This window comes from Pseudofrankia coriaricola, from assembly GCF_001854805.1.
GTDB lineage: Bacteria > Actinomycetota > Actinomycetes > Frankiales > Frankiaceae > Pseudofrankia.
Genome location: NZ_MBLO01000272.1, coordinates 1 through 105,567 on the forward strand (window position 1 = coordinate 1; position 105,567 = coordinate 105,567).

The window sequence follows — 105,567 nt, forward strand, 5'->3', positions numbered from 1 at the left end:
TGCGCGATGCCCGCCACGGCCTGCGACCTCGACCACACCCTCGCCAGAACCACCAACGGCCACACCGCACTCGACAACCTCGGCACCCTCTGCCGCCGCCACCACGTCATGAAACACAGCCCAGGATGGCAACTCCACCAACCCGAACCAGGCACCTTCATCTGGATCACCCCCACCGGCCGAACCCACCACGTCAACACCACCACCAACGACGAGGAAGGTTTCCTTCCCGAAGAAGACCCCCACACCTGGACCACCGACCCCGCCAGCCTGACATCCGACACCCAGACCAGGACACGGAATGCATCGGACACTCGGCCTCTGGCCGACAACCGTTGCCCGTTCTAAAACCTGACGCTGGATTGTTGGATCAGGGTCGGAGGTAGAGATAAAGGCGCAGAAGGACGACTGCGCGCGGCCGAATCCACGGCGCACGAGTTTCAGGCGACTACGCGCCCAAGACGACGACAGACCGCTCTAACAAGCACTTAGCACGGGACCACTCAGCACGGGACACCGTCACTCGTCCGCCGGACGTCACCGTGGCCGGGTCCGCTACCCCAGAGCATCCAGCGTCACTGCCCTCACGCCCACGCCTCAACGGGCACAAAAAAAACGCCGTTCGGGATTTACCCGAACGGCGAACTGCTTCAGGGGACCGGGGCAGTCAAGATCATGGTTCGAACTTGACGACTCTGGTGGAGGTGAGGGGACTCGAACCCCTGGCCTCCTCCGTGCGAGGGAGGCGCTCTACCAGGCTGAGCTACACCCCCAGAAGCACTTCGCAGCTTACAGGACGGACATGCGGGTGTGGGCTCTGGGCCCGATCGGGATCTTCCAGGGCAAATCCGACCGCCAGCCGCCTCGGCCAAGGCGGCTGGCACGGAGGCGGCTGGCACGGCCAAGGCAGGTCGGCGGTCAGCGGGATGTCGCGACCGTGGGACGGAGACGACCGCGCCGGTCGAGGTACGGCGTCCAGGAGTGGCCGGGCGCCAGCGGACAAGCTCGGGCTCCGCGTCGGCCAGCAGAGCGGCGAAGATCTCGGCGGCGGCGCCCGGGCGCAGCAGACCGGCCTCGTGTCCCCGCCAGCCGCGCTCGCGCGCACCGTCGAAGACGACCAGGTGGTCGGGCGCCTCGTGGGCGCCGGAGAAGGCGATGCGGGTGCCTTCGGGCACGTCCACCTCGGCGAGGGGCAGCGGCCGGTGTTCCCACAGTTCCAAGGCGTCCTCGGGCAGGACGTCGCGGTCCCACAGCGGTACCTGCCAGGCCGGACGGCCAGGTCGGTAAAGGCCGAGCTGGACACGGACGCCGCGGCAGCGCAGGTGCAGGCCCCAACCGTCGGGGCGCACGGCGCGCAGTTCCACGGGCACGGCCGTGCTGGCCGGGCAGAGCAGGTATCCGTCGTTCCGGAGCCGGGCGAGCCAGGCCTCGAACGTCACGGTGGCTGCCTTTCGATGGTGGTGGTCGGTGTCCGCCCGGCCAGCTGTCCTCAGGCACCCCCGCCCCGGTAGGCGGCACCGCTTCCCAACCCGCGGCCCGAACGACAGGACAACAGGACGGCAGGAAGACAAGGCGGCAAGGCGGCACGAAGACAGCACCGCCAGTCACAGCGATGAGGCGGGCACCCACGCGCGGGTGGACAGCAGGCTGACGAGTAAGACGTGGCCCTGCCTGTGGCCAGGTGATCGCCTTTGGCGGGCGATCAGCCTCCGGCCCTGCCGGTCGAGTCAGACGCGACGTCGGGAGTGTTCCCGGAACGCGGTCGCGGCCATCGGCCAGGCTTCAGGATCAGCCAGCTCGGAACCCCTCGCGTCCCGTGCCACCAGCCTTCCGTGGCTGGCCAGCGGCGCTATGACGTCACCGCGGGATGAACGAGCGCGGGCGTCAGCGGACGCGAGGGCGTCGACAACGACAACACCGCGGGCAGCGCGCACCGGCCACTGCGCCAAGGGGCGCGAGGCTCGGCCGCACACGGTGGGTCACGGGTCCATTATGCACGGCCGCGGTCCGGCGCTCCGCCCTCGCGACGCCCCCGTGCCGGAGGCCATAGCCGAACCGGAACCTTGCCGCGACCAGCGCGAACAGGGCCTTTCCGGCGTCTCGTCCGGTCCCGCTAGCCCGCTGTCAGCTCACCGGACGCCCGGCATGACACCTCGTCCTGACGACCTCCAGGCCGGCGAGGCAGCCAACTGGACACAGGCCGCCTGGACGTGCGCCACCCGCATGCGCGCCACCCGAACACGCGCCCACGCGCCACGGCTCACGCCCTCACGGTGCGCAGCGTCGCGGCTCACACCCTCACGGTGCGCGGCGAGGGTCACGTTCCGTCGTGTCAGCTGCCGACGGCGGGGCGCAGGACCCGGACGGCGCCGCCCTCCTCCTCGTGGCCGCCCGACGACTGGCCGTCGGAGGGCACGCCGGTGGAGCCCGGGCTGACCACGCTCGCGGAGGCGACGCCGGGAGGCGAGGCGACCCCGCCGCCCGCGGCTGGCGGAGCGGTCAGGCCGCCGTGGGTCCCCGGCGGATTCACCTGCACCCGCCCCGGGCGCGACGTCGGCGGACGGGCGTTCGGCCGCCCGGCCGGGCGCGTGCCCGTCACCCGCACGTTGTTGGTGTATCCCTCGTCCTGGCCGCCGGCCGGCGGGCTCCCCTCGGCCCCGCCCGGGGTCACCGCTGACGCGGCCGCCGCGTAGCCGCCGAGGTCAACGGTCTGGGCGTGCGCGGTGGCCAGTTCCTCCTCGGTAAGCGGCCGCCCGTCGTCTCCGGAAAGCCGGACGGGGGCGTACTCGGGCGATGCCAGCCGGCCAGCCTGGTCGCTGGGCACGCGTGGCCGCCCGGCGAGGTCGCTGCCGGCCGGGTCGCTGTCAGAGAACCTGTCAGAGAACTCGGCACCGTGGGCCGCCGCCGGGTGCGACGGCGGCGGCATCTTCCCGGTCGAGGCCGGTGAGGTCATCCGCGCCGAGGATGTCTCACCCGCCGCCCGCCCGCCGGCGAGGCCGGCCGAGCCGCGCGAGGCCGTCGCCCTGCTAGGCGGCACCGGTGACGCCGACCGGCTCGCGCGGCGCGCGGCACGCTCCGCCGCGATCCGGCGGTCGCGGGCGGCGCGGGAGGCCGCGAGGCGGCGCTCGGCCCGCGTCGAGCGCCGCAGATGAGCGACGTAGATCACGAGCCCGACGTCGACGAGCATCTGCACGACGATCCACATGCCGGCCAGACCGGCGGCGAGCCCGACCGTGATCGGCACGGCGGCGAGCAGCACCCCGAGCCGCTGACGACGCAGCCGCAGCAGCGCCCGGCGCCGCGGGTCGGCCGTCCGCGCCGGCGGCACGGGCCGGGTCGGCCCCACGGCCACCGTGTGCACGGTCTCGTCCGGCTCACCGCGGCCAAAGCTGTCCGCCACGGGCGTGTCCGCACGCGGTGGCGCTACCTGCCCGCCCGGGCCGCGGCCCTGGCCGGGCCGCCTGCCCGACGCCGTCCCGCCGTTTGCCGCCGGGCGGCCCGAGCGGGCTGGGCCGGCCAGGCCGGAGTCAAGGCCCGGCCCTGGCAGCCGGGACACCGACGCACCGTCGGCGGCCCCACCGAGCCGAGCGAAGGAGGGCACATCGACGACCTGCCCATCCCTCGATGCCCGGGACTCTCCGCGCACGGCCGGGGCGGCCACATCATCGGACGCCATACCAACCATCTGGTCGTCCGTACCAACCATCTGGTCGTCCGCGTCCGTCGCCTCATCCACGTTCTCGGCCTCGCGGCGGCCGGCGGGGTCCGCATCGCCGGCGTCGACGACTCCGGACGCGGCGGCCGGTGCCGGCTGAGCGCGCCCACCGCGGCGGGACAGCACACGCATCGCGGTGGAGAACCGGTCGGCGGAACGCTGCTCGAGCGCGCCGTCATGATGGCGCAGCCACATCGGGATGAGGACAAATCCCCACACGCCTACGATCGCGAGCCAGATCAACGCGCTCATGTGGCGACCACCCGTCTCGGGTGACCGGCGGCTCCATGCGCCGGAACCGCCCGCCAGCCGTGGCGACGGCGCCAGCTCGACGCCGAACGCGCACGGAGCGCGGGAGTGCCGGCCATGTAACACCTTCCTTGTCGTGGTGTGACTTTGGCGGTGGGTTTCCGATTTCTTGCTTGACGCTAGTGAGGGAAATCCGTCCGGTCACCGACCACAAGCCCGCGTGTCGCGCAACAGCTGGCGCTCGTCAAGCGCGCGGCCTCGACACCCCCGCGGACTTTCCGTACCGCCCGGAGCCCGCACCGGACCGCGCCGGACCGCGCCGGACCGCGCCGGACCGCGCCGGACCGCGCCGGGCGGCGCCGGGCGGCGCCGGACGGCACCGGACGGCACCGGGCTCGGTCACGGCTTGGTGGAGCGCAGCGCCTGCCATCGGCTCAGCAGCCCTTCGGGCACGTCCTCCGTGGTGAGCGCGTAGCCGATGTGATCGCGGTAGAAGCCATCGATGGCCAGGTAGCGCCGATGCATGCCTTCCTCGCGGAATCCCAGCTTCTCCAGTACGCGACGACTCGCCACGTTCTCCGGCCGCACGTTCGCTTCGAGCCGATGCAGGCCGACGGGTCCGAAACAGTGGTCGACGACGAGCGCGAGCGCGGTGGGCGTGATTCCGCGCCCGGCGTGCCCGCGATCCACCCAGTAGCCGACGTGACCGCTGTTGAACGCGCCGCGCACGATCGTCGACACCGTGACCTGCCCGACCAGCGTTCCGCCGTAGAAGGTCGCGAACGGCAGGGCGATGCCCACCCTGGCCTGCTGGCGCAGCCGGCGCAGCATCTGGCTGTAGATGCCGAGCGTCTGGCGCTGCGCCCAGCTGAGCCGAAAGGACGTCACGCCCGGCGGCGTCGCCTCCCAGGGCGCGAGCCAGTCGCCGTTGCGCCGGCGCACGTCGACCCAGGACGGTCCGTCGCGGACCCGCAGCGGGCGTACCTCGACCGGGCCGTCGGCCAGCCGCGCGGGCCAGCCCGGCGCGTTCACGGGCCCGCTGCCGGTTCCACGCCCGTGCCGTGGGCGTCGGAACCACCGCCGCCCTGCCCACCGGCTCGGTGGTCGACGGCTCGGTGGTCGCCGGCGCCGCGAAGCTGGTCGATGGCGTGACCGACGACGGGCCCGAGTACCGCGAGACCGTCGCGCACCCCGCCGGTCGAACCGGGCAGGTTCACCACGAGCGCGCGGCCGGCGACGCCGGCGAGCCCGCGGGAGAGCACCGCGGTAGGCACCTTGGCCCGGCCCGCCGCGCGCAGCGCCTCCGCGAGGCCGGGCACCGCCCGTTCGATGACCTCGGCCGTCGCCTCCGGCGTGACGTCGCGGGGCGCGAGCCCGGTGCCGCCGGTGGTGACGACCAGGTCGGCCCCCGCCGCGATCGCCGCCCGCAGCGCCGCGGCGATCTGCTCGCGCTCATCCGGCACGACCGCCGGGCCGTCGACGGCGAAGCCCAGCGCCGCGAGCCCTTCCGCCAGCACCGGGCCGGACCGGTCCGAGTAGCTTCCGCGGAACGCCCGGTCGGAGACGGTGACGACGCTGGCCCGCGCGTCCTCCGGCAACCCAGCGGCTCCGCTCACGACTGACCTTGCTCCTTGCCGGCCCTCCGCGTCGCGTCGGCCGTCTTCGGGCCGTCGGCCGTCTTCGGGCCGTCGGCCGTCTTCGCGGCGTCGGCCGTCCTCGGGTGGCGCCAGTCACCGTGCCGGCCGCCCGACTTCGCCAGCAGCCGGACGTCGGTGAGCTCCGCCGCCGGGTCCACCGCCTTGACCATGTCGTGCAGTGTGAGGCCGGCTACCGCGACCGCCGTGAGCGCCTCCATCTCGACGCCGGTCCGGTCCGTCGTCTTCACCGTGGCGGTGATCTCCACCGCGTCGTCGCGCACGGCGAGGTCGACGGCTACTCCGGACAGGGAGAGCGGATGACACAGCGGCACCAGCTCGGACGTCCGCTTCGCGCCCATGATTCCGGCGATCCGGGCGGTGCCCAGCGCGTCTCCCTTCGGCACGCCCTCGCCGCGCAGCAGCTCGACCACGGCCGGGCTCACCAGCAGGCGGCCACCGGCGGTGGCGGTGCGGACGGTGACGTCCTTCGCGGACACGTCGACCATCCGGGCGGCGCCGGTCTCGTCGACGTGGGTCAGGCGGGGCGTGGGCGGCGGGGTGGCCATCTAGGCGTCGGTCTCCAGGGTCTCGGTGATGGCCGCGGCGGCGAGCAGGGAGTCCGCAGGGTCGGCCGTGAGCAGGATGGCGGTCAGCGGCTTGCCCTGCTCCACCTCGGTCACGTCCTCCGGGACGACGAGCAGCGCGTTCGCCCCCGCGGCGGCGGACAGGTGGTGCGAGCCCTGGCCGCCGGCCGACCATGCCACCAGCCCACCATCCTCCCCTCGGCCGACGCGCACCCGTAGGTAGGAGCGCTTTCCGGGGGGCGAGGTGAGCCTCTCGGCGGCGGTGACGATCAGCCGCGGACGGCCCGGCCCGATCAGCCCGCGCATCCTGCGCAGCGCGGGCCGGACGAACACCTCGAACGACACCAGCGCGCTGACCGGGTTGCCGGGCAGCGTGAACACCGGGACGCCGTCGATCACGCCGAACCCCTGCGGTTTGCCCGGCTGCATCGCGATCCGTTCGAAGGTGACCTCGCCGGTGGCGGCGAGCACCTCCTTGACGACGTCGTGCGCGCCGACGCTGACCCCGCCGGTGGTGACGACCGCGTCCACCGTGGGCAGCACGGCGCGCAGCGTGGCCTCGAAGCGTGCCGGGTCGTCCGGCACGCCGATCAGCCGGTGCACCTCGGCCCCGGTCTCGCGGGCCGCCGCCGCGATCGCGTGGCTGTTCGAGTCGACGATCTGCCCGGGGCCGATCCGTTCGCCGGCGTCGACGAGCTCGCTGCCGGTCGAGAGCACCGCGACGCGCGGGCGCGGGTGGACGGGGGGGCGGGCGATGTTGATGGCGGCGAGCAGGCCGATCTGCACGGCACCGAGCGGGGTTCCGGCGGCGAGCACGAGGTTGCCAGGGGCGACGTCCTCGCCGGCGCGGCGGATGTGCAGGTTCCGACGCGCCGGTCGATAGACGGACACCGTCTCGGTGCCGCCGTCGGTCCACTCGACCTGCACGACGGTGTCGGCGCCCAGCGGGAACGGCGCGCCAGTCATGATTCTCACCGCGGTGCCCACCGCGACCTCGCCCGGCGTCGCGGCGCCCGCGGCGATCTCCCCGACCACCGGCAGGCGCACCGGGGCATGCTCCGAGGCGGCCGCGACGTCGGCCGAACGCACCGCGTAACCGTCCATCGCGGAGTTGTCGAATCGAGGAAGCGCGAGGGTCGCCCGTACGTCGGCCCCCAGCACACACCCGTGCGCGGCGGCCAAGGGCACACGTTTCGCCGGCAGCACCGCGACCGCGCCTAGAATGTCCGAAATGTACTCATCGACCGTCTTCATCGGCGCTTGACCTCCATAACCCACGGAACGCGTTCCGTGGACGGCTCGGCCAACCCGCGTCCTCCGGTCGCGAACCGTTACGAGCCTTGGCCCGACGTCCGGACACCCGAGCACCTCGGCCGACCGCGGCCAGCGTCTCCGGCGGCCGGCCGCCGACCGGCGGGCCTGGCGTTCACACGTCCCAGACCCCGCAGCGTTCCGGCGGCACACCACCGGCGTCAAGCGATCGCCGCCGGTTTGTGCACAGGCACCGTCGGGCCACGCCAGATCGAGGCACCGGGCGCGGCCCGGCCGCGACGCGCACCACCAAGTCAGTCGCCCACAGTTACCATCCACCGCCGTCGCCAGCCGCCGCCCACTCCTGAAGGAACTCCGACTGAGGCGGCTCCGGCACGCAGGGCTACACGGCTGTCGCGCGCCCTTCCGCGATAGTGAGTGGCGGGCGATCAGTGGGAAAGGAGCACCGTGTGCTGATGGCCACAGCGCGAGCACCTTCCCTTCCCACCCTTTTGGGGGATGCCGGTCACCTGGCCTGGCCGTCGACGCGCGCGGCGCCGAGGACGAGGTCAGATGTCGGCCTTCGGGCCGCCACCCGCGACGTACTCCTCGAGCCAGGGGTAGAGCTCGGGACCGATGTCGGGCCGCTCGCAGGCCAGGCGGATGACCGCCTTGAGATAGTCGATCCGGTCGCCGGTGTCGTAGCGGCGGCCGGTGAAGACCACACCATGCACCGGCTCGCCGGCCTCGTCCGCCGCCATCGCCAGCTCCCGCAGCGCGTCGGTCAGCTGGATCTCACCGCCGCGGCCGGGCCCGGTACGCCGCAGCACGTCGAAGACGGCCGGCGAGAGAACATAGCGGCCGATGATGGCGAGATTGCTCGGCGCCTCGGCGACCGGCGGCTTCTCGACCAGGTCGCGGATGCGCACCGTCTGGTAACGGCCATCGGCCCGCACCGGCTCCGGGTCCACGGTGGCCACGCCGTACAGCGAGACCATCTCCTCCGGGACCTCCATCAGCGCGACGACGCTGCCGCCGAACCGGGCCTGCACCGCGATCATTTCCGGCAGGAGCGGGTCGCGTTCGTCGATCAGGTCGTCACCGAGCAACACGGCGAACGGCTCGTCACCCACATGGGCGGCACCGCACAGCACGGCATGTCCAAGGCCGCGCGGCGCCCCCTGCCGGACAGAATGCACCTCGCCCAGCTCGCTCGAGGCGCGCACCCGTCCGAGCCGGGTGGCGTCGCCCTTGCGCTCGAGCAGCAGCTCCAGCTCGGCATCCCGGTCAAAGTGGTCCTCGATGGCCTTCTTCGACCCGCTCGTAATGAGCAGGACATCCCGCAGGCCAGCCCGCGACGCCTCCTCGACCACGTATTCGATGGCCGGACGGTCGACGACGGGCAGCATCTCCTTGGGCACGGCCTTCGTCGCCGGAAGGAACCGGGTCCCGAGGCCCGCGGCCGGAATAACCGCCTTCGTCACTGCCATGGCCGGAACCTTAGTAGCCCCAACTGTCGGAGGCACAGCCATGGCCGCACGGCTCGGTAAACACCACACCGAGGGATCGGAGGGAGCGGTGCGGGAGAGACGTTCGGGTGACCGGCCCGACTCGCCGACCACCGGGCCGGCCAGCGCCGGCCCGAAGGCCGGCTCTGAGGCGGACGCGAAGGCGGAGCTCCGCCGGCTGATGGCGGCGCGCCGGGGCGGCAGCGGGCCGCGGGCCGCCCAGACCGGCGGCGCCGAGATCGCGCGCCGGGTGCTCGCCCTGCCCGAGGTGGCCACCGCGGTGTGGGTGGCGGCGTTCGTCGGCCTGCCGAACGAGCCCGACACGAGGCAGCTGCTGGCGGCCCTGCGCGCCCACGGCACCCGGGTGCTGCTGCCGGCGGTCCGGGAGGACCTGGACCTGGACTTTCGCGAGTTCACCGGCGCCCTCGTCCCAGGAGCGCTGGGCACCCGGGAGCCACCACCGGCGGCGCCGGCCGTCGACCTCGCGGCGGCGGACGTCGTGCTCGTTCCCGCCGTCGCCGTCGACCGGCGCGGCCACCGCCTGGGCCGTGGAGGCGGTTCCTACGATCGCGCGCTGCGCCGGGTACACCCCCAGGCGCCCCTGGTCGCCGTCGTCGACGACCTCGCGATCGTGGACGGGGTGCCCGTCGACGCGCACGACCTGTCCGTCTCCGTCATCGTGACACCCACCCAGGTCGTGCGCCGCGGGCCGGTGTGACAGGTCGGATACCCGTGCGCGGGCTCCGGCGGGAACGTGACGGCGGCCGACCGGTTAGAGTTGGCAGTCGCTACTGTCGAGTGCCAACTCCTGGGGAGGAGACCGTGCCGACGTACCAGTACCGCTGCACCGCCTGCGGCAATGACCTCGAGGCCGTGCAGAGCTTCAGCGACCCCGCGCTGACCGAGTGCCCGGTCTGCGCAGGCCGGCTGCGCAAGGTGTTCAGCTCGGTTGGCCTGGTCTTCAAGGGCAGCGGGTTCTACAAGACCGACAGCCGCTCGGGCTCGTCCGCGACCGCGCCGGCGCAGCGGTCCAAGGAGGCCGCGGCTGACGGCGGCGGCAACGAGGCCGCGACCGGGGGCGGTGGCAAGGACACGAGCTCGGACGCGGCGAAGTCCACCGCGACGCCGACGGCCGCGAGTGCCTCCTCCTCGTCCACCGGCAGCGGGGGCAACGCGGCCAACGCCGCCTGACCCGAGCCCGGCCACGGGAGGGCCCGCGATGATCGCGGGCCAGGGCCCCACGATCCGCTTCCACGGATCGTGGGGAGAGCCTTCGGTCCGCCAACTGGCCGGCCCACGCGCGAGCTGGCCCTTCCGTATCGGTCCGTTCACTGGGTTCCCTGGTTCTGCTTCCCTGGGTTCCGCCGATCGATCCGCGAAGCGGTCGGAGTAGCCAAGTTTGGCAACGGACGTTCCGTTTAACCGGCGACAATAAGGCACCCAGTGCCATCAAAGCGCGGGCGGACGACAACCTGGACGCCACCAACGGGCGAAGCGCCCTGGTGTTTGACCGCTCGAGCCGCTACGCCTTGCGCCTTCGGTAGTGATCGATGATCCACGCATCTACCTCACACTTGCGCCAGACCCGAGTTCCTTTGGCCCCGCTGCCCGTGGGTGCGTTGATGACCTGCAAGGGTTCAGGGAACTTAGGGTCCTTACGAGTCCAGTAGTCCACCGCCTGACGCGTGATCTTGAGCTGGAACGCGATGTCCCCGATGCCGACCAACTGCTCACCGTCGTCCACGGCGGACATCGTAGCCACTTTGCTCTCGTGCAAGATAGACACTAGGGCCGATTTGCTTTCTAGCGATAAGTTGCGGATGAATCCGGCGCCTCATCGCCCGAGCGAACCGGAGACGATCGGCACGACGCACCGAGCCCGCGCACAGCTGTAGGGAGCACGATCGAACCATGACAAGCGAAAGCCGGCCCAAGGATGGTCGAACGGAGGACAGGATTCCGGCGGACGCTCGCGACGCTCCCGCGCCACGGGTGCCGCGACGTCACCTCGACCTTGACTGGGAACGCGAGCCCGCGCAGGACGTCGACCCTGAGGATTCGCTGCGCGGCGGAAACGGCGGAGGCGACGACCTCGCTCGCCTGCTCGCGGACGTGCCTCCGCACCACGTCGACCGGGCCTCCGCTGTCGGTTGGCCAGACGAGGACTGAGGGCTAGCGACGACCAGCGAGGACCGGGCGCCCAAGAAACCGTCCGTCAGTCCAGGCTCCTAGCGGCATCGAGCAGCCGGGCGGCGAACTCGGCCGGCGCCTCCAGGTGGGCCGCGTGCCCGCAGCCGGCGAGCACCCGGACCGTCACACCCAGTTCGCGATGCAGCAGCTCGGCGGCACGGTGGCGGACGTCGGGGGAACGCTCGCCGACCGTGACGATCACCGGGCCGGGCGTCGGCCCCGGCGCGGCCGGCTCGAAGCGCAGGAACATCGCCAGGTCGCGCGCGACCGCGCCCGGGTCGGCGGGCGCGTTGGACGGTCGCCAGCGCTCGCCATAGAGCGTCCGCCCGAAGGCCGCCACCCCGCCCGTCTCGAAGGCGGCCGCCATGGGGGCGAGCAGGCCGGGCAGCAGGGACCCGACGGCCGGCTCGTGCAGCACGGCCGCCGCCAGCGGCACCCCGGCGGCCAGCGCCGCCAGGCCCAGGGTCGCCCCGCCGCTCACCCCACCGAACACCACCGGGGTGGGCACCGGGACGCCGAGCCGTCCGGCCTCGTCGACGGCGGCGCGCAACGCGGCCAGCTCCCGCGCGAGATCGCCGGTGGACGGCCGGTCAGGGGCCAGCACCGGGCGCTCCCCCAGCTCCCGACGCACGCCCGCCCAGATGGCGCCGGTCGTCGCCGCCCCATGCAGCAGCAGGAACGACGGCGCGGACGCCGGCTCAGCCGTACTCATCCTCGCGGTCACACCTCCATTCGTGAGAGCGGCCGCCGCCCGCCAGGCGCCGTGGGCAGGCGCGGCGGCCCCGGCCGACATCATCGGTCCACCACGCCCGGGGGCCTCCGGAGACGCCTGCCGCGACGCGGGAACGTAACAAGCAGCGCGTTGATCCGAAACACGCGAATCTCTACCGTCACCTGCATGTACACGGGCCTGTATACAGACCCGTATTCAGAAACGGAAGGGGGTCACGACATGCCTCGCGCAGCCCGCCCGCCGCCGCGGCGTGCCGCCCCTCCTTCCCCGCCACGGCCCAGACCGCTCCCAGCAGCCGCCCGCTTCAGGAGGTACGACCGTGCCTGTCGCCGCGCCCGTCGGGAGCCAGGTCCGGCCCGGTCGTCGCCAGCGGCTGGTGGGGGCCTGCGACGCGGCGGTGGTCCATGACGGATGCTCGGCTGCATGACACCGACGCAACCGCCGACAGCGCAGCCGCCAGCAGCACGGCCGCCGGGCGCGCAGGTTTCGGGCGCGCAGCCGCGCGCCGTGCAGCGACGGCCGTCGGCGAAGCCCGCGGCGGTCGGGAACCTGCGCGAGCACGCCTATGTCGCCCTGCGGCAGCGGCTCATGGAGGGCGAGTTCTCCTTCCGCGACCGGCTGACCGAGGAGCGGCTCGCCGCGCTGCTCGGGGTCTCGCGAACACCGGTGCGCGAGGCGCTCACCCGGCTGGCGGGAGACGGCCTGGTCGAGAAACGGCCGGACGGGGGCTACTACCCGGCGGAGCCGGATCTCACCGGCCTGCGCGACCTCTACGAGATCCGGGTCGTGCTGGAGCTGCGAGGCATGGAACGGGCGCTGGAATCCGGCGTCCCGCACGAGGCCGCGCTGCTGGAGCCGCTGCGCGACTACTGGCGGGCGCTACGCACCGCGCCTCCCGACCCTGACCCCTCCTTCGTCGCCCTCGACGAGGAATTCCATCTAACGCTGTCCCGGGCGTCCGGCAACCTCGAGCTGGCCAACCTGCTCGACGCCATAAACGCCAGGATCCGGCCCGTCCGCATGCACGACTTCCTCACCGAGGACCGCATCCACCTCACGATCGAGCAGCATCTCGGCATCGTCGAGACGGTGCTCGCCGGCGACCTGACCGACGCGGTGCGCAAGCTGCGCAGCCACGTCGGCGAGTCGATGGAGGTCGTGGAGAAGCGGGCCGCCCGCGCAATCACCCAGATGGTGCTCCGCCGAGGCCGCTCACCGCGCCAAGGCCCGTGACATCGCCACGCCGCTCGCCGCCGTCGTCGGCCCGCGGGAGACAGATCTCCCGCTGACCACGTTCGCCGGTGCCGCGCGCGGCGGGCCCACGCGGCCGGACGGCCGGGCGCTGCCGAAGGAAGTGCGACCCGCGGGCTACGCGCAAGGCAATGCCACGTAGTTAGGATCCTCCGCGATCTTCATGCAAACCGTTGACCTGCGGTGATGACGGTCGATCTTGGCTAACTAAGCAGCATTGCCGCGCGCCTCGCCCAAGGCGCACGCCCTTCCTTCGCGTCTTCGAGAACACCTTTCGAAGACACGGATCCAGCACCGCCCGACAGGCCCAGCGAGGACACCTCTCCGGGCCGAGGAACCGGAAGGCCGCGATGTCAGGATTGTCTGGGTGTTTGCCCGGAGCCACTGAGGACACGCCATGTCCACGGTGACCGTCGAAGCGACCGGCGGGGCGACCACCACCGCCGAGCCGCTGCTCGCCGTCACCGGATTCACCAAGCGGTTCGGCGAGGTACTCGCCAATTCGGACGTGAGCCTCGACGTCCGGCCAGGTGAGGTACACGCCCTCATCGGCGAGAACGGCGCCGGAAAGTCCACGCTGCTCAAGCTCGTCTACGGCATGTACCGGCCGGACTCCGGCGAGATGCGGGTGGCCGGTGAGCGGGTCGCCGTCGGATCGCCGACGCAGGCCCGTGCCCTCGGTATCGGCATGGTCTTCCAGGACCTGCGGCTGGTGCCCGCATTCACCGTGACCGAGAACTACGCGCTGGCGCTGGCCAGGGCCGGCCTCACGCTGCGGCAGAGCGAGCTGCGCAAGCGGATCGCCGAGGCCAGCGAGTCCTACGGGCTGGCCGTCGACCCGACGGCGCTGGTGCGCCACCTGTCGATCGGTGAGCGCCAGCGCACCGAGATCCTCAAGGTGCTGATGACGGGCGCCCGGATCGTCATCCTCGACGAGCCGACCAGTGTGCTCGCGCCGTCCGAGGTCGACGCGCTGTTCGCGATGGTGAACGGTCTGAAGGCGCAGGGCTTCGGCGTCGTGATCGTCACCCACAAACTGGCCGAGGTGCGGGCCATCGCCGACCGGGTGACGGTGCTGCGCGGCGGGCGGGTCGTGCTGGGGGGCGTGGACCCGAAGCCGATGACCGACGCCGAGCTGGTCGAGGCGATGGTCGGGCAGACGGTGGCACCCCTGCCGGCCCAGCGGCCGACGGTCGTCTCGGAGGCGCCGCCGGCGCTGGAGCTGGTCGGGGTGAGCGCGGTCGGCGACCGCGGCGTCACCGCGCTGCACGATGTCACCCTCACCGTCCAGCCAGGCGAGATCGTCGGCGTGGCCGGCGTGGCTGGCAGCGGGCAGCGGGAGCTGTGCGAGGTCGCCGTCGGCGCCCGCCCGGCGTCGGCCGGCACCGTCCGGGTGAGCGGCCAGGAGCTCGGCCGCGGCGGCCCGACCGCGGGGATCACCGCCGGTGCCGTCGACGTGCCGGAGGACCCGGTGAACGACGCCGTCGTCCCGACGCTGACCGTGCTCGAGCACATGGCCCTGGGCAACCTGCGGGCCTTCCTGCGCCGGATCGGCGTGGACTGGCGCCGGATCGGCAGGCACACAACGGAGATCAACGACCGGGTCAGGCTGCGGATGGCGCCGGCGCACCGCCGGGTCGCCGACCTGTCCGGCGGCAACATCCAGCGCGTCATGCTCTCGCGGGCGCTCGGCCGGGAGGCGAGCCTCGTCGTCGCCGCCTACCCGAGCCGGGGCCTGGACATCGCCACCACCCGGCGCACCCAGGAGCTGCTACTGGGCCGCCGTGCCGACGGCGCCGGGCTGCTGGTGGTCTCCGAGGACCTCGACGAGCTGATGTCGGTCGCGGACCGGATCGCGGTGTTCTGCGCCGGCCGGCTCACCGGCGTCGTGTCGGCGGCGGCCACGAACCGCCAGGAGCTCGGCGCCCTGATGACGGGCGCACCGGCCCCGGCCGAGCCGCCGGCGGCGGCCCCGGTGCCAGCCGAGCAGGTCGCCGTGGCTGGACAGCTGGCGGACGGCCCGATGCCTGAGGGGGGCGAGGGGGCATGAGCGACACGACCATTCCGGCTCAGGCCGAAGGAGGCGCGACAATGGCGGAGCCTCGCGCCGCCGGAGGCCCGCAGATAGTCGCGCAGTTCAAGCCGGAGGACGCGACCGGCGGTGGGGGCGCGGTCGCGACGGCGACCCTTGCTCCCGAGGTACCGGTCGCCCCGGGGACTCCTGGCGCCTCCGCCGTGCCGGCCGCGCCGGCCGTCGAGAGCCGGCTGACCGGGATCGGACGCGGGGTCGCCCGGTGGGCCGCCGCGCTCGCCGGCGCGATCGCCATCTTCACCGTGCTCCTGCTGCTCAAGGGCGCGAACCCGGCGAGCGTCTACTCCAACGTGTGGACCTCGACGTTCACCAACCAGCCGTCGATCGAACAGATCTTCGTCAAGGCGGCGCCGCTGCTGCTCGGCGCGCTCGCCGTCGTGGTGCCGGCCAGGGCCGGGCTCGTCAACGTCGGCGGCGAGGGCCAGATCGTGATCGGCGCGGTCGCCGCCGGCGGGATCGGGATCTCGCTCGGCGACAGGCTCGGCGGCGGGCTGGTCATGATCCTCATGGTCGTCGCGTCGATGGCCGCGGGCGCGGCCTGGGCGGGGCTCGCGGCGGTGCTGCGCCTGACGGTCGGCATCAACGAGGCGGTCAGCACGCTGCTGATGAACTACATCGCCCTCGACCTGCTGCTCTACCTGATCTACTCGCCGTGGAAGGACCCGCACGGCACCGGGCAGCCGACGACCGCACCGCTCGCGGACACGGCGAAGCTGCCCTACCTCGGCACCACCGCGGTCCACGTCGGGATCGTGTTCGCACTGATCGCGACCGCGGTCGTCTGGCTGCTGCTGCGCTACACGACCTGGGGCTTCCGGCTCCGGGTGATCGGCGGCAACCCGGAGGCGGCCCGGCGCGCCGGGCTCCCGGTCGCGCTGCTGCTGCTCTCGGCGATGCTCGTCGGCGGGGCGCTCGCCGGGCTCGGCGGCATGGTCCACTACGCCGGCGTCGAGTACAAGCTGCGCACCGGCATCACCACCAACTTCGGCTACATCGCGTTCCTCGCGAGCTGGCTCGCGCGGCACAACCCGGTGAGCGTCGTGCTCGCGGCGCTCGCGCTCGCGGCCATCACGGTGGCCGGCGACAGCCTGCAGCTCGACTCGGCGCTGCCGGCGGCCACGGTGAACATCCTGATGGGCCTGGTGCTCATCGCCGTCCTCGGTTGGACGACACGCAAGAAGAGCGGGGGGAAGGCGCGATGAGCAGCCTGGTGGTCGACGTCCTGGCCGGCGCCGTCGGCGGTGGCACGGCGATCATGTATGCCGGGCTCGGCGAGACCATCTCCGAGCGGGCGGGCGTGATCAACCTGGGCACCGAGGGGAGCATGCTGGGCGGCGCCCTGGCCGCCTACGCGGCCACCGCGACCTCGGGCAGCCCGTGGGTGGGTGTGCTCGCCGGTATGGGCGCGGGCGCGGCGCTCGCCGGCGTGCACGCGGTGCTGGTGGTGGCCCGCAAGGCCAACCAGTTCGCGTCGGGCCTGACGGTGATGTTCTTCGCGCTGGGCCTCACGTCCCTGTTCGGCGCGGCCTACGTCGGGCGGCAGATCCACGCGCTCAACCCGTGGAAGGTGCCGGGCCTGTCGGCCATCCCCTGGGTCGGCCCGATCCTGTTCGACCACGACCCGCTGACCTACATCTCGTTCGCGGTCGCCCCAATGGTGTGGTGGCTGCTCTACAAGAGCCGGGTCGGCCTGCTGATCCGCACGGCGGGCGAACACTCCGAGGTGCTGCTCGTCCATGGCTACTCGACGAACACCGTGCGCTATGTGTCGGTCATCGCCGGGGGCGGGCTGTGCGGGCTCGGCGGGGCGCAGCTGTCGATCGCCTACTCGAACGCCTGGTTTGAGAACATGACGGTCGGCCGCGGCTTCATCGCGGTGGCGCTGGTGATCTTCGCGACCTGGAACCCGCTGCGGGTCATGGCCGGCTCGTACCTGTTCGGCGCGGCGCTCGCCCTCTCCCCCGCGCTGCAGGCCCGTGGCTACGGGATCAACCAGTTCGCCCTGGACGCGATCCCGTTCGTCGTGACGATCCTGGTGCTCGCCGTACTGGGCAAGCGCACTCTGCTCGCCGCGCCCGACGAGCTGCGCCGCGTCTTCGAGACCCGCGCCGCCTAGCGCGAGACCCGCGCCGCGCGGCGCCACAAAGCCCCCGCATCGGTTTCTGACCGATCGGCCGGACCGGCCGGGATCCTCCCCTGCCCCCTTTGGCCGTCCGGCCATCTCCTCCTGCCCGCGCGCCGCACTGACCCCACGGCGCCATCCCTCCCTGCCCAGAACGACCCGTTCGCGGGAACCTCGGCTCACTTCCACCGGGAAGGACCTCTTTCACAATGCGATTCCGTTCACGGCGGGTCGTGGTGGCGTTCACCGCCGTCGCCTCCGCGCTCGCGATCGCGGCCGCCGGCTGCAGCAGCGCGGCGTCCCACGACTCCGCCGCTACCGCCTCCGGCTCCTCGGCGCCGGGCAAGGACAGCAAGGCCGTCGGTTTCATCTTCGTCGGCCCGAAGGACGACTACGGCTACAACCAGGCCGCCTACCAGGGCAGCCAGGAAATCAAGAAGGCCTTCCCGGACCTGCAGGTCATCACCGCGGAGAACGTCCCCGAGGACGACAACGCGGCCCGGGTCATGGAAGGCATGATCCAGAAGGGGGCGAAGATCATCTTCGCCACCAGCTACGGCCACCTGGACGCCGCGCTCAAGGTCGCCGCCGCCCACCCGGACGTAGTCGTCGTCCAGCAGGGCAACGTGATCGCCGACGGAAAGGTCACGGCGAACACCGGCACCTACTTCGGCACGGTCTACGAGCCGGTCTACCTGGCCGGCATCGCCGCCGGGAAGGCGACGAAGTCCAACAAGCTGGGCTACGTCTACGCGTTCCCGATCCCGCAGACCATCGCGAACATCGACGCGTTCGAGCTCGGCGCGAAGTCGGTCAACCCGGACGCGAAGACCTACACCGTCAACACCTCCAACTGGTGCGACCCGGCCAAGCAGGCCCAGGCCACGCAGAGCCTGCTCTCCCAGGGCGTCGACGTCATCAGCCAGCACCAGGACTGCACCGGCACCGTCATCAAGGCGACCGAGGCCGGCGGGGCATTCACCGTGGGCTACCACGCGGACGCCTCGTCGCTCGCGCCTAAGGGCTGGCTCACCGGCTCCGAATGGGCCTGGGGCCCGCTCTACACCGACATCGTGAAGACCGCGCTGGGCGGGACCTTCACCGGTAGCAAGTACAACGCGAACTACCGCGTCGGATACAAGAACGGTGAGAACCCCTTCGTCCAGTCGAAGTTCGGGCCATCCGTGACCCAGGAGACGAAGGACGCCATCACGAAGGCCAAGACGGACATCTCGGCGGCGGACGGCTCGCCGTTCAAGGGCCCGATCACCGACCAGGAGGGCAAGGTGCGCATCCCGGCCGGCACGGTCCCGGACTACGCCACCCTCGACACCATCGACTACTTCGTCGACGGCGTCGTCGGGGAGCTTCCCAAGTCCTGAGGACGGCCCGGATCATGACCTGACCGCGGCCAGGGGCGTCGCCGTCCCGCCGCGGTCAGGTCTACCGCTCCACCCCCGCGACGCCCCGGGGCGCGGCTTCCGTGCCGCCGGGGCGTCCGGGCCGCCGACGGCCGCCGTCGCCGGCCGTCGACCACGCCAGCAGCTCGGGGAAACCGAAAGGACCACGATGACCGCCAACGACGTCACCTTCGCCACCGTTGAGGCGGACCCGTACAACTGGCCGTACAACGGATCGTTCTCCCCGGCCACCACCGCCGTGATCAACATCGACTGGCAGGTCGACTTCTGCGGCAAGGGCGGCTACGTCGACGCCATGGGCTACGACCTGGAGCTCACCAGGGCGGGGCTCGCACCGACGGCGCGACTGCTCGAGGTACTGCGGCCGCTCGGGTTCTTCATCGTGCACACCCGCGAGGGCCACCGCCCGGACCTGTCCGACTGCCCGCCGAACAAGCTGTGGCGCTCGAAGCGGATCGGCGCCGGCATCGGCGACGAGGGCCCGTGCGGGCGGATCCTGACCCGCGGCGAACCAGGCTGGGAGATCGTCCCCGAGGTCGCCCCACTGCCCGGCGAGGTCGTCATCGACAAGCCGGGCAAGGGCTCGTTCTACGCGACCGACCTGAACCTGGTCCTGCAGCGCGCCGGCATCACCCACATCATCCTGACCGGCATCACCACCGATGTGTGCGTCCACACCACGATGCGCGACGCCAACGACCGTGGCTACGAGTGCCTGCTGCTGTCCGACTGCACGGGCGCGACCGACCACGGCAACTACGAGGCCGCCCTCAACATGGTCAAGATGCAGGGCGGCGTCTTCGGTTCGGTCGCCACCTCGGACGCGCTGCTCACCGCCGTGGCCGCCCCGGTCGCCGGCTGACCGGCGATGGTCAGCGCCTTCCCCGAGCCCGAAGCCCTGGCACATCCTAAAACCCAAACCCAAACCCAAACCCAAACCCAAGCCCTGACCGGAGCCCCAGCCCCAGCCCCGGCTTCCCCGACCGCGCCGGCGCTCGTGCCGGCGCCGCTCGACCTGCAGGCCGCCGTGCTGCGCGCCGCCTACCTCTCGGGGCGGCTGCGCGTGGCCGACGTCGTCGACGCGGTGCTGGCGGCGATCGCCGCCCGCGGCGACGATGGCGTCTGGATCCACGTCGCCGACCGCACCGACCTCCTCGTCAGGGCGGCCGAGCTCGACGCGCGTGCCGCGGCGGTGGCGCCCGGTGACGACCTCCCGCCGCTGTTCGGCCTGCCGTTCGGGGTGAAGGACAACATCGACGTCGCCGGGATGCCGACGACGGCCGCCTGCCCGGGCTTCGGCTACCAGGCCACCGTCGGCGCGCCGCTGGTCGACGCGCTGCTCGCCGCCGGCGCCGTCTGTGTCGGCAAGACCAACCTCGACCAGTTCGCCACCGGCCTGTCCGGGGTCCGCAGCCCCTATGGCATCCCCACCTCGCCGTTCGACCCGGCGATGATCGCCGGCGGGTCCAGCTCCGGGTCGGCGGTCGCGGTCGCCGCGGGCCTGGTCACGTTCGCCATCGGCACCGACACCGCCGGCTCCGGCCGGGTGCCGGCCGCGCTGACGAACACCGTCGGCATCAAGCCGTCCCGGGGGCTGGTCAGCTCCAGGGGCGTTGTGCCGGCCTGCCGGTCGCTGGACTGCCCTTCCGTGGCGGCGCTGTCGATCGCCGACGGCGCGCTCGTGTTGGACGTCATCAGCGGCTTCGACGAGCACGACCCCTGGTCGCGCCAGTTTCCCTCGCCGACACCCGGCCGGGTCCCCTGGACGGGCGAGGGAGGCGCGCCCAGTCTCGGGGGGCTGGGCGCGCCGTCCGTCCGGCTGGGGATCCCGGCCGCGGCCATGGTGGCCGCCGACTGCGACGACGCGGTCCAGGCGGTGTTCGGGCGCGCGCTCGACCTGCTCACCGCCATGGGCGCGGAGCTGGTCGAGATCGACCTCGCCCCGTTCTTCGAGGCCGGGACCATGCTCTACGGGGGCCCGTGGCTTGCCGAGCGCTACGCCGCGGTCGGCGACTTCCTGGAGGAGCATCCGGACGCCGTGCACCCGGTCGTCGCCGAGCTGCTCGCGCCCGGCGCCCGGATCAGCGGCGTGGACGTCTTCACCGGTGTCGACCGACTGCGGACGCTGCGCCGCCAGACCGAGGCGACGTGGCGGGCGGTCGACGCGCTGGTGCTGCCGACCGTGCCCCGGACGTTCTCCGTCGCGGACATGCTGGCCGACCCGATCCGGCGCAACGCCCGCCTCGGTCGGTACACGACGTTCGCGAACCTGCTGGACCTCGCCGCCGTCGCGGTCCCGGTCGGCTTCGGCGGCGGTCTGCCCTACGGCGTGAGCGTCATCGGCCCGGCCGGCTCCGACGCCCAGCTCGCCGCCGTCGGCGCCGCGCTGCACACGAGTTCCGGCCTCGCGCCAGGACGCGGCACCTTCCCGCTGGCCGCGGCACCCGGGACGGCGGCCACCAGCCTGCCTGCCTGATCGCGCCCGACGAGCCCGGGCCACGGCCGTGTGGCGGCCGCGGCCCGCCCCACGGCGGCGAGCCGGCTGGGTACCCTTGGGGAGTACCTGGTGGGCTAGGGACGGGGCGTGGCAGCCATGTCGACGAAGCCGCGGGCAGGCGACGGGCCCGACGTGAGCGGCGACGAGGACGGGACCCAGGACCCGGTCGCCGAGGCGGTGCCGTCACACGGCCAGCACGGCTACAGTGCGCACCGCGATGACTACCTCGCTCGGCTGCGCCGGATCGAGGGCCAGGTCCGTGGTCTGCAGCGCATGGTCGACGAGGACAAGTACTGCATCGACATCCTGACGCAGGTCTCCGCCGCCACCCGCGCCCTGCAGTCCGTCGCGATCGGCCTGTTGGAGGACCACCTCGGCCACTGCGTCGCGGACGCCGTCGCCACCGGCGGCCCGGTCGCCGACGAGAAACTGCGCGAGGCGAGCGCCGCCATCGCCCGCCTCGTCCGCTCCTGACCTTGCCCGCTCCCGCCCCTCGCCTGTCCTCCCCCGCGGGCTACGGGCAGGGGGCCTCGTAGGTGCGGCCAGGGGCGGCGCGCAGCCATTCGGCCTGGGTGAGGCGAGTGCCGACGCGGGCGCAGACCTGCTCCGCGGCGACCGCCGGGTCGAGCTCCCACACCCGCGCCGAGCCGGCGCCGGCGGCGGCCAGCACCCAGCCGCGGCCGGACGAGCTGAGGGCCAGCGCGCCCGGCGTCCCGTCCACGCGCAGGGTCCCGCCGACCTTCGGGCGCGTCGGCGACGTCATGTCCCAGACCGAGATCTCACCGTCGGCACCGCCGGTCAGAAGCGTCCGCCCGTCCAGGCTGAAGACCAGTCCGGCGACGCCGGCGGGGCGGGCGCCGAACGTGGCTACCGGCCGTGGCCGCCGGCCGCCCGAAAGCTGGTAGAGCTGGACCTTGCCGCCGTCCGACGCCGTGGACGCGGCGACGCCGGCGGAGCGCCGGTCGAGCGGGGTGGTGGCGACGGCGAGCAGGGAGTCATCCGGGCTGAACCGGACCTGACTCGCCTTGGCCCAGACGTAGAACTCGGCGTACGGGCGAGGCTGGGCCCGCTCCGGGAGATCCCAGATCCGCAGGAAGCCGACGGCCCCGACCGCGAGGGTCCGGCCGTCCGGCGCGAGCGCGACCGACAGCGCCGGGCCCGCGACCCTGACGGCGGCGAGCTGGCGGGGGTGGGCGTGGTCGGCGACGTCCCAGAGCCGCACGGCGCCATCCGCCTCGGCGGTGGCCAGCGTGCGGCCGTCGGCGGAGAAGGCGATGTCGTTGACCGTCGCCGCGGCGCCGCGCAGCGCCGCGAGCTGGACGGGGCGGGCCGGGTCGGTGAGGTCCCACAGCCTGACCAGCCGGTCGGCCCCGCCGGTGGCCATCACCCGCCGGTTGCCGGCGTCCGCCGGCGCGGCGGTGACCGCCATGACCGCGCCCGTCTTCGCGAGGAGCGTGGCACCGCGGTGAACCGTGCTCGGGTCGCGCAGGTCCCAGACGCCAACGCCGGTGTCACCCGCCTGCAGGAGGGTGGCGCCGTCCGCGCTGAGCGCGACGTCATGGACAGCGCCGCCCGCCTGCCCGGTCTCGCGCACCGCGGCGTCGACCAGCACCTTCGCGGCCTGCGGCGTCTCGGAGATCCGGTATGCGGCCACGGCGAGCTGGCCGGCGAAATCCGGGCGCGCGGGGAGGAGCTGACCCGCCTCGGCCGCCAGCCGCCGCGACGTCGCGGCGTCCCGGGCCGCGTGCGCCCGGTCAAGGATGGCGATCACGCCGACGACCACCACGGCGACCATGATGGCGCCGGTTAGCACGCTTGCCGGCGTCACCAGCGCCCGCGGCCGGCGGGCGGCCGCCCGGAGCCAGCGGCTACCGCCCCCGCCCCGCGCTGGCTCGGTGTCCGGCGCCGGCGGCGAGGCCGACTCGTCGTCGGCGCCCTGGGCGGCGGAGGGCAACGGGACGATGGCGGACTCGCCGGGAGCGTCATCCGATCGCGTCGGCTCGGCGGACGGCTCGCTGTCCCCCGTCAGCTTCGTCCCGCCCTTTGGGGCGGACGCCGCTGGCGCGGATGCACCGGCGTCCTCGTCGGGCGCCGGTGGGCCGTCCTCGTCAGGCACCTCGTCGTCGGGCACCTCGTCGTCGGGCACCTCGTCGTCGGGCACCTCGTCGTCGGGCACCTCGTCGTCGGGCACCACCACCGGGGCGTCCGGAACCGTTGCGGCGCCTTCCGGAAGGTCGACCGCGCTCAATGCCTCGGCCGTCGCCAAAATCGCCGTGACGTCGCTCTCAGCCGTCGCGACGGGCTCGGCTGTCTCCTCGGGCGAGGCTGTCTCCTCGGGCGAGGCTGCCGTAGCCGTCGCGGACCCGGGCGGCGCGGACGTGGCTGGTGCTGACGTGGCATCGTCCGCCGCCGGCTCGTCCACCGCGGTCGGCTCGTCCACCGCCACCGGCTCGTCCGCTGGACGGGTGTCGTCGTTCTCCAGCCGCGGCGCGACGTCCTCGAAGAGGTCCTCGAGCCCGGCTGCCGCCGCGAACTGGCCGGCCGTGGCACGGGCGAGGGGGGCCGGGGGCGCGGGGACAGGCGCGGTGGCCGGTGTGGGCAGGTTGGCCAGCTCGAGCAGGCGGTCGGCGAGGTCGCGCGCGCTGATCCGGCGGTCCGGGTTCTTGCGCATCACGTCGGCCAGCAGCGCCGCGAGCGGCGCCGGCACGCCCGCGAGGTCGGGCTCGGTGTAGACGACCCGTTGCAACAGCGCGCGCGGCGCGCCCTCGCCGAACGGCGGCCGGCCGGTGGCCGCGTAGATGATCAGCGCACCACAGGCGAACACGTCGGCGGCGGCTGTCAGCGAATGGCCCAGGGCCAGCTCCGGTGCCATGAACGCGGGCGCGCCGAAGGTCGCCATCGCCGGGCCGCGGCGCGTCCCCTTGCCGAGGCGGCCGGCGGCCCGGGCGACGCCGAAGTCGATGAACCGGGGCCCGCCGGCGGCGAGCACGACCCGCGCCGGCTTGAGGTCGCCTAGCACCAGGTCCTGGTGATGCAGCTCGGCGAGCCCGGTGGCCATCGCCGCTCCCAGCCGCCCGACCGCGGCCGCGGACAACGGGCCGCCGGAGGCGACCATCGCGCCGAGGGTCGGAGCGTCGAGGAACTCCGTCACGACGTACGGCGTCGGCCCGTCCACGTCGACGCCCAGGACCTCGGCCAGGCAGGCCGGCGCGGTGTCTCGCGCACGCAGCGCCTCGACGCGCAGCTGCCCCAGGAACGCCCGGTCACAGGCCAGGTCGGGAGCGATGATCTTCACGGCCGAGCGGCTTCCGTCGCCCGCGCGGCACAGGTGCACCACCCCGGTGCCGCTGGTCACGAGGACCCGCTCCACGAAGTACGGACCAATCCGCGTCGGGTGTTCCGCGCGGCCGCCGCGGCTCCGGCGCGCGGGTGTCGGGCGCTCACCGGCCACGCACAGACCTCCAGGAAACGCCGACCAGCCAGGGGACGACGCGGTCTCGCCGAACGACATCCAGCCGCCTGGTTACCCCAGCGGATACCGCTGGCCCGCCGGCAACCGCGACGACCCGGCCGTCCTTGAAAGCCGGACTCGGAGGTGTCATCGAGTTTGCCGTTCGGTACGTCTGTCCAGGTCGGATGCTATCCGCGTGCCCGGGCGGCCCGATGACGAGCCGGAATGCCCGGACAGCGCAGATGCGGACGCGCGGGCGTTTCGCCCGCGTTCCCCGACCGCCGCACGCCGCCACCCCGACCATCGACAACAAAGGGCCGGCCACCGACGACCGCCGATCACCCAGGCGACATCAGCCGGCGGGCGTTGACCGGGCGAACGGCCGCAGTCGTGCCACCAACCCGCGCACCTCCGCGCCCGCCGCCGCGATGATCTCTTCGGGAGAGGCGTCGCGCGCACCCTCCAGCAGCACATCGAGCGCGGTCAACCGCTCCGCGACCTCGGTCATCAGGTCGAAGTCGCGGACCCGCTGGTGGGCCAGCTCGCTGAGCCGCTCGTTCTTCTCGAACAACTCGACAAAGACACTGACCTTGGCCCGCAGCAGCCACGGGTCGAACGGCTTGGCGATGTAGTCGACGGCGCCGACGGCGTATCCCCGGAAGGCGTGATGCGGCTCACGGTCGATGGCGGTGAGAAAGATGATCGGCGTGTCCCTGGTCCGCCCACGCTGCTTGATCCGGTGGGCGGTCTCGAACCCGTCCATACCGGGCATCTGCACGTCCAGCAGGATCACCGCGAAGTCATCGACGAGCAGCCGTTTGAGCGCCTCCTCGCCGGAGGAGGCGGTTACGAGCTCCTGGTCCAGAGAGGCCAGGATCGCCTCCAGCGCCATGAGGTTGTCGGGCCGGTCGTCGACCAACAGGATCTTGCTCCGTGGCCGTTCCGCACTCGGCCCGTCTCCTGGGTCGACAGGACCGCCGGTCCGCTCGGTCACCCGCCTTCCTCCTCCTGTCGTGATGCGCCTCGGTCGCGCCGGTTCCGCGGGTCATGGGGCCCCAGACTCGTCCTCCATGCGCGCGCCGGCATACCAACCATCGCTGATAGCCCCCGAGCGGTCACCACCGCCCCCCGAAGAATCGCCTGTGAGCCGCGCCTACCGGCTTCCCAGGCAGGCGCCGGTCCCCGCCCAGCGAGGCACGCCGCCGCCCGGTGACGGCGCATCGGCGCGGCGCCAACTCAGCCACCTCCTCGACCCGGAATCAGCTCAGCCACCGCCATATACCTCGGTCCGGAACCACGTAGGGACGGCGCTGGCGCCCGACAGTTCTCATCTGTGACGGGCGCCCCGGCGCCCGCTAAAGATGAGAGCGCATGACGGAGAGGAGGCGGTCGAGGTCGACCGGCTTCGTGATGTAGTCGCTCGCGCCGGCCGAGATGCTCTTCTCACGGTCGCCTGGCATCGCCTTCGCGGTCAGCACCAGGATAGGCAGATCGACGAACGCCGGCATCGCCCGGATCACCGTGGTCGCCTCGTTGCCGTCCATGCCGGGCAGCATCACGTCCATCAGCACCAGCCTGACGGCCTCGTCGCTCTCCTGCTGCAACAGCTTGATTGCGTCACGCCCGTTGTCCGCGTACCGCACCCGCATGCCGAACATCTCCAGCGCGCTCGTCAGCGCGAAGACGTTACGAACGTCATCGTCGACGACCAGCACCGTGGTGCCCTGCAGCGGGTCGGCCTCGTCCGGGTCGACCTCGCGGCGCGGCCGCGAGGTCTCGGTGAGGAACGGCGTCCCGCCCGGCTCCGGTGTACCCAGCTCCCCACGCCCGGTGGCGACGCCCGTGCCGGCGCCGCCCACCGGCTCGCCGGCCGGGAGCGTCCGCATGGCCGGGAGGTCGGTCGCGTCCGGCTCGCCGCTCGGCAGCGCCGGCTGGGAGGGCGCGAGACGCGTCACCGAGGTGTCGGGGGCCCAGGCGTCGCCAGGGCCGACGGCCGGGTAGCCGGTGCCGGGCTGGCCGGGCGGGGTGAACGCGCCGTGGCCGTCGAGCCCGGGCTGGCCCCCGCTCGACGCGCCCTCGTCCCCGATGATGATCAGGACATCGTCCGGCTCGCCGGGCGTGAGCCCGTAGGGCACGTGATCCGTGGGCATCACCGACGGGACGTAGAGAGTGAAGGTGCTGCCCTGCCCGAACGCGCTGGACACCGCGATCGAGCCGCCGAGCAGCCGCGCGATCTCCTTGCTGATCGACAAGCCGAGCCCCGTGCCGCCGTAGCGCCGCGACGTCGTCCCGTCCGCCTGCTGGAACGCCTCGAAGATCATGCGGAGCTTGTCGGCGGCGATCCCGATGCCGGTGTCGGACACAGCGAACGACAGCACGGTCGGTGCCGAGCGCAGGCTCGGCACGATGAACGGCCCGTCGGACGAGGCCACCGTGACCTCCAGGCGGACCGTGCCGGCATCGGTGAACTTGACCGCGTTCGACAGCAGGTTGCGCAGCACCTGCTGGATGCGCTGCTCGTCGGTGACGAACTCCGCCGGCACGTCCGAGGCGACCGTCACCGCGAAGGTGAGCCCCTTCTGCGCGGCCAGCGGCCTGACCGCCTGCCCGATGCCGTCGCACAGCGCGTCCGTGCGCACCGTCGCCGCCTCGACGTCCATCTTCCCGGCCTCGACCTTCGACAGGTCGAGGATGTCGTTGATCAGCATGAGCAGCTCGGAGCCGGACGAGTGAATCGTCTTGGCGAACTCGATCTGCTGGAACGTGAGGTTGTCGTCCTGGTTGTCGGCCAGCAGCTTCGCCAGGATGAGCAGGCTGTTCAGCGGGGTGCGCAGCTCGTGGCTCATGTTGGCGAGGAACTCGGTCTTGTACTGCGACGACAGCGCGAGCTGCTCGGCCTTCTCCTCCAGGCCGATCCTGGCGAGCTCGATCTCGCGGTTCTTCACCTCGAGAAGCTGCGCCTTCTCCTCCAGCTCGGCGTTCGTGCGCTGCAGCTCGACCGACTGGGAACGCAGCTCCTGGGTGAGCCGCTGGGATTGTGCCAGCAGCTCCTCGGTCCTGGCGTTCGCCATGATCGTGTTGAGCACCACGCCGATCGTGTCGACGAGCTGCTCGACCAGGTTCAGGTGCAGGTCCGAGAACGGCGTGAAGCTCGCCAGCTCGATCACGCCGAGCACCTGGTTCTCGAACAGCACCGGCACCACGACCAGGTCGCACGGCGGCGCGCTGCCCAGGCCGCTGCGGATGGTGAGGTAGCCGGCCGGCACCTTCTCCACCCTGATCCGGTTCTTCTCGACGGCGGCCTGGCCGATCAGGCCCTCGCCGAACAGGAACGTGCCGTCCGAGCGGCGCCGCGGCACCGAGCCGTAGCCGGCGACGTAGCGCAGCTTGTCGCCCTCGATGAAGTCGAGCAGGTAGACGGTGCCCTGCTGGGCGTTCACCGCCGGGGTCATCTCGGAAATGATCATCTGGCAGACGGCGTACAGGTCGCGCTGGCCCTGCATCTTGCTGCCGATCCGAGCCAGGTTCGACTTCAGCCAGTCCTGCTGCGCGTTCACCTCGGTGGTCTCGCGCAGCCGGGTGATCATCTGGTTGATGTTGTCCTTGAGCTCGGCGACCTCACCCTCGGCCTCGACCGAGATCGTCCTGGTCAGGTCGCCGCGGGTCACGGCCGTCGACACGTCACCGATCGCGCGCAGCTGGATGGTGAGCGTCGAGGCGAGCTGGTTGACGCTGTCGGTCAGGTCGCGCCACACGCCGGCGACCCCGGCGACCGTCGCCTGGCCACCGAGCTCGCCCTCGACGCCGACCTCGCGGGCCACCCTGGTGACCTCGGCCGCGAACGAGGACAGCTGGTCAACCATGATGTTGACGGTGTCCTTGAGCTCGGCGATCTCGCCCTGCGCGTTGACGGTGATCTTCTGGGACAGGTCGCCCTTGGCGACCGCCGTCGTGACCAGGGCGATGCCGCGGACCTGGGTGGTCAGGTTGGCGGCCATGACGTTGACCGAGTCGGTCAGGTCCCGCCACACGCCGGAGACCCCGCGCACGTGCGCCTGCTCGCCCAGGTTGCCTTCGGTGCCCACCTCCTTGGCGACCCGGGTGACCTCGTCGGCGAAGGCCGAGAGCTGGTCGACCATCGTGTTCAGGGTTTCCTTGAGGTCGAGGATCTCACCCTGAGCGGTAACGGTGATCTTCTGTGAGAGGTCGCCGTTGGCGACGGCCTTCGCCACCAGGGCGATGTTGCGGACCTGGGCGGTCAGGTTGCCCGCCATCGAGTTCACCGACTCGGTCAGGTCCCGCCAGACCCCGGAGACCCCGCGCACGTGCGCCTGGCCGGCCAGGTTGCCCTCGGTGCCCACCTCCCAGGCGACCCTGGTCACCTCGTCGGCGAACGACGAGAGCTGGTCGACCATCGTGTTCAGCGTGTGCGCGAGCGCGGCCACCTCGCCGCGGGCGTCGACCTGGATCTGGCGGGTCAGGTCGCCGCGCTGGACCGCCGCCGCCATCTCGGCGATGCCGCGGACCTGGGTGGTCAGGTTGGCGGCCATGACGTTGACCGAGTCGGTCAGGTCTCGCCAGACGCCGGAGACGCCCTTGACCGTCGCCTGGCCGCCGAGCTTGCCCTCGGTGCCCACCTCCTTGGCGACCCGGGTGACCTCGTCGGCGAAGGCCGAGAGCTGGTCGACCATCGTGTTGACGGTGTGCTTGAGCTCGGCGATCTCGCCCTGAGCGTCGACGGTGATCTTCTGCGACAGGTCGCCGTTCGCCACCGCGGTGGTGACGTGGGCGATGCCGCGGACCTGGGCGGTCAGGTTGCCCGCCATCGAGTTCACCGACTCGGTCAGGTCCCGCCACACGCCGGAGACGCCCTTGACCTGCGCCTGGCCGGCCAGCTTGCCCTCGGTGCCCACCTCGCGGGCCACCCTCGTCACCTCATCGGCGAACGAGGACAGCTGGTCGACCATAGTGTTCACAGTCGTGCCGATGTGCAGGAACTCACCCCGCACCGGCTGGCCCGCGATCTCCAGCGGCATGTGCTGGGAGAGATCGCCCTCGGCCACCGCCGCGATGACCCGACCGACCTCGTGCGTCGGGCGGGCGAGGTCGTCGATCAGCGAGTTCACCGACCGGGTGAGGCTGCGCCAGCCGTCCCGGCCGCCGAGGTCGTCCATCCGCTGCGTCAGCCGGCCCTCGCGGCGGATGACATTGCTCACCCGCTCCAGCTCGCGGGCATGCCGCTCCTGGGTGGCGGCCAGCTCGTCGAACCGGCGGGCGACCTCGCCGGACAGCCCGTCCCGGAGGCCGAGGCGGACGCTGAAGTCGCCGTCACAGAGTCCGGACAGGCCGGCAAGCAGATCTGCCAGCAGGTCGTCCACGGCGGCCGAGGCGAGGTCGTGGCCCCCTCCTGGCCCATCCGGCGGCGCGCCGTCCAGAACGGCGGTCGCTGTCCCATGACCGCCGCCGTTCTGGCTCGACGATCCAGCACCCTCCGTGGTCCCCCCGTGGTCGGCCAATGCTGAGCGGGCCTTCGTGCTCGCCGACGAACCGGACAGGGCACCATCATCTTGGCGCGCGTCCGGCGCTTCGTGGTCACGATCGAGGCTCATCTGTCTCCTCGGGGTCTACGGCAGCACACCGGTGGTAGCTATTCGTCCCTCGGCAGGTCACACCCGGCGTCAGTATCCGCCTAGCCGGGGACATCACAGGAGAGACTGACCGACATGAGCGCCGTAGGGCTGGATGGACGGCTACCTCACCACACCATCACACTGCCGCCCGCAGCGGAGTCACCGCGCTCCGCCCGCAGGTTCCTGCTGTCCGCTCTTCGCGGAAGGATCGACGAGGACACCCTCGACTCGGCGTTGTTGCTGGTCACGGAACTTGTCACCAACGTGGTGGTCCATGCGGGCACGCCGGCGACGGTCGATGTCACGGCCATCTCGCCTGGGGAGCTGGCGGTCCGGGTGCACGATCTGCATCCGGTGCGCATCGGCTCCTCCCGGCGCGGCGCGGGCGACGGGCAGGCTGGTGGCCAGGAGGGTGGCCTCGGCGAGTCGGGCCTGGGCGGCCTGCGCGAGGACGGCCGAGGTCTCGCCCTCGTCGACGCGCTGGCCAGCAGCTGGGGCACTGAGCACGGCGCTGGAGGCAAAACCGTCTGGTTCCGTCTCATCGGCACCACCCGGACGGAATCATCGCCCGGCGAGCCAGCCACCGCCCCCTCCGAGCCGGCAGACAATGTGATTTCTCTCACATCTGCGCCCGCGGCGCGGTCGTCCCCCGCCGCGAGCACCACGCCGGCGCGGGTGGAGCGGTCCCCGGCCAGCCCGCTGGCCGGGCCGACACAGCCGACCGCGGTACCCACCGACCCGCCCGCCGACGGTTTTCTCCCTCGTCACAGCGAGCGAACCTGCCAGACCACGACCTCCCAGATCGGCTCCGCCGATCCGGCAGGGACCCCGTTCGTCGATCCGGCAGGGACCCCGGGCGCCTCGCCGTCGGCCGCCCCCGAACCGGCGCTGGAGCCCTACCCGCGGTCCCCTCGGATCATCTCCCGGTCGACCGCGCGTGCCCTCACGGCCGAGGGCGAGGTCGCCGAGCTGCTCGCCCAGCTCGTCGACGCCCAGCCGGTGACCGGCGGACTGGTTCACCGGCCGTCGCCAGACGACCCGGAGCCGGAGATCGTCGCCGCCCTCGGCAACACCGGCGAGCCCACCGACGCGTTGTCGTTCCCGCTCGACCCGACCCAGGACAGCCTCGGCGAGGTGCTGCTCTGGCCGGACCCCGCCCATCCGGGCCACGGCGGCCAGCCGGCGGCCGTCGACGCGGAGCGGGTCCGGCTCGTCGCGCGCTGGATGGCGCTCGCGCTGGGCGGCGGCGACATGCGCCAGGCCGAGGAGCGCCGGATCGGGATGCTGTCGTTCCTCGCCGAGGCCTCCGACCTGCTCGCCGGCAGCCTCGAGCTGGAGCACACGCTGTCCATGCTGGCCCACCTGCCGGTGCCGCGGATCGGCCGGTGGTGTGCCGTCTACCTGCGCCGCGACGACGGAAACCCGGTCCTCTCGGCGGTCGCGCACGCGGAGGAGGCCGCGGAGCCCGAGCTCACCGCGGCGGCCACCGACCCCGCCGGCCCCCTGCTGGCGGCCGTGCGCGGCGCCGGCACGACACCGGTGCGGCAGGTGACCACCCCGGACGGCCCGGTCCTCGTGGCCGTGCTGCGTGCCCGGCGCCGGGTGCTCGGCGTGGTCGCGATCGGGCGTGACCCTGGTGGCATGTTCGCGGCCGACGAGGCCGACCTGCTGGCCGACCTCGCCCGCCGGGCCGCGTTCGCGGTGGACAACGCCAAGCTCTACAGCCGGCAGGTGGAGCTCGCCGACGGCCTGCAGGCGGGGCTACGCCCGCCCGTGCTGCCCGAGATCCCCGGCCTCGACCTCGGCGCCGCCTACGGCGCCGCCCGCTCCGCCGGGCTGGACGTCGGCGGCGACTTCTTCGACCTGATGCCCGGGCCCGACGGCTGGACGGTCGCGATCGGCGACGTCTGCGGCAAGGGCGCCGAGGCGGCCACCGTCACCGGCGTCGCGCGGGCCGTCCTGCGGCTGCTCACCGGCCAGGCCACCCCGGTGGGAAAGATCCTCGTCGACCTGAACAGGACGCTGCGCGACACCGCGACGGCCTACCCCCACGGCCAGCCGAGGTTCTGCACCATGGCGACGGCGAGCCTCGCCGAGCCGTCGGAGAAGGGTGTTCGGCTCACGCTGCACCTGGCTGGCCATCCGCAACCGGTGCTGCTGGCCGGGGACGGCGGCGCGGCCTACGTGGGCGTGCCCGGGACGCTGCTGGGCGTGCTCGACGACGACGAGGTCGCGTTCCCGTCCACGGACGTGGAGCTGCACCCCGGCGACGCCCTGGTGCTCTATACGGACGGGGTGGTGGAGGCCCGGTCGGGCCGGGAGCTGCTCGGCGAGCAGCGGCTCCTGGAAGCGGTCGGCGGCTGCGCGGGGCTGTCCGCGCAGGGCGTCGCCGATCGGGTGCGTGCCGCGGCCGACCGGTTCGCGGGCGGCAACCTGCGCGACGACATCGCCATCGTCGTCCTCCGCGTGCCCAGCCAGCCTTGAGGCGGTCCCGCCGGGGTTCCTGCCGGATTGGCGGAGCTTGCGTAGCCAATCTGGGAGGTCCGGGACGCTTCGCGCCCCAGACCTCCCAGATCGCTTCGCGATCCGGCAGGGACCCCGGGTGCTGCGCTGAGGCGCTGTCACCGGCGGTCGCTGAGTGGCGCTGCGCCGATGATGTTGGCAGGCATGTCGTTCGCCGGGATGGCGGCGCCATCTGCGACCTGGAGTGGCATCACCCAGAGTGATGCGACTGTCCCGCCACGCGTCAGCGCGAGTTCGGGAGATGGACGACGTATCCGGCCCCATTCGGTGCGGCGTGTGTCCCGTCTGCCCCGGTTTGCCGTTCATCCTCGGGAACGAACAGCGACTCTCCGTGGTCAACAACGACGGGTGGTTGCGACAACGGGTAGTGGGGTAGGAGGCTGGCGGCAGCCCCCGGCAATGACCGACCGTCATTTCGGGGTGAGCCGACCCGGAGCGTGACCAAGGCTCGCCGACACCAGACCGGCGCTCCCGCGTTCCCGGGCCACCGGACGCGCGGGTGGACCGGCCGCGCGGGCTCCGGACGGCGAGGTGGCCGGAAAAATCGGTGTCTAACGAGGCTTCCGGACCGCTCCGGCTGGGTAGACCGTGTTGGATGTTCTCGTTCCGATTTGGTGGTCGATGAGCGCGATGCAGGGGTCCCCTTCGATGCCGCTCGCGGAACCGAAGGGGGAGGCGGTGCCGGTGAATGTGGTGCCGGTGAATGTGGTGCGCCGGGCGTCGTCGGGCACCCCACCCGCTACCCACATCCTCGCTGAGTTGCCCTACCTGCCTTCGGCCGTGCCGCACGCCCGCCAGGTGCTGCGTGAGTCACTGCGTGGCGCCGGCCTGGACGAGGACGCCACATCGGTCGCCGAGCTCCTCGTCAGCGAGCTGGTGACCAATGCCGTGAAGTACGGCCAGCCGCCCGTATGGCTGCTGGTAGAGCTGCGCCCAGGGCTGATCCACGCCTCGGTCTCCGACACCTCCACAGCGCTTCCCGAACGCCGCGCCGTCGACGACGACTCCGAGGGCGGCCGTGGCCTGCTCGTCCTCGACGCGCTCGCCGGCAGCTGGGGGGCCGTGACCGTCGGCTCCGGCAAGTACCTCTGGTTCGACCTGGCCGTCACCCCGGCCCACACCCCCGACGGCCACGCCTCGGCTCCCGTCCCGGCCGCCACCCCGCGGCCGACCCCGGCGGCCTGAGCCGGCCGCCGAGGCGCGAAGGACACCCGCGCCGGCGACCGATGGGCTGACAGCCGGCGCGGAGTCGGATGGCGAGGTCAGGGCGTGGTGGCGGAGGCGGCCGAGGAGGTCCGGCCTTCTGGCTCGCCGCCCGGGCGCGGGATGTTGGCCGGGACCGGGGCCGCCGCCGCGGCCGGAGCGAGGGCCGGGGTGGCCTCACCGGCCTCGCTGAGGCCGATACGGGCGTGGAGCCAGCGAAGCGGCGCGGGAGCCCACCAGTTGAGGTCGCCCGCGACCCGCATGAAGGCCGGGACGAGGACGCCGCGGACCAGGCTCGCGTCCAGCAGGATCGCCAGCGCCGTCCCCAGGCCGAACATCTGCATGAACCGCACCGAGCCGGTCGCGAACGCGGCGAAGGTGACGGCGAGCAGCACCGCGGCGGTCGTGACGATCCGGCCGGTGCGGGCGAGGCCGGTGGCGACGGCCTCGGCGTTGGGCCGGCCCGCGTCGTGCTGTTCCTTGATGCGGGACAGCAGGAAGACCTCGTAGTCCATCGACAGGCCGAACGCGATGCAGAACAGCAGCACTGGCATCGACGTGTCCAATGGGCCCGGCGTGAAGCCGAACAGGCCGGCGAGGTGCCCGTCCTGGAAGATCCAGACCGAGACGCCCAGGACGGCGCCGAGCACCAGCCCGTTGAGCACGATGGCCTTGAGCGGGAGAACCAGGCTTCCGGTGAACAGGAACAGGAGCACGAACGTCGCGAGCGCGATCAGACCGATGGCGAGCGGGAGCTTCGCGCTGATCGCGTGCTTGCCGTCGGTGAGATAGGCCGACTGGCCACCGACGAGGACCTCGGTGTCCGCCGGCACCGGCAGCGCGCGGGCCTCGCGGACCAGGTCCTGGCCGGCGGCGGACATCGGGTCGATCGACGGGACGACCCGCAGGTAGGCTCCGGCGTCTGCGGTGAAGCGGGCGGAGGCGGGGCCAGGTGGCTCGGTCCGCGCGCCGCCGCGGAACTCGCCCACGGCGCTGTCGACCCGGCCGACGCCCGGCAGCCTGGACAGCTCGGTGGCGTAGCCGGCGAGCGCGTCGGTCGTGGTGGGGCCGTTGACGACGACGTCGAGCGCGCCGCTGATGTTGGAGTCGAAGTCGTCCCGAAGGACGTCGCCGACGACCCGGCTCGGCGTGCCGCCGCTCAGCACCCGGTCGTCCGGCGTGCCGAAGCTGACGTGCAGGAGCGGAGCGGCGAGCAGCAGGAGCAGCGCGACCACCGGCAGGCCGGTGAGCAGCGGCCGGCGCATCACCTGGGTCGCGACGACGCGCCAGAACGGCGACTCGGTGGCCTCTCGCGGCGTGGCGCCGGCCGCCGCGGACGCCGCACTCTCCCGGGCGACGCGGCGACGCCGGATCAGGCCGACCAGGCCACCCACGCGCAGCGCGTTGACCCGTTCGCCGAGCAGCAGCAGGACGGCCGGCAGCGCCACCACGGCGGTGAGCATCGTGACCAGGGTGACGGCGATGCCCGCGTACGCCATCGACTTCAGGAAGAACGGTGGGAAGACGAGCATCACGGCGAGCGCGACGATGACGGTGGCGCCGCTGAACAGGATGGTGCGCCCGGCGGTACGCACGGTCGCGACCGTCGCGGCGCGCTTGTCCTTGCCGGTGGCGAGCTCCTCCCTGAAGCGACTCACCGTGAGCAGCGCGTAGTCGATGCCGAGGCCGAGCCCCAGCGACGTCGCCAGGTTGACCGCGAAGATCGAGACGTCGGTCGCCTCGGCGATCACGGACAGCGCGGCGAACCCGCCGAGGATCCCGATCAGGCCGACGCCCAGCGGGAGCAGCGCGGCGACGACACCGGCGAACGCGATGACCAGCAGGACGAGCGTGATCGGGATGGCGAACGACTCGGCGGTGGCGAGGTCGGTGCTCACGCTGCTGCCGATGTCCCTGTTCACGCCCGCCGGCCCGCCCGGTCGCACCGTGACCGGGCCGGCCGCGTCGGCCGCGTCCTCGTACTTCTTGACAAGGTCATCCGCGTGGTCGTCGTCGACCGTCGCGACGACCAGCGCCTCGCGGGAGTCGTCCGAGCGCAGCGACGGACCGGCACCCGTCCAGTAGGAGGCGGCGCCTCGCACGCCCGGCTCCTTGCCGAGCTCGGCGGTCAGCGACCGGCCGGCCGCGGCGACGGCTGGGTCGTCGACGGTCCCGGATCGCGCGGTGACCAGCAGGACCAGGTTGGGCGCGCCGCCGAACTGGGTGTCGACGATGTCGGCGGCACGGGACGAGTCGGACTTCGGGTCGTCGAAGCCGCCGGTCATCAGCTTGCCGAAGGCGCCGACGCCGAGCACGCCCGCCCCGACGACGAAGATCAACGTGATGGTCAGGACCAGGCGGGGCCGGCCGGTGACTGCCCCGGCGAGACGTGTGAACACCGTTGCCTCCTGAGAGCTATAGTCTCAAGAGAGAACAGTGTTCTCTGAAGAGAATGCTGTCAAGAGCAACCACCGCGCCCCGCCCCTCGGACCCCGAGGGCCGCTGGCACTGACCGGAATGCGACTCGCCGGCCAGGCACGACCGGTCGCGGCATCGGATCTCGGCTGGAAAGATGACCCGGATGACTCCACTGGCACCGCGTCGCGAGCGACAGCGCGCGGCGACGATCGCGGAGATCAAGCAGGCTGCCCGCGACCAGGTCGCGCTGGGCGGGGTCGCGGCGATCTCGCTGCGCGGCGTGGCCAGGGCGATGGGAATGACCCCGTCGGCGCTGTATCGGTACTTCGACAGCCACGACGTCCTGATCACCGAGCTGTGCGCGGACGCGTTCGGCTCGCTCGCGGACACGCTCGAGGCGGCCTTCGACGCCGCCGTCGACGAGCCGGACCAGGCCAGGCGCTGGCTGCTGCTGGCCAGGGCATACCGCCACTGGGCGCATGAGAACGAGCCCGCGTACGCGCTGCTGTTCGGGCCGCGCACGCTGGAGCTGGACAAGTCCGGGCGGTGCGGCGCCGAGATGCACCGCGCCACCGGCGTGCTGTTCCGCTGCATGATCGAGCAGATGGGCGGCGGTGCGGTCGACCCGTCCCACCTCGACGAGCAGCTCAAGCCGGAACTGCGGGCGCGGCTGGTCGACTGGGGGGTGGACGAGGGCGCCCCGATCTCCGCGGCGGGCCTGGCCGGCTGCCTGATCGTCTGGACCCAGCTGCACGGCTTCCTGTCGCTGGAGCTGTTCGGCCACCTGCCGCCGACACTCGGCCAGTTCGACGACCTGTTCGACCAGCAGATGCTGGACGTCATCGTCCGCATCGGCTACCGGCACCCGATCGACATCGCGACCACCGCCGCTCCCTCGCCCGCCGACTGGCTCGCCGGGAGCGCGGCGCCCACCGGCGCGCCCAGCGCCCATCCCGCTCGGTAACCGATCGCGGGAGGGGCGAGGGCAGAAGGCACGGTCACGTGCCCGGCGGGCCGGGCCGTCAGGCGGAAGTACGCATCTTGTGGCTGAGCGCGTCCAGCGCCGCGTGCCGCGCGGCCATGATCTCGGGCATCCGCGCCTGGTAGGCGGGCGAGCTCGCCAGCGGCGGGTAGAAACCGAGGCGCGGGACGAAGTCGACCTGGTCGTAGCCCGGTGGCCGGTGCAGCGCGTACTGCCGGCCCGGGAACAGCAGGTCGTACTCGTCCGCGATCTCGCAGACCGTCACGCGCGGATCGACCCGGCGGCGTTGGAAGTATGCCTCCAGCACGTCGACGGTGAAACTGATCTCATGGAACTGCTTGACCAGGTCGTGATAGTGCTGGCCGACCTGGTATTTGATCGGCAGTTCCACCTGGGCGCATTCCTCGGGGGCCAGCAGGTCCATGGCCAGGACCTTCACCGACGTCTCGACGCCGTAGCCCCGCGAGAACGCCAGCGCGGCAAAGACATCCGCGTCGAGGACGAACTCACCGATCAGGGGCTGGTACGTCCCGGTGATCGCCGGGACGTAGCCTGAGAGCTGCTTCGAGTAGAGCGACCGCAGCATCTCCGTGGTACGCCCACCCGGCTGGCCGCCGCCGGTGAGCCGGGGCGAGCTGCCGTTGACGAACATCAGGCCCTCGTCGGCGGTGGCCGCGGCCGCGAGCCGGCCGACCGTGGCCGTGTCGTAGTTCTCCAGGTCGGAGTCGTGGAAGATCAGCCGGCTGCCGAAGGCGAGGTAGGCCAGGCTGCGCATGGCCCCGGCCTTGCCGCCCAGCGACGGGGCCTCCGCGCCCGCGTGCGCCGCCAGCACGCTCTCGCCGCGCACCGCCCAGCTGGCACCAGCCTCCTCGGCGATCTCCATCAGGCCGTGCTCGTCGCCGTCCGAGGTCGGATCGACGATCACGCCTATCTCGTCGAGGACATGCCGGTCCCGCATCCATCGATCCCGAAGCTGCGCGATCATGTTTCCCAAAGTTTTCGCGGACTCCGGCCCTCTGGCCGGAATCAGCAGGCTCAGCGTGATTCCCCTCGCGAGCCTGTCTTCCTCGATCGCGTCGAGGTCGAGGGTGGTGGGATCGAGCGTTTGCACGGACGCCCCTCTCTGGTGACCTTGTCTGGTGTGGACATCCCCTCCACCCGGCCATGGGTGTTGTCGCGCCCGCCGCCTGGAGCGTCGTCGGCGCGGGGTGTCGGCCACCACGTGCGAGTCGCGCCGAACCCGCACCACCCCGCTCCAGCGCGCGCGTCGCGACAGCGAAGGAGCTCGCCCGGGCACCGCGCCCGGCCCGGCTCCGCCCGTCGGCCGGAACACTTCCTCTCTATCCGTACGGTCTCTCTATCCGTACGGTCGCTCTCCCGGGCCGCCCAGCGGCGGCACGGGCACCGAACAGCGACCCGCCAATCTGCCTGACAACGTGGTCCGTCGCGTCCGTCCTCGCCGCGGCGAGGGCAGACCGGCGGCGGCCCGCACGGGGCGGGCGATATCGGAAAGGTCCTCCTGGCCAAAGTATCCGCTTCCGGCCATTCCTCCCACCCGGGCGCGGGGCGGGGCGTTAGCTCCCTCACACCGGAGCCCCGGGTGACGGTCATGGTCGGTGGCGACATCGTCACCCTGACGCATCTTGGCCTCATGACAATGGGCGGGGCCGCACCCGAGTTTTCAGCGTCCGGTAGGGACTACCCGCAGTCGGCCGGTTCGATGCGCGTGACGCCGACTCGACGCTTACTCGCCACCTGACGTCTTTCCGACACCCCGGCGTCACCCGGACCGCCCACCATGCCCGATGGCCGCGCCGTAGATTCGGGGCCCGGCCACGCACCATAGGCCTTCGAACCGCCGTGCCCGGCGCATGAGCCACAAAATGCCCTATGGCATCAATACGAGCCAAACGCTCGCAGCCGGGTATGGGCGCGAATGCGCTCGCACTCGACGCAGTCGGCGACGGCGACGCGGTCGCGGCCGGCGGACTTCGCGGCGTAGAGGGCCCGGTCCGCGCGGTCGACCAGCTCCGCCGGGCTCGCGGGCGCCGCGGCGACCGCGGCCGCGCCGACCGAGACGGTCACCGTCAGCTGGACTCCGTCCGCGATGACGACCGGCGTCGCCGCGACCGTCGCGCGCAGCAGCTCCCCAAGTGCACGCAGGTCGTCCTGGCCGACTCCGGTGGCGAGCAGCGCGAACTCCTCGCCGCCGTAGCGAGCCACAACGTCCCGGGACTGGGCCACGGCGCGCAGCCGGAGCGCCACCTCGGCCAGCGCGCGGTCCCCGGCGGGGTGGCCGTACCGGTCGTTGATCGACTTGAAGTGGTCGATGTCGACCAGGAACAGCGCGAGCGCCCAGCCGCGCGGTGCGGCCCTCGCCGTAGCCAGCGCCAGCCGGGTTTCCAGGAAGCGCCGTGTGCACAGGCCGGTCAGCACATCGGTGTTGGCCAGCCGGCGCTGCTGGACCTCCGCGTACCGCATCCGGATCATGATCAGTCCGGTCGCCACGGCCATGGCCAGTGCGCTGACCAGCTCGGTGCACGAGTCTGCCCGCCCGCGCCGCAGGACCAGGGTGAGGGGCCCGGCCAGGCCGGCGAGATAGAGCGCCCAGAGCCGCAGGCGGCCGAGCCCGGCGGGACGGTGCGCGGGCTCGGCGATACTGGCCATCGTGGGGTGCAGCGCGGCGGCGCCGAGGGCGAGGCTCCCGGCAAGCCAGACCGCGTCCAGCCCACCGCCCACCGAATAGCCGTCGCCGAGCTGTCGCAGCGCGTAACCGGCGTCCGCGGCGAGGCTCAGGAACAGACTCGCGGCGAGCAGGCTGAACGCCGGCGGGCGGCTGCCGGTGCCCAGCACCAGCCGGACACCGATCGCGAACAGGATGAGGTCGGCGATCGGGCACGCGACCCACATGACGGCGATCGCCGTGGACAGTTCGCCATCGAGTCGCGGCTTGATCAGGTTCAGGTAGGACAGCGTCGCCGCGCCGGTGGCGGCCAGCAGCCCGTCGAGCAGGCCCGGCAGGTCCCCGCCGGGCGCGCGCAGGCGGACGATCGGCAGCAGGCCGGCGACCAGCACCGGGTAGTGGGCCAGGTAGAGCACGTCCCTGACGGCCAGGAACGTCGGCGAGGCGTACAGGTAATGATCGACGCAGAAGGCGACGCCCGCGCCGGCGTAGACCAGCTGCGAGATCCCGATGAGCAGCCAGGGCGACCAGTGCGCCGGGCGGAACCGCAGGAGCCCGAAGAACACCGCGCCGGCGGCCGACGCGGTGGTGGCGCTGTAGACGGCAAGCCGCGCGACCAGCCAGCCGTGGGACGCGGAGCCCGCCCAGTGCCCGGCGACGTAACAACTGGCGACCACCACCGCGCCGACAGCCACGTAGCCCAGCCAGAGCCGGCCCGCCCACGGGTACGAGAGCGCGGTCGCCCGCTCGGCGGCCGGGACGGGCGAGCGGGCGAGGCTCACCGCGACGCGGCCCGCGGACGCAAGCCGGGCGGGCCCCACCGGGCTCGGCGGCGAGCCGCCGGGCGCGCCGAACTCCGGCGCGGACAGGCGGGCCGGCGACGGCGAGCCGGCCTGGCAAAGATCGTTAGCCGATGCCATGCGCAGCCTTTCGCCAGAGGGCCCAGGGACGCGCCGCGCGTCGGGGCGGCCGCCTCACGTCGGGACACGGGCCGCGGGCACCGCCGAGACGACGTCCACGGCGAAGGAGACGTATCGCGCCCGCGATCTTGGCCGTGCCGGCACCCGCGACGGCGCCAGCACACGGTTCGCATACATACCGGTATGAACTGTTTGCCGCTGGGAGCCGGCCTACCGTGACTTCCAACGCAACAGTATCGAGTCGTCGCTCTTCGTATAGATCATGCCATGGAACATGTGCCTTACTTGTCCAGAATTTGTTCCTCTCGGTTGCGGGGCGCAGTCGCCCTACCAACAGCCCAGGAACCCCGCACAGGGCACACGCTTATGCGACAGATCTACCCAATGGTGCTGAACGCAACCTTTGGTCACATACGGCCGCCGGTTCGTCAGATGTCCGCCGGTCTGCCAGTCGCGCGCGCGACTGCCCGCGGATGACCACGGATGTCACAGTCCCCGGGCCCGGCTCGTCATGTCGGGGACCGCGACCCCGAGGGGAACGAGGAAAACGATGTCCGGGTTCTTGCACCGGTTGGGCGGGGCCTGCGCCGCCCATCCCTGGCGGGTGATCGGCGCCTGGGTCGCCGCGCTGGTACTGACGTTTGGGCTGGCGAGCGTGTTCGGCGGTACGCCGCAGGACAACTACGACACCCCGGGCCTTCCGTCCCAGGTGGCGACCGACCTACTGCGCAGCGGATTCCCCGAAGTCGCGGGCGCCGACGCGCGCATCGTGCTGCACGACCGCGACAGCCGGCTCGACGACGCCGTCATCGCCGCCGTCTCCAGAAACCTCGCCGGCGTCGAGCACGTCGACCTGGTCACCCCGCCCCGGCTGTCCGCCGACGGCGACACGGCGCTCATCACCGCCTACTACGACCGGCCGGTCACCGACGTCGGCGGCAAGAAGGCACTCCACGACCTGGTCGCGGCCGTGGCCGGTCCCACCCGGACCGCGGGCGTGACCACCGAGATCGGCGGCCAGGTCGCGGAGAACATCCAGAAGGTCAACGGCGCGGCCGAGGCGATCGGCATCGCCGCCGCCCTGGTCATCCTGCTGCTCGCGTTCGGCTCGGTCGTCGCCGCGGGCGTACCACTGGCCGTCGCCCTGATCGGGCTCGGCGTCGGCTCCTCCGGCGTCACGCTGATCGCGGCGGCGACCCAGGTCAGCACCATCGCCCCGACCCTCGGCACGATGGTGGGCCTCGGCGTCGGCATCGACTACGCCCTGCTGCTCGTCACCCGGCACGTCGAGGGCCTGCGCGCCGGCCTGCCGGTGCGGGAGGCGGCGGCCAGGGCCACGGCGACGTCCGGGACCTCGGTGCTGTTCGCCGGCGCCACGGTGGTGTTGGCACTGATGGGCCTGCGACTCGTCGAGCTCAAGACCTATTCCACGACCGGCTTCACCACGGCCGTGGTCGTCGTCGCCGTCGTCGCGACGTCACTCACGCTGGTGCCGGCCCTGTGCGGCCTGACCGGTTACCGGCTGCTCGGCCGGAAGACCCGCCGGGCCCTGACGGCTACCGCGGCGGCGGCCGCCGCCGGGACCGGCCCGGGCGGCGAGACCGGCATGACCGGCCCCGCCCCAATGGCCGGCCAGCCAGCCAGGCAACCGCTCACCGCGCGCTGGGCCGCCCGGGTCGGCCGCCGGCCGTTGCCCTGGGCGCTGGGCGCGCTCGGACTGCTGCTCGCCCTGGCGGCCCCGGTGCTCGACATGCGGACCTGGCCGCAGGACGCCGGCAGCCAGTCGACGTCGCTCACGCAGCGGCGCGCCTACGACCTGATCGCGGCTGAGTTCGGCCCGGGGGCCAACGGTCCGCTGCTGATCGCCGCGGACCTGCGCACGCTGCCGAGGGCCGAGCTCGACCCGCTGGCCGAGAGGATCCGCTCGACTCCCGACGTCGCCGACGTGGCCGCGCCGATCTTCTCCGCGGACGGGTCGACGGCGCTTCTCGTCGCCGAGCCGGCTGTCGGCCCGAGCGACCCGAAGGCCGCCGCGCTGGTCCGCCACCTGCGGGCCGACGTGCTGCCCGGCGGCGCCGAGATCACCGGTTGGACGGCCTCGTTCACAGATATCTCCGCCCTGCTCGCCGACCAGCTGTGGGAGGTCGTCGGCTTCGTCGTCGGCGTCTCGGTGCTGCTCCTGCTGGTGGTGTTCCGCTCGCCGCTGGTTGCGGTGAAGGCCGCGGTGATGAACATGCTGTCGATTGCCGCGGCCTACGGCGTCATCGTCGCCGTCTTCCAGTGGGGCTGGGGCGCTGAGGCCCTTGGCCTGCCGCACGCGGTGCCGATGTCGAGCTGGCTGCCGCTACTGATGTTCGCGGTGCTCTTCGGGCTGAGCATGGACTACGAGGTGTTTCTGCTCTCCCGGATCCGGGAGGACTGGCTGGCCACCGGCGACGCGCGCGGCAGCGTCACGCGGGGCCTCGCCAGGACCGGCCGGGTCATCACCAGCGCCGGCCTCATCATGATCGCCGTCTTCGCCGGCTTCGCGCTGGACCCGGACGTGACCGTCAAGATGCTCGGCCTTGGCATGGCGGTCGCCGTCCTGGTCGACATGACCGTCATCCGGATGGTGCTGGTGCCGGCGACCATGGCCCTGCTCGGCCGCGCCAACTGGTGGCTGCCCCGCTGGCTCGACCGGATCCTGCCGCACCTCGACCTGCACGGCGGTGGGGCGGCGGCGGCGTCGACTGTGGCGCTGCCCTCGCCGCGCGCCGAACCGTCCGACGAAGAGCGGGCAGCCATCAGCTGACCACGGTCCCACCCGACAAACGGCTGGCCCGTTGCGAGGCGTCGAGCGCCTCGCAACGGGCCAGTCTCACGCGAAGTAGCGGGAGATGAACTCCGCGACGCAGACCGGCTTGGTCTGGCCCTCGAGCTCGATGGTGATCTGGTTGACGACCTGGACGCCGCCGGTGACGTCCTCGACCGACAGGTTCTTGATGTGTGCGCGCAGCTTGGAGCCGACCGGCACCGGCGCGGGGAACCGCACCTTGTTCAGGCCGTAGTTCACCGCCATGGAGATGCCGTCGACGTGGATCGCGTCGTGGAACAGCACCGGGATCAGCGACAGCGTGAGGAAGCCGTGCGCGATCGGCCCGCCGAACGGCCCGGTCTTCGCCCTCTCGACGTCGACGTGGATCCACTGGTGGTCCCCGGTGGCGTCGGCGAAGGTGTTGACCTGCTCCTGGGTGACCTCGACCCAGCCGCTGCTGCCCCAGTCCTGGCCGGCCAGCGCCTTGGCGCCCTCGATCCCCTGGACCGTCGTGACCATCGGACTCCTCCAAGCTCCGCCGAGCGCCCGGCCCGGCCGGCATCACCCACGCACCCGGCGCCGCGCGCGCCGCGGCGAGCAGTATCCCAACCCCCGCATCCAGATGCGCGGTTCCCGCCCGGACGCTGTTCGGGACTCACGGCGCGGTCCTGCCCGGTGGCAGCTCGCTCATGGCCGACGCGGCACCCGCCTCGCCGGTGGGCTGACCCTGGTGTCGCCCTGGGGACTCGCGAGGCGCCGCTCCAGCAGGGTGAACGCCTCGATCGCCTCGCCGGCCTCGAAGGCCCGATTGCGCCGGCCGACCGTGACCTGCCGAATCACTCCGGCGTCCACCAGCCGGCCCACCGCATCATTGCTGGTCTGCACGGAACGTCCGGTCAGCTTCGACGCCGACTGCACGGTGAGCACGGGCGCCGCGGGCAGCATTCTCAGCAGGCGGTCCAGCGTCGAGTCGGGCCGCACCGGACCGACTCGCTGGTACCAGTCCTCCTGGATGGCGCCGATCCGCCGTTCAAAGTCGGTCGCGTCGGCGCATGCTCGCACGCAGGCTCCCGCGAACATCGCGATCCAGGAATCGCTCGCGGCCCGCGCCTGCCCTGAGTCTGGTGGCCCGACGTATCGGGTCGCGGTCAAAGCCGCCACGTAGTCCCGCGCCAATGTCGCGAGAACCAGCGAGACCGGCGGGAGTACGTCGGCCGCGAGGCCGCGCCGACGAAGGACCATGTGGATCAGCGCACGACCAGCCCGGCCGTTGCCATCGACAAAGGGATGAATGGTCTCGAACTGGGCGTGCGCTACGGCCGCCTGCGCCACCGCCGGCAGACCGTCGTCGGCGCAGAACGCGCAGAGATCCTCAAGAAGCTGGGGCACGACGTCAGGCGGCGGTGGCACGAAGGCCGCGGAGCAGGGGTTGTAGCTGCTGCCGCCGATCCAGTTCTGCTCGCTCCGGATCATGCCGCCATACGGCTCAAGCCGGCCCCCGGCAAGCAGCCGCCGGTGGATCTCCAACAGGGACGGCACCGTGATCGGGTCACCGACACCGACCAGTTCCGATGCCCGGACCATCGCGTCGACGTTCGCGAGCACCTCGGACGCCGTGACATCCGTCGTGGGCTCCCCGAACTCACGGTCCGCCTCCGCGCGCAGGAGGCGGCGGCCGCCGACCTCAAGCCCCTCGATCCAGGACGAGCCAACCGACTCGGCCCGCAGCAGGATGCGAGCCAGCACCTCGGTCCCACGCAACACCACCGCGTCCCGATTGAGGGTGGCGATCGCGTGCTCCGCATCGACGACGTCGGCCACGGTCTCCCCGTCCAGGGAAAAGGCGCGCCCGACGAGGGGATCCGGCAGATAGGCGTCGTATTCACACGACCGCCGGTCCCGCCTCGACAGGCCGGCGCCGAGGTCGCTATCCCAGCGGCGCCGCAGGAGCTGTGCCACGACGACCTCCATATTCAGGCATCCTAAGCATAGCCTGAATATGGGGCAGAGATCTTCATCCTTTCCGACCAGTCCGGACCTGTCCCGCGCACCGGGCCTCCCCAGCATGGCTACCGTGGCCGGCAGCTCCTCTCAGGTCATGGGCCGCCGACCACGGGTCGGCGCCCTCAGGAGGAGCCGTCGCCCCTAGCGCGACGGCGAGCCGGCGCAATTGCCGCTCCAGCGACCGTTCCCCATCTCTGGCACCATCGGGATCAAGATCAGTCAGACGTTGTGCGTCGGTGATGGTGGCACGCAACGCCTGACCGATCTTGAAAAGGTCGTTCCGAAATGGGCGAACGCTGCCGCCAGAAGCGGTGCTAGCCGGCGGCGCCGACCGGGGTGAGGGGAACGGCCGAGCGGGCGTCCGGGACGGTGGTGGCGGTGTCCTGCGCCGTCAGGTCGTCGGCGAAGGCCTCCGGCGGCGGGCAGGTGCAGACCAGGTTGCGGTCGCCGTACGCGCCGTCGATCCGCCGGACCGGGGGCCAGTACTTCGCCGTCCGCAGCGACGCCACCGGGTAGGCGGCCACCGACCGCGGGTACGGGTGGTCCCAGTCGTCGCCGGTGACCATCTCGGCGGTGTGCGGGGCGTTGCGCAGCGGGTTGTCGTCCTGCGGCCAGGTGCCGTCACCCACCTTGCCCGCCTCGGCACGGATCGCGATCATCGCGTCGCAGAACCGGTCGATCTCGGCGAGGTCCTCGCTCTCGGTCGGCTCGACCATCAGCGTGCCGGCGACCGGGAACGACATCGTCGGCGCGTGGAAGCCGTAGTCGACGAGCCGCTTGGCGACGTCGTCGACGGTCACGCCCATCTCCTTGGTGAGCTGGCGCAGGTCGAGGATGCACTCGTGCGCGACCAGCCCGCCCCGGCCGGCGTAGAGCACCGGGTAGTGGTGGCGCAGCCGGCTGGCGATGTAGTTCGCGTTCAGCACCGCGACCGACGTCGCCGCGCGCACGCCCTCGGCACCCATCAGCCGCAGGTACACCCACGGGATCATGAGGATTCCGGCCGAGCCCCACGGCGCCTCGGAGATCGGGCCCACACCGGTGGCCGGGCCCGCCTCGGGGCACAGCGGGTGGTTCGGCAGATACGGCAACAGCTTCTCGCCCACCGCGACCGGGCCGACGCCGGGGCCACCGCCGCCGTGCGGGATGCAGAACGTCTTGTGCAGGTTGAGGTGGCTGACGTCCGCGCCGAACCGGCCGGGGCGGGCGAGGCCGACAAGCGCGTTCAGGTTCGCCCCGTCGACGTAGACCAGGCCGCCGGCGTCGTGCACGATCGCGCACGCCTGGCCGATGCCCTCCTCGTAGACGCCATGCGTCGACGGGTAGGTGACCATCAGCGCGGCCAGCCGCGCGGCGTGCTGGGCCGCCTTCGCGGCGAGGTCGGCGAGGTCGACGTTGCCGTCGGCGTCGCAGGCGACGACGACGACCTTCATCCCGGCCATCGCCGCGCTCGCGGCGTTCGTGCCGTGCGCCGACGACGGGATCAGGCAGATGTCGCGGAGCGCTTCCCCCGCCTGGGCGCGGTCGCGGTGGTACGCCCGGATGGCCAGCAGCCCGGCGAGCTCGCCCTGGCTGCCGGCGTTCGGCTGCACCGACACCCCGGCGTAGCCGGTGATCTCGATGAGCCAGCGCTCCAGGTCCGTGATCATCTCCAGGTAGCCGGCGGCCTGGTCCAACGGCGCGAACGGGTGGATCTCGGCGAACTCCGGCCAGGTGACGGCGGCCATCTCGGCGGTGGCGTTCAGCTTCATCGTGCAGGAGCCGAGCGGGATCATCCCGCGGTCGAGCGCGAAGTCGACGTCGGCGAGGCGGCGCAGGTACCGCAGCATCGCCGTCTCCGACCGGTGGGCGTGGAACACGGGGTGCTCCAGGTAGCCGGAGGTACGGACGAGCGCCGCCGGCAGCGCGACGGCCGCCACCCCGGCCTCCGGGACGGCCGGCGGCGCGTCACCTGGGCCCGGGACGCCGAAGGCGGCCCAGGCGGCGTGCAGGTCGGCGTCCAGAGTCGCCTCGTTGCAGGAGATCCCGACATGGTCGTCGTCGACAAGGCGCAGGTTCACCCCGTGCTCCAGCGCCACCGCGACGACCTCGGCCGCCCGCGCGGGCACCCGGGCGAGCACCGTGTCGAAGAAGTGGTCGTGGACGACCTCGACCCCGCCGGCGCGCAGCGCCTCGGCGAGGCGGGCGGCGTGGGCGTGGACCGTCGTCGCGATCCCGGCAAGCCCGCCGGGCCCGTGGTAGACGGCGTACATCGAGGCGATCACGGCCGGCAGCACCTGGGCGGTGCAGATGTTGCTGGTGGCCTTCTCCCGGCGGATGTGCTGCTCGCGGGTCTGAAGCGTGAGCCGGTAGGCCGGCTTGCCCGCGGCGTCGACCGAGACGCCGACGAGCCGGCCGGGCAGCATCCGCTCCAGGCCCCCCCGCACCGCCATGTAGCCGGCGTGCGGGCCGCCGAACATCACCGGCAGCCCGAACCGCTGGGTGGTACCGACAGCGATGTCAGCGCCAAGCTCACCGGGCGAGGCGAGCAATGTGAGCGCGAGCAGGTCGGCGGCGACGGCCACCGTCACGCCGTGGTCGCGCGCCTGGGCGATGACGCCGCGCAGGTCACGGACCTCGCCGTTCGCGCCAGGGTAGGACAGCAGCACGCCGAACGTGTCGGCCAGCACGTCGGCCGGGAGCTCGCCCGACGCCTCGGCGGGCTGCTCGCCCGGCTCGGCGGGCAGCGGCTCGGCCGCTCCCTCGCCCGGGGCTGGCGCTGGGCGGGCAACGATGCCCTCGCGCAGGTCGGCGACGTGGACCACCAGGCCCAGTGCCTCGGCCCGGGTCCGCACGACGGCGATCGTCTGCGGCAGCGTGTCGGCGTCGATGAGGAAGGTCGAGCGCTTCTTCTTGTCGACGCGGTGGGCGAGCTGCATCGCCTCGGCCGCCGCCGTCGACTCGTCGAGCAGCGATGCGCCGGCGGTCGCGAGGCCGGTGAGGTCGGTGACCATGGTCTGGAAGTTCAGCAGCGCCTCGAGGCGGCCCTGCGAGATCTCCGGCTGGTACGGCGTGTAGGCGGTGTACCAGGCCGGGTTCTCGAGCACGTTGCGCTGGATCACGCCAGGCAGCACGGTCGGGTGGAAACCGAGGCCGATCATCGAGGTCACCCGCCGGTTGCGGCGGGCCAGCGCGCGCAGCTCGTCGAGCGCGGCGCTCTCGGGGATCGGCGCCGGCAGCTCGAGCTCGGTCGAACGGATGCCCGCCGGCACGGCCGCGTCGGTCAGCGCGTCGAGGGACGGGTAGCCGAGCGCGGCGAGCATGGTCGCCTGGGCCTCGGCGTCCGGCCCGATGTGCCGGTCGGCGAACGCCCGGTACGCGGCGGTCGGGAGCGTGGCGGTCGGGAGCGTGGCGGTGGCCGTAGTCGGGGTGGTGGCAGGCACGTGTCGCTCCGAAGGTCAGGCGGCGCCGGCCTGGCACCGGCCCCGCTTCGGGGTCCGGGAGATGATCCCCCGGCAGGCACGGCGAGCGTTCGACCACGGGGCAGCGACCAGGGCGGCCGCCTCGGGAAGGTCGTCCTTCCAGTGGCAGGCCCGTGAAGCTGACCGAAGGTGCTCATCCGCCGGTCCGCCGTCGACGGACCGGCGGGACCCCGCGCGGGGTCGCTCGCCTCGGCCTCCCCCTCTGTCATGGGCCTGAGAGCTTCACCGGGCGACGTCATGCCCGGCTTGCACCGTCGGCGGGATGCCCAGCGGCGTCCGCTTTCCAGAGTTGCCTGACCCGGCGGTTGGGGGCCTGAGAGTTTGTAGGGAGATCTTGCTCCTTCGGCGCCACGGGCCGGCTTGCCCGGGACTCTCCCGCACGGGTGTGAGCGGCACAGTATGTGGTTGTGACCCCGGTTCACGGACCCGCGAACCGACGGCCGACCCGACCACCGGACGGCTTTCCGCCAAGTGAACAGGTCCGTACCGAGACTATCGGTGGCGCGCAGACGGCGCGACCGCGACCACGGCCACGAAACCACCCCGCAACGTCGTCCGCCGGAGCCGCGCCCGGCAGCTCTCGCCCGGTCACCGGGCCGGGCCGCGCCGCCCCGACGTCGGGTCGCGTCGCGTCGCGTCGCCAGCATCACATCGCGGGCCGAATGGCGTCCCCAACGATCCGCCGACGCGGGCCGTTGGGGACGCCTGCCCGCGGCAAGGGGCGAATCCTCGCGCCGCCGGCGGCCTCCTGGCTGCCCGGGCTACCCGGTGCGCCGCCTCCACGTCATCGCGCGGCGCCGGGTCGCCTGCGGGCGGCGGCGGCGGCACGCCGGTTGGCCTTCTTGATCGCGGAGACCAGCTCGTCCTTCGTCATCCGGGTACGGCCGGAGATCTCCAGCTCGCGGGCCATCTCGCGCAGCCGGGTCAGCGGCGCGTTCGCGTTCACGCCCTCGGCGGTCGGCCGCGGCCGGCGCACGCTCGCCGGCGTGCTCTGCTTTGCCTGCGCGTCGGACGGGCCCGGGGACGGCTTCGGCTGCCAGCGGTCGCCGATCCTCTCGTGGGTGTGCTTCAGCGCGGCGTACGCGGCGCGGTGCGCGCGCTGGCCCTCGCCATGGGTGCCCACCGCCGAGTCATGCGCCTTCATCCACGTGCGGACGGCCTTGCTGTCCGACCGCGCGACCGTCGACGGCACGCCGGCGCACATCTGGTCGGCCTGCCCCGCCTTACTGGCACGGGTCGTCGTCTTGGCGGAACTGGAACGGGTCGTCGTCTTGGCGGGACTGGAACGGATCGTCGTCTTGGCAGGCATCTGCATCACCTCCGCTGGAAACCCTCGTCGCCCGCGACGAGGGGCGAGCAGCCTCGACCGAGGCGCCGGTCACGCTCTGGGAATCCCTTCCGACGGCGTCTGCCATGCGTCCTCTGTTCGAGTCGCGCGCCGCCGCGGTCGGGGGCGCGCGTTCGGCTCGGTGTCTGTCGGTGAGTTCCCGGCGGGCGCAGCGCAAACCCCGCCCCCACCCACCTTCGACGACGAATGCTCGGTCCGCAGGGGCGCGCGACGAATCAACGCTGGATGTGCCCGTTTGACCAGCGGCGGTTTACGCCTACTTCAGCGGGTCCGCTATTTCACCTGGTCGGCGCGCGCCTTGGCTGCCTCGACGTCGGTGGCCGCTCCGCCCCGCTCACGCTCGAAGAAGGGTTCGACCGCCCGGTCGGACGCGGTCTGGCTGGCGACCTGCCGGGCCATCTCCTCATCGCTGGCGCCCGCGCCGGCCTCCGCGGTCCTGCCCCGCGCCGGGCCGGTCGCGCGCCCCGAACGTGTGTCCGTTCCCTTGGCGGCTCGCCCGCCGGATGGAGTCGTCATCGTCCCTCCCCGCTCGTCTCGCCGTACTCGTCCCGTCGCGCAGGTACCCGGACGGCCGGGGCGGAACCGCCGCCAAGGGACCGGCCTGGCGTCGGCCGCGAGGCAACGGTGGAGAGGCAACGGTGGACACGGTGGACAGGTCACGGAGGTCACGGAGGAGAGGTCCAGGTGGCAGCGCCGCATTGACCGGGGCCGCGGCCTCTCGGGAGGCTGACCCTCAAGCCGTGCGCCCGGTCGCCGCGGCCGGGACATGCCGGATGGGCCCGCGTACCACCCCGCGGGTGGGGGCCTCAGGTACGACGATGGCCAGACCGATGACCGAGGGAGCCGAGCGATGCCGCACCTGGAGCACGACGGGGACGTGTACGTGCTGGATCTCGGCGACGGCGAGAACCGGTTCACGACCGACTGGTTGATGGCGGTGAACGCGCTGCTGTCCGAGGTCGAGGATGCCGATGGGCAGAAGGCCCTGGTCACCACCGCGCGGGGGAAGATCTGGTCGAACGGGCTCGACCTGGACAGGGTCCTGGCCTACCCGAGCGAACTGGGCGCCTACCTGCACGCTGTGCAGGCCCTGCTCGCCCGGGTGCTGACGCTGCCGTTCGTCACCGTCGCCGCGGTGCAGGGACACGCCTTCGGGGCGGGCGCCATGCTCGCGCTCGCGCACGACCAGCAGGTGATGCGCGCCGACCGCGGCTACTGGTGCCTGCCCGAGGTCGACCTGCGCATGCCGTTCACCGCGGGGATGACGAGGCTGCTCGCCGCGCGGCTCCCCGCCAGGACGGCCGCCGAGGCGATGGTCACCGGCCGCCGCTACGGAGGCGTCGACGCGCTCGAGGCCGGGATCGTCGACGCCGTCGCCGCCGAGAGCCTCGCGGACGCCGCGGACCTGGCCGCCGCGCAGCGCGCCGTGCTCGTCGCCGCCCTCGGCCGCGCCCGCCCGCGCGCGACCAAGGCCTCTCCAGCGCTCGGCACGATCAAGTCCGGCCTGTACGCCGACACCGTCAACGCCCTGCTGGCCGACGGGAACGTCGGCCTCGCCCCATTCCCACCCGTCGGCTGACCGGGGTTAGGCGGCGAAGTCGAAGATCAGGCGGTCGGGGCCGGTCAGCTCGGTGACCCGATAGCCGACGACGTCGTCGAGGCCGACGCCCAGATGGACGTAGCCCTCGAAGTCACCGGCCATGGCGACCTGGCGCACCGCCGGCAGCCCGCCGCCGCTGACTGGCGAGCGCAGCGTCGACCGGCCCGAGTCATCGTGGGCATCGGCCGGGTGCAGCACGATCTCGAAGTGCGCCTGACCGGTCAGCGCGAGCGGCGAGCCCTCGCCCGGCCTGACCACGTCGTCGACGTAGCGGGCGGAGTAGCCGGGCAGGCCGCCGGTGAACTCCAGGACGATCCGGTCGAAGCTCAGCCCGCCCTCGACGTTGTGCGCCGCGCGCACCTCGACCAGCCGCGGCGAGGGGCTCGTCGAGSGGGTGAGGGACGTCGGGCCGCTCGACCACGTCGGCGCGGCCCCGCCGGCGCCCGACGTCGGCGAGGCACCGGCGCCGGGACTGGCGGCCGGGGTCGCGCTCTCGCCGGCCGGGGCGGAGGTGGCCGCGGCGGACGTCGTCGACGCCGGTTCCGGCGACGGCGAGCCACCGTCGTCCGAGCAGGCGGAGAGGGCGCCGACCAGCAGTACCAGCGCGGGCACGACAGTACGTGCGCCGCGCCCCCGCCAAGACCAAAACGGCGATCTGAACCGCGACATGACGGCCTCCGACCTGGTTCCCTGGCTCGTCCGACGACGACCGGGAGCGACGACGGTACGCCGGGAGCGCGGCGTCCGAGTGAGGAATGTCCTCCTACCGACGAATCGGGCGCCAGAAACCTGGGGATCGGTGATCCGGCCGATCTGGGCGTCGAGCATCCAGGCCGAGGCTGCCGGCTGTCCATTCTCGTCGGCCATGAGACGAGCCGGCCTCGTCACGGCACCGCCGCCACGGCGAGCACCCGCGTGCCCGCCGGGACCGACGCGGACAGGGCGACGGCGTCGCCGAACGCGTAGACCCCGCCGCCAGCGTCCACCAGCCAGTACCCGCGGCCGCTGGGGGTCGCCGCGACACCGGCCACGGCGGCCGGCGGGGAGGTGGGCGAGCCGTAGTGGCCGGTCGCGCCGTGGGCCGCCACCGTGCCGGCCGCCGTGACGGTCCAGTAGCCCGAGCCGGTCGGGCTCGCGGCGATGCCGACGGTGCGCGCGGGCCCGGTCGCGGCGGTGGCGGGCGCGGCGCCGGCGGCGATGCCCTCGGCATCGCCGAACGGGTAGACCCCGCCGGCCGCGTCCACCAGCCAGTACCCGCCGCCTGTCGGGGTGGCGGCGATGCCGACGACCGGCGCGGCCGGCGCGGACAGGAGCGACCCGTACGCGGCGAGTGTGCCGTGCGCCGCGACGACACCGGCGGCGGTGACGGTCCAATACCCGCCCCCGGTCGGCCCCGCGGCCGCGGCGACCACCGCGCCGCCGCTCGCGCTCCCCGCCAGCGGTGCCGCGTCACCCGCCGGGTGGCCGGCACCCGACGCCTCGACTAGCCAGTAGCCATGGCCGGTCGCGGTCGGCGCGATGGCGACGGCCGCCGGGTCGGCGCCATCCGCGCTCACCGCCCCGGCCGTGCCACGGGCGATCACCGATCCGGCGTCGGTCAACAGCCAGAAGCCCGGCGGCAGCGGGGAGCCAGCCCCCGGCGGCGTCGGGGCGTGCCCAGGGGCCGTGGTCGGCTGCGCGGGTGAGGTGGTCCGCCCGGGCGAGCCGGCCGGCGTGGCCGCGGCCGTGGTCCGCGTGGGCGCCGGCGCGGCGGAGGGACGGGCCGTCGGCGGGCCGGCCGCCGGGGCGCCGGTCCCGCCGTCACCGGCGGCATCCGGCCGGGACGGCTGCGCGCCGGTGGCGGTCCGGGGACCTCCCTGGCCCGAGTCGCTCTGCTCGGTTCGGTGGTCGTCCGCCTGGGCGGTGTCGCCGGGGCCCGGCTGGCCGGGCCCCGTGGTCTGCTCGGGCAGCTGGGTCGCGGTGGGCTCCGGCTGGGGCGGCGCGACGGTGTGGCTCGCCGTCGGCCGCGGGTCCGTCGGCCGCTGCGACGGCGGCGGCTGCTGGCCGGGTTCCGGGCCGCTCGTGGTGCCCGGCCGGCCGCCGCCGGGGCCGCCGGGCTGGCCACCGCCCCCGCCGTTCCCGCCGTTGCCGCCGTTGCCGTTCCCGCCGCGGCCGTCGCCGCCGGGGTTGCCTCCCTGGCCGTCGCCCCCGGGGCGGCCCTGGCCTGGCCAGACCTGCCCCCGGCCGTCGCCGGTCCCCGCGCCGCTGGCCGGTTGGGACGGTAGACCGCCAGGTGTCTGGCCGGGCGGCAGGGGCTTCGGGGTGCTGGTGTGCCCGCCGCCGGGCAGCGCCGCGCCGAACTTCAGGATGGTTCGCGGCGTGGCGCCGTCGACGAGGACGACGTTCGGGCCGGCCTCGTCGTTGATCCAGAGCTGGCCGTTCTGGACGTCCGCGGTGATCCGGGCCTGGCCGCCCGCCGGCGCGACCTGCACCGGCGTGGCGAAGCGCCCGGTCGCGGGGTCGTAGGCCCAGACCACGCCCGCGTCCGAGTCCGGCACGTAGACATGGCCGTCGTACCAGACCGGCGGACCCAGCCGGCGCGGTCCGCCGGCCGTCCCGCTGGCCGCCCCGCCAAAGCCGATGGTCGGCAGGTTCGTCGCGCTTACCCGCCCGGAGTCCAGGTCGGCGAGCAGCAGCCGTCCGGTGGACGGCTCGGCCAGCGCGAGCACGTGGCCTTCGGTCCGCGCGGGGATCAGCATCTGGCGGCCGCCGTCGGTGCCGGTCTCACCGGCCGCGTCGACGCCGGCCGGGAGCCGAAGGGCCGCCTCGGCGCCGTCCGCCGTCAGCCGGGAGACCGTGCCCGCCGTGCGGTCGACGATGACCGGCGACCCGCCGACCACCGCCGCGTCGACCCGGTCGCCGACCGCCGCGACGGGGACCGGCGTTCCCGGCGTTCCCGATCGGACCGGCACGACCGTGCCGGTGCTGGGCACCGGCACCCAGAGGGTCCCGTCCACGGTCTGGGCGACCGTGCCGAGGCCCGGCGGGAAAGTGATCGGCGAGCCCAGCTCGGCCAGCGTGCGGGAGTCGAGCCGGGTCACGAGGCCGCCCGCCGCGTCGACGGCATAGGCGTCACCGCCCGCGGCGCTGACCACCGTGCCCTGTGGGTACGCCACGGTGGCGACGATCTCCAGCAGCGCCGGGTCGATCCGCAGCACGGTCCCCGCCACCGCGTCGACAACGATCACCGCCTCGTCCGATGGCGCGGTCGCCAGGCCTCCGGCCGCGTCATCCGAGCCGGCCGCGCCATCCGAGCCAGCGGAACCGCCGAACGCGCCGGCCGGGCCGGTCAGGCCTGGCCCGGCGGCGCCGGGTGCCGCCGGGCTCGCCGCCCCTTCCGGGCCCGGCGCGGGCGCGGTCGCGGCGGCACGGGACGCCCGGGCGGGACGAGTGGGCGCCGGAGTGGCGAAGTCGGTGAGCACGGCCAGCTGGTGCCCGGCCGCGCCGGGAAGGGCGACGGCCGCGTCCGCCACCCCGGACGGGCCGTTGACATGAAACAGCAGGCCGAACTGCTCGCTCACCAGCCAGCCACCGCCGTCGCTCAGGTCCAGCGTCACCGGGTGGGAGCCGCGCCCGAGCATGGTGGTCGCGGCGACGCCGACCAGCGCGAGCGCCGCGGCGACCGAGGTGACCCGGCGGCCGCGCCCCGGCCTCGACGGGGAGCGCCGTGGCTCATCCGGACCGGCCGGCACGGCTACCTCGACCGGCTCGGTCGAGTTCGGCCGCGGGGTTCCCGCCGGATCCGGGTTCCCTGCCCGATTCGGGGTTCCTGCCGGATTGGCGGAGCCTGCGGAGCCAATCTGGGAGGTCCGGAAGCCAATCCGGGAGGTCGGCGGTCCGTGAGGGCCTGTGCGCGTCACGGCACGTCTGACGTATGGACGCCCCGACGGGTTGCGCCCCGATCTTCTCCGGATGCGAGGGGTTACTTCTATTTCGTCCTTAAATCACCCAGAACCACGAGATCCACAATTTCTGGGCGAGCTGGCGCAACGAACCCGAAGGGCTCGCCGTCGTATGTGAGCGAACCGGTTCGGACCGTGGGGACACGGCGCGCACACCGGACTGGTTCCGGGCGGCTCCCCCCGCCGCCCGCGGGCGGGCCGCGCCGAATCGTCCCCCTCGGACGGCGCGGCCCGCCCCCACTGCGGCTCACAGCGCTGTCTCGCGCCGCGCCGGGGTCCCCGTAGGTCCGCCAAGCTGCTTCAGCCCACGGAACACCCGGTCAGCTCGCGAGGTCCGGTCGGCCAGGCAGGCCGCGAAGGCCGTCTCCCGCGCGCCGACTGACCCGCGTGCACCCGGCAGGTCCACGACCGCCAGGAACTTCATGCCCGTCAAGGAACTTCGGTGCCCGTCAGGAAGGAGTGGCTGTGACTGTCGCCGGCCCCAAGGGGTCCTCTGGCCAGCCCGGGGGTGAGGGGCGGTGAGCGAGGAGCTGGACACGTTCGCGGCCGCGTTCGCCGACGTGGTCACGAACGTCGAGCGGGTGATCCGTGGCAAGCGGGAGGCGATCGAGCTCGCGGTGATCAGCCTGTTCGCGGAAGGCCACCTGCTGATCGAGGACGTCCCCGGACTGGGCAAGACGACGCTGGCCCGCAGCCTCGCCGCGTCGGTGAACGCCAGCTCCCACCGGATCCAGTTCACCCCCGACCTGCTGCCATCCGACATCACCGGCACCACGGTCTACAACCAGCGCCTCGGCGAGTTCGGCTTCCGACCTGGCCCGGTGTTCGCGAACCTCGTCATCGGCGACGAGATCAACAGAGCGTCGCCGAAGACCCAGTCCGCGTTGCTCGAGGTGATGGAGGAGGGGTTCGTCACCGTCGACGGCACCCGCTACCAGGTGCCGCTGCCGTTCATGGTCGTCGCGACGCAGAACCCGGTCGACATGGACGGCACCTACGCGCTGCCCGAGGCCCAGGTCGACCGGTTCCTGATGCGGCTGCGGCTCGGCTACCCCGGGACCGACGCGGAGCTGGAGATCCTCGAGGGCCGCCAGGTGGGCCGGCGCGTCGAGGACCTGGCGCCGGTCATGCGCGCCGAGGACGTCGTCGCCCACACCGAGCGCACCCTGTCGGTGCATGTCGCGCCTGCCCTGCGCCGCTACATCGTGGACCTCGTCGCCGCGACCAGGCGGATCCCGGACGTCCTGCGCCTGGGCGCGAGCCCGCGCGGCAGCATCGCGCTGCTGCGCGCGGTGCAGGTGCGCGCCGCCGCCGGCGGCCGCGAGTTCGCCACCCCCGACGACGTGAAGGCGCTGGCGAAGCCGGTGCTCGCCCACCGCCTGGTGCTCAGCCCGGAGACCGAGCTGAAGCGGGTGACCGCCGAGGACGTGGTCGACGAGGTCGTACGGGCGGTCCCGTCGCCGCGCCGCCTCGTGGGCGTGTAGCCGATGGGCACCTACTCGCCGGGCGCGGGATCGGCGGGCCTGGGCCTGGTCGATCTCAGCGACACGGAGAGGGACACGGACACGGAGACGGCTATCCGCTCCGCGGACGCGGACGCGGACGCAGGCACGGGCGCGGACGCGGGCACCTCGACCGCCCGCGACGCTCGGGCCATCCCCTCCGCGGCCGACGCCGTCCCCTCGGCGCCCGCCGCCGTCACGCCGGCACCGGCCAGCGAACCGGACGTCGCGACCCGCGTCACTCCGCCCGGCCTCGGCCTGCTCGGGGCCGCGGTTGTACTGGTCGCGGGGGCCGCCGTGCTGCACTACGCGGAGCTCGTGGCGCTTGCCGCGGCGGCGATCTGCGCGCTGCTGGTCGCGACGCTGTCGGTGGCGCGCCGGCCACGGCTGCGGGCGACGCTGCGGGTGAACCCGAACGGTGTCGCCAGGGGCGAGCCGGCGGCACTGGTCATCGAGATCCACAACCCGTCCCGCCGTCCCTCCCCGCCGGTACGGCTGCATATTCCCTGGAGCCACGGCCCGCGGGCCGTGGCGGCGTCATCCGGCCGCCGCGGCGCCCTGGGGCGGGCGGGGACCGCGGACCACAACGCGGGCGCCCGTACTGGCGCCGGCATGGACTCGGGCGACGGCCTCGCCGGCCGCCTGGAGGGTCGGGTGGGCGGCGGCACGGCCGCCCACCCGACCGGAAAGATCGTCGTCGACGTCCGTCGGGTGCCCGGCGCGGGAACACGGTCGCTGGACATCGCGCTCGACACGAGGCGGCGCGGAGTGATCTCGTTCGGGCCGGTCCTCGTACGCCGCGCGGACCCGTTCGGGCTGGTGAGCTCGACGGTGCGGCTGTCCGCCACCGACGTGCTGCGAGTACGGCCGCGGACCCGCCCGCTAGGCGCGCCACCGGCCGCGCCCGCGCGGGACCCGGACGGCCGGACCGCCGACGGCGCCGCCGGCGGTGTGATCTTCCACGGCATCCGGGAGTACGTCAGCGGCGAGGATCTGCGGTTCGTCCACTGGCCGTCGAGCGCCCGCACGGGCGTGCTGATGGTCCGCGAGCACGTCGAACCGAGCGAGCCGGCCTCGACCGTCGTCCTCGACACCCGCCCGGAGGCCTACCCACCCGGTGAGGTCGGCGCCGACACCTTCGAGGAGGCCGTCGACGTCGCGGCCTCGGTGGTGCTCGGCTGCGCCAGGGAGTCGCTCGGCGTCGTCCTGCTCACCACCGACGGGGTACGCCGCGCCGGCCGGGGCCGGGCGCCGGAGACCGAGGCGCTGCTCGACGAGCTCGCCGAGATCGCGCTCGGCCCGACGGGCACGCTCGAGGTGCTCAGCACTGTGCGCCGGGGCGGCGTCGGCACGCTGATCGTTGTGACCGGCGGCTTCGACGGCGGTCAGCTGCGCGCCGTCGCCCCGGTCGTCCATCGGTTCGGACAGGTGGTGGTGGTCCGGGTCGGCGCGCGCAGCATGGCGGCCGCCAGGGCCCGCTCCCGGCACACGCCGGCCGAGCGGCCTCGGCTGCGCCGGGCCGCGGATCCGGACGCCGCGGCCCTGCTCGGCCGGTTCGATCTCATCGGCCGGCCGAGCGACGTCGGCACCAGCGTCGCGGGCAGGCTGCGCGTCCTCGACATCCCGGACGCCTCCCGGCTGCCCGAGGCCTGGCCGGTCGGCGGCCGGGGACGGGGGGCGGGGGTGCGGTCGAACACGCGCGCGGGCTACTTCGGCGGGGGCATGTGAACGGGCGGAACAGTCCGGACCTGTTGGAGAACCTGCGCCGCCGCGAGCGTCGCGAGTCCCCGTCCCGGTCGGGAGGATCCGCGAGGCGTGGGGGCGGGACCGACTCGCCGACCGCGCCCACAGTGCCCATGGCCAGGCTGTCCGAAGCGGCGACGGCGGCGACGCCCGTTCCCGTGCCCCAGACGGACGCCGACCGGGGGGGCGCCGATGGCACCAGTGGCGGCGACGGTGCCGGCGCCCCCGATGCCGCCGGCGCCGCCGGGAGCCGCGAGAGGGGGAGGCGAATCACGCCCGGCGAGCGCGGCCGGCAAGCCTTCGGCGGAGCGGGACCTCGCCGTTCGCGCGTCACGTTTGGCCTGGAGCGGCGCGGGGTGGCGCGGCCGGCGGAGCGTTGGCCGCGTCGCGTCCTCGCGCTGGCGCTCGTCGCCGCGCTCGCGGCGGTCGACGGCTGGGGCTTCCTGCGGCTGTTCTCCCCCGCCGACCTGCGGCTGGCCATCCCAGCGGCCGCGGCCGGGCCGGTGGTGCTGGTCGGAGCGGTGTCCTGGCGGCGAGGCCGGCCGGCGCCGTTCGCGCTCTCGGCGCTGCTGTGGACGGCCGGATTCGTCACCACCGCCGGGGCGACGATCGCCGCGGGAACCCCGTTCGACCGCCTGGCGGCGGTCCGCGCCGGCGTGACGAACGGGCCGTCGCGGCTGCTCGACGTCGTGGTGCCGTCCCCGGCTGAGCCTGACCTGCTCGTCGTTCCGGTCCTGGTCACCTGGCTCGCCGCCGCCGTGGGCGCCGAGCTGGTCATGCGCACCAAGACCCGGTTGCTGCCCGCTCTGCCGGCGCTGTTCGGGCTGCTCGCGGGGACGGCCGCCTCGCTCCCCGCGGCCGGGTCGAACCTCGCGCCCGCCGCGGCCCTGACCGCGCTCGTGGGCCTGCTCGCGCTGGCCCGCCGGCCGACGGCGGCGGACGACGCGGCCGGGTCGGCCGGCGCGCCCATAGCCTCCGGGGCACTGACGACAACGACGGCACCGACCGCACCGACGGCGGAGCCGGCCGTCACAGCCGTCGGGCCGGGCTCATCCGCATCGGCCGGCTCCGCGCGGGCCGACGAACCACCGCCGCGGATCACGCTCGGCCCCGACCGGCCCTCGCGGCTGCCGGGGGCGGCGCGGGCGACGGTGGCGCTCGCGGTGGTCGTGGCCGCGGGGCTCGCGGCGGGAGGGCGGCTGCCGGCCGCGCTCCACGCGGGCGCGCCGGTGGACCCGCGGGCGTACAGATCCACGCCGGCCGCCCCGGTCGACGGCCTGAACCCGCTGTCCGCGCTCGCCGGCTGGAGCACCCACCCGGACGAGGACCTGTTCACCGTCCGGCTGACGGGCCAGAGCGCCGGCCCGGTCCCTCTGCGGCTCGCCGTGCTCTCCGGTTTCGACGGCGCCACCTGGACGTCGTCCGCCAGCTACACCCGGGCGGGCCGGGAGGTGCCCGCCACCGGCGGGACCGGCGCCGACCGCGGCGGCGCCCGGGTCACCCAGCAGGTGACGGTCACCGGTCTGACCGGCCAGCTCCTGCCGGCACTCGACCGCCCGGTGGAGCTCGACGCGCCCGCCAGTCCACCTGCCGCCGCCCCCACCACGGCGCAGCCGCGGGACGCGGGGTCCGGCCAGGGCGTGAACCGCGGCCCGGCACCAGGCGCGACCGGCTCGACCGGCGCAGCCGGCTCGGCCGCCGGGACGGAGACGAGGACGGCGGACGCGGGCAGCGGCGGCGGCTTCGCCGTCGACCTGACTGACGGCCTGTTGTTGCGGACGGTACCGCTCGCCGCGGGTGAGCGGTTCACCATCGTGTCCGCGCCGCGGCCGACCCGCTCCCTGAACGAGCTCGCGGCGCTCACCACCGCCACCGCGGCGACCGCCAGCACGGACGCCGAGTACCTTGCCCTGCCGGCCGACATCCCGCCGGTACTGCGCGCGCTGGCAAAGGTCGCGGCTGGCCAGGGCAACGGCCCGTTCCAGCAGGCAGCGCTGCTACAGCACTACCTTGCCACCAACTTCCGGTTCGACCCCCAGGTGCCGCCGGGGCACTCGCTCGCCCATGTCGAGCACTTCGTCGCCGACACCCGGCGCGGCACGTCCGAGCAGTTCGCGACCACGTTCGTGCTGGCCGCCCGCATCCTCGGACTGCCGAGCCGGGTCGTGGTCGGCTTCGCTCCCGACGCGCAGGCGAGGCCCGCGACGGTCGCCGTGACCGGGCGGCAGGCGCTCGCCTGGGCCGAGGTCCGCTTCGACGGCGCGGGCTGGCTGCCGTTCTTCCCCACCCCGGCGGCGACCGACGCCCGGGGCGCCCCGCTCGCGGGCTCCGCCCAGGGCGAGTCGGCGGTGCAGGCCGCGGCGGTGGACGCGGCGGTCCGCGGGCCGCTGACCGCCCCGGCGGCCGCGACCCAACCGGCCATCACCGTCGCCCCACCGGCCGGCCGGGCCACGGACATCCACGGGTTCCTGTCGAAGGCCGGGCTCACCGCCGCCGCGCTCATCGCCGGCTACCTGCTGGTCGCGTTCGCGCGTCCGGCTGCGCGCCGGCACCGGCGGCTGTCCGGCCGCCGCCGGCCGCGCGAGCGGGTGGTCCTCGCCTGGGCGCACGCCCTCGACGCGCTGGCCTCGGCGGGTGTGCGCATACCCGAGTCGGCGAGCCCCGCGGAGGTCGTCCAGCTCGGCGCGGTCGCGGGCGGCGGGGCGGGTGACCACAGCGCGGGACGCGGGTCCAGTCTGAGCGCCCTGCGCGGCCTCGCGAACCTGGCGACGCTCGCGCTGTTCGGCCCCGGCCCCGGCCCCGACGCCGGCACCGGCACCGGCAAGGCGAACGGCGAGAGCGTCCAGACGCGGCGGCCGCCAGCCGGGCCGGGCGCCGCCGGAAGCCCGTCGGTCGGCTGGGAGGGCCCCTGGGGCGCCCGCGCGGCCGACGAGGCACGACGCCTGGCGAGCACCGTCGAGCGTGCCGCCCGGCGGTCGGCCTCCCCGCGTCGCCGCCTCGCCACCCGGCTGGCTCCTCGCCGAGTCCTCGGCCGGTAGGGCTGGCGCTTCGCGCCAGCCGTCGGGCGCTGAGCGCCCTCTGACGTGGTTCCGGGCCGATGCACTTGACCGTGGCCGCGCTGGGTTCGGTCCGGTCAGATGGCTGAGTTGACGCCGCGCTGAGGCGCCGTCGCCATCGGTGGCTGGGCCGGCGCTGGTCTCGGCCGATAGGTTCGTGGTGTGCGGCTGGGACTAGTGGCATTGATCGTCGAGGACTACGACCCCGCGATCGCGTTCTTCACCGATGTGCTGGGCTTCGAGCTGGTCGAGGACTCGCCGGCGGCGACGAACAGCGGGCGCCCGAAGCGCTGGGTCGTGGTGCGGCCGCCCGGCGCCGAGACGGGAATCCTGCTCGCCCGCGCCGACGGTGAGCGCCAGGCGGCGGCCGTCGGCGACCAGGCCGCCGGCCGCGTCGGTTTCTTCCTGAATGTCGACGACTTCGAGGCCGCCTACCAGCGGCTGCTCGCCGCGGGCGTCACCTTCATGGCCGAGCCGCGCGCCGAGCCCTACGGCAAGGTGGTCGTCTTCCTCGACATCGCCGGCAACCGCTGGGACCTCATCGGCCCTGCCTAGGCCCGCGTCGCCAGCCGGATCCCAGCTCGCCGCTGAAACGCCAGACGGCCAACGCTCACCTCCCCCCGCCGCCGGTTGAATTAGACGCGCGACAATGACGACATATCCCTCGGGACCTCGCTTGCCAACGCCTTCGCCCGGCCGCCACGCCGTCCGCTCATAGGGCCTTCTCATCCGTCGGAGCTATGACGGACGAGGGCCGCGCCGCGGCCGGCCGGCGCCTGACGGCCGCGCCTGGCGGGCGAACACCCAGCATGGCGGCCGACCGCTTTCCGGCGAGTCGGTCGCCAGCGCTGTCGGACCTGTCGGGTATACGACAGAAGACAACCAGACTGTCGCGCGGTGCGTCCTGAAGGAAGGACGCGCTGCCGTCCGACCACATCCAAGGTTGACCCCGGGGGCGACGTGGACTCACGCGGAGGCGGGGCCGGCTCGCCCGCGCTCAGGCCAGGCCTGTCCGCGGGCAACGAGTCCGCCCTCCCCCACGATGGCGGCTCGGATCCGAGCCTCGAGCCGCCCGACAGGCCGCTCGCGGCCATGCGGACGCTTCCGCTGCCCGGCAATCCGCTGCGGCCGTCGGACCCGCGCGAGCTGGGCGGCTACGAGCTGCTGGCCCGGCTCGGCGAGGGCGGCATGGGCACCGTCTACCTGGGCCGCTCGCCGGCCGGCCGGCGGGTGGCGGTCAAGGTCGTGCGCGCCGAGCTCGCCGACGATCCCGAGTACCGCGCCCGGTTCCGGCGCGAGGCCGAGGTCGCCCAGCGGGTGGCCCGTTACTGCACCGCCGAGGTGCTCGACGCCGTCGACCCCTCGGACGGGCCTCCTTACCTGGTCACCGAGTTCGTCGACGGCCCGTCGCTGGCCGAGACGGTGGCGGCGCACGGCCCGCTCGGCTCGGCCGACGTCGAACGGCTCGCGGTCAGCGTGGCGAGCGCCATGGCCGTCATCCACGCCGCCGGCCTGGTACACCGCGACCTCAAACCGTCCAACGTGCTGCTCTCCCAGTTCGGCCCGCGCGTGATCGACTTCGGGGTAGCCTGGGCGCCGGACAGCGTGACGGTGACCAGGGACCTGGTGGTCGGCACCCCCGCGTTCATGGCTCCGGAGCAGGCCCGCGGCGAGCGGGTGACGGCCGCGGCGGACGTCTTCGCCTGGGGCGGCCTGATGATTTTCGCCGCGACCGGGCGGCGGCCCTTCGGGGGCGGCGCCGTGCCGACGGTGCTGTTCCGCATCGTCAACAGCGACCCCGACCTCGACGGCGTCGACGAGTCGCTCACCGATGTCGTGCGCGACGCGATGCGCCGCGACCCGGCGGAGCGCCCGACCGCGGGCGAGATCGTCAGCCGGCTGCAAACGCTCAGCCCGACGCGCGGGATCGTGCCGGTCACCGGGGCCGCATATGTGGCCGCCTCGGGGACCAGCCAGGCGGACCCGGTCGCGCCGCTGGTCTCGACGCGCGCGGAACTCGGCATTCCGGCGGCGCGGGCGGTCTCGGAACTGTCGGCCGCGGGAGCTCCGGACTCCGCCGGCTCCGTGGCCGCGGCGGCCGGCCCGGCCGCCGCGAACGGCGTCGTGCCCACCGCCGGCGCTGACAGCGCTGACAGCACTGACAGCACTGACAGCACTGACAGTGATCCGCGGGCCATGGTCGCCACCGGCGACGACAATCCCACGATCGGGTCCGGTCCGGTCCTGGCCGGCCTCGCCGTCGACGGCGAGGCCGGCCAGGAGGCCCGCGCTGAGACGCCGGCCCACCTCGGCGCCGGCGGCGCCAGCGCGACCGGCGACGGGCCTGGCCCCAGCGGGCGCGCGCAGACAGACACGGTCGTGCTGCGGGGAGGCCAGGCCAGGGAGCGGACGGCCGAGACACTCGCGCTGGCGGGTCACGGTGACGCGGAGCCGCGCGAGCGGTACGCCGAGGCGCCCACGACCACCGCCGAGCGCCAGTACCGCGACGAAGTCTCCTCACGCCGCCGGCGCGCGCGGCATACCCTGCCCGGCCGCCTGCCCTGGACGACGCTGATCAGCGCGTTCAGCGTGCTGGTCGCGCTGGTGGCCGTCGGCGTCGCGGCCAGGGCCGCGCTGGAGCGGCCAGCCGGCAGGGCGCAGTCGGGTGTCCTCGCCGCCTCCGAGCTGACCGTCCCGGGCGACCTGGTGGGGCTCACCGCGGCCGATGCGGAGAAGCGGCTGCGGGCGGCCGGGTTCAATCACGTCCGCCGGGAGATGACGCCGAACATCAAGGTGAAGGGCACCGTGCTGCAGGTCCGGCCCGGTGGGGACAGCCAGCTGGAGGCGACGGAGACGATCACGCTCGTCGTGTCGGCCGGCCTGGAGTCCATCAGGGTGCCCGAGGTCGTCGGGCTGACCGAGTCCGCGGCGAGGGGGACCCTGCAGGACGCCGGCCTCACCGTCGTGGTGCGGACGAGCACTGGCCCGGCCGTGGTCGGTCCCGGGCGGGTCGCCGCCGTGAACCCGGTCGCCCGCAGCGAGGTGGCGGCCGGCTCGACGGTGACGATCACGGTCATCGTCCCGAGCGGCACCCGGTCGTTGGCGAAGATGCCGGACGTCGTCGGGCAGCCCGCCGACCAGGCGCAGACGACCGTGCGGGCCGCCGGCTTCACCGACATCGCGCTCGACTATGCGGCGAGTTCCGCCGCGGCCGGCATGGTGACCGCCACGGACCCGCCCGCCGGCGGCTCGACAGCCAAGAACGCGACCGTGACGCTGACCGTGTCGACCGGCCCGGGGCACACCACCGTGAACGACGTCGCGGGCCGGCCGGAGGCGGAGGCACGCGCGGCGCTGGAAGCCGCCGGACTCGTCGTCACGGTCAGGTATGACACCGGGCCGTCGGGCGTCGGGCCCGGCCTGGTGGAGACGGTCGACCCGGTGTCGGGCAGTCAGGTCGCGCTGCACAGCAAGGTGACGATCACGGTCGTCAGCACGCAGGTGACGGTCCCGTACACGGTCAATTCCCAACGGGCGCAGGCAGAGAAGACGCTCAACTCATATGGCCTCGACGTGGTCGTGGTCCGGCAGACCAGCGACCAGCCGGTCGGCACGGTGCTCGCGCAGACGCCGGAGTCCGGCACTGTGCGGCGCGGCTCGAGCGTCACGTTGACCGTCGCGAAGGCACCGGACGCGCCCAGCTCCCCCGGTTCCACGACCGGGCCCCCGGCCACCGTTCCGCCTACCGATACCTCGCCGACCGGCGCGCCCTGAGCGGGCCGTCATCGCCGCGGCCGCGTCGGCCAGGGCCGGGGCCAGGGTGTTCCGGGGGCGTGTCGGCCGCGCGCGTCCGGCGCGCGCGTCCGGCGGTCCTCCGCTCGGAGCTGGGCAGGGCGGCACCGAGTGCGGGAAAAATCTGTCAGACCACGCCGGTACCATCACACTGCATTCAGTGGATCCAGCACGGGCAGCACAAACCTTGCGATACGTATACGGAGGTCCTAATCTAGGGCGCGGTCAAGAGGATGGCGTCAAGACCTGGCTCGTCGTCCGGCAACCTTCGCGCAAGGTGCCCCAGGGAACGACCTGATCGTCGTCGGCGACGGCTGGCGGCGATAACGCGGATCTCCCGAGCCGACATGGGCACGGGGGTCCACCGAGGCCCCCGGAGGTATACGTGTCGATGCGTCCGAATCCTGGCCGTGCCGAGTTGTTGGCGCTCCTGGGCGCCCAGCCCGGGGCCACAGCCGCGGCCGCCTCCCGTTCGTACCTCGACCGTCGGCGGGACCTGCTGTCCCACGACCCGGACTGGCGCCGACCGGAGGTCGCGCGACTGGACGATGCCTTCGGCCGGCTGCGCGCCGCGACGGACGTGGAGAGGCGGCTCGCCGGCTACCGGCCGACCCGGGTCCGCGTCGGCGTCGGCGCCGCGACTGTGGTGGTCGCCCCCGCGGCCCGCGGCACCACCGAGGGTGACTTCCCGTTCTCCGACGTCGAGCGTGTCCACGTCCTCACGGCGTTCAACCCGCGTTCCCGGCCGCTGCGCCCGCATGAGAACGCCAGCCGGCAGCGGGCGCTGGCTGGCAGGGTCGCCGCGACCGGCCTGCCCTCCTGGCCGGCCGTCGGCGGCGACGAGAAGAACACCGAGCTCAGCATCGCCGTCGCCGGCCTGACCAGGGCACGGGCGCGGGCGCTGGGCGCCGAGTTCGAACAGGACGCGATCTTCGAGTGGACACCGGCGGCGTGGTCGCTCGTACCCTGCGACGAGCTGGTCACGCCGCGGGAGCTCGGCTGGCGTGTCTCCCGCACCGCGGCGCCGCTGCCCGACCCGCTGGCGGCCCGGCCGCGGGCCGACGCGTCGACGACCGAGGCGGGCGCGGCGCTGGAGACTGCCCTCGCCGCCGAGGCCGAAGCCGCGGAGGCCGCGGCGATCGCCAGGGCCAGGGACCAGGCGGGCGACGCGCCGTCGGCGGGGACCGACCCGGCGGAACCCGGCCAGCCGGCCGTCTCCCCCGCCGGTCCTGCGACGCCGTCGGGCGGGGCGTCCCCCACTGGCCCGACGACGCCGTCGGGCGCCACGCCCACCTCGGACGCCGCGCCCGTCTCTCCAGCGGACGAGCCCGCGTCCCCCCGGCCCGCGAGCGCGGCCAAGGGGGACGCCTCGACCACCCCGCGGGACCACGGGGGCGGCAATGAGTGACGCGGTGGGGTTCAACACCGGGCTCCCGCTCGCCGCGCGGCTGCGCGAGCACGTCCTGCGCCAGCTGGGCGCCGAGGACGAGTGGATCGGCCAGGGCCCGGGCGGAACCGGGCTGGTCTGGCGACACAGCGAGCTCGGCACCCTGCTCGAGCTTCTCCCGGTGCCCGGCGGCGCGTCGTCGGTCGCGGTGCTGCGGGTCACGACGCCGGTCGCGACCGTCGACGACCTCGCGCGGGCGGCCGCGCTGTGCCGGCGGCGCAACGGCGAGAGCACCCTCAACCGCTGGCTGGCCGGCCCCTGGCCCGCCATTCCCTACCGGGACGAAACGGACGACGACGAGGACGAGGACGAAAACGAGGACGACGGCCCGGGCGGCGGCATCTCGCTCCGGGCCGTGTTCCACGGCGACGAACCGACCGGGCAGGCGCCGCCGCTCGACGCGAGCCCGGCGTACCTGGTGGCCCTCCCGGGCCAGGACGAAGTCGATCAGGCCTCCGTTCCGGGAGAGCCCGAAGCGCCCAGTGGCGGGCCGCCGGCGGACGAGGGCGACGAGCCCGAGCCCGGCGGTGAAGACGACCAGAGCAACGTGCTCTACCTGTCCTGCTCGTTCGTCGTCGGGCGGCGCGAGCAGCCCCGCGACGAGGAGGACGAGGAGGAGGACGAGGACACCGACGTCGACGAGATCCTCGGCGAGGAGGGCGGGGCCGTGCTGGCCGAGCTCGCCGTCGCCACGGTCGGCGACCAGATCGCGGTGGCGGTCGGCGCGCTGGACGCCGGGCTCCACGACGAGGTCGCCGGGGTCCCGTTCGTGTACCGCGACGAGGAGGGGCACTCCCGTCCGGGCCGGCACCGGGTCACGCAGTATCACGACACGCTGCATGCCGACGCCGAGACCGACAACACCTTGCTGTGGCGGGGGCTGCTGACCGCGTTCGACGAGCTGCGCTACGACCAGGAGATCGACGGCGGCCCGGTCTGGGGCTCGGGCGACGGGCGCGGCTTCCGGTGCGAGGTGCCGTTCGGCTGGGGGCCGTTCCAGGTCCCGGACGACCGTCCCGTGGAGGTCGTGGCGGCGCGGGAGACGGCGGGCTCGCTGACGAGCGTCGTACGTGCCAGTCGGCAGGACCCGCATCCGCTGGCCGGCGAGGGCCTGGTCATCAGTATGCGGACACCGGTTCACCTGCGGCCAGGCGACGACGTCGCGGGGCTGCTGGCCGCGCTCAACCGCCAGGACGTGGCCGACCCGGGCGGCGCGCACGGCATCGGGGCCTGGGTCATGCACGGCGACCAACCGACCTGGCAGCTCTTCCTGCCGAACGCGCTCGCCTCCACCAGCCAGCTGAGGGCTCAGGGGCTGCTGCGCGAGATTCTGCTGGCCACCGCCGGCGCGTCGCTGCTCGCCCGCCGGCTGCTGCTCACGGACGAGGATCTCACCCGGTTCGACCGTCGCCCGGTCGGCCCGGCCTCCCGGCAACCAGCGGGACTCGCCTTCGCGGCGAGCATCGCCGGCGGCGACGAGCCGGCGCTGGTGCTGGACACGCTCTACTCCGGACTGGTCGGCCCGGACGTCGAATGGTCCGTGATGGACGGCGCCGGTTTCGACTGGTGGCCGCATCGCGGGCGGCAGCGTGTCCGGATGACGCCGCGGCCCGTGCCCGACGGCCGGCGCGCCGGCTCGCTGCGCATCGCGACCGAGGTGGCGACCGGCGCGCGGGCGACCCCCGACCTGTTGCGGCTGCTCGCCCGCCGCAACGCCGAGGACGGCCGCTCGGCCCTGGTCCTCGACCCGGCGGCCGGCACCGTCGAGGCCGTCGCCAGGATTCATGTCGGACCGATGGCCTGGACGCCTGACCGGATCTGGGCACGGCTGATCGCGATCGACCAGCTGGTACGCGCCGCGGAGGCGGCCGTCGAGCTCACCCGGCTCGGCGGCCCCGGGCAGGGCGCCGTCGCGGCCGCGTCGGCGCACCCGACCAGCGGTCCCCGCCCCAGCCGCGACGTGCTGTTCGACGTGCTGCCCGACATCCGTGAGCGGGCGCGCGAAACCATGCCGGACGCTCAGGTACGCCCCCTCGTGCTTCCGGTCGCGCTGACGGCGCTGATGGCACCCCCACACCGCGTCACCAGCCACCAGCCCGGCCGCGCGCTCACCGCCGAGTGGTGGACCCGCACCTTCGACCCGTCGGGCCCGGCCGCGCGCGGCCGCGGCGAGCTGATCGTGACCGAGCACCCGGAGCTCGGGCCGGGGATACGAGCACGTACCTACCTGGACTACCTGCCCGGCGATGTCGACGACCGGGCCGCCTGGTGCAACGACCGCAACCGGGCGCTGCTCGCCGAGGCGACGGTCGACGATCTCACCGTGGTCGGCGGCTGGGGCCTGGACGCGACCGACACCCCGTGCCTGACCACCTGGTTCTTCCCGGAGACGCTGCTCGGCGAGCATCCCGACGAGCTGTCCGCGGCGCTCGGGAAGCTGCTGCGTCTCCAGCAGTGGATCGTCTTCGTCAGCCTCGCCGACTCACCCGTGGCGCCGCTCACCGACACCCGCGGCGCGCAGGAGCTGGCCGCCGGGCTGCCGTCGTTGTTCGGCACGTTCCGCGCCGTGCTCGACTACCCGTCGGGGCTGACGCTCACGGCCCGCGCCGCCGGCCGTACCAGCACTCCGGCCTTCCCCGACGCTCCCGCGTCCAACGGCATTTCCCCGTCCAACGGCACCCCCCCGTCCAACGGCACTTCCCCGTCCAACGGCACTTCCCCGTCCAACGGCACTTCGGCGTCCAACGGCACTTCGGCGTCCAACGGCACTTCGGCATCCGAGGGCCTGGCCACGTCGATCGGCTTTCCCACCCCCGCTGACGACACGGGGGAGGTGGTCGTCATCGAGCTGGTACGCCCCTACACGCCGCCGGCGCACGAGGAGCTGATGAGCTCGCCGCGGCTCGCGCAACCGACCAGCGACCCGGGCCGTCCTCACATGCTCACCCGGATCGACGCCCGGCTCGACGGCCTGCGCGGGCCGCTGTCGCTGCTGCTCACCGCGCTGACGTCCGGCAGCCGCACCTGGCTGCCCGACCTGAGCGTCGTCGTCGAGCAGGGCCAGCCGGGGCCCCCGCCTCTCACTGTGCCTGGCCACCTGGGGAACGCGTTCCGGGACAGTCACGTCCGCGACGCCCTCGACCGGCTGCTGTTCGACGGCCTGATCGCCGACGACGGCGACGGCGCGGGTTTTCTCGTGCTCGCCGAACCGAGCGTGTCCACCGAGCCCGGCGGCCCCGCGGCGCGCCAGCTTCCCGGACCGGGGGACGATGCCAGCCCTTCGGGCTGGTCGGCCCAGGAAGACGGGTCGGGTACGGGCCCGGACGCGGGTCTCGGGTTCGGCTCCGAGGCCGAGACCGACATCGGGCTGGCACTCGCGGGGGAGCTGGGGCTTGGACGGCGAGCACGCGGCGCCGTCGCCATCCTCGCCCCGCCTTATCCCATCGACCATCCGTTCTACGGCTCCGGCGTGATGGTTCTCGACGTCCACCTCGACCCCGGCGTCACGTCGGCCGCCGGACTCACCCGGCTGGCGCAGGCGGGCCGTCCCGGTGGGCTCGGGGACTCGGATCTCACCGACCGGCAGGCGGGCGACGCCGAGCTTGCCGCGGCGCTCACCGCCGTCGGCGGCCTCCCTCCGATGGCGACCTGCGGTGCGTGGATCGCGCATGACAAGACGGGGACGCTCACCTACCGGATCTGCGTCCCGCCCGCGTGCCTCCTGTGGCCCTCGCCGGAATCGGTCGGTTCCGTTGTCGGCACGGCCTGGCGTATCGCCATCGACCAGGCCCACGCCGCCGCCCGCCTCTTCACCGCCCCGCTGGCCCAGCCGGCCCCGTAGTTCCGGCTCGGTGGCCTGGGCCCGCGCCGAGCGACCCGGGTGCCGCGGGATCACGCGGCCGTCTAGGCCCGGATCCCGGATTCCTGGCCAGGTGCCTACCCGGCGGTGAGGAGGAGGGCTCCGGCTATGGGGCCGCCGCCGGCGCCGACAGCGGCGACCCGATGGCGGGCGACCTGGCGGTCGCCGGCCTGGCCGCGAAGCTGCACGCAGGCCTCGTGGAGAAGCCAGTAGCCGTGCATCCGGCCGGCCGAGAGCTGCCCGCCGTAGGTGTTGAGCGGAAGGCTCCCCTCCAGGGCGATCTTTTCGGGGTCCCCGACGAATGGCCCGGATTCGCCCTCGCCGCAGAATCCGAAGGCCTCGAGCCAGGCGAGGGTCAGGAATGTGAACCCGTCGTACAGCTCGGCGAAGTCGACGTCGACCGGCCGGAGATCGGTATGCGACCACATCTGGGCCGCCGCGTCGACCGACGCCATGTTCGGGTAGTCAGGCCGCATGTACCAGCCACCGGGGCCTGTGGACCCACCCATCGCCTCGATCCGGACCGGGTGCTCGCACGCCGAGGCGTGGTCGGCCACGGACACAACGACCGCGACCGACCCGTCGATCGGCACGTCACAGTCCAGCAGCCCGAACGGTTCGGACACCTTCCGCGCGGAGACATAGTCGTGAAGCGTGATCGGGTCTCGGTAAACGGCCAACGGGTTCAGCCCGGCGTTGCGCCGGCTGTTAATGGCCAAAATGCCGAGCTGTTCCTTGGTCGTGCCGTATAGATGCATATGCCGGCGGCAGTGCATTGCCAACCAGTTCGCCGCCGAGTAGGCGTGGTATGTCATCAGCTCGTCCAGCCCGGCTGCCAGCCCATTCCGCGGCGGGTAAGCCCGGGCGGGTGCGGACGCCGCGGATTCCACGACCTCGAATCTGTCCGCTTCCGGTCTGCCCGCGTCCGGTCTGCCCGCGTCGCCGGTCCCACCGGCGCCGTCGAGGTGGGGCGCCTCGCCGCCGGGGAGCACGGCACCGCCCATCATCTGGACGGTGCGGTAGACCAGCACATGACGAGCGCGTCCGGCGGCGACCGCGATCACGGCCGACATCACTGGCGAGAGCAGCCCACCGGTGTCGACGTCGCCCCCGAGGTAGGTCGGCGCCAGCCCCAGGGCCGCGCACGCCTCCTCCAGCGGAGTGTCGCCCAGGGTGGCGACGCCGTCGATGTCGGTGGGCAGTAGCCCGGCGTCGGCGATCGCCTGTCGGGACGCCTCCGCCGTGAGGTCCGTCCCCGGGATTCCGGTACGTCGGCCGATCCGCGAGATCCCGACTCCCGAGATGATGGCGCGCCGCTCCGGCAGTCCGGTCATGGCGTGACGCTATGCCCGCCGCCACGACGCAGTCACCCGATGTGCGACGTGCGACGTGCGACGTGCGAAACAGGCACGAATCCGACCGGTGTCCTACGGTCTGAAGAACAAGGGCGTTGCCCACGACCGATCGGCGCTGATCCCGAATCCGGAGGCCTCATGACGACGCCGGCAGTCGACGCGGACAGCCAGCTTCTGATCTATCGGTGTGTGGACTGCCGGCGCTGGATCCATCCCGAGACCAAACGCTGCCCGGAGTGCGCTGGAGAGCTGGTAGCCGAGCCGGTGAGCGGCGACGCCACGGTCTTCACCTTCACCGTCAACCATCACGCGTTCCACCCGGCCGTGCCGGTGCCCTACGTGATCGCCATCGTCGAGCTCGCCGAGCAGCCCGGCCTCCGCCTCGTCAGCAACATCGTCGGCTGCGCGCCGGAGGAGGTCACCATCGGCATGCCGGTGCGTGTCCTCATGGAGCAGCGTGGCGGCACGCTGGTCCCCGTGTTCGAAACGGCCTGAGACCTCGGCCTGGCCGCCGCCTCAGGCCTTCACGAGGTGGCGGGCGATGTCGTCGACCCGCCGTTCGATGCGGCGCAGGGCATGCAGGATCTGCTCGGGCAGGTCGGGCCGGGCGGTGACAGCCGCCTGTCGCGTCACCCGGGCCCCGGGGGCCGGTCCCTCGCCGGTGGCCAGTTCCGGATACTGATCACCGAGCAGCACACGAACGAGGTGATCGTCGGGCCAGTCGAGCGCCCGCGAGACCGCGGACAACGTCGAGTTCTGCACGCGCCGGTCGCCATTGCCGCGCTGGAGTACCCGCAGCGTCGCGACCGAGACTCCGGCCGCGAGCGCCAGTTCCTGCTGGCTGACCCGCTGGGTCGACATCCGCGCGCCCAGCGCGGTGGCGACGGAGCGCCAGTCCTCATGGACCGCTCGAAGGTGACGTTCCCCGTTGTTTGTCATGCAGCAAACGATACCGCCCAAACCACCCGGACGATCACCGGGAACACGCGGGACCATGGCGTTCCCGCCGAAACCTCCCGGCCAGACGACTTCACTACGGCCGCCGGCCCGGCGGTGACCGCGGGGGAAGCGGATCGGGAAAGGAGGACGCGCCGGCCAGCTCACGCCACCTGGCTGGGGGCCACCCGCTCGGGAACCGCGCCGGAAGCCGCGGTGCCGGCGTAGAGGCGGCCTGCGCGGCGCTGGTAGGAAGGCGCCCAGATGAGCTTGAACAACAGGCGCGGAACGAAGGGGACCGTCGCCAGCACGGCGGCGCGCATCGGGGCGTCGGCCACACTCGCGAGCCAGCCGTAGAGGACCGGGATGTCGCGGCGGTTGAAGCCCTGCCGCACGTCCTTGTCGATCTCCTCGAACTCGGCCGGCGTGATCTGCTCCAGGATGAGCGGGAACGCCACCGCCTCCTCCTCGTGGAGGTGCACGTTGATCAACTTCTGGAGCTCGGCGAGCACCCCCGCGCGCTGCGAGAGCGGGATGGTGGTGTCGCCCGCGATGGTGACCAGCGGGTCGATCTCGGCGTGCTGGGCCTCCAGCCGGTCGAGCCCGGCGACGGCGTACGGCACCCGGGCACGCAGCACCGGCCAGAAGCGCTTGTCCTCGGCGGTGTGGTGGTGGTGCAGCGTCCGCAGCGTCAGGGCGATCTGGTCCTCGATGAGCGCGGCGTGCGCGGCGTCACGCGGCGCGCGGGCCACGGCGGCGAGCCTGCCGTACTCGACCCGCATCGCGTTGTGCAGGAGGCGGATGGTCTGCAGGTGGTCGGACGTGGACATGGCGGCGTTCCTCCCGTGATTCGCGCCCGTCACCCGAGGTGAGGGCCCGCGGGGTGCGGGCCGGTTCGGGGCGGACGGAGCATCACCCGGGCGGAGCACCGCCGTGGCCGGCCTGTCGCTCGCCGGACGGCCCCCGGATGCCCATTGGCCTGCCAGCACCACCGGCCCCGGTGGCTGGCTCGCCGAACGCGTGGCCAGCAGGTACCACGCGGCGACGACCGCGGGCGACACCCTCCGTCACGAGGGGCCGCCCGTGTTCCTCCGGTGGAGGAGACGGCGCCGGGGAGCGGCCTCTCCGTCCGTGGATTCGACGACCAGCTCCAGGCCTTCATCGGCGCCGGGGCGACCCACCGCGATCGGGGACGAGGCGCTGATCGGGCCGGCCGGCCGAGGCTGCTGAGGCGGCGTGCCGGTGGCGGCGGGCATGAGCGGTTGCAGGGCGATCTGGCCGTCCTCGAGCAGGAGCCTGAGATCCGACATGACGGCGAACAGGCCACGGCCGAGCAGGAACGCGATGTCCCGGCACGTCCGCCGGCCGTTGACGCGGGTGAGGACCTCCGCCCGGTCCTCATTGATCGGCGGGGCCGAGGCCGTGGGATGCGGCCGTACCCACGGGTCCAGACCGCGCTCCCGCCATTCGGCCGCGATGTCCACCCGGCGGCGCGTCTCACGCACCACTCGACCGACGTCCATCCCGGGCACGAGGGGCACGAGGGGTGGCAGGCCGGGCCCGGCCGGATCCGGCGAGCAGGTGTGGACCTCCGCGACCGCGAGGGCGAACACGGCGTCCATGGCGGCGGTCTGTGTCAGCACCTGTACGGAGGCGCTCCCCAGCAGCCCGCGTTCCACCAGCGCGGCGCGCAGGCGTCCCTCCGGCGCGGCCTGCGCGAAGGTTTCCGTCCAGTCCTCACCGGAGATCCGGCCCGACCGGAGCAGCAGCGGCTCCAGCCCGGGCGCGGCGGCGGTCTCGGCCGCGATGACCAGACCCGAATGGAACACGATCATGCCGCCGACCCGGGCGCCCTCGACCCGAAGCGTTCCCGTGAACTGTTCGTCACCGAGGCGGGACAAAGTGGTGAGGAACAGCAGACTATCCGTCACAAATTAGTCCCGTCATGCTACCTACCCAAACGTGTCGGTCGACAACAAGGTCGACGAAGCAAAGGATATGGTCACGAGTATCCAAGTGCTATCGACTGACCCAACGAGCACACAAGCGCCGGAAAATTGCCCCAGAGCAAACCCTCTCTAATCACAACCGCGGGTTTGCTCCGGGACGGAAAGTGGCGAAATGGACATCGAGACCGCCCTCAAGGAAGCGATGGCGATCGACGGGGCACTCGGGGCGGCACTGGTCGACTACGAGAGCGGGATGATGCTGGGCGCGGCGGGCGGCGGGCGCACGCTGAACCTCGAGATCGCCGCGGCGGGCAACACCGACGTGGTCCGTGCCAAGGCCAGGACCCTGGAGGCCCTGGGTGTGCGCGACGTCATCGAGGACATCCTGATCACCCTGGAACGGCAGTACCATCTCATCCGGCTCCTCAGCCGCGGGGAGAACCGGTTGTTCCTCTACCTCGCGCTGGACCGCTCCCGCTCCAACCTCGCGCTCGCCCGTCATGGCCTCCGGTCGATCGAACGTGAGCTGAGCGTCTGACGGCCGATAGGCAGGGCCCGCCGGCCGGAGAGGCCGCGGTACTACCTCCCGTCGCTTGACGGGAGGTTTCGACCTGCCGTCGGCGCTTCGGCTCACACGTCTGCCCGAATGTGGTGGCCACCGCGCCACGGGAAGGCACGGCGAGCCGCGCCGAAGCGCCCGCGGCGTCGGCACGGCTCTTGGCGAGCAATTATCTGGTGCTCCACCGGGCGGCCCTACCAAGAATGCGATGAGTACGTCGAATGAATACCGAGACCATTCTGGCGGAGCTCACGGCGCTGCGTGAGCACGTTACCGGGGTGACGAACAGCGCGGTCGCGTCGGTGGACGGTCTGCTGATCGCCCACGACGCGAGCGACGTCCGGCCGGAGGTGCTGGCCGCCATGGCCGCCGTCGCCCTCGGCCTGGGAAAGAGCACCGGGGCGGAGGTGGGCATGGGCGAGCTGCGAGAGGTGATCACCCGCTGCGAGGGTGGCCACATCGTGGTCTACGCCGTCCGCGAGACGAGCCTGCTCGTGGTCCTGGGCGACGAGGGACTGGACATGAACCGGCTGCACCTGCACTCCCGGCCCGCCGTCACCCGGATTGGCGAACTACTGGCCGCGTGAGCCATCACCTCCTCGCGCCGCGGACCGCGGCTGGTCGCCGCCGACAGCCGCGGCCGGCCCGACAGCCTGTTTCCAGTGCCGCTCACAGCCCGCGGCTCACAGCCCGCGGCGGGCGGCCGTCAGAAGTGGCGCAACAGCTCGCCGAACGTCCGGAGCTGGAGCACGCCCGGGTCGGCGGCGTCGAGCTCCGCGTGTTCCAGCGCCCACGTGTTCGTGTTCGGGATGAAGACAGCCCCCCACCCGGCGGCGCGGGCGGGCAGGATGTCGGACTTCGGCGAGTTCCCGATCATCCACGTCGCCGCGGGGTCCAGGGCCAGCTCGCGCGCCAGCAGCTCGTAGGCCTCGTTGTTCTTCTCGGCCACGATGTAGGTGCCCACCCCGAAACACGGCGCGAGGCCCGAGGCGTCGATCTTGGCCTGCTGCTCCTCCGGAACTCCCTTGGTGAGCAGCGCGAGCTCGTGTCGACCACCAAGCTCACGTAGCGTCTCCGCGACCCCGGGCATCAGCTCGACGCGGTGGTCCAGGAGGGCGGCCGCGAGCTCGTCGATCTCGCGTCGTTCCCCGGCGTCCGCGGGACGTTCCCAGAGGCGCTCGAACAGGTCGTGCAGGCTGCGCAGGAACACCTTGGTCCCGTAGCCGTGAGCCGCCGCGTTCGCCGCCTCGACGTCGTTGAGCATCGTGCGCAGCGCGGTCCGCTCCAGCGTTGGATGGGCCAGCCAGTCCAGGTAGTCGGCGATCACCCGCTCGAAGCGGATGTTGTTCTCCCACAGCGTGTCGTCCGCGTCGAACACCAGTGTGAACCGCGTGCCGGGCGCCATCTTCCCTGATTCCACGTCCCGATCTGAACAGATCCGGAGCGCCCGCGTCGACCGGATTTCACCCACTCCGCTCGCGCGGCCCCACTCCGGCACGAGCGCACTATCGCCGGCCAAGCCGGGTAAGGGCTCGAAGTCTGGACGAAGTGAGGAGGCCGTAGTGACTGCCCTCGTGACCGCGGACATGAACATCGGACGGCTTATCGCCACGACCGGCCCGATCGCGACTCTTTACCTGGGCATGGCGGACAACCTCGACGACATCGAGCATGAGCGGGCGCTGCGGTGGCGTGGCCTGCGCGACCGGCTGGCCGCGGAGGGCACCGACGACGCGACACTCGCCGCGCTGGACGAGACCGTGCACTCGGTCGGACCCACGGATGTCGCTCTCGCGGCGTTCGCGGCCGATGGCCGGGTCGTGTCGCGACAGCAGGTGTCCGAACAGCTCGGGGACCGGGGGATGTGGGCGCAGCTGCCCTGCGCTCTGCCACTGCTCGCCTACGAGCAGCGGACAGTGCCATGCGTGGTCGCGCTCGCGGACCGGACCGGAGCCGACCTACGAGTGGAGATGGACGGGTCGCGCATCTTCGCCGAGGTCGAGGGCACCGACGATGAGATCGAGCGCAACGCGCCCGGCGGCTGGTCACAGCGCCGCTACCAGGACCGCGCGGAGGACTCGTGGGCGCACAACGCGGCCCAGGTGGCGGAGGCGGTGACGCGGCTGACCGAGCAGGTCAACGCCGCGGCGGTCGCGCTGGGAGGCGACTCGCGGGCCGTCCAGCTGGTTCGGGAGCACCTCCCGCCCCGGGTCAGCCCGCTCGTCCACCAGCTGGAGCACGGCAGCCGCCATCCCAGCCGCGGCGGCCGGAAGCACGAGCAGGAGGTCCGTGACCTGGTCGGCGCGTTGGCCCAGTCGCGGACCGTCGAACTGCTGGGGCGCCTCGCCGAGGACCGCGCGCATGGCCGCGCCGTCGAGGGCACTCCGGCGACCCTCGCCGCCCTCTCCAGATCCCAGGTGGGCACCCTCCTCGTCGTCGACGACCCGGGCGACGACCGGGTGGCCTGGTTCGGCCCGGACCCGACCGACGTCGCCGCCGAGCCCGCGACGCTCGCGAGCCTGGTCGGCTCGCCGTCGCGCGGCCGGCTCGCCGACGTGGCCGTGCGCGCCGCGCTCGGTACGGGCGCCACCGTGCACGTCCTGTCGCCGGACCTCTCGGACGGGCCCACCGACGGGCTCGCCGGCCTGCTCCGCTACCCGCGGGTAGACGGATAGCGCCCCGCCCGGGCTGGCCTCCGGGCGGGCGATCGACGCCTTCGGGCTGGCGCCTTCGGGCTGGCCGAGGCCCGAGGCGGCAGCTCGGCCCACCCGACGACACACATCCCTCGACACCGAGGAGGTGGCCCGCAATGACCTTTTCCGACCGAGCGAAGGCCGGCCAGCGGCTGGCGCGCCAGCCGGGGGTGGAGGTCGAGATTCCCGCCGGCACGGCGCGTCTGGGCGGCCAGCTCACTGTTCCCGAAGGAGCCGAAGCCGTGGTCGTGTTCGCGCACGGCAGCGGCAGCAGCCGGCACAGCCCGCGCAACCGGTACGTCTCCGACATGCTCACCGACGCGGGGCTCGCCACGCTGCTGTTCGACCTGCTCACCTCCGCCGAGGAGGACGAACGAGCGAACGTGTTCGACATCGACCTGCTCGGCCGCCGGCTCGTCGAGGTGACCGGCTGGCTTCGGGGCGAGCTGGGCACCTTCTGCCCCGCCGTCGGCTACTTCGGGGCGAGCACCGGCGCCGCCGCCGCGCTGTGGGCGGCGGCCGAGCTTGGTTCCGTCATCGGTGCCGTCGTCTCCCGGGGTGGGCGGCCCGATCTCGCCGCGTCGCGGCTACCCAGGGTGGCTGCCCCTGCCCTGCTCATCGTCGGGGGCGACGACGAGGCGGTCCTCGAGCTCAACAACCGCGCGGCGCAGCTGCTGCGGCACGAGGCAGAGGTCGTGGTCGTCCCGGGAGCGACCCATCTGTTCGAGGAGCCGGGTGCCCTGGAGTCCGTCGCCGCGCTCGCGCGCGACTGGTTCACCCGCCACCTCACCCCGGTCGGCGCCCGCCGCCACTGAGCGGCGCGAGCGCGCCTCGCGCCTCGCGCGCCACCGCGCAGAGCCGCGACCTCAGTAGGCCTCGACGCGGCGGTTCGGGACCGCGAGCGCGGCGATCGCGGCCAGGACGCCGGCGGCGGCGCAGATGCCGAACAGCGGGTGATAGCCGAGATGCTGGGCGATCAGGCCGGCGAGCGGCAGGCCGACCGCGGCGCCGACGCCCATCATCGCGCTGATCGTGGCGATCCCCGCTCCCACCCGCTCCCACGGCAGCAGCACGGCCAGCAGGCTGATCCCCAGCGGGATGTTGTCCGTGACGGCGTCGATCAGTGCGCCGACGACCAGCGTGCCCAGCGCGACCAGCAGCAGGCGGAAGATCCACCTCCGGTTATGGTCCAGAGCGACACGAAGATGCGACGTCGCGTCGATTCGACGGAGGGAACGAACAAGCCGGAGGCAAGGAAAAAGTCAGGAACAAGGTAGTAGGCATGGGGAGCTGGCGGTGCGCGTGGCCGCATGTCCCCTCGGGCGCCGCATCCGGGGGCCAGATGATGCCCGAGCCGACGCGGGAGGAGTGGTCAGCGAGTGAGCCGCTCAGCCTGGTCTCCGGCGGGCTGCTCGCCGTGATCCTCCTCGCCCTCGTCTACCGGGCCGCCCGCCGGTCGGAGCGGCTGCGTGGCTGGGCGGCCCGCCACCTGAGCTGGGTGCTCCGGCCCGGTCGCGCGCTGGTCGTCTCCCTGCTGGTTCTCGCCGCCAGCGGATGGATCTTCGGCGGTCTCGTCGAGGACGTGGAGGAGGGCCGCGGCGTGATCAGTGCCGATGCCCGCCTGCAGCGGGACGTCATCGGCCAGCGCGCCGGCTGGCTCACGCCGCTCGCCCGCACCGTCACCAACCTGGGCGCCGCGCCGGTCGTCTACGGGGTGGTGGCCGCCCTCGGCGCGGCGCTGTGGTGGCGGACCCGGCAGTGGGTGCTGCCCGTCGGCGCGATCGCGCTGCTCTGGGCGGGCCAGACGGTGCGGGTGGCGATCAACCAGGTGATCGCCCGCCCACGGCCACCACAGGCGCTGTGGCTCGTCCACCCTGGTGGTTACGCCTTCCCGTCCGGCCACACCACGATGGCGACGATCGGCTATGGCCTGGCGGCCGTCCTCCTGCTGCGACTGCTGTCCGGCGGCCGGATCGCCGTCGCGGTCGTCAGCGCCGGGGCGGCGGTCCTCGCCGTCGCGGTCGGGCTGTCCCGTGTCTACCTGGGCGTCCACTGGCCCAGCGACGTCGCCGGCGGCTGGTCCCTCGGCGTCGCCTGGCTGGCGCTGGCCGCGAGCATCGTGTGCCTCTATCGGCGACGACCCACCAAACCACCGCCCCCACCTGCACCCGCACCCGCAGCGCCACCGGCACCGGCACCGGCACCGGCCGACCCTGGTCCGCCCAGCACGACAGCGCAGACCGAGTGACGTCGACCACCGGCGCGCGGCGCGGTTCGCCGGTGGGTCGATATGCTCGGCCGGCCATGCCGGAAGGTCACACCACCCACAGGCTCGCCGCGGTCCACCGGGACATGTTCCGTGGCCGGCCGGTCGCGGCGACGAGCCCGCAGGGACGGTTCGCCGACGGAGCGCGCCGGGTAGACGGGCGGGTCCTCGACGAGGCCGAGGCACACGGGAAGCACCTGCTGCTGCGGTTCGACGACGACCAGGTCCTGCACGTGCACCTCGGCATCTACGGCAAGTACGCCCTCGGCCCACCGCCGGCTCCGGCGCCGACGGGAGCCGTCCGGCTGCGGCTCGCCAGCAGCGCCGGCTACGCCGACCTGCGCGGCCCGAACGCGTGCGAGCTGCTGGGGCCGGGCGAGGTGAAGGCTCTGCGCGACCGGCTCGGGCCCGACCCGCTGCGCGCCGACGCCGACCCGGAGGCCGCCTGGCGCAAGATCAGTCGCAGCCGCACGTCGATGGCCGTTCTCCTCATGGACCAGACCGTGGTCGCGGGGCCGGGCAACATCTACCGGGCCGAGGTGCTCTTCCGTGCCGGCATCGACCCGTCGCTGCCGGGCAGGGAAACGGCCCGCGGCCAGTGGGACGCCGTCTGGGCCGACCTGGTCGCACTCATGGCCGACGGCGTCCGGACCGGCCGGATCGACACGGTCCGGCCCGAGCACACCCCGGAGGCGATGGGCCGCCCGCCCCGCGTCGACGACCACGGCGGCGAGGTCTACGTCTACCGCCGCGCCGGCCAGCCCTGCCTCGTCTGCTCGACCGAGGTCATGACCAGGCAGCTGGCCGCCCGCAACCTCTTCTGGTGCCCCACCTGCCAAGGGCCGCGGGCGCTGGACGCGCCGCTTGCCGTCGGACGCTAGGCGTCCTCCCCGCGTGGTGCCCGATACAGGTGTATGGCCGTGGCGGGTGTGGTGCTGGGTCGGGATGTGGCTGGGTTGGCGCTGCGCTTATGGCGCCGTCACCCGGGGTTCCTGCCGGATTGGCGGAGCTTGCGGACGGGGTCCCTGCCGGATCGGCGAAGCCGATCTGGGAGGTCGTGATCTGGTAGGTCCGTGTGGTTGCGTATCACCTGGGGCTGATGGCGCTCCAGGCCACCGGCCGTGGCGGGTGTGGTGCTGGGCCAAGGACGTGGCTGAGTTGGCACCGCGCTAGAGGCGCCGTCGCTTTCTGTGGCTGGTTTGCGCGTGTTGGTCGCCAGGTCGTTGATCGCCAGGCCGGCGTGATCACACCTCGCGGGCGGCCTCTGCGCGGGATGACCAGGATGTCATGGTTGGGTTGTCCGGATACCTCGCGACAGCGTCGTCGCCTCCGGTTGGCGGGCGCCGCCCCGCCCCGGCCTCGGATATCGCGGTGGGAGCCACGGTGACGCTCACGGTGTTGTTCATGCCCGAGTCGGCCTACGGTCCGACCAACCAGTGCGTCGGGCTGGGGAAGGTGCTCCTGGACCGCGGGCACACGGTCGTGTTCGCCGCGGAGCGGTCCTGGGAGGGCAAGCTCGCGCCGTTCGGGTTCGTCGAGGCACTCGTCGACCTCGCGCCGCCGGACCCGGACGCGGCGGATGCCGCCGCCGGTCAGTTCTGGATCGACTTCATCAACGAGACCGCGCCGGAGTTCCGCAAGCCGACGATCGAGCAGCTCGCGACCTTCATCCAGCCCACCTACCAGGCGCTCATCGACGGGGCGAAGTACTGCGAGGCACAGCTGGCGGCGATCATCGCCGAGCACCGACCGGACGTGCTGGTCGAGGACAACGTCGTCGCCTTCCCGGCGCTGACCACCGCGGCCGGCGCCTTCGTCCGCATCGTCTCCTGCAACCCGCTCGAGGTCCGCGGCCCCGACGTCGCGCCGCTCTTCTCCGGATATCCCGAGAGCGACCGGTTGGGGTGGGCGGAGTACCTCGTCGAGCTCGACCGGACACACCGGGAGACGCGAGCGGACTTCGACGCGTGGGTGCGGGCCCAGGGTGCCGCCCCGCTGCCGCCCGGCGACTTCATCCACACCTCGGCGCACGCGAATCTCTACGTGTACCCGGAGGAGCTCGATTACACGGATGCCCGGCCACTCGACGCGACCTGGCACCGACTGGACTCCAGCGTCCGGGAGACCGACGACCAGTACGACCTGCCGGCGGAGTTCGCCTCCCGCGACGCCGACGCGGCGCTCATCTACCTCTCGCTGGGCTCGCTGGGCAGCGCCGACATCGGGCTGATGCGGCGGCTCATCGACGTGCTGGGCACGACCCAGCACAAGGTGATCGTCAGCCTGGGGCCACGCGCCGAGGAGCTGGCGCTCGCGCCGAACATGGTGGGCGCGTCGATGCTGCCCCAGACAAAGGTCATCCCCCAGGTCGACCTGGTGATCACGCATGGCGGCAACAACACGACGACCGAGTGCATGCACTTCGGCAAGCCGATGATCCTGCTGCCGCTGTTCTGGGACCAGTACGACAACGCCCAGCGCGTCCACGAGCGGGGCTACGGCATCCGCCTGCCGACCTACGGGTTCGCCGACGGCGAGCTGCTGGCCGCGGTCGAGCAGCTGTTCGCCGACGGCGACCTGCGCGCGCGGGCGGCCGCGGCCGGCAAGGCGATCCGGGGCCGGGACGGCCTGCGCAAGGGTGCCGACGTCATCGAGCGGGTCGGACTGGCCCATGTCTCGGGCGGAACCGCCTCCCTCGGGGACCGGTTGACGTCGACTCCCGGGGACCCCCGCGGCGACGATGCCTGACGCCCCGCGCGGCCCGAGACCCGTGGCGGCGGGGTAGCCCGTGGACGGCTTCCCGGTCGTCGTCGAGGAAGTGGACGGTGTCTGGCGGTCGAGGCCGACCGGCCCCGGCGCGGGAGTCGCGCTGCTGGAGCTGCTGGCCGGGCCCGACGACCCGCCGGACGGGTTCCGGCTGACCCGGGGCGTTCGCCGGCCTGTCGGGCCGAGCGAGCGGCGGATCGCGGCCGACCAGACGAACGAGTCCTGGGTGGTCGGCGAGGCCGCGGTGGTCAAGTGGACGACCGAGCCGCTGGTCGGCCCGCACCCCGACCGGCTGCGCCGGCTCGCCGCCGCCCGCTTCGACCGGATGCCGGCGTTGTGGGGCCTCGTCGAGTGGCGCACGCCAGACGGCCACTGGGTGCCGGTCGCGACCGCCGTCGACGTCGTGCGCGGCGCGGAGGACGGCTGGACCTGGTGCGTCGAGGAGGCCCGTGCCGCGCTCGGCGTCGCCGAGCACCCGACACGCCCGTTCGCGGCTGAGCTCGGCGGCCTGACGGCGGCGATGCATCTGGCGCTGGCCGGCTCCCCCGCGCAGCGCGCGTCGGCGACGTATGCCGCCGACGCCCTCGCCGACGCCCGGCGGCTGCTGGCCCGGGTGAGCTCACCGTCGCTGGACGCCCACCGCGCGGCGATGGCCGAGGCACTGGACCCGCTCGGCGACGCGGCCGGGACGCCGCTCGTCGCCGTCCACGGCGACTTCCACGTCGGCCAGCTGCTGCGCGCGCCGGAGGGCGGACCGCTGTTCGTCATCGACTTCGACGGCAACCCCACTCTGGGCCCACGGCAACGGGCCGCCCGGCACCCGGCCGCGCTCGATGTCGCGGGCATGCTGATGTCGCTGGAGAACGTCGGGCATGTGGTCCGCCGCTACGCTCCCGACGTGCGTGACGACGCCGCGGCGGCCTGGACCGCCACCGTCCAGGGCGAGTTCCTCGACGCGTACCGCGCCGGGCTCGCCGCCGCCGGCCGCGGCGAGCTGCTCGACGAGTCGCTGCTGACGGCCTACGGCGCCCAGCAGCTGTGCCGCGAGCTCGCGTACGCCGAGTCCCACCTGCCCCACTGGCGGTACGTGCCGGAGGGCGCGCTGCGGCGCCGTTTCGGGCCGGGCCAGGCGGCGTGAACACCGAGCTTGTTCCGCGCCAACGCGAGTTTCCGTCGTGCGACTCTTTGGACTAGTGGCGCACGCGGGGGCGCCGTCTGGGCCTCGTCGCTCGGTGCCGGTTGAGCACTCAGGTCAGCCGCAGTGGGACCAGTCGCTGCCCCAGGAGACGCTGCCGAGGCTGCCGCCCCACTTCACGCAGATCGCCTTCGCGGACACCTTGGTCGGACCGGCGTAGTACTGGTAGGAGCCCGAGTCGGTCACCTTCGACGAGCCGTTCTGCGCCTGTACCCATGCCGACATCGACTGGGCCGTGCCCACGCCGGCGCCGGCCTTTAGCGTCACCACACAGTTGTTGCTGCCGTTGTACATCAACACGATCTTCGCCGTCGTGGAGCCGCTGGTCAGGGTGTGGCTGTCGATCTCGGAGTAGCCGGAACCGCACACCTGGGCGGCGGTGTAAGGGTTCTTCGTCGCGGTGCTGGATCCGGAGGGAGCCGGCGCGGTGGTGCGGGCCGCGGTGGTGCCGGGACTGGAGCCGGTCGAGCCGGAACCGGATCCGGTGCCCGTGCCCGACGTGGCGCCGGACGAGCCAGCACCCGAGCCCGACCCTGAACCCGACCCGGGTTCCGTGCCGACATCCGCGCTCGTACCACCGGCGACGGGGTCCGCCGCCCCGATGCCCTGCCCGGCGGGCCCCGGTTCGCCCGCCCCCTGGGCGGCCCCGCCGGCGGCCGAGCGCGCGCGGTCGTCCGACTTCCCGGATTTCGGTACCGAGGACCCGTCGGGGCCGGTTGCCGCCCCGTCCTTGCCACGGCCGTGCGGGCCGCCTCCGGCCGGGCCGGCTTGTGCCTCGCGGCCCGAGCCCCAGGGCGCCCACGCCAGCACCGAGATCCCAACGATCAGCACCACCACGCAGGCGGCGCCGGCGAGCACGTTGCGGCGCCGGTTCCGGCTAGGCGCGCGGCGCCTCGACCTCGCGGGCCCCGTCGGCCCTGCCGCCTCCGTCGACCGTATCGGTTCGGGTGGCCTCACCGGTTCTGGCTGTCCGACGGGTTCGGGCAGGACCATCGACGCCGGCAGCGGCCCGGTTGGCGCGTCGTGAATCGGGTCCAGAACGCCGGCCGCCCCAGTGCCCGGATCCGTCACCGCCATTGCCACAGAAGCGGCTGGTTCCGTCACACCCGGATCTGCTGGGGCTGGCGCGGCGCCACCTGGGGTGTCCGTCTCATCGCCTCCGCTCCGCGAGTGGGGTGGAGGTGCGGGCTACCCGCGCCAGGGCTCAGCGCGCAGCCAGTCGACCACCACTTTTCTCACCTTATCTTCCAGTAACAGTCGACATGCGACCGCCCGGAGCTGGCGCTCTCACCCTTGGGGATCGGCCTACTACCGAAAGTCATGGACTCCGGGTGGGGATGTCTAGGCGGCCAGCTGTGGGTAGAGGGCGGCGAGGTCGCCCGCGAGGGCGGCCTTGACCTGGCGGGTGGTGTCGTCCGCGAGAACCTCGAACCTGCCGGCCTCGACGCCGTCGAGGGCCAGGTCGGCGACCTCGCGCGGGTCTGCCTTCGGAGCGGTGACGGCGGCCGCCATATCAGTGTCGATGTATCCGACGTGCAGGCTGGTCACGCCGACGCCGCGCGGCCGCAGTTCGAGGCGCAGCGAGTTGGTCAGCGACCACAGCGCCGCTTTGGACGCCGCGTACGAGCCGCCGAGCGCGAACCAGGACAGGACCGAGGCGACGTTGAGGATGTGTCCGCCGCCGTTTGCCTCGATGACGGGCGCGAACGCCTGGGTCATCCGCAGCGGCCCGTAGAAGTTGGTCTCGAACTCCCGTCGGACGGCGTCTACGTCGCCGTCGAGAAAGGGAGCGGCGATGTATCCGCCGGCATTGTTGATCAGGATGGTCACGTCGTCCGCCAGCGCGGCGGCGGACGCCACCGCGGCCGGGTCGGTGACCTCGAGTGCCAACGGGATGGCACCGGGGTGGGTGACATCGCGGGGGTTGCGCGCGGTGGCGTAGATCTTCTTCGCGCCGCGGGCATACGCGGCGTCGACGAACGCCCGCCCGAGCCCGCGGCTGCCTCCGGTGACCAGCACGACGGCACCCTTGATCGCGGTCATGACCCACTCCTCACCTAGATGGAAACCGATCGGTTTCCGATTCATCGAACAACGTAAACCGATCGGTTTCCCCAGGCAAGCCTGACGTTCTACCCTTGGGTGGTGAGCAGCACCACGTCCCCTGGGACTCATCCGCCCGCCGCGGTGGCCGCGGCGCCCTCGGCACCTCCGGCGCGGCCGGCGCCAGCCACCCGGGAGCGGCTGCTGGACGCGGCGGCGGAGCTGTTCTACCGAGAGGGCGTGGGGATCGGCGTCGAGGCGCTGTGCCAGGCGGCCGGCGTGTCCAAGCGGTCCATGTACCAGCTCTTCGACAGCAAGGACGCGGTGATCGCCGCGAGCCTGGACCGGTGGGCACGGACGCTGCGAGCGCAGATGTTCCCGGCCGCCGATGACGCCCGGCCACCGCGGGAACGGATCCTTGAGGTCTTCGAGTGGCTAGAGGCCGCCAGCGCCGATCCCGACTTCCGCGGCTGCCCGTTCGTCGGCACGGCGGTCGAGGTCAAGGACCCCGCGCACCCCGCCGCCGTTGTCGCCCGCCAGCACAAGCAGGCGCTCACGGACTTCTTCGCGGTCGAGGCGCGCCGGGCGGGTGCTCCGGACCCGGTGTTCCTCGCCGAGCAGCTCACCATGATCTACGACGGCGCCAGCGCCCGCGCCGTAGTCAGGGCGCAGCCCCTTGCCGGTATCGCGGTCACCACCGCGACGCTCCTGCTCGAGACCGCCGGCGTTCGCGACTAGATCGTTTCCCGCCTCACCGCAACAGCGGCAGGACCTCCTCGGCCAGGAAGTGGATCCCGCCCTCCTGGTCGGGCCCGATCTGCGAGATGTAGACCTCGTCGAATCCGGCCTCGATGTACGGGGCGATCGTCTCCGCCGCGCGCTTGGGGTCCGGCCCGCAGGCGACCGCCCGCGCGGTCTCCTCGGGGCTCGTCCGCGAGCCGAGTGCCTCGTATCCCTTCCACGTCGGCACATCCTGCGAGAGCTGGCCGTCGCTGCCCTCATGACCCCACAGCCGATGGGCGGTGCCGGCGGCCTCCTTCTCCGTCGGGGCCCAGCAGATCTTCAGGCCGGCCTGAGTACCGCCCATCCCGCCGTCGCGACGGTAGGTCTTCAGCCCTTCGGTGTCCGGCCGGGTGGTGATCCAGCCGTCACCCACCTGGGCGGCCAACCGGGTGGCCTTCGGGCCGAACCCGCTGATGTAGATCGGCGGCGACTCCTCCGGCCGGCTCCAGATCTTCGCGTTGTGCGCCGTGAAGTGCCGGCCCTCATGGGTCACGGTCTCCCCGGTCCACAGCTGGCGGATGAGCACCAGCGCCTCCTGGAGACGCTCGTGGCGGACGCTGACCGGCGGCCAGGCGTCGCCCAGGATGTGCTCGTTGAGCGCCTCGCCCGACCCGACGCCGAAGGTGAACCGACCCGGGGCGAGCGAGGCGACGGTGGCCGCCGCCTGGGCCAGGATCGCCGGGTGGATCCGGAACGTCGGGCAGGTCACGGCGGTCGTCAGGCGCAGGTTCGTCGTGGCGGCGAGCGCGCCGAGCACCGTCCAGACGAACGGGCTCTCCCCCTGGCTCGACTGCCACGGGTGGTAGTGGTCCGAGACCCACACCCGGTCGAAGCCGGCCCGCTCGGCGGCCTGCCCCACCTGGACGGTCCGGGGCGCGCTCAGCTCCTCGCTCGACAGGAGGTAGCCAAACTCACTCATGGGCGCCGCGTACCCGCCGCCGAGGGCGCAACACCCGCCAGGCGGCCCGGCTGTGGCGTTGCGCTCGCCGCCGTGGCCCGTGGCGCACGCTGGCCTAATGTCGAGCCGTGCCCGTGATGTATGCGAACGAGCTTGATGCGCCCGCGCCGTTGGTCACGCGGCCGCTGACCTGGCGGCGGACCGCGCGGCCCGAGCCGGCCGCGGGCCAGCTGCTCATCGAGGTCGCCGGCTGCGGCGTGTGCCGGTCGAACCTGCACATGATCGAGGGTGACTGGGTCGACGGGGGCATTCCGGCTACCAGTCCGATCATTCCCGGGCACGAGGTCACCGGGCGCGTCGCCGAGCTCGGCGCAGGTGTCACCGAGTTCGCGGTCGGCGACCCGGTCGGCGTGCAGCCACTGTGGTGGACGTGCGAGGAATGCGAGTTCTGCCGCGGCGGACGCGAACAGCTCTGCCACCAGCGCAGGATCACCGGCGAGCACGTCAACGGCGGCTATGCCGAGTTCCTGCTCTCCCACGCCGCGCACACCTACCGCGTCCCGGACAACCTCGACCTCGTCGAGGCCGCGCCCCTCTTCTGCCCGGGTATCACGGCCTACGGCGCGGTGGACAAGCTCACGGTCGGCCCCAGCGACACCGTCGCCGTCTTCGGGCTCGGCGGCGTCGGCCACATGGCCATCCAGTTCGCCGCGCTCACCGGGGCGCGGGTCGTGGCCGTCGGCCGCGGCGAGGACCATCTCCAGGTCGCGCGAGAGCTGGGCGCGCACACCATCCACGCCGCCGACTCCGCGGCGCTCGCGCAGTTCGAGGACGCCGTCGACGCGGTCGTCACCTTCGCCCCCGCGGACGCGGTGAGCGAGCAGGCCCTGCGCGTCCTGAGATGGGGCGGCACGCTGGTCAGCGGTGTGCCGCTCAGCCTCGCCGGCTTCCCGTTCAACAAGGAACAGACGATCAGGGCCTCGCTGCTCGGCAGCCGTGCCCAGATGCGTGCTGTCCTGCGACTGGCGGCCGAGGGCCAGGTCCGCACCGTCGTGGACCGTTTCCCCATGCGGTCCGCGACCGACGTACTCAACCTCCTGGCCGAGGGCAAGCTCCGCTCCCGCGCGGTCCTCGAGAACCCCGCCCCCGGGCGCTAGCGCGGGCACGGGCCCTGGTCTGTCGAGACCGGCTCAAGCAGACTCGAGAGGCCAGCCGGAGGACAAGCGGGCGAGGAGGCGGGATGGCCGACAGCGCCGGCGTCGCGGACTCCGCCGAGGCCTCCGGGCCCGAGTCGCCGGAGGGGCCGGAGGGGCCGGAGGGGCCGGAGGGGCCGGACCCGGTCCGGTTGTTCGAGCGGCACCGGGCCCGCCTGCTGGCCGTCGCCTACCGGGTGCTCGGCCGGGCCGGCGACGCCGAGGACGTGGTGCAGGACGCCTGGTTGCGGTGGAGCACGACCGACGTGGCGCGGGTCGCGGACCCCGAGGCATACCTGGTGCGGATCGCGACCCGGCTGGCGATCGACCGGCTGCGCAGCGCCCAGGCACGCCGCGAGTCATATGTCGGTCCGTGGCTGCCTGAACCAATGCTCACCAGCCCGGACGTGGCCGAGGACGTCGCGCTGGCCGACTCGGTGTCGACCGCGCTGCTGTTGGTCCTGGAGGCGCTGTCACCGATCGAGCGGGCGGTCTTCGTGCTGCGGGAGGCGTTCGGCTACCCGTACGGCGAGATCGCGGAGATCGTCGGTCACACCGAGGCGACCGCCCGGCAGACCGCGCGGCACGCCCGCGAACACGTCGAGGCTCGGCACACCCGCTACAACACCGACCGAGCCACCCGAACGGTCGTGACCGAACGGTTCCTGGACGCGGCCGCCGGCGGTGATCTACAGGCGCTCATGTCCGTGCTGGCGCCGGACGTCGAGCTGGTCAGCGACGGCGGCGGGCTCGCGCCGGCGCCCCGCAAGGCGATCCACGGCCTGGAGCTGGTGGCCCGGGCGCTGGCCACCTTCGCCGGCCGGATGCCGCCTGAACCGAGCGTCGAGCTCGTGGCGCTCAACGGCGGCCCCGGCATCGTGATCCGGTCCGGGAGGGAGCCGGTGGTGGCCATCACCCTGCATCTCGTGGATGGCCTGGTGAAAACCATCCACCTGGTCAGCAACCCGGAGAAGCTGACCGGGCTACGGCAGGGATGACGACCGCCACCGGCTCCCCGCTCACCGACCGCGTCGGAGCCACCGCGGCCCGCGGCCCGGTACCAGCATCAGTATCGGCACGTTGAACCACCGCGAAAGCCGGAAGAACGCGGGCGGGCTGCCGCTGACCAGCTCCTTGTACCGGACGGCCGCCCGGCCCTTGAGGTACCAGCGGCGCGGGCTGTCGTCGGCATGGGTGAACTGGATGACCGCGTCCCGGCGGCCCAGACTCACCGGCTGGTGGATGTAGCCGAACCGGAACGGCTTCGGCCGGCGGCCTCGCAGCCGGCGGCCGATGCTGTCCGCGGCGTGCGCGGCGGTCGGGATCCCGCTCTGACAGGTGCCGTGGATCATTCCCCAGGGCTGGCGTACCGCGGCCGCGTCGCCGACGGCGTAGACCGCCGGATCCGACTCGGACCGCAGCGCCTCGTCGACGAGGATCCTGCCCTGGGCGTCGACCGCGAGGCCGGCCTGCTCGGCCAGCGGAAGCGCCCGGACACCAATGGTCCAGACGACGGCGTCCGCCGCCACCGGCTCCGGGTCGCCAGCCACCTCGACCCCCGCGGGCAGCACCTTCGTGACGTCCGCTCCGGAGCGAACCTCGACGCCGAGCCGGTCGAGCCCCCGGTTCAGGTACGCCCGGGCGGCGTCGCCCATCATCGGGCCCGGCTCGTCCCGGCTGAGCAGGGTGACGCCCAGGCCAGGGAACGTCTCCGCGATCTCAGCGGCCGACTCGACGCCGGTGAGGCCGGCGCCGACCACGGCGACCCGGCCGGCCGCCGCGGCGAGCTCGGTCAGCCGGCCCGCCAGCCGGGCCGCCGCCGGGCCGGCGAGGGTGTACGCGTGGTCGGCCGCACCTGGCACGGCGTCGGTGTCCGTGACGCTTCCGAGCGCGTACACGAGGATGTCGTAGCCGAGCTGCCGGCGGCCGTCCTGGGTGTCGACGTCCACGGTGCGCGCGGTCCGGTCCAGCCCGACGGCCAGACCCCGCATGAACGCGACGCCCGTGCCGGCGAGCAGATCCGGGAGGCGGTGGTCGGCAAGCTGTTGGCCGGTGGACAGCTGGTGCAGCCGTAGCCGCTCGACAAATCGGTCGGACGGGTTCACCAGGGTTACCCGGCCGCCGCGGCGCCGAGTCCGTCGGGCCACCCGCACAGCGGCCAGTACGCCGGCGTAGCCGCCGCCCAGCACCAGGATGCGGGTTCCGCTCTGCTCGCCGCCCAGGGTGTGGTTCTCGTGTGACATGGAGAGTCCTTCGCGGTGGATGGCGCCCCTGTCGAGCGCCGCTCACCCCGAGGACGAGACGAACCCGCCGAACCGTGAAACGGCTAGGAAGTGACCCCCGTCACAGCGACTGTCGGGCCGCGCACTTCACTCCTCCACCCACTCGAGCAGGTCGCCGGGCTGGCATTCGAGTACCCGGCACATGGCCTCCAGGGTGCTGAAGCCGCACCCAGAAGACCGACGCGGCCGTCAGCGGCCACCTCAGGTACGCACAGTCCGGCGGGATCCGCCCGCGGGCTACGCCCCGCCGGACGTTGCCCCCGCCCCGGGCTCCGCGCCGCCAAGGGTGATGACGATTCCGACGTCCCCATAGGGGAACGGCCCTTTACCAAGGTGGCCGAGCGTGTTGAAGAATTTCGAGATCCCCACCATGACTCCGTATTTCGCCCGCACCTTGCTCTGGATCTCGTCGAATTCGACGCCGGACGTCACCATCTCCGCCGTCCCATCGGAGAGGGGCGAACCGGCCTTGACGCGGCCGCGGGCGTCCGACGGCTGCACGGTCACCTTTGGGTTGTTGCGTAGCCGCTTGTACTTGCCGGACGCGGACGATGTCCAGAAGCCGACCTGACCGCCTTCCAGCGGCACGATCCAGGTCGTGGTGGGCACGCCGGAGCCGTTCCTGCGAAAGGTCGTGACTGCCACGTACTTTTCGTCACTGAGCGCCATGTCCGAAGAGTGTAGGTCCCTACCTGGGCATCTCACGGTCTCCGCCCCACCCGGCGACTGCCTCGTCGGCATTCGAGCATTACCGCGCGGCGGGCGCCGAGCGCTGTCAGCCGAGCATGGCGAGCCGAGCAAGGGAAGCAGTCACCCGCGGCCTCGGCCGGCAGCTCCGGCCGGCCCCCTCGGCCGGTCGTCTGCCGTCAGCAAATCTGCCGCGGGCAGACCGCGGGGCCGACCGGCCAGACGATCTCGCAGAGTTGAGGCATGAGTGGTGAACCGAGGCCCCCGCTGTTCAACGACCGGATGCGACAGGACCTCTATGCGCAACGTGTCCTCGTGCTCGATGGCCCGTTGGACGATGACAACGGCACATTGCTGGCCACGCAGATGATCGCGCTGGCGGCCGAGGACGCCTCGGCCGACATCGCGCTGTGGATCCACTCCCCCGGCGGGTCGGTGCCGTCCATGCTGGCCATCCGCGACGTCATCCAGCTCATCCCCTGCGACGTGTCCACCCTGGCGCTCGGCATCGCCTACAGCGCCGGCCAGTTCCTGCTGTCGTCGGGCGCCAGGGGAAAGCGGCGCGCCATGCCGCATGCCCGCGTCCTGATGCACCAGGGCTCAGCCGGGATCGCCGGCACGGCGGTCGACATCGAGCTGCAGGCGAACGACCTGCGCCATACCCGGGACACGGTGCTCCGGCTCATCGCCGAGGACACCGGCCAGGCCGTCGACCGGATCTTCGAGGACTCGCTGCACGACCGCTGGTTCACAGCGCAGGAGGCCCTCGACTACGGCTTCATCGACGCGATCGTGGGGGCCTTCGACGAGGTCGCCCCGCGCGGCCGCCGGCCCATCGGGATCGGGCTCTCCGCCGACCGGGCCGCCCGATGAGCACCTACACGATCCCGAACGTCATCGCGCAGCATCCGCGCGGTGACCGCGTCATGGATGTCTACTCGCACCTGCTCACCGAGCGAATCATCTATCTCGGGACCGCGATCGACTCCGGTGTCGCGAACGCGCTGGTCGCGCAGCTGCTCTATCTGGAGGCGGACGCCCCCGACCGGGACATCCAGCTTTACATCAACTGCGAGGGCGGCGACCCGAGCGCGATGCTCGGTATCTACGACACCCTGCGCTACATCCGGCCCAAGGTGGCGACGACCTGCGTGGGACAGGCCGTCGCGGTCGGCGCCGTCCTCCTGGCCGCGGGCGCGGAGGGCAAACGCGCCGTGCTTCCCCACGCGCGCGTCATCCTGCACCAGCCCGCGGCGCAGGGCCGCGGCGCGATCCCCGACCTCATCCTCCAGGCCGACGAGGTCGTCCGCGTCCGGGCGGACATCGAGCACATCCTCGCCCGGCACACCGGGCAGAGCACCGCGACGCTGCGCGCCGACACGGACCACGACCGGGTCTTCACCGCGGCCGCGGCGAAGGAATACGGCCTCATCGACCAGGTGATCGAGCAGCGCTAGGCCTCCGGCCTCCGAGGCCCAAGAAGGCCTAGGAGGCCGCCGGTCAGGCCCGTGAGCAGGTGACGACGGCGCCGCGGAGTTCGTAGCTCATGAGGCCGTCGCACCAGGTCATGTCCGGGGTGCGTTCGAGACGGACGTCGGGCAGGCGCAGGAGGGCGTCCAGGAACACCCGGGTCTCGGCGATCGCCACCTGGGCGCCGGGGCACCGGTGGCTGCCGTCGCCGAAGCTCATGTAGGAGCCGACGCCCTTCTGCCGGCTGGCCCGGTCGGGGTCGAGCGCGTGCGGGCAGGCGCCCACCGTTTCCGAGTCGACGTTGGCGGCTCGGATGTTGACCGCGAGCAGTTCTCCGGCCTTGACGGAGTCCGGCCCCAGGTCGGCGTCCTCGGTGGCACGCCGGTGCAGCATCGCGGCCACGGGCTCGAGGCGGAGGATCTCCTCGAGGATCGCGATCTGGTCGGCCTCGTCGCCGGCCGCGAAGCGGGCACGCAGGGCGTCGTCGTCGAAGAGGTGCCAGGCGGCCATCACGATGAACTCACGGGTGGTGACCATGCCGGCGACGGCGTAGGTCATGCATTCGATGAGGATCGCCTTGTCCGGGTAGCCCTCTTCGATCAGGTGCGAGATGACATCCTCGCGCCGCTGCTCGCGGCGGGACCTGATCGCGGGACGCACGTCGCGGCCGAAGAACCGCATCGCGTGCACGGCGGTCACGGCCTGGGCGCCAAAGCGGATGACGGGATGCATGCCGCGCAGCCGGGTGCCGAGCAAGGTGGCCTGGATGCGTTTGGCCATCCCGGACTGGTCGCTGTCCGTCAGGCCGACGATCTCCGCGGCCACCGCGACGGCCAGCTTGTAGCTGAGCTCGTCGAGCCGCCCTCTTCCATCGGCGCGCACCTGGGCGAGCAGTTCGTCAGTGGTGCGCTCCATAACCAGGCGGTGGCGGGAGCTGATGGCCTTCGGGGTGAAGAAGCGGGCGATCGCCGTGCGCCGGCCGCGATGGGTGTCGCCGTCGAGGAAGAAGACCGGGCAGAACTCGTCATCCGGGTTCATCCCGTCGGAGCCCGCGCCCGCCTGGCGCATCTGCGCGCTGCGCAGGATCGCACGGCCTAACTGAAAGTTGCCGACGACCCGCGCCCCGGCATCGGCGTGCACGCGCTGGGCCGCCAGTGCCGCCGACTTGCGGTCGTCGCGAGTCGAGTCCATCGGACGCGCGGGGAGCTCCGTAGCCGTCACAGCCGCCTCCAGACAGGGCCGAACCGGTGGATGTCAGACAACGACGGGCACAGCGTAAGCCATCTCGTGCAAGAAGTCTTGCGCGAGATGGCGTCGGACCGGGATCGCCGAGGCACGGACCAGCCCGGCGCGCGCACCCCTTGGACGGCGACGCCGACGTGGTGAGGCCTGGCTGGCGTGGCTGGCGTAGTGAGGTGGCTGGCGTAGTGAGGCCTGGCTGGCGTAGTGAGATGTGGTCGACGTGGTGAGGCGCGGGCGACTAGGTTCGACGCCGGACCGCGCTCCCGCCGTGGCGGTTGGGCCCTTTCGGGAGCGGCGGCCGCCGGTCAGCCGGCGGCGCCCGTCAGCCGGCGGCATCCGGCGACAAGCCAGGTGACACGCACAGACGGGAGAACCGGTGGTTGTCGGCGGCGCCGGGGGCGCTCAGGCCGCTGGTGGGCCTGGAGACTCAGGCGGCCACCCGCCGAGGCCCCACTCCTTCAAGAACTCGCAGCGATCCAAGCAGGCCGCGGCGACCCGGGAGCGGATCGTCACCGCGGCCACCGACATCGTCCACGACCTGCCGAACTGGGACTGGCGAAGCCTCACGATCCGAGCCGTGGCCCAGCGGGCCGGCGTGAACGAAAGCACGGTCTACCGGCATTTCGCGACCGAGCGAAACCTTCGCGACACCGTCCTACGCCGGCTTGAGACCGAGGCCGGGGTCGAGCTGGAGACCCTCCGCCTCGACAACTTCGGCCAGACCATCGCGCAGACCTTCGCCTACCTGGCGACCTTTCCGATAGACCGGCCGCCCCTCGACGACCCGACGTTCGCCGCGCTCGACCAGCGCCGCCGCGGCGCACTCCGGGCCGCCCTGGCCCAGTCGGCGTCCGGCTGGACCGACAGCGACCGCGAGATGGCCGCCGCGGCGCTGGACGCCTACTGGAGCGTTTCGACGTTCGAACGTATGATCACAACCTGGAATCTCGATCCCGACGAGGCGACGCGCGCCGCCACCTGGGTCATCGGCCTCATAGCCGCCGCGGTACGAGAAGGACACAGCCCACGGCGGCCCGACACCGAGGGCTGATCCACGCACGGGCGACGGGCGACGGGCGACGGGCGACGGGCGACGCGTGGATCGGTCGATCGGGTGGCGCGCAGCGGACGACCGGTTCAGAGCGGGTAGGTCACCGCGGTCAGCTGTTCCGAGTGCTCCCATAGACGCGCGGCGGCCTCGGGATCGCGCGACGCCGCGTTGGAGGAGACCAGGACCGGGCGTCCGGTCATTCTCAGCAGCCCGGACGGGCCGTAGTACTGGCCGCCTTCCGATGCCGGATCCGCCGCCGCGCGCATGATGGGCAGGGAGCCCTTGTGCGCGGAGTGCACGATCGGGTTGGGGACGCGGTCAATCACCTGCTTGACCTTCCGCCTCATCGGGCCGTCGCCACCGAAGCCCCCGGCATCGGTGTTCGCGCCGCCAGGATGCGCGGCGAGGGACCGGGCCGGCGCGCCCGCCTTCTCCAGCCGGCGCTGCAGCTCGTAGGAGAAGAGCAGGTTCGCGAGCTTCGACCGGCCATAGCCCCGTAGCGGCTTGTAGCCCCGCGCGAAGGCGAGGTCGTCGAAGTCGATCTTCCCCATCCGGTGCCCGTTGCTGCCGACCGTCACGATCCTGCCCGCGTCGGCGGCCAGGACGGCGTTCAGCACGAGCCCGGTGAAGGCGAAGTGGCCGAGGTGGTTGATCCCGAAATGCTGCTCGAAGCCGTCCTCCGTCTGCCCGTAGGGCAGCATGATCACGCCGGCGTTGTTGATGAGCAGATCGATGACGGGACGTTCGGCCACCAGCGCGTCGGCGGCCTTGCGCACCGAGGCGAGCGAGTTGAGGTCCATCTCCAGCGTGGAGACGTCTCCCTCGGGGGCGACAGCCCGGATGCGGTCGACGGCGTCCCGCGCCCTGGCTGGGTTGCGGCACGCCAGCACGACCGTCGCGCCCCGCCCGGCGAGCACCTTGGCGGCCTCGAAACCGATCCCGGAGTTCGCGCCCGTGATGACGGCCGTTCTCCCGGTCAGGTCAGGAACGTCGTCCGCGTTCCAGCGTCGCCGCCGCCCCGATGCTCCCACCATGACGGCCTCCACGCTCGATGAGGACAAGGTCCGCGGGCTGTGCGCCGCGCTCGCCTACCGACGCCCGCGGGCCTCACCCAAGCGCCACACCGATCATCCGGCGCCGGCCGCGGACAAGCCGACGCGAGACCGGGCCAGTGGAACAGTGGGCCGCTTCCGTGACGAGGCGGACATTCGACACAACTATAGGGTGCCGCCGTCGCGCCGCAAACAGGACAGCGACTGGCCGGAGCCGAGGCCTTTCCGCCGCGAGAAGTCCAGGCAGGCCAGAGCGTCGAGGCGCACTGGTGGGCCGGCGCGGGCGAGCCGGGCGGAGGCGGTCGAGACCCCGGCCGAGCCTGGCCACGGGCTTGTGACCCGCAACCCTCTCCGTTAAGTTAGGCGAACCTAATATCAAGGCAGCCTTACTGGAGGTCGCGGTGGAGCGGATGGCGGGTCTTCCCGATGGCGGTGCCGTCCCGCACCACGCCGAACTCGTGGCGGCCGGGCGCGCTCTGACCGCGTCCGCGGACTACGGCAGCCTCGCGCTCTGGGGCGGCCGGGTCGCCCACGGTCTGCGCTTCACCAGTCGCCGCCTCGATGGCATGCTGATCCCGAGCGCACCCACAAAACAGACAGTCACGGACACGGACGCGGGATCCATGGATCGGCAGGAGGACCCCTCGGCGGCCGGCCACGCCGCCGACGGGCAGCCCGCCGTCGACTCGTCGCACCGCGACACGTCCGCCCGCGACCTTCCCCCGGACGACCTTCCCCCGGACGAGCAGCCGACGGCCGGCCCGGCCGCGGGTGAATACGCCACCGGCGTCGAGCAGATCGCCGATCTGCACGCCGACTGGCCGACGGGCGCCGTCCACCGCTTGCTCATGCTCGCGCCTGGCGCGATCGGCCAGTTGCTCGGAGCGGACGACCATGCCTGCCGCTTCCAGTTCTGCGGCCTCGGCGGCCCGGTGACCGAGCAGGCCCGCTGGGTCTCGGTCGCCTTCGGCGGCTGGGTCGCCGCGGTGCCAGTGGCGGACGCGGCCACGCTCACCAGCCACTTCGCCGAGCGGCACCCCACCGGCGACCTGTTCGACCTCGGCGGGCAATGGGCGATGCTCGAGATCGACGTGGTCGAGGCCTTCATCCGGACCGCGCACGGTGGCGTGCGCCTCGATACCGACGACGCGCGTTCGATGCTCGCCCCCTGAGCGGAACACCGAGAGAGCCGAAGAGGCGACCCCTCGCGACGGCGAGTGCGACTAGGATCGTAGAGAGTAAACGCTCGCGAACAACTGCGCCGAAGGCGACCGGCGAGAACCAGGAGCACACGATGCCGAGGCCGAACTGGCAGCTGCTTCCAGACCCCGAGCCGCAGGACCGCAGCTACTCGATCGTCTCGGTGGACGATCATCTCACCGAACCCGCCGACGTCTTCGTCAAGCGCTTCCCGGAGCGGCTCCGCGACAGGGCACCCCAGGTGATCACGACGCCGGACGGGTCGGAGGCCTGGCTCTACCGCGACCGGCTCTACCGCGACAACGGGATGAGCGTCGTCGCTGGGCGCCCGAAATCCGAGTGGACCCTCGACCCGCTGAACTTCAGCGAGATGCGCCGGGCCGCGTGGGACGTCCACGCGCGGGTGAAGGACATGGACCTCGACGGCATCTGGGCGTCGCTGTGCTTCCCCTCCGGGGCGTGGGGCTTCACCGGCCGCGTGCTGTCGATGAACAACGACGAGGAGGTCGGGCTCGCCGCGGTCCGGGCGTGGAACAGCTGGATGCTCGAGGAGTGGCACGGCGCGTACCCGGAGCGTTTCATCCCGATGCAGCTGCCCTGGTTCAAGGACCCGAAGGTCGCCGCCGACGAGATCCGGCGCAATGCCGAGCTCGGCTTCACGTCGGTGTCGTTCCTTGAGTCGCCGCACCTGCTCAAGCTCCCGCCGATCACCAACCACAAGCACTGGGAGCCGTTCTTCAAGGCCTGCGAGGAGACCGACACGGTCATCTCGCTGCACTGCGGCGCGAGCGGCTTCGTCCTGCAGGGCTCGCCCGGTGGCGGCCTGAACGTGCAGACGTCGCTCTTCCCGGCGGGCGCGTTCTGCGCCGCTGTCGACTGGGTGTGGGCGGGCATCCCGGCGCTCTACCCGAACCTCAAGATCGCGCTGAGCGAGGGCGGCATCGGCTGGGTGCCGATGGCCATCAACCGCCTCGACTATGTCCTTGAGCACTCCGGCAGCGGCGGCACGCCGTGGACATACGACGTGACGCCGAGCGAGGCGCTGCGCCGGAACTTCTACTTCTGCATGCTCGACGACCCCGGCACGCTCGACCAGCGCCACATGATCGGCGTCGACCACATCCTGTTCGAGACGGACTTCCCGCACGCCGACTCGACCTGGCCGGGCTCGCAGGATCTGCTGCGCAAGCGCTTCGCCGACATCCCACGGCACGAGGCCGTGATGATCGCCGGTGGCAACGCCGCCAGGCTGTTCCGCCAGCCGCTCCCCCAGGCCAGCGACTGGCCGACGCTCGTCCCGTAGGCCAGCACCCGCCGCCGTCTCCTTGTATCTGTGGAGACGGCGGCGGAGGCGACCTCAGCGCCTGACGAGCAGGTGCGGAGGCGGAGGGCCGAAGCGTCCGCGGAGGAAGTCGACGAGCCCTCGCACGCGTCCTTCAAGGTTCCAGTAGGGGCCGCGCCGGGCCGGGACGACCACGCCCGAGGCGAGATGCCACAGCGCGACGCAGAAGCGGATGAACACGTGGTAGCGGCCGAAGTGTTCCCGCACGAGCAGCAGGGTGTTGCGAAGCTGCAGGTAGTCGATGGCCGCGGAGGCCGAGCCGACGTACGGGTTCTTGACCATCGCCCCTCGCACGAGCCCGGATTCCCAGCCGGCGTCCCTCGCCCGTAGCGCGAGGTCCGCCTCCTCGCAGTACGCGAAGTAGCGCTCGTCGAAGATGCCGACCTCGTCGAGGCACGCGCGCCGGGCCAACATCAGCGTGCCGTGTGGGTGGCCGACCGGCTCCCAGCCCTCGTCGACGCTCGCGGGCACGAGGATCCCGCCGAAGTACGGGTCGATGACCGGCGTCATTCCGTCGCCGACGTCGGCGCACGCCAGCCCCGCTCGTGGCCGCTCCGCCAGCAGGCTCAGCATGTGGCCCAGGCAGGTGGGCTCGGGCAGCGCATCGTGCGGCGCGAGCACCACCCATTCCCCCGCGTTCTCGTCGGCGAGAAACGCGCGGTATCCGACGTTGGCCGCGGGCCCGAACCCCAGGTTGCCGCCGGCCAGCACGACCGCGACGTCGGCGGCCTCGACCGGCGGCATTGCCACGGATCCGTTGTCGACGACCGTGATCGTGACAGGGACATCTTGCGCACGGAACGCGTCGATCGTGTCGACGAGTCGCTCCGGCTGGTCGCGGTGGACGAGGATGACCGATAGAGGCTGCACGGACCAGTGCTACATCAGTGGGCGGATGCCAGGCGAAACCGGGCCCGCAATGCCGTCGTTCCCGTCGTTCCCGTCGGGCCATCGCGTCGGCCATCGCCGGCGCGAGCCGTTCCGCTCCGCGCCATCCGGCCGGTCCACCTCGGCTCATGCGGCGGATCCCGAGGCGCCGACCAGATTCAGGCCGATCACGCCGGCGATGATCAGCGCGAGCGAGACGGCCTTGGCCCAGGTCATCGCCTCGCCGAGGAAGAACACCCCGACCACGGCCACCGCCGCGGTGCCGACGCCCGCCCAGATCGCGTAGGTCACCGACACCGACAGGGTGCGGACCACCAGGGCAAGCAGCCAGATGGAAAGGCCGTAACCGAGCAGCACAACCGCGGACCACAGCGGGTCCTTGAAGCCGTCGGCGCGGGGGAGCAGCGCGGAGGCCGCGACCTCGCTGCCGATCGCGGCGACGAGCAGGGCAAGGGCTGCGTTCATGACATCCCTCCGGACGTAGCGAACGCTACAAGTGTAGCGGTCGCTACGTCCGGATGTAGCGAACGCTACACCCCTACTATGTGGGCCTCATGGGGCGCCGAGAGGACCTGCTCGACCAGGTAACCGACCATGTGTTCGAGCATGGGCTCATCGGCCTGACGCTCCGCCCCGTCGCCGCCGCGATCGGCACCAGCGATCGGATGCTCATCTACCACTTCGGCAGCCGCGACGAGCTTGTCGCGGCTGTCGTCACGCGCGCGGAGGACCGGGCGGTCGCCGCCGTCGACGCGCTTCCCGGGGCCGCCGGAGTACATGCGGGCGTCAACGCTCTGTGGGCGGCCGTCCAGACGGACCCGCTCCACCGCTGCACGGACATCTACGTGCAGGCCGCGGCAACCGGGCTGATCGGCCAGGAGCGCTTCGCCACCATTGTCAGGGAGGCGAACGAACGATGGGTGCGGGCTCTGCGGGACTATCTCGTCCGCTGCGGAGCATCCCCGGAGTCGGTCGGCCGTGTCGTCCGGCTCGTCGACTCCAGTCTGTACGGATTCCACCTCGACCTGAGCACCGATCGACCCGACGACCTCGCCGGGGGCGTCGATGACCTCGCGGCCGCCGCCCAGGCCATCGCCGACGGATGGGACCTGGCGGCCCTCGGCCATGCAGAGGCACTACACACTGATCAATAAGGCACTACGCGCTGATCGATCTACAACTGGCCGGAGCCTAGGGCCGGCGGGGCCGCGTCCGGCGACGACGGGGATCCACGGCGGGACGACGGGGATCCACGGCTGGGGGACCTTCCGCGGCGGGCGCGCCGAGGCCGGCCGCTCCGGCGGTGGTCGACGTGGCCGTGGCCGTGGCCGGTTCGGCGCTGGCCGTTCCGGCATCGGTCGGCCCGAAGTCGGGCGTCTGGAAGAGCCCGGTCGTCAGCGGCGGCGCCCCGCGCCGTGGCACGACGAGCTCTGGTTCGAGCGCGGAGAAGAGGGAGGTCGAGGTTGTGTCGATGGGGCCGTCTCACTTTCAGGACGTGGCGGTCGAACGGAATGATCAGGCAGGACGCCGCCCGGGACGCGGACGAAGCCGTCCGCGGCCTTGACGGAGCTGGGCGACCTCGGGTTCCGAAGATCGAGGTCGCTCGGCGTCGGAGGCGTCAGAGATGGGACATCTTGCTGAACGGGCTCGGGATGCGGACCTGCCTGGATCCGAAATCGACGAGTACGGCGATCTCCTCCTCGACACGGATGACCCGGCCGAGACCGTACGTGTCGTGGATGACCCGGTCCCCGAGGGCGAACTGTTCGCACCGTGGAGTGACCGGCGCCTTGAAGGGGCTGGTGGGCAAGTGGCGCTTCGGTGCCGCAGGCCTTGTCATTGGTTCCAGTATGCGCCTGCCGAGCCAGTCAGGTGGTTCATAGCGTCGGTCAGATGGGTCGGTCGGGGCTGGAGGCCCGCCCTTGGGGGCGCGGAGGGCCTGTTGGGCCGGGCTCGGGCCACCGATCTCGACCATGAGCACCGACCCGCCGGCACCACTCCGGCCCGCACCGAGACTCCGGCGCCGAGCCGGTCGGCGGTCAGCCGGCGGCGAGCCCGCGGCGAGCCGCGCAGGCCGTCGCGCACTCGGCCATCATCATGACGCTTCGTCACGTCGGAATCAGCCCGGGCGGCGCGTTCCAGCGCCCCGCTGGAGCGCGCCGTCGTCTGGGTCCGTGTCGCGTGGGTCAGCGTCGCGCGTCGCGGAGGGCGCCGCCGTCTCTCTGGCCGTCGTGGTCCTGTCTCGATGGCCGACAGGGTGGATGTTGTGTGTCGCGAAGTAGCGTCACCCAGAGCGGGCAGATGACTCCATCGGCGGACAGCCTGCCGATATCGTCGACATGCCCCACCTGCCACCGCGGTCACCGGGACCGTTCGGGGCCCGGCTCTCGACTGGCGGAACGATGACAAGCTGGGATTTCACGTCCGCGGCACCCGACGACACGCCGGGTAGTCAGGTCACGGATCTTCGGACTGATCAGCCGACGCCGGCACGCATGTACGACTACTTCCTCGGCGGCAAGGACAACTTCGAGGTTGACCGGGAGGCCGCCGCCAAGGTCGACGCCGCGCTCGGCCGGACGGTGACCTACGACGTCGTCTGGGAGAACCGCCGGTTCCTGCAGCGGGCGACCCGGTGGCTTGCCAGCGCGGGCATCGACCAGTTCCTCGACATCGGTACCGGGCTACCCACTCAGGGTAACGTTCACGAGATCGCCAAGCAGGTCATCCCCGCGCCGCACGTGGTCTACGTCGACAACGACCCGATCGTGCTGGCTCACGGGCGCGCGCTGCTGGCCAGCGACCACACCACAAAGATCATCACCGCGGATGCGCGGGATCCGGCGGGAATCCTGACGCATCCGGACGCGACCGCGCTGCTCGACTTCTCCCGGCCCGTCGCCGTGCTCCTGGTAGCCCTGTTTCACTTCATCCAGGACACCGAGGACCCGGCCGGTCTGCTCGCCCAGTTCCTGGACGCGGTCCCCTCGGGCTCCTATCTGGTCCTGTCTCACCTGACGACGGACGGGCCACCGGCCGAGGGCGTGGCCCGCACGGAGGCGGCATATCGCAACGCCACCTCGCCCATGACGTTCCGGCCACGGGCCACGATCGCGAGTTTCTTCGACGACCTGGATCTCGTCGAGCCCGGCCTCGTCCGGCCCTGGCAGTGGCACCCTGGCGACGACGAGAGCCCACGCACTGAGTGGCTGTACGGCGGCGTCGCCCGCAAGCCCTGATCCGAACACCCCCGATATCCCGATACCCCGCAGCCTAAAGCGGAGGGGTGGGACGACGGCTGTGACAGGCGGCCTCGGCCGCTCACAGTCGGAGTCATCGCCCACCCAGACGGAATGTGGACCACCCAGCGGATCCGTGACCTCCTCATGGATTTCGCCGGCTGGGCAACCGGGTTCCGGTTCCTGATACACGGTCGCGCCGGGCGTTTCACCGTCTCGTTCGACGCGTCGTCTCCAGTGCGGGCATCACCGACGTCAGGGTCCTACCCGATTTCCTCAGGCAGGCGCCCCCCCGCGGAGAGGTTCGTCCGCACCATCCGCGCCGAGGAACCGACCGCATACTGATCTTCGGCGAACGGCACCCGCGCATCGTGCTGGCCGACTACCGCGGCACCGCTCAGGACGACGCCACACCGCGCCCTCCACGTCCAGCCGTCTCGCCCAGACCACCCGGGCGCCGACACCACGACCGACCGGATCATGGGCCGTACGTCCTCGGCGGTCTGGTCGACAGATGCGACACGGCCGCGTAAAACCGCAGGTCATCCCTGATGGCCGAGTTCCGGCACCCACGAGGCTGGATGAGACAGCCAATTGAGACGGGCGGGGCGGGAAGCGGGCGAGACCGGCCCGCCAGATCCGACGGCGCACCGGGCACGTCGGCGATGATGGTGAGCGGCGCCCCGCTCAAGGTGCGGCGGACCTAGATCGTCATGTGGCATCCGCCACGTCCGACGGCGCGAAACGATGACCGCTGACCGATGGCCGGGCACAGCCAGGGTGCCGTCAAAGTCCCTTTTCGCTGATCAGGCCGATGATCTGGAGGACGCGTTCGGGCTGGCGGGCGGTGGCTCGCAGGGCTTTGGCGATG

81 protein-coding genes, 1 tRNA gene, 1 pseudogene and 3 riboswitches are annotated in these 105,567 nt (G+C 72.8%); of the genes and pseudogenes, 44 read left to right on the top strand and 39 right to left on the bottom strand.

Features of this window, described 5'->3' with window-relative positions:
* Positions 1-348 (top strand): HNH endonuclease signature motif containing protein (locus BCD48_RS51815; protein WP_198543634.1); only part of this gene is annotated, 348 nt, incomplete at its 5' end.
* Positions 349-696: 348 nt separating this feature from the next.
* On the opposite strand, the gene BCD48_RS42855 is transcribed toward BCD48_RS51815, so the two are convergent.
* Positions 697-773, bottom strand: a tRNA-Ala gene (locus tag BCD48_RS42855).
* A 153-nt stretch (positions 774-926) separates the two neighbouring features.
* Between BCD48_RS42855 and BCD48_RS42860 the strand changes: the two genes are divergently transcribed.
* Entirely contained in the window at positions 927-1,511 is a 585-nt protein-coding gene (locus tag BCD48_RS42860) for a hypothetical protein (protein ID WP_071054257.1), read from the top strand.
* A gap of 821 nt (positions 1,512-2,332) precedes the next feature.
* Here the strand turns inward: BCD48_RS42860 and BCD48_RS42865 are convergent.
* The 6 genes from BCD48_RS42865 to BCD48_RS42890 all read right to left on the bottom strand — a co-directional run bounded on the left by BCD48_RS42865 (position 2,333) and on the right by BCD48_RS42890 (position 8,926).
* The gene (locus BCD48_RS42865) at positions 2,333-3,967 is read right to left on the bottom strand and encodes a SepX/GlpR family protein (protein WP_071054260.1); all 1,635 of its coding nucleotides are present in this window, start codon (positions 3,965-3,967) and stop codon (positions 2,333-2,335) included.
* A gap of 396 nt (positions 3,968-4,363) precedes the next feature.
* Complete coding sequence (locus tag BCD48_RS42870) at positions 4,364-4,996, bottom strand: GNAT family N-acetyltransferase (RefSeq protein ID WP_071054262.1); 633 nt, start codon at positions 4,994-4,996, stop codon at positions 4,364-4,366.
* Entirely contained in the window at positions 4,993-5,580 is a 588-nt protein-coding gene (locus BCD48_RS42875; protein ID WP_083420076.1) for a MogA/MoaB family molybdenum cofactor biosynthesis protein, read from the bottom strand. Before BCD48_RS42875 ends, BCD48_RS42870 begins: the two co-directional genes overlap by 4 nt.
* Complete coding sequence (gene moaC / locus BCD48_RS42880) at positions 5,577-6,167, bottom strand: cyclic pyranopterin monophosphate synthase MoaC (protein WP_071054264.1); 591 nt, start codon at positions 6,165-6,167, stop codon at positions 5,577-5,579. Before moaC ends, BCD48_RS42875 begins: the two co-directional genes overlap by 4 nt.
* Complete coding sequence (glp, locus tag BCD48_RS42885; protein WP_071054266.1) at positions 6,168-7,439, bottom strand: molybdotransferase-like divisome protein Glp; 1,272 nt, start codon at positions 7,437-7,439, stop codon at positions 6,168-6,170.
* A 566-nt stretch (positions 7,440-8,005) separates the two neighbouring features.
* Positions 8,006-8,926: a UTP--glucose-1-phosphate uridylyltransferase gene (locus tag BCD48_RS42890; RefSeq protein WP_071054268.1), complete on the bottom strand. Its 921-nt coding sequence runs from the start codon at positions 8,924-8,926 to the stop codon at positions 8,006-8,008.
* An 88-nt stretch (positions 8,927-9,014) separates the two neighbouring features.
* On the opposite strand from BCD48_RS42890, the gene BCD48_RS42895 reads away from it, so the two are divergent.
* Both BCD48_RS42895 and BCD48_RS42900 read left to right on the top strand, forming a co-directional pair.
* Positions 9,015-9,662: a 5-formyltetrahydrofolate cyclo-ligase gene (locus BCD48_RS42895; RefSeq protein ID WP_274536639.1), complete on the top strand. Its 648-nt coding sequence runs from the start codon at positions 9,015-9,017 to the stop codon at positions 9,660-9,662.
* 104 nt (positions 9,663-9,766) lie between these two features.
* Positions 9,767-10,135: an FmdB family zinc ribbon protein gene (locus tag BCD48_RS42900; RefSeq protein WP_071054270.1), complete on the top strand. Its 369-nt coding sequence runs from the start codon at positions 9,767-9,769 to the stop codon at positions 10,133-10,135.
* A gap of 331 nt (positions 10,136-10,466) precedes the next feature.
* Here BCD48_RS42900 and BCD48_RS42905 read toward each other — a convergent pair whose 3' ends face one another.
* Complete coding sequence (locus tag BCD48_RS42905; RefSeq protein ID WP_198543635.1) at positions 10,467-10,697, bottom strand: hypothetical protein; 231 nt, start codon at positions 10,695-10,697, stop codon at positions 10,467-10,469.
* Positions 10,698-10,855: 158 nt separating this feature from the next.
* On the opposite strand from BCD48_RS42905, the gene BCD48_RS50960 reads away from it, so the two are divergent.
* On the top strand, positions 10,856-11,113 hold the full coding sequence (locus tag BCD48_RS50960; protein WP_131804234.1) for a hypothetical protein: 258 nt from the start codon (positions 10,856-10,858) through the stop codon (positions 11,111-11,113).
* A 46-nt stretch (positions 11,114-11,159) separates the two neighbouring features.
* Here BCD48_RS50960 and BCD48_RS42910 read toward each other — a convergent pair whose 3' ends face one another.
* Positions 11,160-11,846 carry an alpha/beta fold hydrolase gene (locus BCD48_RS42910; protein ID WP_071054385.1) on the bottom strand — a complete coding sequence of 229 codons (687 nt, stop codon included), beginning with the start codon at positions 11,844-11,846 and terminating at the stop codon, positions 11,160-11,162.
* Between the two features lie 444 nt (positions 11,847-12,290).
* On the opposite strand from BCD48_RS42910, the gene BCD48_RS42915 reads away from it, so the two are divergent.
* The 8 genes from BCD48_RS42915 to BCD48_RS42950 all read left to right on the top strand — a co-directional run bounded on the left by BCD48_RS42915 (position 12,291) and on the right by BCD48_RS42950 (position 21,724).
* Positions 12,291-13,100: a GntR family transcriptional regulator gene (locus tag BCD48_RS42915; RefSeq protein WP_274536640.1), complete on the top strand. Its 810-nt coding sequence runs from the start codon at positions 12,291-12,293 to the stop codon at positions 13,098-13,100.
* Positions 13,101-13,515: 415 nt separating this feature from the next.
* Positions 13,516-15,168 (top strand): ABC transporter ATP-binding protein, encoded by a 1,653-nt coding sequence (locus BCD48_RS42920; protein WP_083420079.1) that lies wholly within the window; start codon positions 13,516-13,518, stop codon positions 15,166-15,168.
* Between the two features lie 41 nt (positions 15,169-15,209).
* Positions 15,210-16,412, top strand: a complete 1,203-nt coding sequence (locus BCD48_RS42925; RefSeq protein WP_083420080.1) for an ABC transporter permease — start codon at positions 15,210-15,212, stop codon at positions 16,410-16,412.
* Complete coding sequence (locus BCD48_RS42930; protein WP_071054276.1) at positions 16,409-17,326, top strand: ABC transporter permease; 918 nt, start codon at positions 16,409-16,411, stop codon at positions 17,324-17,326. The genes BCD48_RS42925 and BCD48_RS42930 overlap by 4 nt, the downstream gene beginning before the upstream one ends.
* Before the next feature lie 215 nt (positions 17,327-17,541).
* Entirely contained in the window at positions 17,542-18,714 is a 1,173-nt protein-coding gene (locus BCD48_RS42935; RefSeq protein WP_071054278.1) for a BMP family ABC transporter substrate-binding protein, read from the top strand.
* A 187-nt stretch (positions 18,715-18,901) separates the two neighbouring features.
* Entirely contained in the window at positions 18,902-19,615 is a 714-nt protein-coding gene (biuH, locus tag BCD48_RS42940; protein WP_071054279.1) for a biuret amidohydrolase, read from the top strand.
* Between the two features lie 135 nt (positions 19,616-19,750).
* A complete protein-coding gene (gene atzF, locus BCD48_RS42945) occupies positions 19,751-21,229 on the top strand; it encodes an allophanate hydrolase (RefSeq protein ID WP_071054280.1) in 1,479 nt (492 codons plus the stop codon).
* Between the two features lie 117 nt (positions 21,230-21,346).
* Positions 21,347-21,724 (top strand): metal-sensing transcriptional repressor, encoded by a 378-nt coding sequence (locus BCD48_RS42950; RefSeq protein ID WP_083420082.1) that lies wholly within the window; start codon positions 21,347-21,349, stop codon positions 21,722-21,724.
* A gap of 40 nt (positions 21,725-21,764) precedes the next feature.
* Here BCD48_RS42950 and BCD48_RS42955 read toward each other — a convergent pair whose 3' ends face one another.
* The 3 genes from BCD48_RS42955 to BCD48_RS42965 form a co-directional block, all read right to left on the bottom strand.
* On the bottom strand, positions 21,765-24,605 hold the full coding sequence (locus tag BCD48_RS42955; RefSeq protein ID WP_198543636.1) for a WD40 repeat domain-containing serine/threonine protein kinase: 2,841 nt from the start codon (positions 24,603-24,605) through the stop codon (positions 21,765-21,767).
* 448 nt (positions 24,606-25,053) lie between these two features.
* The gene (locus tag BCD48_RS42960; protein ID WP_071054284.1) at positions 25,054-25,695 is read right to left on the bottom strand and encodes a response regulator; all 642 of its coding nucleotides are present in this window, start codon (positions 25,693-25,695) and stop codon (positions 25,054-25,056) included.
* A gap of 361 nt (positions 25,696-26,056) precedes the next feature.
* Positions 26,057-30,310, bottom strand: coding sequence for a HAMP domain-containing protein (locus tag BCD48_RS42965; protein ID WP_083420084.1), 4,254 nt, complete (start codon positions 30,308-30,310; stop codon positions 26,057-26,059).
* 114 nt (positions 30,311-30,424) lie between these two features.
* Between BCD48_RS42965 and BCD48_RS42970 the strand changes: the two genes are divergently transcribed.
* Complete coding sequence (locus tag BCD48_RS42970) at positions 30,425-32,815, top strand: SpoIIE family protein phosphatase (protein ID WP_071054286.1); 2,391 nt, start codon at positions 30,425-30,427, stop codon at positions 32,813-32,815.
* A 687-nt stretch (positions 32,816-33,502) separates the two neighbouring features.
* Positions 33,503-34,039 carry an ATP-binding protein gene (locus BCD48_RS42975; protein ID WP_397428861.1) on the top strand — a complete coding sequence of 179 codons (537 nt, stop codon included), beginning with the start codon at positions 33,503-33,505 and terminating at the stop codon, positions 34,037-34,039.
* Positions 34,040-34,116: 77 nt separating this feature from the next.
* Here BCD48_RS42975 and BCD48_RS42980 read toward each other — a convergent pair whose 3' ends face one another.
* Positions 34,117-36,456 (bottom strand): MMPL family transporter, encoded by a 2,340-nt coding sequence (locus tag BCD48_RS42980; protein ID WP_071054288.1) that lies wholly within the window; start codon positions 36,454-36,456, stop codon positions 34,117-34,119.
* A 182-nt stretch (positions 36,457-36,638) separates the two neighbouring features.
* Here BCD48_RS42980 and BCD48_RS42985 point away from each other — a divergent pair, with 182 nt between their 5' ends.
* Complete coding sequence (locus BCD48_RS42985; RefSeq protein WP_071054290.1) at positions 36,639-37,439, top strand: TetR/AcrR family transcriptional regulator; 801 nt, start codon at positions 36,639-36,641, stop codon at positions 37,437-37,439.
* A gap of 58 nt (positions 37,440-37,497) precedes the next feature.
* Here BCD48_RS42985 and BCD48_RS42990 read toward each other — a convergent pair whose 3' ends face one another.
* Together BCD48_RS42990 and BCD48_RS42995 are read right to left on the bottom strand one after the other, a co-directional pair.
* Positions 37,498-38,568, bottom strand: a complete 1,071-nt coding sequence (locus BCD48_RS42990; protein WP_071054292.1) for a glycosyltransferase family protein — start codon at positions 38,566-38,568, stop codon at positions 37,498-37,500.
* 785 nt (positions 38,569-39,353) lie between these two features.
* Positions 39,354-41,060 carry a GGDEF domain-containing protein gene (locus BCD48_RS42995; protein ID WP_071054294.1) on the bottom strand — a complete coding sequence of 569 codons (1,707 nt, stop codon included), beginning with the start codon at positions 41,058-41,060 and terminating at the stop codon, positions 39,354-39,356.
* 550 nt (positions 41,061-41,610) lie between these two features.
* On the opposite strand from BCD48_RS42995, the gene BCD48_RS43000 reads away from it, so the two are divergent.
* Positions 41,611-43,851, top strand: a complete 2,241-nt coding sequence (locus BCD48_RS43000; RefSeq protein ID WP_071054296.1) for an MMPL family transporter — start codon at positions 41,611-41,613, stop codon at positions 43,849-43,851.
* Positions 43,852-43,917: 66 nt separating this feature from the next.
* Here the strand turns inward: BCD48_RS43000 and BCD48_RS43005 are convergent, their stop codons facing one another.
* The 5 genes from BCD48_RS43005 to BCD48_RS43025 all read right to left on the bottom strand — a co-directional run bounded on the left by BCD48_RS43005 (position 43,918) and on the right by BCD48_RS43025 (position 51,183).
* Complete coding sequence (locus BCD48_RS43005) at positions 43,918-44,373, bottom strand: MaoC family dehydratase (RefSeq protein WP_071054298.1); 456 nt, start codon at positions 44,371-44,373, stop codon at positions 43,918-43,920.
* A gap of 168 nt (positions 44,374-44,541) precedes the next feature.
* Complete coding sequence (locus BCD48_RS43010; protein WP_071054300.1) at positions 44,542-45,825, bottom strand: Fic family protein; 1,284 nt, start codon at positions 45,823-45,825, stop codon at positions 44,542-44,544.
* A 347-nt stretch (positions 45,826-46,172) separates the two neighbouring features.
* Positions 46,173-49,280: an aminomethyl-transferring glycine dehydrogenase gene (gene gcvP, locus BCD48_RS43015; RefSeq protein WP_071054302.1), complete on the bottom strand. Its 3,108-nt coding sequence runs from the start codon at positions 49,278-49,280 to the stop codon at positions 46,173-46,175.
* A 234-nt stretch (positions 49,281-49,514) separates the two neighbouring features.
* Positions 49,515-49,611: riboswitch (glycine riboswitch) on the bottom strand.
* Positions 49,612-49,707: riboswitch (glycine riboswitch) on the bottom strand.
* Between the two features lie 396 nt (positions 49,708-50,103).
* The gene (locus tag BCD48_RS43020) at positions 50,104-50,628 is read right to left on the bottom strand and encodes a ChaB family protein (RefSeq protein ID WP_241842427.1); all 525 of its coding nucleotides are present in this window, start codon (positions 50,626-50,628) and stop codon (positions 50,104-50,106) included.
* Positions 50,629-50,940: 312 nt separating this feature from the next.
* Positions 50,941-51,183 (bottom strand): hypothetical protein, encoded by a 243-nt coding sequence (locus BCD48_RS43025; RefSeq protein WP_071054305.1) that lies wholly within the window; start codon positions 51,181-51,183, stop codon positions 50,941-50,943.
* A 334-nt stretch (positions 51,184-51,517) separates the two neighbouring features.
* Between BCD48_RS43025 and BCD48_RS43030 the strand changes: the two genes are divergently transcribed.
* Complete coding sequence (locus tag BCD48_RS43030; RefSeq protein ID WP_071054307.1) at positions 51,518-52,246, top strand: enoyl-CoA hydratase/isomerase family protein; 729 nt, start codon at positions 51,518-51,520, stop codon at positions 52,244-52,246.
* A gap of 6 nt (positions 52,247-52,252) precedes the next feature.
* Here BCD48_RS43030 and BCD48_RS43035 read toward each other — a convergent pair whose 3' ends face one another.
* Entirely contained in the window at positions 52,253-52,879 is a 627-nt protein-coding gene (locus BCD48_RS43035) for an AMIN-like domain-containing (lipo)protein (protein WP_241842428.1), read from the bottom strand.
* 272 nt (positions 52,880-53,151) lie between these two features.
* Positions 53,152-55,998, bottom strand: coding sequence for a hypothetical protein (locus tag BCD48_RS43040; protein WP_071054309.1), 2,847 nt, complete (start codon positions 55,996-55,998; stop codon positions 53,152-53,154).
* 728 nt (positions 55,999-56,726) lie between these two features.
* Between BCD48_RS43040 and BCD48_RS43045 the strand changes: the two genes are divergently transcribed.
* The 7 genes from BCD48_RS43045 (at position 56,727) to BCD48_RS43075 (ending at position 71,589) form a co-directional block, all read left to right on the top strand.
* On the top strand, positions 56,727-57,692 hold the full coding sequence (locus tag BCD48_RS43045) for an AAA family ATPase (protein ID WP_071054311.1): 966 nt from the start codon (positions 56,727-56,729) through the stop codon (positions 57,690-57,692).
* A 3-nt stretch (positions 57,693-57,695) separates the two neighbouring features.
* Positions 57,696-59,438, top strand: coding sequence for a DUF58 domain-containing protein (locus BCD48_RS43050; RefSeq protein ID WP_083420087.1), 1,743 nt, complete (start codon positions 57,696-57,698; stop codon positions 59,436-59,438).
* 371 nt (positions 59,439-59,809) lie between these two features.
* On the top strand, positions 59,810-62,491 hold the full coding sequence (locus tag BCD48_RS43055) for a transglutaminase TgpA family protein (RefSeq protein WP_131804235.1): 2,682 nt from the start codon (positions 59,810-59,812) through the stop codon (positions 62,489-62,491).
* Between the two features lie 180 nt (positions 62,492-62,671).
* Positions 62,672-63,064: a VOC family protein gene (locus BCD48_RS43060; protein ID WP_071054316.1), complete on the top strand. Its 393-nt coding sequence runs from the start codon at positions 62,672-62,674 to the stop codon at positions 63,062-63,064.
* A 405-nt stretch (positions 63,065-63,469) separates the two neighbouring features.
* Positions 63,470-66,283, top strand: a complete 2,814-nt coding sequence (locus BCD48_RS43065) for a PASTA domain-containing protein (protein ID WP_071054318.1) — start codon at positions 63,470-63,472, stop codon at positions 66,281-66,283.
* Positions 66,284-66,524: 241 nt separating this feature from the next.
* A riboswitch (SAM riboswitch) is annotated at positions 66,525-66,636 on the top strand.
* A 56-nt stretch (positions 66,637-66,692) separates the two neighbouring features.
* Positions 66,693-67,709: a DUF3293 domain-containing protein gene (locus BCD48_RS43070; protein WP_071054320.1), complete on the top strand. Its 1,017-nt coding sequence runs from the start codon at positions 66,693-66,695 to the stop codon at positions 67,707-67,709.
* Positions 67,702-71,589 carry a hypothetical protein gene (locus BCD48_RS43075; RefSeq protein WP_071054322.1) on the top strand — a complete coding sequence of 1,296 codons (3,888 nt, stop codon included), beginning with the start codon at positions 67,702-67,704 and terminating at the stop codon, positions 71,587-71,589. The genes BCD48_RS43070 and BCD48_RS43075 overlap by 8 nt, the downstream gene beginning before the upstream one ends.
* Positions 71,590-71,684: 95 nt before the next feature.
* Here the strand turns inward: BCD48_RS43075 and BCD48_RS43080 are convergent, their stop codons facing one another.
* Positions 71,685-72,941, bottom strand: a complete 1,257-nt coding sequence (locus BCD48_RS43080; RefSeq protein ID WP_071054324.1) for a thiolase family protein — start codon at positions 72,939-72,941, stop codon at positions 71,685-71,687.
* A gap of 159 nt (positions 72,942-73,100) precedes the next feature.
* Between BCD48_RS43080 and BCD48_RS43085 the strand changes: the two genes are divergently transcribed.
* Positions 73,101-73,457 (top strand): Zn-ribbon domain-containing OB-fold protein, encoded by a 357-nt coding sequence (locus tag BCD48_RS43085; protein ID WP_071054326.1) that lies wholly within the window; start codon positions 73,101-73,103, stop codon positions 73,455-73,457.
* A 21-nt stretch (positions 73,458-73,478) separates the two neighbouring features.
* On the opposite strand, the gene BCD48_RS43090 is transcribed toward BCD48_RS43085, so the two are convergent.
* The 3 genes from BCD48_RS43090 to BCD48_RS43100 all read right to left on the bottom strand — a co-directional run bounded on the left by BCD48_RS43090 (position 73,479) and on the right by BCD48_RS43100 (position 75,829).
* Positions 73,479-73,901 (bottom strand): helix-turn-helix domain-containing protein, encoded by a 423-nt coding sequence (locus tag BCD48_RS43090; RefSeq protein ID WP_071054328.1) that lies wholly within the window; start codon positions 73,899-73,901, stop codon positions 73,479-73,481.
* A 161-nt stretch (positions 73,902-74,062) separates the two neighbouring features.
* Complete coding sequence (locus tag BCD48_RS43095; RefSeq protein WP_071054330.1) at positions 74,063-74,728, bottom strand: hemerythrin domain-containing protein; 666 nt, start codon at positions 74,726-74,728, stop codon at positions 74,063-74,065.
* Between the two features lie 237 nt (positions 74,729-74,965).
* Positions 74,966-75,829: a DUF4388 domain-containing protein gene (locus BCD48_RS43100; protein ID WP_083420089.1), complete on the bottom strand. Its 864-nt coding sequence runs from the start codon at positions 75,827-75,829 to the stop codon at positions 74,966-74,968.
* A 190-nt stretch (positions 75,830-76,019) separates the two neighbouring features.
* Here BCD48_RS43100 and BCD48_RS43105 point away from each other — a divergent pair, with 190 nt between their 5' ends.
* Positions 76,020-76,385: a hypothetical protein gene (locus tag BCD48_RS43105; protein ID WP_071054332.1), complete on the top strand. Its 366-nt coding sequence runs from the start codon at positions 76,020-76,022 to the stop codon at positions 76,383-76,385.
* A 242-nt stretch (positions 76,386-76,627) separates the two neighbouring features.
* Positions 76,628-76,993: a roadblock/LC7 domain-containing protein gene (locus tag BCD48_RS43110; RefSeq protein ID WP_071054334.1), complete on the top strand. Its 366-nt coding sequence runs from the start codon at positions 76,628-76,630 to the stop codon at positions 76,991-76,993.
* 119 nt (positions 76,994-77,112) lie between these two features.
* Here the strand turns inward: BCD48_RS43110 and BCD48_RS43115 are convergent, their stop codons facing one another.
* Positions 77,113-77,811 carry an HAD family hydrolase gene (locus BCD48_RS43115; protein ID WP_071054338.1) on the bottom strand — a complete coding sequence of 233 codons (699 nt, stop codon included), beginning with the start codon at positions 77,809-77,811 and terminating at the stop codon, positions 77,113-77,115.
* A 157-nt stretch (positions 77,812-77,968) separates the two neighbouring features.
* On the opposite strand from BCD48_RS43115, the gene BCD48_RS43120 reads away from it, so the two are divergent.
* Together BCD48_RS43120 and BCD48_RS43125 are read left to right on the top strand one after the other, a co-directional pair.
* Positions 77,969-79,081, top strand: coding sequence for a baeRF2 domain-containing protein (locus tag BCD48_RS43120; protein ID WP_241842429.1), 1,113 nt, complete (start codon positions 77,969-77,971; stop codon positions 79,079-79,081).
* A gap of 134 nt (positions 79,082-79,215) precedes the next feature.
* The gene (locus BCD48_RS43125; protein WP_116271852.1) at positions 79,216-79,914 is read left to right on the top strand and encodes a dienelactone hydrolase family protein; all 699 of its coding nucleotides are present in this window, start codon (positions 79,216-79,218) and stop codon (positions 79,912-79,914) included.
* A gap of 51 nt (positions 79,915-79,965) precedes the next feature.
* On the opposite strand, the gene BCD48_RS56240 is transcribed toward BCD48_RS43125, so the two are convergent.
* Complete coding sequence (locus BCD48_RS56240; RefSeq protein ID WP_349308095.1) at positions 79,966-80,322, bottom strand: MFS transporter; 357 nt, start codon at positions 80,320-80,322, stop codon at positions 79,966-79,968.
* Positions 80,323-80,381: 59 nt separating this feature from the next.
* Between BCD48_RS56240 and BCD48_RS43135 the strand changes: the two genes are divergently transcribed.
* The 4 genes from BCD48_RS43135 to BCD48_RS43150 all read left to right on the top strand — a co-directional run bounded on the left by BCD48_RS43135 (position 80,382) and on the right by BCD48_RS43150 (position 85,269).
* On the top strand, positions 80,382-81,347 hold the full coding sequence (locus tag BCD48_RS43135) for a phosphatase PAP2 family protein (protein ID WP_083420090.1): 966 nt from the start codon (positions 80,382-80,384) through the stop codon (positions 81,345-81,347).
* Positions 81,348-81,403: 56 nt separating this feature from the next.
* Positions 81,404-82,246: an Fpg/Nei family DNA glycosylase gene (locus BCD48_RS43140; protein ID WP_071054344.1), complete on the top strand. Its 843-nt coding sequence runs from the start codon at positions 81,404-81,406 to the stop codon at positions 82,244-82,246.
* 490 nt (positions 82,247-82,736) lie between these two features.
* Positions 82,737-84,113 carry a nucleotide disphospho-sugar-binding domain-containing protein gene (locus tag BCD48_RS43145; protein WP_241842430.1) on the top strand — a complete coding sequence of 459 codons (1,377 nt, stop codon included), beginning with the start codon at positions 82,737-82,739 and terminating at the stop codon, positions 84,111-84,113.
* A 40-nt stretch (positions 84,114-84,153) separates the two neighbouring features.
* On the top strand, positions 84,154-85,269 hold the full coding sequence (locus tag BCD48_RS43150) for a phosphotransferase (protein WP_071054346.1): 1,116 nt from the start codon (positions 84,154-84,156) through the stop codon (positions 85,267-85,269).
* A 114-nt stretch (positions 85,270-85,383) separates the two neighbouring features.
* Here BCD48_RS43150 and BCD48_RS48215 read toward each other — a convergent pair whose 3' ends face one another.
* Positions 85,384-86,184 carry a serine/threonine protein kinase gene (locus BCD48_RS48215; protein WP_241842431.1) on the bottom strand — a complete coding sequence of 267 codons (801 nt, stop codon included), beginning with the start codon at positions 86,182-86,184 and terminating at the stop codon, positions 85,384-85,386.
* Positions 86,185-86,667: 483 nt separating this feature from the next.
* Positions 86,668-87,369 carry an SDR family oxidoreductase gene (locus BCD48_RS43160; protein ID WP_071054348.1) on the bottom strand — a complete coding sequence of 234 codons (702 nt, stop codon included), beginning with the start codon at positions 87,367-87,369 and terminating at the stop codon, positions 86,668-86,670.
* 102 nt (positions 87,370-87,471) lie between these two features.
* Between BCD48_RS43160 and BCD48_RS43165 the strand changes: the two genes are divergently transcribed.
* Positions 87,472-88,107: a TetR/AcrR family transcriptional regulator gene (locus tag BCD48_RS43165; protein ID WP_241842432.1), complete on the top strand. Its 636-nt coding sequence runs from the start codon at positions 87,472-87,474 to the stop codon at positions 88,105-88,107.
* A 13-nt stretch (positions 88,108-88,120) separates the two neighbouring features.
* On the opposite strand, the gene BCD48_RS43170 is transcribed toward BCD48_RS43165, so the two are convergent.
* Positions 88,121-89,071 carry a TIGR03557 family F420-dependent LLM class oxidoreductase gene (locus tag BCD48_RS43170; protein WP_071054352.1) on the bottom strand — a complete coding sequence of 317 codons (951 nt, stop codon included), beginning with the start codon at positions 89,069-89,071 and terminating at the stop codon, positions 88,121-88,123.
* A gap of 116 nt (positions 89,072-89,187) precedes the next feature.
* Between BCD48_RS43170 and BCD48_RS43175 the strand changes: the two genes are divergently transcribed.
* Together BCD48_RS43175 and sigJ are read left to right on the top strand one after the other, a co-directional pair.
* On the top strand, positions 89,188-90,207 hold the full coding sequence (locus BCD48_RS43175; RefSeq protein ID WP_071054354.1) for an alcohol dehydrogenase catalytic domain-containing protein: 1,020 nt from the start codon (positions 89,188-89,190) through the stop codon (positions 90,205-90,207).
* 83 nt (positions 90,208-90,290) lie between these two features.
* On the top strand, positions 90,291-91,241 hold the full coding sequence (sigJ, locus tag BCD48_RS43180; RefSeq protein ID WP_083420092.1) for an RNA polymerase sigma factor SigJ: 951 nt from the start codon (positions 90,291-90,293) through the stop codon (positions 91,239-91,241).
* A gap of 21 nt (positions 91,242-91,262) precedes the next feature.
* Here the strand turns inward: sigJ and BCD48_RS43185 are convergent, their stop codons facing one another.
* The 3 genes and pseudogenes from BCD48_RS43185 to BCD48_RS43190 all read right to left on the bottom strand — a co-directional run bounded on the left by BCD48_RS43185 (position 91,263) and on the right by BCD48_RS43190 (position 93,194).
* Positions 91,263-92,486, bottom strand: coding sequence for an NAD(P)/FAD-dependent oxidoreductase (locus BCD48_RS43185; protein WP_071054356.1), 1,224 nt, complete (start codon positions 92,484-92,486; stop codon positions 91,263-91,265).
* A gap of 126 nt (positions 92,487-92,612) precedes the next feature.
* Positions 92,613-92,690 (bottom strand): annotated as a pseudogene (locus BCD48_RS56245) (helix-turn-helix domain-containing protein); the annotation flags it as partial.
* Positions 92,691-92,762: 72 nt separating this feature from the next.
* Positions 92,763-93,194, bottom strand: coding sequence for a PPOX class F420-dependent oxidoreductase (locus BCD48_RS43190; protein WP_083420093.1), 432 nt, complete (start codon positions 93,192-93,194; stop codon positions 92,763-92,765).
* A 261-nt stretch (positions 93,195-93,455) separates the two neighbouring features.
* Between BCD48_RS43190 and BCD48_RS43195 the strand changes: the two genes are divergently transcribed.
* Positions 93,456-94,085 (top strand): ClpP family protease, encoded by a 630-nt coding sequence (locus BCD48_RS43195; RefSeq protein WP_071054358.1) that lies wholly within the window; start codon positions 93,456-93,458, stop codon positions 94,083-94,085.
* Positions 94,082-94,669: a ClpP family protease gene (locus BCD48_RS43200; RefSeq protein WP_071054360.1), complete on the top strand. Its 588-nt coding sequence runs from the start codon at positions 94,082-94,084 to the stop codon at positions 94,667-94,669. The genes BCD48_RS43195 and BCD48_RS43200 overlap by 4 nt, the downstream gene beginning before the upstream one ends.
* Positions 94,670-94,712: 43 nt before the next feature.
* Here the strand turns inward: BCD48_RS43200 and BCD48_RS43205 are convergent, their stop codons facing one another.
* Positions 94,713-95,903 carry a cytochrome P450 gene (locus BCD48_RS43205; protein WP_071054363.1) on the bottom strand — a complete coding sequence of 397 codons (1,191 nt, stop codon included), beginning with the start codon at positions 95,901-95,903 and terminating at the stop codon, positions 94,713-94,715.
* A 397-nt stretch (positions 95,904-96,300) separates the two neighbouring features.
* On the opposite strand from BCD48_RS43205, the gene BCD48_RS43210 reads away from it, so the two are divergent.
* A complete protein-coding gene (locus BCD48_RS43210) occupies positions 96,301-96,975 on the top strand; it encodes a TetR/AcrR family transcriptional regulator (protein ID WP_071054365.1) in 675 nt (224 codons plus the stop codon).
* Positions 96,976-97,061: 86 nt separating this feature from the next.
* Here BCD48_RS43210 and BCD48_RS43215 read toward each other — a convergent pair whose 3' ends face one another.
* Entirely contained in the window at positions 97,062-98,009 is a 948-nt protein-coding gene (locus tag BCD48_RS43215) for an oxidoreductase (RefSeq protein ID WP_071054406.1), read from the bottom strand.
* Positions 98,010-98,437: 428 nt separating this feature from the next.
* Between BCD48_RS43215 and BCD48_RS52810 the strand changes: the two genes are divergently transcribed.
* Positions 98,438-99,199 carry a hypothetical protein gene (locus tag BCD48_RS52810; protein WP_198543638.1) on the top strand — a complete coding sequence of 254 codons (762 nt, stop codon included), beginning with the start codon at positions 98,438-98,440 and terminating at the stop codon, positions 99,197-99,199.
* Between the two features lie 122 nt (positions 99,200-99,321).
* Positions 99,322-100,530, top strand: a complete 1,209-nt coding sequence (locus BCD48_RS43225; protein WP_071054372.1) for an amidohydrolase family protein — start codon at positions 99,322-99,324, stop codon at positions 100,528-100,530.
* Between the two features lie 54 nt (positions 100,531-100,584).
* Here the strand turns inward: BCD48_RS43225 and BCD48_RS43230 are convergent, their stop codons facing one another.
* Together BCD48_RS43230 and BCD48_RS43235 are read right to left on the bottom strand one after the other, a co-directional pair.
* Entirely contained in the window at positions 100,585-101,439 is an 855-nt protein-coding gene (locus tag BCD48_RS43230) for a glycosyltransferase family protein (protein ID WP_071054373.1), read from the bottom strand.
* Between the two features lie 144 nt (positions 101,440-101,583).
* The gene (locus BCD48_RS43235) at positions 101,584-101,922 is read right to left on the bottom strand and encodes a DMT family transporter (RefSeq protein ID WP_071054374.1); all 339 of its coding nucleotides are present in this window, start codon (positions 101,920-101,922) and stop codon (positions 101,584-101,586) included.
* An 89-nt stretch (positions 101,923-102,011) separates the two neighbouring features.
* Here BCD48_RS43235 and BCD48_RS43240 point away from each other — a divergent pair, with 89 nt between their 5' ends.
* Positions 102,012-102,611: a TetR/AcrR family transcriptional regulator gene (locus tag BCD48_RS43240; RefSeq protein ID WP_071054375.1), complete on the top strand. Its 600-nt coding sequence runs from the start codon at positions 102,012-102,014 to the stop codon at positions 102,609-102,611.
* A 464-nt stretch (positions 102,612-103,075) separates the two neighbouring features.
* Here BCD48_RS43240 and BCD48_RS43245 read toward each other — a convergent pair whose 3' ends face one another.
* Positions 103,076-103,267, bottom strand: a complete 192-nt coding sequence (locus BCD48_RS43245) for a hypothetical protein (protein WP_071054376.1) — start codon at positions 103,265-103,267, stop codon at positions 103,076-103,078.
* A gap of 592 nt (positions 103,268-103,859) precedes the next feature.
* Here BCD48_RS43245 and BCD48_RS43250 point away from each other — a divergent pair.
* Entirely contained in the window at positions 103,860-104,696 is an 837-nt protein-coding gene (locus BCD48_RS43250) for an SAM-dependent methyltransferase (protein WP_083420094.1), read from the top strand.
* The last annotated feature ends 871 nt before the right edge of the window (positions 104,697-105,567 follow it).

Coding starts and splice junctions, on each gene's coding strand:
- BCD48_RS43080 (WP_071054324.1), bottom strand. CDS start 72,941: ATGACCGGACTGCCGGAGCGGCGCGCCATCATCTCGGGAGTCGGGATC.
- BCD48_RS50960 (WP_131804234.1), top strand. CDS start 10,856: ATGACAAGCGAAAGCCGGCCCAAGGATGGTCGAACGGAGGACAGGATT.
- BCD48_RS43175 (WP_071054354.1), top strand. CDS start 89,188: ATGTATGCGAACGAGCTTGATGCGCCCGCGCCGTTGGTCACGCGGCCG.
- BCD48_RS42910 (WP_071054385.1), bottom strand. CDS start 11,846: ATGAGTACGGCTGAGCCGGCGTCCGCGCCGTCGTTCCTGCTGCTGCAT.
- BCD48_RS43020 (WP_241842427.1), bottom strand. CDS start 50,628: ATGCCTGCCAAGACGACGATCCGTTCCAGTCCCGCCAAGACGACGACC.
- BCD48_RS43190 (WP_083420093.1), bottom strand. CDS start 93,194: ATGGCGCTCAGTGACGAAAAGTACGTGGCAGTCACGACCTTTCGCAGG.
- BCD48_RS43185 (WP_071054356.1), bottom strand. CDS start 92,486: ATGTCACACGAGAACCACACCCTGGGCGGCGAGCAGAGCGGAACCCGC.
- BCD48_RS43090 (WP_071054328.1), bottom strand. CDS start 73,901: ATGACAAACAACGGGGAACGTCACCTTCGAGCGGTCCATGAGGACTGG.
- BCD48_RS42860 (WP_071054257.1), top strand. CDS start 927: ATGTCGCGACCGTGGGACGGAGACGACCGCGCCGGTCGAGGTACGGCG.
- BCD48_RS43030 (WP_071054307.1), top strand. CDS start 51,518: ATGCCGCACCTGGAGCACGACGGGGACGTGTACGTGCTGGATCTCGGC.
- BCD48_RS43170 (WP_071054352.1), bottom strand. CDS start 89,071: ATGAGTGAGTTTGGCTACCTCCTGTCGAGCGAGGAGCTGAGCGCGCCC.
- BCD48_RS42930 (WP_071054276.1), top strand. CDS start 16,409: ATGAGCAGCCTGGTGGTCGACGTCCTGGCCGGCGCCGTCGGCGGTGGC.
- BCD48_RS43075 (WP_071054322.1), top strand. CDS start 67,702: ATGAGTGACGCGGTGGGGTTCAACACCGGGCTCCCGCTCGCCGCGCGG.
- BCD48_RS42920 (WP_083420079.1), top strand. CDS start 13,516: ATGTCCACGGTGACCGTCGAAGCGACCGGCGGGGCGACCACCACCGCC.
- BCD48_RS43195 (WP_071054358.1), top strand. CDS start 93,456: ATGAGTGGTGAACCGAGGCCCCCGCTGTTCAACGACCGGATGCGACAG.
- biuH (WP_071054279.1), top strand. CDS start 18,902: ATGACCGCCAACGACGTCACCTTCGCCACCGTTGAGGCGGACCCGTAC.
- BCD48_RS43070 (WP_071054320.1), top strand. CDS start 66,693: ATGCGTCCGAATCCTGGCCGTGCCGAGTTGTTGGCGCTCCTGGGCGCC.
- BCD48_RS42935 (WP_071054278.1), top strand. CDS start 17,542: ATGCGATTCCGTTCACGGCGGGTCGTGGTGGCGTTCACCGCCGTCGCC.
- BCD48_RS52810 (WP_198543638.1), top strand. CDS start 98,438: ATGGCGGGTCTTCCCGATGGCGGTGCCGTCCCGCACCACGCCGAACTC.
- BCD48_RS43240 (WP_071054375.1), top strand. CDS start 102,012: ATGGGGCGCCGAGAGGACCTGCTCGACCAGGTAACCGACCATGTGTTC.
- BCD48_RS43235 (WP_071054374.1), bottom strand. CDS start 101,922: ATGAACGCAGCCCTTGCCCTGCTCGTCGCCGCGATCGGCAGCGAGGTC.
- BCD48_RS42905 (WP_198543635.1), bottom strand. CDS start 10,697: ATGTCCGCCGTGGACGACGGTGAGCAGTTGGTCGGCATCGGGGACATC.
- moaC (WP_071054264.1), bottom strand. CDS start 6,167: ATGGCCACCCCGCCGCCCACGCCCCGCCTGACCCACGTCGACGAGACC.
- BCD48_RS42915 (WP_274536640.1), top strand. CDS start 12,291: ATGACACCGACGCAACCGCCGACAGCGCAGCCGCCAGCAGCACGGCCG.
- BCD48_RS43215 (WP_071054406.1), bottom strand. CDS start 98,009: ATGGTGGGAGCATCGGGGCGGCGGCGACGCTGGAACGCGGACGACGTT.
- BCD48_RS43095 (WP_071054330.1), bottom strand. CDS start 74,728: ATGTCCACGTCCGACCACCTGCAGACCATCCGCCTCCTGCACAACGCG.
- BCD48_RS42985 (WP_071054290.1), top strand. CDS start 36,639: ATGACTCCACTGGCACCGCGTCGCGAGCGACAGCGCGCGGCGACGATC.
- BCD48_RS42975 (WP_397428861.1), top strand. CDS start 33,503: ATGCCGCTCGCGGAACCGAAGGGGGAGGCGGTGCCGGTGAATGTGGTG.
- BCD48_RS43000 (WP_071054296.1), top strand. CDS start 41,611: ATGTCCGGGTTCTTGCACCGGTTGGGCGGGGCCTGCGCCGCCCATCCC.
- sigJ (WP_083420092.1), top strand. CDS start 90,291: ATGGCCGACAGCGCCGGCGTCGCGGACTCCGCCGAGGCCTCCGGGCCC.
- BCD48_RS42950 (WP_083420082.1), top strand. CDS start 21,347: ATGTCGACGAAGCCGCGGGCAGGCGACGGGCCCGACGTGAGCGGCGAC.
- BCD48_RS43125 (WP_116271852.1), top strand. CDS start 79,216: ATGACCTTTTCCGACCGAGCGAAGGCCGGCCAGCGGCTGGCGCGCCAG.
- BCD48_RS43135 (WP_083420090.1), top strand. CDS start 80,382: ATGGGGAGCTGGCGGTGCGCGTGGCCGCATGTCCCCTCGGGCGCCGCA.
- BCD48_RS43105 (WP_071054332.1), top strand. CDS start 76,020: ATGGACATCGAGACCGCCCTCAAGGAAGCGATGGCGATCGACGGGGCA.
- BCD48_RS42970 (WP_071054286.1), top strand. CDS start 30,425: ATGAGCGCCGTAGGGCTGGATGGACGGCTACCTCACCACACCATCACA.
- BCD48_RS43005 (WP_071054298.1), bottom strand. CDS start 44,373: ATGGTCACGACGGTCCAGGGGATCGAGGGCGCCAAGGCGCTGGCCGGC.
- BCD48_RS43225 (WP_071054372.1), top strand. CDS start 99,322: ATGCCGAGGCCGAACTGGCAGCTGCTTCCAGACCCCGAGCCGCAGGAC.
- BCD48_RS43085 (WP_071054326.1), top strand. CDS start 73,101: ATGACGACGCCGGCAGTCGACGCGGACAGCCAGCTTCTGATCTATCGG.
- glp (WP_071054266.1), bottom strand. CDS start 7,439: ATGAAGACGGTCGATGAGTACATTTCGGACATTCTAGGCGCGGTCGCG.
- BCD48_RS42965 (WP_083420084.1), bottom strand. CDS start 30,310: ATGAGCCTCGATCGTGACCACGAAGCGCCGGACGCGCGCCAAGATGAT.
- BCD48_RS43140 (WP_071054344.1), top strand. CDS start 81,404: ATGCCGGAAGGTCACACCACCCACAGGCTCGCCGCGGTCCACCGGGAC.
- BCD48_RS42995 (WP_071054294.1), bottom strand. CDS start 41,060: ATGGCATCGGCTAACGATCTTTGCCAGGCCGGCTCGCCGTCGCCGGCC.
- BCD48_RS43115 (WP_071054338.1), bottom strand. CDS start 77,811: ATGGCGCCCGGCACGCGGTTCACACTGGTGTTCGACGCGGACGACACG.
- BCD48_RS43010 (WP_071054300.1), bottom strand. CDS start 45,825: ATGGAGGTCGTCGTGGCACAGCTCCTGCGGCGCCGCTGGGATAGCGAC.
- BCD48_RS42865 (WP_071054260.1), bottom strand. CDS start 3,967: ATGAGCGCGTTGATCTGGCTCGCGATCGTAGGCGTGTGGGGATTTGTC.
- BCD48_RS43200 (WP_071054360.1), top strand. CDS start 94,082: ATGAGCACCTACACGATCCCGAACGTCATCGCGCAGCATCCGCGCGGT.
- BCD48_RS43050 (WP_083420087.1), top strand. CDS start 57,696: ATGGGCACCTACTCGCCGGGCGCGGGATCGGCGGGCCTGGGCCTGGTC.
- BCD48_RS43250 (WP_083420094.1), top strand. CDS start 103,860: ATGACAAGCTGGGATTTCACGTCCGCGGCACCCGACGACACGCCGGGT.
- BCD48_RS43110 (WP_071054334.1), top strand. CDS start 76,628: ATGAATACCGAGACCATTCTGGCGGAGCTCACGGCGCTGCGTGAGCAC.
- BCD48_RS43025 (WP_071054305.1), bottom strand. CDS start 51,183: ATGACGACTCCATCCGGCGGGCGAGCCGCCAAGGGAACGGACACACGT.
- BCD48_RS43160 (WP_071054348.1), bottom strand. CDS start 87,369: ATGACCGCGATCAAGGGTGCCGTCGTGCTGGTCACCGGAGGCAGCCGC.
- BCD48_RS42890 (WP_071054268.1), bottom strand. CDS start 8,926: ATGGCAGTGACGAAGGCGGTTATTCCGGCCGCGGGCCTCGGGACCCGG.
- BCD48_RS42925 (WP_083420080.1), top strand. CDS start 15,210: ATGGCGGAGCCTCGCGCCGCCGGAGGCCCGCAGATAGTCGCGCAGTTC.